General features: G+C 66.8%; 109 protein-coding genes and 1 other RNA gene (2 of these 110 running past the window's edge). 42 read left to right on the top strand and 68 right to left on the bottom strand.

Features of this window, described 5'->3' with window-relative positions; translation table 11 throughout:
* On the top strand, positions 1-181 hold the final stretch of the coding sequence (locus WC597_RS09620) for a DUF4209 domain-containing protein (RefSeq protein WP_372693118.1). It extends 1,679 nt beyond the left edge of the window; the window shows 181 of its 1,860 coding nt (coding positions 1,680-1,860); its start codon lies off the left edge, out of view; its stop codon occupies positions 179-181.
* Positions 182-220: 39 nt separating this feature from the next.
* Here the strand turns inward: WC597_RS09620 and WC597_RS09625 are convergent, their stop codons facing one another.
* Genes WC597_RS09625 through WC597_RS09635 form a run of 3 tightly spaced genes read right to left on the bottom strand, consistent with a single transcriptional unit; the run spans position 221 to position 2,915 of the window.
* Entirely contained in the window at positions 221-1,039 is an 819-nt protein-coding gene (locus WC597_RS09625; protein ID WP_372693119.1) for a hypothetical protein, read from the bottom strand.
* Between the two features lie 30 nt (positions 1,040-1,069).
* Positions 1,070-2,008 (bottom strand): hypothetical protein, encoded by a 939-nt coding sequence (locus WC597_RS09630; RefSeq protein ID WP_372693120.1) that lies wholly within the window; start codon positions 2,006-2,008, stop codon positions 1,070-1,072.
* The gene (locus WC597_RS09635) at positions 2,001-2,915 is read right to left on the bottom strand and encodes a HEPN domain-containing protein (protein ID WP_372693121.1); all 915 of its coding nucleotides are present in this window, start codon (positions 2,913-2,915) and stop codon (positions 2,001-2,003) included. The genes WC597_RS09630 and WC597_RS09635 overlap by 8 nt, the downstream gene beginning before the upstream one ends.
* Positions 2,916-3,190: 275 nt before the next feature.
* Between WC597_RS09635 and WC597_RS09640 the strand changes: the two genes are divergently transcribed.
* Positions 3,191-7,219: a hypothetical protein gene (locus tag WC597_RS09640; protein WP_372693122.1), complete on the top strand. Its 4,029-nt coding sequence runs from the start codon at positions 3,191-3,193 to the stop codon at positions 7,217-7,219.
* Between the two features lie 16 nt (positions 7,220-7,235).
* Here WC597_RS09640 and WC597_RS09645 read toward each other — a convergent pair whose 3' ends face one another.
* Entirely contained in the window at positions 7,236-7,823 is a 588-nt protein-coding gene (locus WC597_RS09645) for a hypothetical protein (RefSeq protein WP_372693123.1), read from the bottom strand.
* Positions 7,824-7,885: 62 nt separating this feature from the next.
* On the opposite strand from WC597_RS09645, the gene WC597_RS09650 reads away from it, so the two are divergent.
* Positions 7,886-8,674, top strand: a complete 789-nt coding sequence (locus WC597_RS09650; RefSeq protein WP_372693124.1) for a hypothetical protein — start codon at positions 7,886-7,888, stop codon at positions 8,672-8,674.
* Between the two features lie 92 nt (positions 8,675-8,766).
* Here WC597_RS09650 and WC597_RS09655 read toward each other — a convergent pair whose 3' ends face one another.
* Together WC597_RS09655 and WC597_RS09660 are read right to left on the bottom strand one after the other, a co-directional pair.
* Positions 8,767-9,456: a Shedu anti-phage system protein SduA domain-containing protein gene (locus WC597_RS09655; protein WP_372693125.1), complete on the bottom strand. Its 690-nt coding sequence runs from the start codon at positions 9,454-9,456 to the stop codon at positions 8,767-8,769.
* A 41-nt stretch (positions 9,457-9,497) separates the two neighbouring features.
* A complete protein-coding gene (locus tag WC597_RS09660) occupies positions 9,498-10,418 on the bottom strand; it encodes a hypothetical protein (protein WP_372693126.1) in 921 nt (306 codons plus the stop codon).
* A 259-nt stretch (positions 10,419-10,677) separates the two neighbouring features.
* On the opposite strand from WC597_RS09660, the gene WC597_RS09665 reads away from it, so the two are divergent.
* The gene (locus WC597_RS09665) at positions 10,678-11,478 is read left to right on the top strand and encodes a hypothetical protein (protein ID WP_372693127.1); all 801 of its coding nucleotides are present in this window, start codon (positions 10,678-10,680) and stop codon (positions 11,476-11,478) included.
* A gap of 95 nt (positions 11,479-11,573) precedes the next feature.
* Here the strand turns inward: WC597_RS09665 and WC597_RS09670 are convergent, their stop codons facing one another.
* Both WC597_RS09670 and WC597_RS09675 read right to left on the bottom strand, forming a co-directional pair.
* Entirely contained in the window at positions 11,574-13,634 is a 2,061-nt protein-coding gene (locus tag WC597_RS09670; RefSeq protein WP_372693128.1) for a ParB/RepB/Spo0J family partition protein, read from the bottom strand.
* Between the two features lie 207 nt (positions 13,635-13,841).
* The gene (locus WC597_RS09675; RefSeq protein ID WP_372693129.1) at positions 13,842-15,359 is read right to left on the bottom strand and encodes a hypothetical protein; all 1,518 of its coding nucleotides are present in this window, start codon (positions 15,357-15,359) and stop codon (positions 13,842-13,844) included.
* Between WC597_RS09675 and WC597_RS09680 the strand changes: the two genes are divergently transcribed.
* Complete coding sequence (locus tag WC597_RS09680; protein ID WP_372693130.1) at positions 15,317-15,916, top strand: hypothetical protein; 600 nt, start codon at positions 15,317-15,319, stop codon at positions 15,914-15,916. The genes WC597_RS09675 and WC597_RS09680 overlap by 43 nt on opposite strands.
* A 13-nt stretch (positions 15,917-15,929) precedes the next feature.
* Here the strand turns inward: WC597_RS09680 and WC597_RS09685 are convergent, their stop codons facing one another.
* Positions 15,930-16,829, bottom strand: a complete 900-nt coding sequence (locus WC597_RS09685) for an endonuclease/exonuclease/phosphatase family protein (RefSeq protein WP_372693131.1) — start codon at positions 16,827-16,829, stop codon at positions 15,930-15,932.
* Positions 16,830-17,433: 604 nt separating this feature from the next.
* Between WC597_RS09685 and WC597_RS09690 the strand changes: the two genes are divergently transcribed.
* Positions 17,434-17,787, top strand: coding sequence for a helix-turn-helix transcriptional regulator (locus WC597_RS09690; protein WP_372693132.1), 354 nt, complete (start codon positions 17,434-17,436; stop codon positions 17,785-17,787).
* Positions 17,784-19,082 (top strand): type II toxin-antitoxin system HipA family toxin, encoded by a 1,299-nt coding sequence (locus tag WC597_RS09695; protein ID WP_372693133.1) that lies wholly within the window; start codon positions 17,784-17,786, stop codon positions 19,080-19,082. The genes WC597_RS09690 and WC597_RS09695 overlap by 4 nt, the downstream gene beginning before the upstream one ends.
* 405 nt (positions 19,083-19,487) lie before the next feature.
* Here WC597_RS09695 and WC597_RS09700 read toward each other — a convergent pair whose 3' ends face one another.
* The 7 genes from WC597_RS09700 to WC597_RS09730 form a co-directional block, all read right to left on the bottom strand.
* Complete coding sequence (locus tag WC597_RS09700; RefSeq protein WP_372693134.1) at positions 19,488-20,771, bottom strand: tyrosine-type recombinase/integrase; 1,284 nt, start codon at positions 20,769-20,771, stop codon at positions 19,488-19,490.
* 204 nt (positions 20,772-20,975) lie between these two features.
* Positions 20,976-22,412: a M20/M25/M40 family metallo-hydrolase gene (locus WC597_RS09705; protein ID WP_372693135.1), complete on the bottom strand. Its 1,437-nt coding sequence runs from the start codon at positions 22,410-22,412 to the stop codon at positions 20,976-20,978.
* Positions 22,413-22,455: 43 nt separating this feature from the next.
* The gene (locus WC597_RS09710) at positions 22,456-22,695 is read right to left on the bottom strand and encodes a DUF3297 family protein (protein WP_159849851.1); all 240 of its coding nucleotides are present in this window, start codon (positions 22,693-22,695) and stop codon (positions 22,456-22,458) included.
* Positions 22,696-23,009: 314 nt separating this feature from the next.
* Positions 23,010-23,921, bottom strand: a complete 912-nt coding sequence (locus tag WC597_RS09715; RefSeq protein ID WP_372693136.1) for a MotE family protein — start codon at positions 23,919-23,921, stop codon at positions 23,010-23,012.
* Positions 23,922-23,938: 17 nt separating this feature from the next.
* Positions 23,939-24,523: a DUF6468 domain-containing protein gene (locus tag WC597_RS09720; protein ID WP_372693137.1), complete on the bottom strand. Its 585-nt coding sequence runs from the start codon at positions 24,521-24,523 to the stop codon at positions 23,939-23,941.
* Complete coding sequence (gene fliM, locus WC597_RS09725) at positions 24,523-25,566, bottom strand: flagellar motor switch protein FliM (RefSeq protein WP_372693138.1); 1,044 nt, start codon at positions 25,564-25,566, stop codon at positions 24,523-24,525. The genes WC597_RS09720 and fliM overlap by 1 nt, the downstream gene beginning before the upstream one ends.
* A 2-nt stretch (positions 25,567-25,568) precedes the next feature.
* Positions 25,569-26,246, bottom strand: a complete 678-nt coding sequence (locus WC597_RS09730; protein WP_372693139.1) for a flagellar basal body-associated FliL family protein — start codon at positions 26,244-26,246, stop codon at positions 25,569-25,571.
* 180 nt (positions 26,247-26,426) lie between these two features.
* Between WC597_RS09730 and flgF the strand changes: the two genes are divergently transcribed.
* From flgF to WC597_RS09765, 7 genes are all read left to right on the top strand, one after another.
* On the top strand, positions 26,427-27,167 hold the full coding sequence (flgF, locus tag WC597_RS09735; protein ID WP_372693140.1) for a flagellar basal-body rod protein FlgF: 741 nt from the start codon (positions 26,427-26,429) through the stop codon (positions 27,165-27,167).
* A gap of 53 nt (positions 27,168-27,220) precedes the next feature.
* On the top strand, positions 27,221-28,009 hold the full coding sequence (gene flgG / locus WC597_RS09740) for a flagellar basal-body rod protein FlgG (protein ID WP_372693141.1): 789 nt from the start codon (positions 27,221-27,223) through the stop codon (positions 28,007-28,009).
* Positions 28,010-28,012: 3 nt separating this feature from the next.
* Positions 28,013-28,630, top strand: a complete 618-nt coding sequence (locus WC597_RS09745) for a flagella basal body P-ring formation protein FlgA (RefSeq protein WP_372693142.1) — start codon at positions 28,013-28,015, stop codon at positions 28,628-28,630.
* Positions 28,631-28,642: 12 nt separating this feature from the next.
* Positions 28,643-29,365 (top strand): flagellar basal body L-ring protein FlgH, encoded by a 723-nt coding sequence (flgH, locus tag WC597_RS09750; RefSeq protein ID WP_372693143.1) that lies wholly within the window; start codon positions 28,643-28,645, stop codon positions 29,363-29,365.
* A gap of 131 nt (positions 29,366-29,496) precedes the next feature.
* A complete protein-coding gene (locus WC597_RS09755) occupies positions 29,497-29,925 on the top strand; it encodes a hypothetical protein (RefSeq protein ID WP_372693144.1) in 429 nt (142 codons plus the stop codon).
* Positions 29,926-29,932: 7 nt separating this feature from the next.
* Complete coding sequence (locus WC597_RS09760) at positions 29,933-30,436, top strand: hypothetical protein (protein ID WP_372693145.1); 504 nt, start codon at positions 29,933-29,935, stop codon at positions 30,434-30,436.
* Between the two features lie 49 nt (positions 30,437-30,485).
* Positions 30,486-32,273, top strand: coding sequence for a DUF885 family protein (locus WC597_RS09765; RefSeq protein WP_372693146.1), 1,788 nt, complete (start codon positions 30,486-30,488; stop codon positions 32,271-32,273).
* A gap of 161 nt (positions 32,274-32,434) precedes the next feature.
* Here the strand turns inward: WC597_RS09765 and WC597_RS09770 are convergent, their stop codons facing one another.
* The 5 genes from WC597_RS09770 to cysG are packed head-to-tail and all read right to left on the bottom strand — an operon-like array spanning position 32,435 to position 37,856.
* Complete coding sequence (locus tag WC597_RS09770; RefSeq protein WP_372693147.1) at positions 32,435-33,433, bottom strand: cysteine synthase A; 999 nt, start codon at positions 33,431-33,433, stop codon at positions 32,435-32,437.
* 35 nt (positions 33,434-33,468) lie between these two features.
* On the bottom strand, positions 33,469-34,545 hold the full coding sequence (locus tag WC597_RS09775) for a phosphoadenylyl-sulfate reductase (RefSeq protein ID WP_372693148.1): 1,077 nt from the start codon (positions 34,543-34,545) through the stop codon (positions 33,469-33,471).
* On the bottom strand, positions 34,532-36,199 hold the full coding sequence (locus WC597_RS09780) for a nitrite/sulfite reductase (protein WP_372693149.1): 1,668 nt from the start codon (positions 36,197-36,199) through the stop codon (positions 34,532-34,534). The genes WC597_RS09775 and WC597_RS09780 overlap by 14 nt, the downstream gene beginning before the upstream one ends.
* Complete coding sequence (locus WC597_RS09785; RefSeq protein ID WP_372693150.1) at positions 36,199-36,474, bottom strand: DUF2849 domain-containing protein; 276 nt, start codon at positions 36,472-36,474, stop codon at positions 36,199-36,201. The genes WC597_RS09780 and WC597_RS09785 overlap by 1 nt, the downstream gene beginning before the upstream one ends.
* Positions 36,471-37,856 (bottom strand): siroheme synthase CysG, encoded by a 1,386-nt coding sequence (gene cysG / locus WC597_RS09790; protein ID WP_372693151.1) that lies wholly within the window; start codon positions 37,854-37,856, stop codon positions 36,471-36,473. Before cysG ends, WC597_RS09785 begins: the two co-directional genes overlap by 4 nt.
* Before the next feature lie 124 nt (positions 37,857-37,980).
* Here cysG and gcvA point away from each other — a divergent pair, with 124 nt between their 5' ends.
* Together gcvA and WC597_RS09800 are read left to right on the top strand one after the other, a co-directional pair.
* The gene (gcvA, locus tag WC597_RS09795; protein WP_137721116.1) at positions 37,981-38,910 is read left to right on the top strand and encodes a transcriptional regulator GcvA; all 930 of its coding nucleotides are present in this window, start codon (positions 37,981-37,983) and stop codon (positions 38,908-38,910) included.
* 33 nt (positions 38,911-38,943) lie between these two features.
* Positions 38,944-39,675, top strand: a complete 732-nt coding sequence (locus WC597_RS09800; protein WP_372693152.1) for an NYN domain-containing protein — start codon at positions 38,944-38,946, stop codon at positions 39,673-39,675.
* Positions 39,676-39,688: 13 nt separating this feature from the next.
* Here the strand turns inward: WC597_RS09800 and dxs are convergent, their stop codons facing one another.
* From dxs to WC597_RS09825, 5 genes are read right to left on the bottom strand one after another with little or no spacing between them, the layout of a single operon-like run.
* Positions 39,689-41,602 carry a 1-deoxy-D-xylulose-5-phosphate synthase gene (dxs, locus tag WC597_RS09805; protein WP_372693217.1) on the bottom strand — a complete coding sequence of 638 codons (1,914 nt, stop codon included), beginning with the start codon at positions 41,600-41,602 and terminating at the stop codon, positions 39,689-39,691.
* A 57-nt stretch (positions 41,603-41,659) separates the two neighbouring features.
* Positions 41,660-42,535, bottom strand: coding sequence for a polyprenyl synthetase family protein (locus WC597_RS09810; protein WP_372693218.1), 876 nt, complete (start codon positions 42,533-42,535; stop codon positions 41,660-41,662).
* 52 nt (positions 42,536-42,587) lie between these two features.
* Positions 42,588-42,836 carry an exodeoxyribonuclease VII small subunit gene (locus WC597_RS09815; protein ID WP_372693153.1) on the bottom strand — a complete coding sequence of 83 codons (249 nt, stop codon included), beginning with the start codon at positions 42,834-42,836 and terminating at the stop codon, positions 42,588-42,590.
* 48 nt (positions 42,837-42,884) lie between these two features.
* On the bottom strand, positions 42,885-43,547 hold the full coding sequence (locus tag WC597_RS09820) for a histidine phosphatase family protein (RefSeq protein ID WP_372693154.1): 663 nt from the start codon (positions 43,545-43,547) through the stop codon (positions 42,885-42,887).
* 41 nt (positions 43,548-43,588) lie between these two features.
* On the bottom strand, positions 43,589-44,509 hold the full coding sequence (locus tag WC597_RS09825; protein ID WP_372693155.1) for a histone deacetylase family protein: 921 nt from the start codon (positions 44,507-44,509) through the stop codon (positions 43,589-43,591).
* 73 nt (positions 44,510-44,582) lie between these two features.
* Between WC597_RS09825 and WC597_RS09830 the strand changes: the two genes are divergently transcribed.
* From WC597_RS09830 to WC597_RS09850, 5 genes are read left to right on the top strand one after another with little or no spacing between them, the layout of a single operon-like run.
* Complete coding sequence (locus WC597_RS09830; RefSeq protein ID WP_372693156.1) at positions 44,583-45,110, top strand: N-acetyltransferase family protein; 528 nt, start codon at positions 44,583-44,585, stop codon at positions 45,108-45,110.
* Between the two features lie 14 nt (positions 45,111-45,124).
* Entirely contained in the window at positions 45,125-45,412 is a 288-nt protein-coding gene (locus tag WC597_RS09835; RefSeq protein WP_372693157.1) for a nucleotidyltransferase family protein, read from the top strand.
* Positions 45,413-45,431: 19 nt separating this feature from the next.
* Entirely contained in the window at positions 45,432-45,734 is a 303-nt protein-coding gene (locus tag WC597_RS09840; RefSeq protein WP_372693158.1) for a DUF86 domain-containing protein, read from the top strand.
* On the top strand, positions 45,734-46,912 hold the full coding sequence (locus WC597_RS09845; protein ID WP_372693159.1) for a VWA domain-containing protein: 1,179 nt from the start codon (positions 45,734-45,736) through the stop codon (positions 46,910-46,912). The genes WC597_RS09840 and WC597_RS09845 overlap by 1 nt, the downstream gene beginning before the upstream one ends.
* A gap of 54 nt (positions 46,913-46,966) precedes the next feature.
* Positions 46,967-47,296, top strand: a complete 330-nt coding sequence (locus tag WC597_RS09850; protein WP_372693160.1) for a hypothetical protein — start codon at positions 46,967-46,969, stop codon at positions 47,294-47,296.
* 235 nt (positions 47,297-47,531) lie between these two features.
* On the opposite strand, the gene WC597_RS09855 is transcribed toward WC597_RS09850, so the two are convergent.
* From WC597_RS09855 to WC597_RS09925, 15 genes are all read right to left on the bottom strand, one after another.
* Positions 47,532-47,711, bottom strand: coding sequence for a CsbD family protein (locus WC597_RS09855; RefSeq protein WP_372693161.1), 180 nt, complete (start codon positions 47,709-47,711; stop codon positions 47,532-47,534).
* Between the two features lie 84 nt (positions 47,712-47,795).
* On the bottom strand, positions 47,796-48,239 hold the full coding sequence (locus WC597_RS09860; RefSeq protein ID WP_372693162.1) for an NUDIX domain-containing protein: 444 nt from the start codon (positions 48,237-48,239) through the stop codon (positions 47,796-47,798).
* Positions 48,240-48,253: 14 nt separating this feature from the next.
* Positions 48,254-49,297 carry a sensor histidine kinase gene (locus tag WC597_RS09865; RefSeq protein WP_372693219.1) on the bottom strand — a complete coding sequence of 348 codons (1,044 nt, stop codon included), beginning with the start codon at positions 49,295-49,297 and terminating at the stop codon, positions 48,254-48,256.
* A complete protein-coding gene (locus WC597_RS09870) occupies positions 49,294-49,716 on the bottom strand; it encodes a response regulator (RefSeq protein ID WP_372693163.1) in 423 nt (140 codons plus the stop codon). The genes WC597_RS09865 and WC597_RS09870 overlap by 4 nt, the downstream gene beginning before the upstream one ends.
* Entirely contained in the window at positions 49,713-51,158 is a 1,446-nt protein-coding gene (locus WC597_RS09875) for a CHASE3 domain-containing protein (RefSeq protein WP_372693164.1), read from the bottom strand. Before WC597_RS09875 ends, WC597_RS09870 begins: the two co-directional genes overlap by 4 nt.
* Positions 51,159-51,312: 154 nt before the next feature.
* Positions 51,313-53,412 carry a flagellar biosynthesis protein FlhA gene (gene flhA, locus WC597_RS09880; RefSeq protein WP_372693220.1) on the bottom strand — a complete coding sequence of 700 codons (2,100 nt, stop codon included), beginning with the start codon at positions 53,410-53,412 and terminating at the stop codon, positions 51,313-51,315.
* Positions 53,413-53,422: 10 nt separating this feature from the next.
* Positions 53,423-54,319: a class A beta-lactamase gene (gene bla, locus WC597_RS09885; protein ID WP_372693165.1), complete on the bottom strand. Its 897-nt coding sequence runs from the start codon at positions 54,317-54,319 to the stop codon at positions 53,423-53,425.
* 2 nt (positions 54,320-54,321) lie between these two features.
* On the bottom strand, positions 54,322-55,734 hold the full coding sequence (locus WC597_RS09890) for a sigma-54 interaction domain-containing protein (RefSeq protein ID WP_372693166.1): 1,413 nt from the start codon (positions 55,732-55,734) through the stop codon (positions 54,322-54,324).
* A 36-nt stretch (positions 55,735-55,770) separates the two neighbouring features.
* The gene (fliN, locus tag WC597_RS09895) at positions 55,771-56,103 is read right to left on the bottom strand and encodes a flagellar motor switch protein FliN (RefSeq protein ID WP_135195017.1); all 333 of its coding nucleotides are present in this window, start codon (positions 56,101-56,103) and stop codon (positions 55,771-55,773) included.
* Positions 56,103-56,765 carry a flagellar assembly protein FlbE gene (locus tag WC597_RS09900; RefSeq protein WP_372693167.1) on the bottom strand — a complete coding sequence of 221 codons (663 nt, stop codon included), beginning with the start codon at positions 56,763-56,765 and terminating at the stop codon, positions 56,103-56,105. Before WC597_RS09900 ends, fliN begins: the two co-directional genes overlap by 1 nt.
* Before the next feature lies 1 nt (position 56,766).
* Entirely contained in the window at positions 56,767-57,801 is a 1,035-nt protein-coding gene (gene fliG, locus WC597_RS09905; protein WP_135195015.1) for a flagellar motor switch protein FliG, read from the bottom strand.
* Positions 57,801-59,438 (bottom strand): flagellar basal-body MS-ring/collar protein FliF, encoded by a 1,638-nt coding sequence (fliF, locus tag WC597_RS09910; protein ID WP_372693168.1) that lies wholly within the window; start codon positions 59,436-59,438, stop codon positions 57,801-57,803. The genes fliG and fliF overlap by 1 nt, the downstream gene beginning before the upstream one ends.
* Positions 59,439-59,526: 88 nt before the next feature.
* Complete coding sequence (locus WC597_RS09915; RefSeq protein ID WP_372693169.1) at positions 59,527-60,549, bottom strand: alpha/beta fold hydrolase; 1,023 nt, start codon at positions 60,547-60,549, stop codon at positions 59,527-59,529.
* A 23-nt stretch (positions 60,550-60,572) separates the two neighbouring features.
* On the bottom strand, positions 60,573-61,199 hold the full coding sequence (locus WC597_RS09920; RefSeq protein WP_372693170.1) for a uracil-DNA glycosylase family protein: 627 nt from the start codon (positions 61,197-61,199) through the stop codon (positions 60,573-60,575).
* On the bottom strand, positions 61,196-61,504 hold the full coding sequence (locus tag WC597_RS09925) for a DUF3253 domain-containing protein (protein WP_372693171.1): 309 nt from the start codon (positions 61,502-61,504) through the stop codon (positions 61,196-61,198). Before WC597_RS09925 ends, WC597_RS09920 begins: the two co-directional genes overlap by 4 nt.
* A gap of 47 nt (positions 61,505-61,551) precedes the next feature.
* Between WC597_RS09925 and WC597_RS09930 the strand changes: the two genes are divergently transcribed.
* Positions 61,552-61,983 (top strand): PaaI family thioesterase, encoded by a 432-nt coding sequence (locus WC597_RS09930; RefSeq protein WP_055754103.1) that lies wholly within the window; start codon positions 61,552-61,554, stop codon positions 61,981-61,983.
* 38 nt (positions 61,984-62,021) lie between these two features.
* Here the strand turns inward: WC597_RS09930 and WC597_RS09935 are convergent, their stop codons facing one another.
* Both WC597_RS09935 and WC597_RS09940 read right to left on the bottom strand, forming a co-directional pair.
* Positions 62,022-63,293 (bottom strand): NupC/NupG family nucleoside CNT transporter, encoded by a 1,272-nt coding sequence (locus tag WC597_RS09935; protein WP_372693172.1) that lies wholly within the window; start codon positions 63,291-63,293, stop codon positions 62,022-62,024.
* Positions 63,294-63,423: 130 nt separating this feature from the next.
* Positions 63,424-64,302, bottom strand: coding sequence for a branched-chain amino acid aminotransferase (locus WC597_RS09940; protein ID WP_372693173.1), 879 nt, complete (start codon positions 64,300-64,302; stop codon positions 63,424-63,426).
* A gap of 88 nt (positions 64,303-64,390) precedes the next feature.
* On the opposite strand from WC597_RS09940, the gene WC597_RS09945 reads away from it, so the two are divergent.
* From WC597_RS09945 to WC597_RS09955, 3 genes are all read left to right on the top strand, one after another.
* The gene (locus tag WC597_RS09945; RefSeq protein WP_372693221.1) at positions 64,391-65,122 is read left to right on the top strand and encodes a response regulator; all 732 of its coding nucleotides are present in this window, start codon (positions 64,391-64,393) and stop codon (positions 65,120-65,122) included.
* Between the two features lie 4 nt (positions 65,123-65,126).
* Positions 65,127-66,494 carry a sensor histidine kinase gene (locus WC597_RS09950; protein WP_372693174.1) on the top strand — a complete coding sequence of 456 codons (1,368 nt, stop codon included), beginning with the start codon at positions 65,127-65,129 and terminating at the stop codon, positions 66,492-66,494.
* 86 nt (positions 66,495-66,580) lie between these two features.
* On the top strand, positions 66,581-67,057 hold the full coding sequence (locus WC597_RS09955) for a hypothetical protein (protein WP_372693175.1): 477 nt from the start codon (positions 66,581-66,583) through the stop codon (positions 67,055-67,057).
* Here WC597_RS09955 and WC597_RS09960 read toward each other — a convergent pair.
* The 3 genes from WC597_RS09960 to WC597_RS09970 all read right to left on the bottom strand — a co-directional run bounded on the left by WC597_RS09960 (position 67,054) and on the right by WC597_RS09970 (position 68,715).
* Positions 67,054-67,848 carry a pyrroline-5-carboxylate reductase family protein gene (locus tag WC597_RS09960; protein ID WP_372693176.1) on the bottom strand — a complete coding sequence of 265 codons (795 nt, stop codon included), beginning with the start codon at positions 67,846-67,848 and terminating at the stop codon, positions 67,054-67,056. The two genes, WC597_RS09955 and WC597_RS09960, sit on opposite strands and share 4 nt — an antisense overlap.
* On the bottom strand, positions 67,848-68,351 hold the full coding sequence (locus WC597_RS09965; RefSeq protein WP_087119719.1) for a YbjN domain-containing protein: 504 nt from the start codon (positions 68,349-68,351) through the stop codon (positions 67,848-67,850). The genes WC597_RS09960 and WC597_RS09965 overlap by 1 nt, the downstream gene beginning before the upstream one ends.
* Before the next feature lie 76 nt (positions 68,352-68,427).
* Positions 68,428-68,715 (bottom strand): accessory factor UbiK family protein, encoded by a 288-nt coding sequence (locus tag WC597_RS09970; protein ID WP_159849762.1) that lies wholly within the window; start codon positions 68,713-68,715, stop codon positions 68,428-68,430.
* A gap of 174 nt (positions 68,716-68,889) precedes the next feature.
* Between WC597_RS09970 and lgt the strand changes: the two genes are divergently transcribed.
* Genes lgt through pgeF form a run of 3 tightly spaced genes read left to right on the top strand, consistent with a single transcriptional unit; the run spans position 68,890 to position 71,625 of the window.
* Positions 68,890-69,759 (top strand): prolipoprotein diacylglyceryl transferase, encoded by an 870-nt coding sequence (gene lgt, locus WC597_RS09975; protein WP_372693177.1) that lies wholly within the window; start codon positions 68,890-68,892, stop codon positions 69,757-69,759.
* Positions 69,756-70,841 carry a class I SAM-dependent methyltransferase gene (locus tag WC597_RS09980; protein WP_372693178.1) on the top strand — a complete coding sequence of 362 codons (1,086 nt, stop codon included), beginning with the start codon at positions 69,756-69,758 and terminating at the stop codon, positions 70,839-70,841. The genes lgt and WC597_RS09980 overlap by 4 nt, the downstream gene beginning before the upstream one ends.
* Before the next feature lie 13 nt (positions 70,842-70,854).
* On the top strand, positions 70,855-71,625 hold the full coding sequence (gene pgeF, locus WC597_RS09985; protein WP_372693179.1) for a peptidoglycan editing factor PgeF: 771 nt from the start codon (positions 70,855-70,857) through the stop codon (positions 71,623-71,625).
* A 183-nt stretch (positions 71,626-71,808) separates the two neighbouring features.
* Here pgeF and lpxC read toward each other — a convergent pair whose 3' ends face one another.
* Complete coding sequence (lpxC, locus tag WC597_RS09990; RefSeq protein WP_372693180.1) at positions 71,809-72,708, bottom strand: UDP-3-O-acyl-N-acetylglucosamine deacetylase; 900 nt, start codon at positions 72,706-72,708, stop codon at positions 71,809-71,811.
* A gap of 186 nt (positions 72,709-72,894) precedes the next feature.
* Positions 72,895-74,487: a cell division protein FtsZ gene (gene ftsZ / locus WC597_RS09995; protein ID WP_372693181.1), complete on the bottom strand. Its 1,593-nt coding sequence runs from the start codon at positions 74,485-74,487 to the stop codon at positions 72,895-72,897.
* A gap of 192 nt (positions 74,488-74,679) precedes the next feature.
* On the opposite strand from ftsZ, the gene WC597_RS10000 reads away from it, so the two are divergent.
* The gene (locus WC597_RS10000) at positions 74,680-76,836 is read left to right on the top strand and encodes an alpha/beta hydrolase family protein (RefSeq protein WP_372693182.1); all 2,157 of its coding nucleotides are present in this window, start codon (positions 74,680-74,682) and stop codon (positions 76,834-76,836) included.
* A gap of 73 nt (positions 76,837-76,909) precedes the next feature.
* On the opposite strand, the gene ftsA is transcribed toward WC597_RS10000, so the two are convergent.
* The 4 genes from ftsA to murB all read right to left on the bottom strand — a co-directional run bounded on the left by ftsA (position 76,910) and on the right by murB (position 81,058).
* The gene (ftsA, locus tag WC597_RS10005) at positions 76,910-78,244 is read right to left on the bottom strand and encodes a cell division protein FtsA (protein ID WP_372693183.1); all 1,335 of its coding nucleotides are present in this window, start codon (positions 78,242-78,244) and stop codon (positions 76,910-76,912) included.
* A gap of 13 nt (positions 78,245-78,257) precedes the next feature.
* Positions 78,258-79,145, bottom strand: coding sequence for a cell division protein FtsQ/DivIB (locus tag WC597_RS10010; protein WP_372693184.1), 888 nt, complete (start codon positions 79,143-79,145; stop codon positions 78,258-78,260).
* Complete coding sequence (locus tag WC597_RS10015; protein WP_372693185.1) at positions 79,133-80,074, bottom strand: D-alanine--D-alanine ligase; 942 nt, start codon at positions 80,072-80,074, stop codon at positions 79,133-79,135. The genes WC597_RS10010 and WC597_RS10015 overlap by 13 nt, the downstream gene beginning before the upstream one ends.
* Before the next feature lie 72 nt (positions 80,075-80,146).
* Positions 80,147-81,058: a UDP-N-acetylmuramate dehydrogenase gene (gene murB, locus WC597_RS10020; RefSeq protein ID WP_372693186.1), complete on the bottom strand. Its 912-nt coding sequence runs from the start codon at positions 81,056-81,058 to the stop codon at positions 80,147-80,149.
* A gap of 92 nt (positions 81,059-81,150) precedes the next feature.
* On the opposite strand from murB, the gene WC597_RS10025 reads away from it, so the two are divergent.
* Positions 81,151-81,828: a hypothetical protein gene (locus WC597_RS10025; protein ID WP_372693187.1), complete on the top strand. Its 678-nt coding sequence runs from the start codon at positions 81,151-81,153 to the stop codon at positions 81,826-81,828.
* An 11-nt stretch (positions 81,829-81,839) separates the two neighbouring features.
* Here WC597_RS10025 and murC read toward each other — a convergent pair whose 3' ends face one another.
* Positions 81,840-83,282 carry a UDP-N-acetylmuramate--L-alanine ligase gene (gene murC / locus WC597_RS10030; RefSeq protein ID WP_372693188.1) on the bottom strand — a complete coding sequence of 481 codons (1,443 nt, stop codon included), beginning with the start codon at positions 83,280-83,282 and terminating at the stop codon, positions 81,840-81,842.
* Positions 83,283-83,464: 182 nt separating this feature from the next.
* Between murC and WC597_RS10035 the strand changes: the two genes are divergently transcribed.
* The 4 genes from WC597_RS10035 to WC597_RS10050 all read left to right on the top strand — a co-directional run bounded on the left by WC597_RS10035 (position 83,465) and on the right by WC597_RS10050 (position 90,372).
* Complete coding sequence (locus tag WC597_RS10035; protein WP_372693189.1) at positions 83,465-85,552, top strand: catalase; 2,088 nt, start codon at positions 83,465-83,467, stop codon at positions 85,550-85,552.
* Between the two features lie 120 nt (positions 85,553-85,672).
* Entirely contained in the window at positions 85,673-86,749 is a 1,077-nt protein-coding gene (locus WC597_RS10040) for a site-specific DNA-methyltransferase (RefSeq protein ID WP_372693190.1), read from the top strand.
* A gap of 210 nt (positions 86,750-86,959) precedes the next feature.
* Positions 86,960-88,075, top strand: a complete 1,116-nt coding sequence (locus WC597_RS10045; protein ID WP_372693191.1) for a glycosyltransferase family 4 protein — start codon at positions 86,960-86,962, stop codon at positions 88,073-88,075.
* Positions 88,076-88,224: 149 nt separating this feature from the next.
* Positions 88,225-90,372, top strand: a complete 2,148-nt coding sequence (locus WC597_RS10050) for a glycogen debranching N-terminal domain-containing protein (protein WP_372693192.1) — start codon at positions 88,225-88,227, stop codon at positions 90,370-90,372.
* A 2-nt stretch (positions 90,373-90,374) separates the two neighbouring features.
* Here the strand turns inward: WC597_RS10050 and mutY are convergent, their stop codons facing one another.
* Positions 90,375-91,427: an A/G-specific adenine glycosylase gene (gene mutY / locus WC597_RS10055; RefSeq protein ID WP_372693193.1), complete on the bottom strand. Its 1,053-nt coding sequence runs from the start codon at positions 91,425-91,427 to the stop codon at positions 90,375-90,377.
* Between the two features lie 20 nt (positions 91,428-91,447).
* On the opposite strand from mutY, the gene WC597_RS10060 reads away from it, so the two are divergent.
* The 5 genes from WC597_RS10060 (at position 91,448) to WC597_RS10080 (ending at position 97,213) form a co-directional block, all read left to right on the top strand.
* Positions 91,448-91,999, top strand: coding sequence for a DUF721 domain-containing protein (locus WC597_RS10060; protein ID WP_372693194.1), 552 nt, complete (start codon positions 91,448-91,450; stop codon positions 91,997-91,999).
* A gap of 96 nt (positions 92,000-92,095) precedes the next feature.
* Positions 92,096-92,740: a DsbA family protein gene (locus WC597_RS10065; RefSeq protein ID WP_372693195.1), complete on the top strand. Its 645-nt coding sequence runs from the start codon at positions 92,096-92,098 to the stop codon at positions 92,738-92,740.
* A gap of 1 nt (position 92,741) precedes the next feature.
* On the top strand, positions 92,742-93,353 hold the full coding sequence (locus WC597_RS10070) for a thioredoxin domain-containing protein (protein ID WP_372693196.1): 612 nt from the start codon (positions 92,742-92,744) through the stop codon (positions 93,351-93,353).
* A gap of 12 nt (positions 93,354-93,365) precedes the next feature.
* Positions 93,366-96,803 carry a chromosome segregation protein SMC gene (smc, locus tag WC597_RS10075; RefSeq protein WP_372693197.1) on the top strand — a complete coding sequence of 1,146 codons (3,438 nt, stop codon included), beginning with the start codon at positions 93,366-93,368 and terminating at the stop codon, positions 96,801-96,803.
* Entirely contained in the window at positions 96,800-97,213 is a 414-nt protein-coding gene (locus tag WC597_RS10080; protein ID WP_372693198.1) for a surface-adhesin E family protein, read from the top strand. Before smc ends, WC597_RS10080 begins: the two co-directional genes overlap by 4 nt.
* A gap of 141 nt (positions 97,214-97,354) precedes the next feature.
* Here the strand turns inward: WC597_RS10080 and WC597_RS10085 are convergent, their stop codons facing one another.
* The 11 genes from WC597_RS10085 to WC597_RS10135 form a co-directional block, all read right to left on the bottom strand.
* Complete coding sequence (locus tag WC597_RS10085; RefSeq protein ID WP_372693199.1) at positions 97,355-98,491, bottom strand: mechanosensitive ion channel family protein; 1,137 nt, start codon at positions 98,489-98,491, stop codon at positions 97,355-97,357.
* Positions 98,492-98,684: 193 nt separating this feature from the next.
* Positions 98,685-99,773 carry an undecaprenyldiphospho-muramoylpentapeptide beta-N-acetylglucosaminyltransferase gene (gene murG, locus WC597_RS10090; RefSeq protein WP_372693200.1) on the bottom strand — a complete coding sequence of 363 codons (1,089 nt, stop codon included), beginning with the start codon at positions 99,771-99,773 and terminating at the stop codon, positions 98,685-98,687.
* Positions 99,774-100,193: 420 nt separating this feature from the next.
* A complete protein-coding gene (locus WC597_RS10095) occupies positions 100,194-101,372 on the bottom strand; it encodes a putative peptidoglycan glycosyltransferase FtsW (RefSeq protein WP_372693201.1) in 1,179 nt (392 codons plus the stop codon).
* Positions 101,369-102,880, bottom strand: coding sequence for a Mur ligase family protein (gene murD, locus WC597_RS10100; RefSeq protein WP_372693202.1), 1,512 nt, complete (start codon positions 102,878-102,880; stop codon positions 101,369-101,371). Before murD ends, WC597_RS10095 begins: the two co-directional genes overlap by 4 nt.
* 4 nt (positions 102,881-102,884) lie before the next feature.
* Positions 102,885-103,994, bottom strand: coding sequence for a phospho-N-acetylmuramoyl-pentapeptide-transferase (mraY, locus tag WC597_RS10105; RefSeq protein ID WP_159849636.1), 1,110 nt, complete (start codon positions 103,992-103,994; stop codon positions 102,885-102,887).
* A 9-nt stretch (positions 103,995-104,003) separates the two neighbouring features.
* A complete protein-coding gene (gene murF, locus WC597_RS10110; RefSeq protein ID WP_372693203.1) occupies positions 104,004-105,443 on the bottom strand; it encodes a UDP-N-acetylmuramoyl-tripeptide--D-alanyl-D-alanine ligase in 1,440 nt (479 codons plus the stop codon).
* Positions 105,436-106,896, bottom strand: coding sequence for a UDP-N-acetylmuramoyl-L-alanyl-D-glutamate--2,6-diaminopimelate ligase (locus WC597_RS10115; protein ID WP_372693204.1), 1,461 nt, complete (start codon positions 106,894-106,896; stop codon positions 105,436-105,438). Before WC597_RS10115 ends, murF begins: the two co-directional genes overlap by 8 nt.
* Positions 106,893-108,665 carry a peptidoglycan D,D-transpeptidase FtsI family protein gene (locus WC597_RS10120; RefSeq protein WP_372693205.1) on the bottom strand — a complete coding sequence of 591 codons (1,773 nt, stop codon included), beginning with the start codon at positions 108,663-108,665 and terminating at the stop codon, positions 106,893-106,895. The genes WC597_RS10115 and WC597_RS10120 overlap by 4 nt, the downstream gene beginning before the upstream one ends.
* On the bottom strand, positions 108,662-109,105 hold the full coding sequence (locus WC597_RS10125) for a cell division protein (protein WP_372693206.1): 444 nt from the start codon (positions 109,103-109,105) through the stop codon (positions 108,662-108,664). The genes WC597_RS10120 and WC597_RS10125 overlap by 4 nt, the downstream gene beginning before the upstream one ends.
* Complete coding sequence (gene rsmH, locus WC597_RS10130; protein ID WP_372693207.1) at positions 109,102-110,079, bottom strand: 16S rRNA (cytosine(1402)-N(4))-methyltransferase RsmH; 978 nt, start codon at positions 110,077-110,079, stop codon at positions 109,102-109,104. Before rsmH ends, WC597_RS10125 begins: the two co-directional genes overlap by 4 nt.
* A complete protein-coding gene (locus WC597_RS10135) occupies positions 110,076-110,324 on the bottom strand; it encodes a division/cell wall cluster transcriptional repressor MraZ (protein WP_372693222.1) in 249 nt (82 codons plus the stop codon). Before WC597_RS10135 ends, rsmH begins: the two co-directional genes overlap by 4 nt.
* Here WC597_RS10135 and WC597_RS10140 point away from each other — a divergent pair.
* The gene (locus tag WC597_RS10140) at positions 110,323-110,391 is read left to right on the top strand and encodes a hypothetical protein (protein ID WP_350224835.1); all 69 of its coding nucleotides are present in this window, start codon (positions 110,323-110,325) and stop codon (positions 110,389-110,391) included. The genes WC597_RS10135 and WC597_RS10140 overlap by 2 nt on opposite strands.
* Before the next feature lie 575 nt (positions 110,392-110,966).
* On the opposite strand, the gene rnpB is transcribed toward WC597_RS10140, so the two are convergent.
* Positions 110,967-111,359, bottom strand: an RNA gene (gene rnpB / locus WC597_RS10145) — RNase P RNA component class A.
* 78 nt (positions 111,360-111,437) lie between these two features.
* Between rnpB and WC597_RS10150 the strand changes: the two genes are divergently transcribed.
* Positions 111,438-111,626 carry a hypothetical protein gene (locus WC597_RS10150; RefSeq protein ID WP_372693208.1) on the top strand — a complete coding sequence of 63 codons (189 nt, stop codon included), beginning with the start codon at positions 111,438-111,440 and terminating at the stop codon, positions 111,624-111,626.
* Complete coding sequence (locus WC597_RS10155) at positions 111,627-111,920, top strand: type II toxin-antitoxin system RelE/ParE family toxin (protein WP_372693209.1); 294 nt, start codon at positions 111,627-111,629, stop codon at positions 111,918-111,920.
* On the opposite strand, the gene WC597_RS10160 is transcribed toward WC597_RS10155, so the two are convergent.
* Both WC597_RS10160 and WC597_RS10165 read right to left on the bottom strand, forming a co-directional pair.
* On the bottom strand, positions 111,917-112,678 hold the full coding sequence (locus WC597_RS10160; RefSeq protein WP_372693210.1) for an N-acetylmuramoyl-L-alanine amidase: 762 nt from the start codon (positions 112,676-112,678) through the stop codon (positions 111,917-111,919). The genes WC597_RS10155 and WC597_RS10160 overlap by 4 nt on opposite strands.
* 13 nt (positions 112,679-112,691) lie before the next feature.
* Positions 112,692-112,788 carry the 3' end of a hypothetical protein gene (locus WC597_RS10165; protein ID WP_159849615.1) on the bottom strand. 227 nt of this gene lie beyond the right edge of the window, so 97 of the gene's 324 nt are visible here — the last part of the coding sequence; its start codon lies off the right edge, out of view; the stop codon is at positions 112,692-112,694.

Consider the following 112,788-nt stretch of genomic DNA (forward strand, 5'->3'; position numbering starts at 1 on the left):
GTTCGTGCATCAGCCGGGCCCCGGGCTCCGCCACCAAGTTGCGCATGGCATGCTGCCGGCTGGAGGCTGCTTTCACTACAACGCCGGCTACGGGTGCTGGCTCCTATACCGCCTGACCTGCCTGCCCCTCGTCAAACATTGGAGGACTTCGGTCGCCCCAACGATAAATGCGGAGCAATAGCTCTGATCCAATGCCGGTTTGGATTCGCACAACGGACTTTCAGGTATCGAATACGGAAAAGTCCTGCCCCTGCAGCAGGACTTCGAGGTCGCCTCCGACAGCCGTTAGAACCTCGCTTAACGTGGGCCAGTCGAGGTAGTCGGCAGGCGGCGCTAAGCTCACCATCGGGGGATAGTCATCCTGCAGATAGCCAACGCCATATCGCTCCATGATATTGCAGAAGTCGGTGATCTCCGTGCCCGATAGGTCGAATGCCTGCGCGACTTCGTTGGCATCGAGCTTCATGCTGGAGCTCCCCCTGCCACGTTGACTGGCGCCGCGCAGGCCGTGGCGAATAACCTTGATCATGAACTCGATGGTCGGCGGTGGAATGTTCGCGATGTTGTCTACGTAGATTCCGATCTGCGCAGTCACCTCGGCCAAATCCCCAGCCATGAAATGATCGGGCAAGACGCTGTCTACGATCCCCATGTTCGATGGTTTCACCGGCGACCGCTGCGCGACCCGATCAAGGATCTTCGGATCGAACAGCAAGCGCATATCGGTAAATCGGGCTTCATGCCGCCGCTTCCAGTCGCGAAGCTGGTCGGCGCTGATGGGCGAAAACTCCTGGTCGATCTCGCCGTGGTGGTTTCGGCACATCAAGACCAGGTTATCGATCGCTCTCAGTGCCTCGTCTGAGACGTCGGGATCGTAGCGCGTCCACCCCTCCTCCGCCGCATGGATGTGGCAGATATTGACAAAGCCCGTGCCGTCTTCGCGATAGAGGATCTGAGAACAGCTCGGGTAGGCGCAGAGGTTGCCGGACATCGCGAACAAGCGACTGAGAACGGAAGTCTTGATCGGTAGACGCGCCATGGGGATGTCTGTCTCGCGCTCGCTACGCCGTTAGAGTCGGCCGACTTCAGGCACCTGAACGAGGTCGGCAGGTCGTCGTGTTTTGTAGAGGCTCTGGAACTCCGTATCGCTCCAGGAACCAGGCCCGTAGTCGTCCTTATCGGCCACCACCATCTCTGGCTCTAGGGTCTGGATCAGATGGTGAGGCCCGACGAAAAAGCAGTTGGGAATAAAGTAGGTTCGGACAAACGGGTCTGTTTCGTACTGTTTCGCGATGAAGCAGGTGCCCTCTGCCTCAGGAATGAACCAGGGTCGCACGGCGAACGTCGAGAACTGCAGATCCAGGATGTCGCGGATCGCGATCACCGCCGCCAGAGCATCCTCCCGAAGCCGGGCGTAGGTCCCAGGATCGAAATGGATCGACCGATTCCTGAGTTTAGCCAGAGCACGGTAGTGTTTGATCGCCTCGGGAAGCAGCAAGCCCCATGCCTCAAGCGCATCAATCGCAACGGTCCAGTTGTCGAAGGATTGTTTGCGGGCAACCTTTCGGTACTCCGGCGTCGCCACGTAGAACTCGCGAAGATCGAGTATCAAATGGTTCAAGACTCGCTCGCCCAGCGCGCAAGCACCGACGAGGGCCGGGTAGTACGACCCGACCACGAACGCGTTCCGGACCTGTCGAAGTAACGCATTATGGTAGGAGATGATCGACATCGACAGCTGCCCGATGGCGATGAAATTCTCCTCCTTGCGTTCGGAAGCGTAACTGCCGAACTCGGCTATCAACCCCGAGCGGATACTTGCCTTGATCGTCTTCCACTGCTCGATGACACGAGGCTCCCAATCAGGGAGGATCTCGATCGCAAGGCTATTGACGCGGACATCGAAGTCGTCCGCCTTGCTCATGTAACGTCGGCGCCCGGCGTCCGGCAGGGCCGCGTCCGCGCTCTGGACGGCCACGCCGCGTTGACCAGGCGTCGGATCACTCACTCTCGCCGCCAGCCTCTTCACGCAGTTGGGCCAGGCGCTCCTGACAGACCGTCACTGTCAGCCCGCGCAGCACCTCAACCCGGTCCGTCAACCAGTCGAGTTCCTCGGCGGTGATCCTGTAGTGGTCGGCGTAGCGCGCCTTAACGTATGCCTCACGCAACAGCTCGAAACAGCGGCGCTCGAACTTGGTCTCTCGCGGCCAAGCTTCGGCCAGACGCATATCGATGGCCTCCGATTTCTTGCGCAGGAAAGCGAGGTTGTGAGCTTTTCCGCTGTACAGCGTCACGACAAGCAGAGTGCAGTGGTACAAGTGCTCGGCGGCTTGGTGCAGCATAAATGCTGCCCAGTTGGGTTCATCTACTTCGGTTGAGTGACGCGCAATACTCTGGGCTCCAGCAGCACTGGTCGTCCACTTCTCGAAGTATTTCTCCGCCTCAACCAGCGCGGCCTTGGCCTTGATGGTCGCCGGCTTGTGCAGCTTCGCGCCGGGCGTGTCGTAGAGGACGATCCCGTCTCGCAGAATGTCGGCAAAGAAGTAGCGCCCTCGATCCAACTGATCGTTCACGTCGTCCAGGGCGTGCACGACGATGCTGACCGGCGTTCGAATTTCTCCCTCACCCGGCATCGTTCGGTTTGTCGCGTCAAACCAGAACTCGCCGTCAGTCAGGTCCTCATGATCGACGATGAACAACAAGTCGAAATCGGAGAAGTACCGGCCGACCGGGTCGTGCACCCAATCGCCTCGAGCATACGATCCGTAAAGAACGACCTTGAGGATCTTGCCGTTCTTCAGCCGCTCCGCACGGCGAGTCGCGATCGCCTCTTCGAACGACGTGCGGATCACATCGACGACGTGACGCAGTTCGGACTGCTTGGGCAGCGGGAGATGATCGAGCGTCTTCTTCACTCGGTGAGTCTCCCCGATGACCCGCCTGCGAGCAAGGCATGATTGTACATTGCGCACATCAAAGCAGCCGCTCGCCAGCGGGCTCTATTTCGCGGCAGAAGCTTCAGCTGCCCGCGCCTCTTCTAAATTCTAAAAGCCGCGCCCGATGTGACGGTCGATGAACTGCGGTCGGGCGAAATCCATCGCCGATCTGTCTCGCTTTATCCAACCATTTGCCTACCCGGGAGAAAAGCCGCACGTGGGGTTGTATTGCCGCATCCACTGGAGCCTTGAGCTTGCCCGCCTCCACCCACCTTCCGCCCGCCAAGCTCGATCGTCGCGTTATCAGGAGCGAAGCCGCCGAATCCTACGGCGGAACGACACGCATCAGTGATCTTGCAGAAACCGCGCGGTGGCTCCTGCTCGGCGAGCCGGGAAGCGGCAAGTCCACCACCTTTGAACAGGCTGCGTTTGCCCACGGGGTCGAGGTGGTGACAGCGCGGAGATTCGTCGCCGGCGCGCGACCGGCCGGGACGGTGGTTTTCATCGACGCCCTGGAAGAATTTCGGATCGGTGAAATCGGTCATGATCGCCTGTCGGACCTCACTGACCAGATCGCCGCTGCCGGATACGTCAACTGGCGTCTGACCTGCCGCTCCGCCTCGCTGTCGAAGGCGGACCTCATCCACATCGAAGATGAGCTTGGAGATTTCGAGGTGTGGAACCTCGGCGCCCTCGACCGGAAAGAGCAGTCGGCGGTGCTCACGAGCTTGGGCGAGGCGGATCCGCAAGGCTTCCTGCGCCGTGTCGATGATCTCGCCGCTGCACCGCTCATGGGTAATCCGGCGACCTTGAAGCTGCTGCACGGCACTCTGAATGACGCCACCACCCGCCTGGAGTCTCGTGGCGCGTTGTTCCGCCAGGCAACCCTCGACATGGCTCATGAGATCAATAGCCGCCGCGCAGCGCGGAAGGACCGATCGACACCTGAAGCGATCATCTCGGCTGCCGAAAAGGCGTCGCTGGTTCTGATGCTGTCCGCGCGCTCGGATCTCTGGATGGGCGCGACCAAACCGCCGCGCGCCGAGCTTGTGACCATGGACGACCTGATCCCGGCCGGCGTTGACACCAAGGCGCTCCACGACGCGGTCGACACGCCGATGTTCCGGGGCGAGGCCGACAGCTACCAGCCGACCCATCGGATGGTGTCGGAGTATCTGGCCGGTCGCGCACTCGCGGCCGCCGTCTCCAGCCGCGACGGTCGGCCGCCTGCGCTCGGCTACGATCGCGCTTTCGCCTTGCTGTGCGGCGACGACGGCAAGCCAACACCGGCGTTGATGGGGACGTTCGCCTGGTTTGTCACGAGCCTCGCCGAAGGCGTCCACGCCGACCGCGCCCTCGCGCTGGTCAAGACGCATCCGGAGGCCATTCTGTTCCAAGGCGACGCTGCGATGCTGCCGACGGAACATCGGCGCGCCCTTCTAGATGCGACCGGGCGGGACGATCCCTGGTTCCTCGGTTCGGCTCGCGGGTCGACGGCCGTCGGCGGACTGGCCGGACCCGACCTCGAAGCGGAGTTCCGCAAAATCCTTCTCGATCCGTCCGAGACCACCCATCGCCGCGGCCTTATCCTCGCAGCCTTGGCCGCTGGCCGTCGCGTTCCCGCGCTGGATGCCGACGTCGTGACCTTCGCGTCCGACCCCGCGGCGCCGGACTGGCTCAGGCGCGAAGCGATTGAAACCATCGAGGCCCGTGCCACGAGGCCTCTGGTCGATCTGCGCGTCATCGTGACTGCGCTCGACAAGGAGACGTCGAAGAGTGCTGTGACGGTGAGGATGGCCGCCTTGGCCGGCCTCGTTGCACACGACGTCACCGCCGCTGAGGTCCGCAAGACCCTCACGGACTACGCCGCCACCGGTGACGGCGTGATGGGCTATGCGTCGAGCTTCGGCGAGGCCCTTGCGGCCTCCCCTGTGTTGGGCCTGTTCGATAGTCCCCTTCCCAGCGAGCGCCGAACGGGCGAGTCGCGGTCATTTGAAGTGAACGGCGTCGTCCGTCGGGTGCTTGCGCAGACCATCCTGGCCACGCCGGGGCTAAGGGCAGGCGACCTGCTACGTTGGCTCGCCAACTGCGGATTCAAACGACTTAGCGATCCCGAGGACGAACTCCGCAAAGCGATCCAGTCCTGGGTCGATCGCTCGCCGTCCCATGCGTCTCGGCTGTTCTGGGCCCTGCACCGGCAATCGCGCATACATCCTTGGGTCGCAATTTACGAGTTCAACCGCCTCACGGGTCGCGCGGTGCCGCCCGAGGTGACAAACGAAGTCCTCAATCGCCTCGACGCTGCCCCAGCCGGAACGGACGCATTCGGACTGGCGCGGACGGCGTTGAACCTCGTCGCACCATTCGAACCGGACGACAGCCGGTACTGGCGGCTGTGGGACCAGCTCGACGGCCGAGCAGACCTTGCCGAGGTGTTCGAGGCGTTGACGCGCGACCCGATCGATCACTGGCAGTCCAAGGATGCCGCCCGAAAACGCAAGCGCGAAGCGAAGATCGCTTCCGATATCAGTCGGGACCGGGCGTGGTTCGACGCCAATCTCGGCAAGGTGCGCGACGGATCGGCGTTCCACGCGCTCAGCGTCGCTGCCACGGTCTACGCTGGCCATAGTCCCGGCTTCACGTCCGGGGCGGGCGAAGCGCGGCTGGTCAACTGGATGGGCACGGATGTTGCCGAAGCTATTATCGAAGGCTGGGCGGCGGTGATGGCGACCTTCCCCATCACCTGGCAGGCGCAGGCCCGGCAGGAGAGCCGGAATCGAAACTTTCGAGCCAACTACATTGCCGCGGCTTTCGCCGATCATCTGATCCGCACCAGTGCCCCGGTCCCCGTCCTGTCTCTAGACGCGGCCTTCGGCATCCTGCGCGGCTACTATGTGCTCGCGGACAATGAACACCGCGACGCGGCGCAGGCCTTGGGGATCGCGGGTGTGCTCGCGGACCCCGACGGTATGCTGACCGTGCTGCAGTATTGGCGGCTCGCGGTCCGGCCGGGCCTGAACGAGCTGCCCCATGCCCGGGAGTTTGAGAAAGCCGGCGATGTCGCGGCGGCCCTGCTCCCGTTCCTCAGAAACCGGCCCAACCTGCCGGCTGACGTTCTGCGTAGCGCGGTGGCTATGGCGGCCCGCGTCCTTCCGGTCGCGACTCTGGCGGCCCTCGTAGAGTCAGCGCTCCGGAAGACCCTGATCGACGAGGCACGATCGATCTGGGCGTTCGCCGCCTTCCTTCTCGATCCGCTCGCCCGCGAGGCCGAGTTCGCCGCTGAGGCGGCCGGCTGGCCGCCCGGCGTCACGCGCCTGCCACATGGCACTCTCATCGGAGACTTCGACAATGTGACAGGCTCATCCACCGCCCGCCGTCGCGTCTTCGTCCAGCATCTCGGGCCGATCCGCGGCCCATCCAGCAACTTCGGCGATCGCGACACCTTCAGCGAGATCGTGGCGGGCGCGATCAAGGGTCTCGGCGAAACCCCGACCTTGGAGGCGACCGATGCGTTGGCCGCCCTCGCCGCGCTGCCCGCGCTTAAAGCGTGGCGCGACACGCTACAGCATTATGCCGTCGCGCAGGGCGTACTGCGACAGCAGGCCGAGTTCCAACCGCCCTCGCCCCGTCGGGTCGCTGAAGCATTGAACGCTGGCCCCCCGGCGACGGCCGCCGACCTCCGTGCCGTGGCGCGTGAATGCCTCGCCGACATCGCGAACGACATCCAGAACGGCGACACCGCTGGGTGGAGGGCTTTCTGGAACTCACCCGGAAACGTCACCGCGCGAACGCCTCGCGAAGAGAATGACTGCCGCGATCTTGTGCTCGACCGGTTGCGCGATCGATTGATCCGGTTCGGCATGCGGGCTCACCACGCCTTTCCGGAAGCGCGGAGACGCAACGACAGGCGCGCCGACATCCTGATGATAGGCGAGGAGGCCGCAAACCTGCCGGTCGAGGCGAAGAGGCATATGCATCCCGCGCTCTGGAAGGCGGCCGGCTCGCAGTTGAAAGATTACGCCCGGTCGCCGGGCAGCGCGGGTCAGGGCGTCTACTTGGTCTTCTGGTTTGGCCCGGGAACACCGCCCACGCCGGCGCCACCAGCCGGCATCGCCAGGATCAGCGACGCCCAAGGCTTGAAGGACGCCCTCACCTCGCATCTGAAGCCAGCTCTGCGCCCTCTGACCGACGTCATCGTCATCGACGTGACCCCACCACCGCCTCGCAAAAGGGCGACCTCCAGCAAGAACTCGGCAAAGAGCGGCCCGCCGCGTCCATGGTAGCGGCTCGTCTGCGTCGTCAGGAGAAAGCTTTGTATGCGGTGAGATCCCAATCACCGAGATAGTCCGAAAAATAGCCGGCCGTCGGAACCGGAAGGTGGGCGATCACGGCCATCTGGATCAAGCACCGGGCCAGATGAGCGCGCAGTTGTTCGAGCGCATCGAAGTAGGTCTGGCGAACCTCGACAGCCCGATAGAACTCCCCGGTGGACCTGGGAGGCTCATGCTGGCGCGAGAGCTTTTGCTCGAAGGTCAGGAACTGGCGGATCGGCCCGAGCATGAGATCGATGAGACCGGAGAGCACCTGATCCTCACATCCAAGCAACTGCGCCTGGACGTCGCCCAGATATGCCCGGATTTGTTGAAAGGATCCGATCGCCTCGTCGATGCAGTTGTCGCAGCATTCGTGCGAGTTCAGCACGCGGCGGTCGCTCAGACGGCGGAGGATCTCCGACGCCAGCCTACGGTCGCCCTCCCCCGGGCTGGTGAGCACTGTGATGAAGGGTAGTGATACCTCAACGGCGTCTTTGCGCGCCGGGGGTGTCCTCGCCAGCTTCTCCACCGCAATAGAGATGTCGAACTGGAATGGAATGGCGCCAGATCTCATGACGGCAGGCTAGGATACCGTTCGGTTTATGTACAACCCGTCTTGGGCGGAAACAGGCTCGAATGAACAAGTCGCGATCCATCGAAATTCTTAAGCGCCAACACGAGATCTCGGCGACGGTGACCTCGCTTTCGACGAGCGACCCCGGTTTCAAAAAGTGGCAGCGAGATACGGAGGTCGCGGTCGAACGGATATTCGGACGGGACAGCCGCCATCTCGCTGAGTTCAAAGACATCCGATACTCGCCGGGCGTCTTCATCACCGGGATGTCGAACGACTCCTACGGGCGCGCCCTTGCGAACGGCGTGAAGAGCGCTGGCGCGATGCTCGACTCGATGATTGACGAGATTAGCGAGTACGGCCTTGCCGACGATGCCCCCGAAGACAGCCCGGACGTTCTGAATCTCCTCGAAAAAATTTGCCTGAAATTCCACGCAGCCGCGCGGCAGCTTCAGCATCGTCACGCCGATCGGCCCACCATCTCCATCGACGACGAGTACGATGTCCAAGATCTGCTGCATGCGATCCTGAGACTTCATTTCGAGGACGTCCGCCCCGAGGAATGGACGGGCAGCTATGCAGGCCGTGCCTCAAGGGTCGACTTCCTGCTCAAGGCCGAGCGGGTTGTCGTGGAGGTCAAAAAGACCCGGCCATCGATGAAATCAGGCGATCTGGGCGAGCAGCTGATCATAGATCGCGCCCGCTACCAGACTCATCCCGATTGCGACACCCTAGTGTGTTTCGTCTACGATCCCGAAGGCAGGATCGGTAACCCGGCTGGTATCGAGCGAGACCTCGAAGGCGTGCAGGCCGGGCTGAGAACACGGGTCATCATCGCACCACGCAGTTGATCTTCGGTTCGCCCCGATCCTAATACTCGCGAGCCAAGGGCCGACGTTGAGCTTCGCCGCAGGATGACGCATGCCCTGGCAAGCCGGAACTGTCAGAACGGCTCGAGGTTGAAAGGCCGCGAGTTGGGGGTGAAGCCGACGTCCACCCGTGCATTGACTACGATGCGACGGTAACTCGCCACATCGATGTTGGATGAAGTCCGAACGAAATTGGAGCGAACCGTGCGCTGGGCTTCGCTTTCGGTCCGGGAGTCGCCGATCAGGATCAGAGCGCCGGCGGGCTGAGTGATCCGTGGGATGCGTGCGTGGCTCCTGATGGCGTCGATGTACTCCCGGAAGTGGGAGAGGTAGCCAGCCGCTTGGCTGACCGCCTTGTGGCCGGAGGGGCTCATGGCGCCACCCTGAGCGTCCGCGAACTGGGTATCGAACCGCTTGAGCTCGACGATCCACCAGTGGTCCCCCAGCGACGACCGCGTTACGGCGAGGAAGTCGGGTATGAGACCGGGCTCGCCCGTGGCGGCTTTCGGCCGGATCATCTGCTTGGGATAGACCCAGGTGCCGTGATGGCCGGATTCTCGAATGGCGTACTGCACGAGGTAGGGATTCTCGGTCAGGCAGATCTGGATCGCCTCTTCCGATCCGGCGTGGAGGGCGTCCTCGAAACGATCCACCACCTTGGCCGTCAGGTCCGGTCGCATGCCAAAGGACGATCCCGGGAACTCGCGCTCCGCCTCGGCGCGGCGCTCCATCCAATAGGCTTCGTCCATGTGGGTCAGCTTCATGCCGACAGGTCTAACGCAACCATCCGGCGAAAGGGAATGACTCAGTCGGCGCGGTCGCGGCGACGACGATGTTTGGACGCCGGTTTCGCCCTTTCGTTGGCCCTCGCCGCCGCTTTCACGGCAGCCTTCGCAAGCTTTGTATCGATCTTGAAGATCGGCAGACCGGCTATAACGTCGCACATGGCGGCGTTCTCGGCCCTGTAGAGATGGTCTGCTGGGATCGCCCTGATCTCCTCGATCGCGTCCTTGTAACGCCGCCGCAGCCAGAGAAATTTTTCCTGCACACCGGGATCGTCATGGCGGAGGCCGTCGCGGATCAGCGAACTGAGACAACCCAGGTAGTCGCCGTACAGTTCGTTTGTACCGCCGGTAATCGCGACGACCGACCGCCAAGACACGTAGTCGAAGAAGTACCGCCCGTCGGCGTCTCTGGTCATGAAGTCGGAAACGTAGCCGGCTTCGTCCTCGGGGGAATGCTCTGAACGACGCGCGGCGCTCGCGACGTCGAGCACCTTGTGATCGATGAGCACCCGAGGATGTTTCGCAACTTTCGACTCCAGCCGATAAGCTTCGTTCATCGCAGGGCCGACAACGTGGCGTTTGGAATGGTAGAGCTTGCCGGCCGTCACACCGCCGCGCACCAGGAAACCACGCTCAGCCAGATCGACAACGCCAAAAGCGATTTCGTTCAGGAGCAGGAACACAGCTGACGGCTCCGACACCTTGTACGAGACGACGATGCTGTCCGAGAACTGGGTGACCTTCTGGCTTTTCAGAATGGACTTGTGGGAGGCGCCGATCTCTCCGACGACGTCCATGGCAGCGACCAGCCGGGCCAGATGGGCCGGCTCTCGCGCCGAGCGCTCGACGTGCTCCTTGAACCCGAGGAAGTCGAGAAACAGGACCAGCCGCCTCTGATAGCGGGGCTTCTTCTTTTTGGGTTTCGCGTCGTCACCAGTCATTGGACGAACATAGTTGCGCGTCAGCGTTTCGCCATCGCCTGACGCCTATGTCGTGGCGGTCTCCGAGACTGGCGTCCCGCCGCTGGCCATCCCAATCCTTGCGCTTTGTGCGACTCGCGGCATTCTGTGCGTTGGGTTAGGCGCCTGTGACCTGTCGCCGGGTCAAACGTCTCGTTGCTTGCTTCCCCATCCTCGGCCCCACGTTTCCTCGTGTGCCGCAGTGTAATCGGCGACCTGCGCACGCATTGAGGCAAACGCCATGGTCGAACTCGACATCATCCTGACCCCGCTCACCCTGGACCGCATGAAGTCCGGGCTCCGCTTGATCGCTCAGACGATCAAGTCCTCTCACCGCGCCGACGCGCTTGCGCGCGGACTTGGCTTTCAGTCCAACGCCGAGTTGCGAGCTCGCCTCGGCGACGACGGCGTCTGCCGACTCGATCCCTCGGCCTTCAACCTCTATCTGGCGGCCCGTGGCTTCGAGGCACCCGCATCGTTTCTGTTCCGCGCCGCCGCACACGCCATCACCCTCACGGCTGTGGACGGCGATGACCGCCTCCATATGTGGGGTTGGGGTTTCGGTCGGGCGGAACGAAGGGGCGACGGTCGATGGGAAACCCCTCGCGAACAGTACGACCGGGTGCAGAGATATCGGGATGAATTGAAGGACATTGCGGTCGCCGACCAGGTCCTCCGAGCGCTCGCCATGCTCGCCAGCGTGCCCGCCACCAAGACCGTCCGTCCTGACACCGACAGCTATCGCCTGAAGCACATCGCGGAGAATTTCGCCTGCGCCTATCCCGATGGAGAGACGCTCGGTCCCGACTACGTGGCAAATGGCCCCTTGATCATTGCGGCGATCCACCTGGGCTTCCGGTACAAGACAGCCCGCGACAGTGAAGGAAACGAGTGGCCGAACGTCACCTTCAACATGTCGCAGTCGCACCTGCTGGAACTCGATATCGCCTGTCGTCCCAATGGCGCCCGGGCGCAGGACCGCCGCCGCAAACAGCAGGCTCGGCAATACGGCTCATTGTGGCCGCAGATCAGAGCCGCCTGAGCACACTGATCGCTGCGACCGGTTCCTTGGTCGGCCAGACAAAAAAGCCGCGCGCCCCCAAAGGGCGCGCGGCGAGTTTTCGGACTTGCCGTCGCCTATTCGGCGGCGAACCGATAGGCGTCGTCGTCAGGCTGCGGCAGTCCGGTCACCTCCCCTTCCGGCTCCGGGGCGTCCGGATCGACCGCCGGGTCGGTGCGCAAGACGGACGGAAGCCAGCCCTTGCCCTCTACCAGCCGCTCGGCGGCCTCGGCCATGTCGCCCTTCTTGAACCCGGCGATCCGCCCGGCCTCCTCGGGCGTCGTCGCCTCGGTCACGGCTTCCAGCACCCGCGCCTTGGACACTCGCGAGAAATACGATGACGCCGTGGCAGACCACGTCCCGGTCATATCCAGACCGGTGACGGTCGCCAGCACCTCGGCATGGGCCAAGGCGTCCGGCTTGCGGTCATGCGGATCGCGCACGGCGTAGAGCCCGACCCCCGCGCAGCAGGCCATCAGGTCCAGAAGCTCCGACGGCGGCAGGGCCATCAGGACACCCCAGCAGTCGCGGGCCTCTTCCGGGAGACGCGCGCCCCACGCCTCCAGCCGGTCAGCCACGCGCCGCCCGGCAGGGCTGTCGCTGACCCCCGGCGCCAGCCGCTCCAGACCCGTCACAGTCATCCGCAGTTGCAGGGGCGTCCACGTCCCCCAAGTCGGATAGAAGACCTGCAGGGCCAGCGCGTGGACGACCACCGTCAGGGCGACGTTTTCGTCAGCCTGAACCGCGTCGCGCAGCCCCATGGTGCGGTGAGCGGTGAGGTCAATCATCAGCCGCTCCGACAGGGGCGCCAGCCCTTCGTCGGCCTCGACTTCCGGCGCGGGCGGCGCCTCCCCTTCCCGCTCGTCACCTTCGGACCAACCCTCCGGCGCTTCGGGATCGGGACGCTGATCCTCCAAGGCATCCTCGGCCCGCACCAGACCTCGCTCGAAACGGGCCAGCCCATCATGACCCAACAGGACCATGACCCCGGCCCGCGCCTTGACCCCGGTCGTGTAGTCGAAGTCCGGGCCGAAGACCTGGAGGGCCTTGTCAATTTCCTCCAGCCGGGCGTCCACGGTATCCGGGAGCACCTCCTGCCCATCCGATCCCGAGACGAGCGCGTCATACTCCTCGGACAGGACCGCGATCTGCGCCGCGTCGGCCTCGGAGCGGACGACCTCGACCGGATAGACCCGGCCCAGGGCGCTCACCTCGGCATAGTCGGACACGGCCTCGGCCCATTTCCAGCCCTCGCGCTGGCGCGCCTCCTCGGCCAGACCGGCCAGCCTGTCGCTGACCATCCGGTCCAGCAGGGCCGGGTCTTCCAGCCAGCCGCCGCCGTCCTCGGTGAACAGGTCGCGCAGCACCGTCCCGCCCTCGGCCTCATAGGCCACGACGCCGACGAAGATCGCGCGACGATCATCGGTCCGCACCTTGGCCTCGGTCATGGCGCGACGGATGGCGTGGACGGGGCGGTAGTCGCCCATCTGTTCGAACACCTGCCGCTGCCGGTCCTGATCGGCGCTGACGCAGAAGGCCATCAGCTGATCGAGCGCCATCGCTCCGTCCCGGTAAGCCGCCATCAATTCCGGCGCCGCCGCGCCCAGCCGCAGCCGCTGACGGACCACGGTCGCCGTCACTCCGAACCGGGCGCCGATTTCCTCGGGACCGTAGCCCTTTTCGTCGGCCAGCCGCTTGAAGGCCTCGAACTGGTCGGCGGGGTGCATGGCCTCGCGGGTGGTGTTTTCATCGAGGCTGATCTCGTGGGCGTCGTTCTCGGTATCGACGATCACCTTGACCGGATGGGTCCGCTTGATCTGCTTGCGCTTGGCCAGCAGCCGCAGCCCCTGACGCCGCCCCTCCCCGATGGTCACGAGGAAGTTTCCCGTCGCCGCGCCGTCCTCGCCGCGCTCGATCTCGACCACGGGCGGCTGCAACACCCCCTTGACCTTGATGGAGGCGGCAAAGGCCTCGATGGTGGCCGCGTTGTGCGGCGTCTTCCGGGCGTTCTTCGGGGACGCCTTCAACCGGTTCAGCGGAACCACGATCTCCGCGCCGTGAACCGGCTCCTGATCCGCTCCGGGCGCGGCGGCGTCAGCCGCCGCAGGGATACGGGCTTGGGTGGATTGAGCAGTCATGTCTGCCTCCTTTGGGCAAGGGTTGCAGGCACGCGGAAGGCGCGCCTGAAACCCTGCCCGTCGGCGAGACCGGGGTAGCAAGGGCCAGGGCGGATCGGCCGGAGGGGGATCGCCCGGCCTGCACAAGCCTCTCACCGATCGCGGACATCGCAGACGTCGCCGGCGCGGAAGGCCGGGGAGACCGGCCGATCCGGCGGCGAAGCCGCTTTACCCTGACCCGCGCGAGGGCGGAGCCCTTAGGCTCCTTTGCAACGCAGCGCCGTTGCCGGAGAGGATGTCTTCGAGCCGGATGGGAGGGTTGGCGGCGTCGGTGATCCAGGTCTCCGACCACAGGATCCCGGTCGCATAGTGCGAGCTGCAAATCCTCTCGCCGCCGACATCGAACCAGTGGGTCGCCTCCGGCAGCAACGCATGCGGTACGGGATGGTGAGCGAACGGATTATGGAAAACCTCCATCTCCGCCGACCAGGGCTCGTAGCCCTGAGGCCATAGGGCGCGATAGGCTGCGCTGGCGACGTCCAGGCAGAAGTCGTTCCCCTGAAGCGCGCCCTCGGTGCGGTTGAAGAATTTGCCGATCCGCGTGTACCGCATCCCCTTTGGGTCGGCGCCGGCCGACACCATCACGCGGCTGAGTTTCGACATCGCGCAGGCGTTGGAGAAGATGACGGCCGAAAGCTCCGCGTGGTCGGCGTTTGCAAAGAGACCCGCAGGGAATCGGGAAGGACCCCGGAGATGGGTCGCATGCGTCGCGCGCGCGACGGAGCGTCCATTCTCGATGACGACCTCAGCGCCTTCGCCGTAAAGATAGCCCGCGAGGCCCTCCCGGCTCCAACGCATCGAGCCGGCCGCGTGGAAGTCCGAGACAGCGAGCATGAAGGGCTTGCCCCGGACATGCGGCAGCTGGTCATAACGCCGCTGGAGCTTGTTCCCGATGGTTTTGGCGAAGCGTAGCGCCGCCGGGCCGAAGAACAGGGCGTCCCGGTCGGCTGGCGGCGCGACCCTGGGCGCGTTGAGGTGGTCGAAACGCTTTTCAGGGTTGGCGGTCACGGCCTCGACCCAAGCCTCGCCGCCGTGGCGATTGCGAATGTGAAAGTCCGGAGACTCGAACGGCTGGGTGACATGCAGACCCTGCTCTCGAAACGCCGCCAGCAATTGGGCTTCCCACATGCGGGTATGGAAATTTCCGGTCTGGCAATCTCCGGCCCAGTTCCGGTCCGGATTGGGGAGAGCGAGGTAGAGCTGGTTCAGTATCCACGCTGCCAGATGATGCGACGGCGTGCGCAGGGAGGCGAAGATTGGACTGGGGGTACGGCCCTGAAGGTCGTGAAGGCCTGCCCGTGGGGCGGTGTTGGGCGGCAGCGGTTCGGCCGGCGCGCCGATGCGCAGCAGGACTCCAAGGCGCTCCTGCGCATGCTTGAGCGATCGAAATCCGAGCTCGCGCGCCGTCTCGGTCCAGACGTCATCGACGCGACGCCGCATGGCGATGACGCCGAGTTCGCCGGTCTCGGCATGCCGCGTCACGATCCCGCAGGTGGCTCCCTCAGGATCGCCCCAAGCGCCGACGGGCACCCGGTCGCCGAAACCGTGCCCGGCCGGCAGGGCAAGGGCGATGATGCGGAGCATGTTCTCCGGAATAAGATCCATTTCCGCATTATGACGCGAAGGTTCGACAGGAGGGCAGGATGAACTTCGAAGCGCTTCTCGGCAAACCATTCCGTTGGCCACAGGCCGGTGATCGACTGTTCACGGTCTCACCAGACTGGGACGGCAACGCCACGCTCGTGAAGCCGCCTCACAGCCGGATGGTTCTGATGATGACCGGCTACAAGCGGGCGGCGGAGCTGATGGTAGCGCACGCCACTGACGACCGCTGCGATCGGGACACGCTCGTGTTTCCGATCCTGTTCAACTACCGCCAGTTCATCGAGCTGTCGCTGAAGTACCTGATCGCGACCTATGGCCCCTCGGTCGAGGTCGAGGCGATCTGGAAATCTCACGACCTCTCTGTTCTCTGGACGCGGTTCAGGACGGTCGTCGAGGGCTTCGGCGTCGCCGACCCCGACGGCGCCGACGAGGCGGTCGGCCGCATCGTCGCGGAGTTCGCGGTCGTAGATCCCGGCTCGTTCTCTCACCGCTATCCGGTCGATACCAAGGGCCGCCCGATCGCGCTCGCCCTGGACCATGTTGACCTTGTCGCCCTGGCCGATGTCATGAACGCCGTAGATGGCTATTTCACGGGCTGCGATGGCTACCTGGATGCGCTTGAAAGCGCGGCTCCCTGATTGCTGCGGGACCTCAGCCGGTGATGCGAACCGAGATCGGGCAGTGGTCCGAAGGATGCTCAGTCTCTGCGATCCCGCCATAGCGATACTCTTCGAATGACTCCGGCTCGACGCGTGCGGTCGCGATCGATCCGGTCGCGATGAAGTCGATGTATTCACGATAGCGGGCCTTGCAGCCCGCTGGCCTGTCGCGGGAGGCCAGCGTAAGCGTCGATGCGGCCGGTTCGCCGTCGTTCAGACCGGCCAGGAAGGCGTCATTCCGACTCGCGAGACGGCGATTCCAGTCTCCAAGCACGACGAAGGCCTCCCCTTTCGCAGCCCGCGCTTCTGTCCATCCTTCCAGCACCGGGAGCTGGTCGAACAGGACAGGGCAGTCAAGATCTGTCGGTTCGCGGCCAGAGTTGCAGCCAGATTTGAGATGCACCGCCAGCAGCCGCACCGGCCGACCGCGAGACACGGTCACATCCACGCCCCAGCGCAGGTCCGGACTTCCGAGCGCCAGCGCGTTGAGGTCGGGGTGGCGTGTCCATGGCACGCCCTTGCGGATCGCGAAGCCGACGGCCTGGTTCTGGATGAACAGGCCCGGCTGACCCCGGCATTCGCTGCCGCGCGTGCTGGGCGGGCGGCCGGACATGACCAGGTCGTAGATCGCCGGGTCGAACACCCTTTCCGCAGCGGCCTTGTTCTGAACCTCCTGGAAGGCGATCACATCGGCGTCCAGTGCGCGGACATGATCGCGCAATCGGGCATAGTCCGCCTCGGTACGGGGGCTGCAGCCCTCGCCGTCACGCTCGGCGAGGTGCTCGATATTCCAGCTCGCGACCTTGAGGCTCCCGCTATCGCGGTTCGGCGTCATGCCGATGCATCCGGACAGGACGATAGCCGAGAGTGAAAGCGCGATGAGGGGTTTCATGTTCGGTCCTCGCCGGGAATGGTGCGGCCCGGCCGACGGCGGGTCGGCGCGGACCGCGGCCGGGCGCGAAGTCGGTCGCGGTCCGACGGTCTCGCCTATCGTATCAAACCGATTCCCGCGATGCGTCATTCAGGGCCGCCCCGTCGATTGCGTCGTAGCCACGACCCTGTAGGCTGGCCGCGACGGGTTCCGGAACGATAGGGGCCGACCGAGAGCCGGGGGACGCTTGGCGTCGGCGGCGGCTGGTCCTGAAACCCCGGGCTTCCTCGCAGAAGTTCCAGGCCCGTCCCCCATTCGACTGCCCGTCAACTCAAGGGCGCGTTCACTGGCAGGCCTCAGCCTCTGAGCCCAGCACGGAGAGGGCTCATGAAAAGAGCCATCCTGCTGCGCCACTCGGGTCTGGGTTTCATGGGAGTGCCGGTGGCGCGGATCTATTGAACGCTTTCACGTCCCTTAAGTCGCCAGACTTGACGACTTAAGGGCTTCAACAGCCACAAGTCGCCATCTATGACGAGTTAGAAGGAAAGGACTTCCTTGTTGTAAGTCGCCATTGTTGACGAATTAACCGCTTAAAGGGTATATAAGTCGCCGAAAGTGGCGAATTATGAAGATTACCAATCTTAGCACGGATCACGCGGTTCTGACCGAGGTCGGTCGCAGGATGGCGGACTACCGCCTGCAACGCCACATGACCCAATCGCAGTTCGCTGAGGCCGCAGGGGTGTCGAAGCGCACGGTAGAGCGCCTTGAGGCCGGAGACTCTGTCCAACTGATCAATCTGGTTCGCGCGCTTCGGGTGCTGGAGAAGCTGGACGGTCTCGACCGGTTCCTTCCGGATGCGCCGGCCAATCCGATCGACCTGCTGGAACGGCAAGGCAAGGTTCGCCAACGGGCCCGGCCCGACGCGCGCGCGGACGACGACGTGACCCAGCCCTGGCGCTGGGGTGACGAGGCATGACTGTCGCCGCCGTCAATCTGTGGGGCCGCCGGATCGGGGCCGTCTCGCTGGCCGAGGGCGCCGACGTCGCGACCTTCGCCTATGAACCTGCCTTCCTGCGGTCGCAGATAGAGGTGGCGCCGCTGTTCATGCCGCTGAGCGACCGAATCTACAGCTTCTCCGGCCTGAACCCCGAGAGCTTCTACGGCCTGCCTGGCATGCTCGCAGATGCCCTGCCCGACCGCTACGGCCACACGCTGATCAACGCCTGGCTGGCGACGCAGGGGCGAACCCCGGACAGCGCCGACGCCGTTGAACGGCTCTGCTACATGGCCTCTCGCGGCATGGGCGCCCTGGAGTTCACGCCCGCCGCCGGCCCACGCACGCGCAAGTCCGAGCGCGTTCACATCGAGACCCTCGTCGAACTGGCCTCGGAAGTGCTGACCAACCGCAACACCCTGCAGGTCTCGTTCGGAGACCCGGACAAGGCCGACGCGCTGCGGGAAATTCTTCAGGTGGGTGCCTCGGCCGGGGGCGCCCGCGCCAAGGCGATCATCGCCTGGAATCCAGAGGCCAACGAGGTCCGGTCCGGTCAGGTCGATGCCGGCGACGGCTTCAGCTACTGGCTGCTCAAGTTCGACGGCGTCAGCGACAACCGCGACCGCGGCCTGGCCGATCCGCAGGGGTTCGGCGCCGTGGAGTTCGCCTATTCAGAAATGGCCAAGGCGGCCGGCATCACCATGACCGACTGCAGGCTACTGCCGGAGGGCGGCCGAAGGCACTTCATGACCCGCCGCTTCGACCGCACGGAGACCGGCGGCAAGCTGCACATGCAGTCATTGGCCGCCCTCGCCCACTACGACTACTGCAGCCCGGACAGCTACACCTATGAGCAGGCCTTTCAGGTCATGCGGCAGCTGAACCTGCCGATGGACCAGATGGAGGAGCTGTTCCGACGCATGACGTTCAACGTCGTCGCCCGAAATCAGGACGACCACGTCAAGAACATCGCCTTCCTGATGGACCGCAATGGCGTCTGGTCCCTGTCCCCCGCCTACGACGTGACCTGGGCCATGGACCTGACGAACCAGTGGCTGCGGCAGCACCAGATGTCGGTGAACGGCCGGCGCAAGGACATCTCACGGGCGGATCTCGAAGCCTGCGCGGCCACCGCCTCGATCAACGCCACCCGCGCGCGCGCCATCATCGACGAGGTCGTCGCGACGGTCGCCGACTGGCCCCGGTTCGCCGAGGCCGCCGAGGTCGATGACTTCATGCGGAAGTCGATCGACCCCAGCCTCAAGGCGGATTTCTAGCGACAGGCGACGGGCACCGCTGGCCCATTTCAGGAGCAGCCTTCATCGGATTAGGTTTGGTGCGGGCGGCCGGGGTCGAACCGGCATGGGCAAAGCCCGACGGATTTTCATACCACTTCGACTTTCGTCGCCGCGCCGAAGCGCGTTCGTGGTCTGGACTATCCCTTCGTCGTAGCCCGAAGGCCTTAGACGCCGCCCGTCTAGTCTCTACACCTTCCCGTCGGGAGACGGGCTTGGCTCGGGATCGCCATTTGACAGGGTTCCCCGACTTTGAGCGGTTCTACGTCCGGGATTTCCCCCGGCGCACTCAATCCTCAGCTTAAGTCCGTTGCGTCTACCAGTTTCGCCACGCCCGCGGGCCGAACCGCTCTATAGCCGCGTTCGATCGCTATCGCCAAGGCGAGTTCAGTCGACGTCCGTCGCCAGAGCCTTCGCCACCCGCCGTTTGGCGGGCTTTGGCTTGCGGACATTGATGGCCGATGCGTCGAGTACGTTCTTGATGTGGGAGGCGTAATATTTCTCGATCATCTCCACGCTGGTGCGGCAGTTCTTGGCCACCTGGTAGATGTCGGCGCCCTCCATCAGTCTCATCGAGATGTAAGTATGACGCAGGCTATAGGCCGTCCTTGGCTTGCCATCCCGATCCTTCTTGAGACCTAGTTCGTCCAGGATCGCGTTGAGAAGCTCGCGTTGCACCAGCCCGAAGACGAGATCGGTGGGCTGACCATTCTTGCGTTTCAGCACCCGCTCAAAGGGGCGTACGGCTCCCGGCATGCTCTTGCAGTAGCCGACGCCGCGCTTCCCACGCACCTCGATCTCGAGGATCCGTTCGCTGGTCGCCTCATCCGTGACGATCGAGACATCTCTGAACTCGAGGCGCTGCGCCTCGTCGGGACGCAGCCCGGTGTTGACCATGAACAGTACGAAGTCGTGGAACTGCTCGCACTCTTCGCGCCAGCGCTCCTTCTTCGGGTTCTTCGCGCGTTCCCGGGTCGCTTCGTAAAGCCGCTTGTATTCTTCGGGTGAGAACCAGGCCCTGTGGCTCACCTTGCCGGAAGCTCGATAGGGGTTGCTCATATCCGGAAGCGCCGAAATCCATCCTTTCCGATTGGCGGTCTTCAGAATCTGCCGCAGGCAAACCATCTCGTTGTGGAGGGTCTGGCGACTCGGCCGTTTCCAGACCCTGGCCTTGCCGATCCGCTCCTGACCATCCGAGACAAAGCGCACCCGCTGCGGTTCGTCGGGAGGCGTGACGCGGTGCAGCCGGTAGTCCTGGATCCGACCGGCGGAGACTTCGGAAATCGGTAGATCGCCAAAGAACGGATTCAGATAAAGCCGGATCACCCGCCCCTTGCCGGCGACGTAGTGGGTGTTCCGCTCACCAAGCGTCATCGCCTCGAACTCCTTTTCGAAGACGGCCGCGGCCTCACGGAAGGTCTTTTCGCCCGGCCGTTTCGGCGCGGCTCGTGCGGGAATGACGACAGACGCCTCCGGAGCCGCCGGCAGCTTCCCGGACTTCCGAAGACGATCCTCGGCGACCCGGTCGAGGTACCACTCGCGCGCAAACTCGCGCGCGAAAGCGATGTTCGTTTCCTTCGTCGATTGACGGTAGTTGCGACCGCTCAGGTAGGTCGCGCACTGCCAGTAAGCGCTGTTTTCGCGACGATAGACATGGAGCTTACCGTCCATGAGGGAGTGAGACTCCGGCACATGACCTCCTTGCCGCACGCGGCAAATGTGTAAGGCATGTGTAAGTGTCTATCCCTTGTAACCGCTTGATTTAGATACGTAAATCTACGGTAGTGGGTTTTAAGTCTGCTGCGTCTACCAGTTTCGCCACGCCCGCGGCCGGACCGGCTGTATAGCCAGCCTGTCCGTCGGGGCCAAGCGGGCTTAGCGAGCGGCGGGGGTCGCCGGCTTCATCGCCCTGAAATCCACGTCGGAATCGGCGATCAGCCACAGCAGGCCGGCCCAGGCGGCGACGTTCTGGTTCAGTTGCGCCGGGTCGATCTTGTCCAGGGTGTCGTTGGCGGTGTGGTGCAGGTCGAAATAGCGCGTGCCGTCCTGGGCCAGGCCGAAGAAGGGCACGCCCAGCGGTCCCATCGGGCCGACATCGACGCCGCCTTCTGTCTCGCCCCGGTCCGAGGCCAGGACGCCGATCGGATAGAGGACGCGGGTCGCGGCCTTCTGGAAGTCCGAGCCCTGGGCGCCGGCGGGCAGACGCAGGGCATAGACGCGGTCGGCGCCGAAATCGCTCTCGCCGGCGATGATGTGCTTGTCCAGCGCCGCGCCCTGGCCGCGCGCATAGACGCCGCCGCCGTTGCCCGTCTGGGGCGTCGGCTGGGAGACCTCCTCCGAACCGTAGAAGATCACGCGCAGGGTGCGGGCCGGGCGGCGGCCGCTGTCGGCGATGGCCTTTGCCGCCGCAACGGTGATGGCGCCCCCCGCCCCGTCGTCGATGGCGCCGGTGCCCAGGTCCCAGCTGTCCATATGCGAGCCCAGGACGATGATCTCGTCCGGCCGCGTGGCGCCGGGCAGGTCGCCCATCACGTTCTGGCTGGTGGTCCTGTAGGTGCGGGCGGTCGAGGTCAGGCGCACCCGCACCGGCTGACCCAAGGCGACCAGGCGGCTGACCTGATCGGCGTCGGGCGCGGCCAGGGCGAAGGCGGGGATGGTCGGTTTGCCGTCCACATAGCGGGTCGTGCCCGTGTGGGGCATCCGGTCCTCGTCAGAACCGACCGAACGCATGACGAAGGCCGATGCGCCCTTGGCCGCCGCCACGCCGGGGCCGGCGCCGCGCACGCGGGTCTGGGGCCCATAGCCGGAGCCGTCCTGCATCGGATGCATCTGGCCCAGATCGACATAGACGATCTTGCCGCGCACGACGGCGTCAGGCGCGGCTTGCAGGTCTTCGAAGGTGGAAAACCGCACGATCTCGGCCTCGACGCCGTTGCGAGGCGTGGCCGGCGAATGGCCCAGCGCTGCGGCGACCAGGGCCTGGGCGTTGTCGCCGACGATGGCGGCCGAGCTTTCGCCCCGCTCCCATCCGACCAGCGGAAACTCTTCGATTCGGACGTTCTGGAAGCCGTTGGCGCGCAGATAGTCGGCGGCCCAGGCGGCGGCCTGCTGTTCCGCGCGCGAACCGGCCGGGCGCGCGCCGAACCGCGTCGTCAGCTGGGTGACATAGTCCATGGCGATGTTGGAGCGCATCGCGGCGTCGCGCACGACGATGGCCTGTTGCACCGTCGCCGCATCCTGGGCGTTGGCCACAGGCGCGAAAGCGACGAGGCCCAGGGCGACGGCGCTGGCGGTCAGCAGGCGGATGGACATGGGCAGGCTCCGAGCTCTGAGAAGAGCCGGAACCTAGGTAGGTTCAGTCGTTCTGGAAATAGGGTTCGACGGTGCCCTGCAGTTTGACGGTCAGGGCCTTGCCCTTGCGATCGACGCGGTTGCCAAGGGCCAGACGCACCCAGCCCTCTGAGACGCAGTATTCCTCGACATTGGTCTTTTCCTCGCCCTTGAAGCGGATGCCGACGCCGCGTTGCAGCATCTCGGCGTCGTGATGGGGGCTGGAGGGATCGACCGAGAGGCGATCGGGAGGCGTGTCGGACATGGTCTTCGAGCGAGCTCAGATTTTCGGCAAGGCGCGGTGATAGACGCGCGCGCGCCTGATGCCAATCCGAAACCGGGCGGCGGCGTGCTTATGGCAGCAGATGATAGTGCTGGGCCACGGCGGCGATCATCGCGGTTCCCGCCGTCGGAACGGCCAGGATGATGGCGCGGCGCAGGCGATGCGCGACGTAAAGCAGTTCTCCAACCATGGCGTCATCCTCGATGTGGTCGCTCTCTGACGGAGCGTTCGAAGATCATTGGTCAAAGTGTTTTCACTGTCGAGACGAAACATCCGTTCAGGGATCACACTTAACGTTACTGCACAGTTTGGCGCGGCTGGGCGTTGGCGGCGGCCGAGGGCTGATAGGCCTGAGGACCGGCGGGCGGCGTGGCGGCGGGTGTCGCCGGACGGCGTGCAGGCGTCGCAGCCGGGCGACGGGCGGGTGTGGAAGCAGGACGAGAGGCGGCCGGGCGGGGCGTCGGACGGACCGCAGGCGGCGTGGCGGTCGCGGCGGCCGGCTGAGCAACCGGTGTCGGCGCAGGCGTCGCGACGGCGGGCGTCGCAGCGGGCGGAGGCGTGGCTTCGGCGGCAGCGGCGCGGGCGGCCATCTGCTGGGCCTGGAAGCGGGCGGCCAGCTTCTCGGTCAGTTCCTTGGCCTGGGGCGCCGTCATCTGGGCCATGATGGCGGCCAGCGTGCGCGGACGCATGGCGGCGGCGACCGGCAGGCGCACGCGGTCCTCCAGCGTCGCCATGACGGGGGCGGCCTCCTTGGGCCGCATGGCGGAATAGACCTGGACCAGGCGGTCGATCTCGGCCTTCTCACGCTCGTCCACCTGGCCGAGCATTTGCTTCATCTCGGTCTTCAGGGCGGCCAGGGCCTGGATCTTGGCCTCCAGTTTCTGTTCGGCGGCGACCATCAACGGCAGGGTGGTGGCGAAGTCCTGATCGCGAGCGTCCAGCGCCGCGCGGCGCTGCGACAGCGACTGGATGATCTTCAGTTCGGCGGGCGAAATGCCCGCCTGCTGGGCCAGTTGCTCGGGCGACAGGGCGGAGCAGGTGCCCGGCAACGCAGGCTTGATCGGCGCGCCGGCTGCAGCCGGCGCCGCCTCCTCGGCCCAGGCCTTGGCGCCGTCGAACAGGCCGGGCGCCACGCCGATGGCGCGCACGGCGACCACCCCGCCGATGGCGATGGCGATCAGGGGCAGAAGGCGGGGTAGACGGGCCATGAAATGGGGTTCCGAACTCAGGCGGCGAACAGGTCGTCGTCGAGATTACGACGCGCGGCGTTGAGGCTTTGTTTGGCGGAATGGTTAGCGGAGCGTCCGGCCGTCAGGGCCTGGACGATGGCGGCGACATTGTCGCGCCCGGCCGGGGCGGCGCTCGCGGCGGCGCGACGGCTGGTCGAGGGGCTGGCCAGACCCTGGATACGCTCGGCCAGAGCCGCCATGCGCTCGGCGCGTTCCTCGTCTTCGGTCGCGGTCACGGCAGGGGCGGCGACGGCGGCGGGCGTGCGGCGCACCGGCTCGTCCTCGACGACGCGAACGTGCGCGACGGCAGGGGCGCGGGCGATCAGGGTTTCGAGCTGGGCCTTCACCTCGCGCGCCTTGATGATGCGGTCGTGCAGAAGGTCTGTCTCCTGGCCCGAGGCGCGCAGGGTCGCCAGCGCGTTCTCGGCCCGACCGGCGGCATTGTTCAGCTCGCTCACTGCCTGGGCGAAGGCCAGTTGTCCGGCGCGCAGGGCGGCCAGCTTGCGTTCCAGCTTGATGCCGTAGCCGACCGCCGCGACCAGCAGCAGCATCAGCACCGCATCCATGATCATTCCGGCCATCAGACATTCACTCCCAGGCGGGCGGCGGCTTCGGGATTGACCGGCCCTTCGACGCGTATGGCGATGTGCTGACCCTTGCGACCCATGCGGCCGGTGGTCAGGGGGATGGAGCCGGCGCGGATCGAGACCTCGGAATCCGGCGTCGCGTTCAGCATCAGGGTATCGCCGACCTTGAGGTTCAACACGGTCGAGAGCGGCATCTGCTGCTCGTCCAGCACGGCGCGGACCTCGGTCTCGGTGGTCCAGATCTCGGTGGCCAAGTGGCCTTCCCAGATGTTGTCGCGGCCGAACTTCTCGCCCATGAACTGCTGCAGCAGCATCTTGCGGATCGGCTCCAGCGTCGCATAGGGCAGCAGCAGTTCGATCCGGCCGCCGCGATCCTCCATGTCGATGCGCAGCTTGATCAGGATGGCGGCGTTGGCCGGGCGCGCGATGGCGGCGAAGCGCGGATTGGTCTCCAGCCGATCCAGGTTGAAGTGGACAGGCGTCAGGGGCTCGAACGCCTGGCGGGCGTCGTTCAGCACCACCTCGACCATCCGCTGCACCAGCACGCGTTCGATAGTGGTGTAGGGTCGGCCTTCGATGCGCAGCGCCGCCGTGCCGCGACGGCCGCCCAGCAGCACGTCAACGATCGAATAGATCAGGTTGGAATCGACCGTCAGCAGGCCGTAGTTGTCCAGCTCTTCGGCCCGGAACACGGCCAGGATGGCCGGCAGCGGGATCGAGTTCAGATAGTCGCCGAACCTGATCGACGAGATGTTGTCCAGGCTGACTTCGACGTTGTCGGAGGTGAAGTTGCGAAGGCTGGTCGTCATCAACCGCACCAGGCGGTCGAACACGATCTCCAGCATCGGCAGCCGCTCATACGACACCAGAGCGGAGTTGATGATCGCCCGGATGCCCGAGCGTTCGGAGCCGTCGTCGTCGCCCAGGTCGAAGCCCAGCAGGCTGTCGATCTCGTCCTGGTTCAGGACGCGTTCGGACAGGGCGTCGCCGGGATCGCCGAGACCACCGAACGGGTCGAGCTGGGCTGCGTCGGTCATGCCTATTGCACCAGCATTTCTTCGATCAGCACGGCGTCGATCTTGCCCGGCGCAGCGATCAGATTGACGCGGCGCAGGATCTCGGCCCGCAGCTGATAGGTGCCGGCTGAACCGCTCAGGTCCTCGGGGCGCAGCTCGCGCACGAAGCCGGTGAACATGTCCTGCAGGCGCGGCATTTCTTCCTGCAGATGCGTCGCCACCTCGGCGTCGTGCATCTCCAGCGTCAGCTTCAGCTTCAGGAAGGTCGGGCGACCGTCGGGCGACTGAATGTTCATGACCATGTCCGGCAGGGTGTAGAAGGTGACGCCGTCAGGCCCCGGCGCGATGACGCCCAGCGACGGGTCCGCCTCGCCGCCCTCGGCGCCGCCGCCTTGACCGCCGGCTTCCTTCTTTTCTTCCTTGCCGCCCTCAGCCTTCTTGTCCGACTTCTCTTCGCCGTGACCCGCTTCGGCCTCGGCGCCGTGCGCCTCTGCGGGCTTGGGCTTCAGCATGAAGAAGGCGGCGGCCCCGCCACCGCCCAGCACAAGAAGCGCGACAGGCGCGATGATGAACAGCAGCGGCAGCTTCTTTTTCTTGGGTGCGGCGGCGTCGTCGCCTTCGACGGCGGCCTCGCCCTCCTTCATGGCAGGCAGATTGGCGTCCGCGGCGGGATCACCCTTCTTCTTGCCAAACTTGAACATGCGCGCGCCCCGGAGACTCTCTCATGACGAGGATCGTCGGGTTTGGTTAACGCGACGTTTACAATGGGCAGGATTTGCCGGGTCATCTGGGTGCCGATGGCGCTCAAACCCGCATTCCGCCTGGATTAGCCCTGTTGGCACGGCCGTTGCGAGGGGATGAGGCGAAGGAGCACGCCTCTCGTGGAAAACGCCGCCTATATTGGACTGTCACGCCAGATGACGCTGCGCCGCGAACTGGACATCGTGGCCAACAACGTCGCCAACGCCACCACGACCGGCTTCAAGGTCGAGCAGTTGATGTTGGGAACCGAGATCGGCCAGCGCGCCCGCAACGACTCCATCCGCCCCTCGGCCAGTTTCGTGCTGGACAACGGCGTGGGACGCGATTTCGGCCAGGGGTCGATGCAGCAGACCGGCCGCGCCCTGGACTTCGCCATCGCCGGCGAAGGCGCCTTCTTCAGTGTGCGCGACGGCGCGAACGGCGAGGCCTATACTCGCGACGGCGCCTTCACGATGGACCCGGAAGGGCGTTTGACCACCAAACAGGGCCAGGCCGTCCTTGGCGGCGGGGCCGATATCGTCCTGAATCCCAATCTGGGCGCTCCAAGCGTGGGCGAAGACGGCACCATCACCCAACGGGGCCAGGTCACCGGTCGCCTGTCGGTCGTGCGCTTCGAGGCGCTGGGCGTGCTCGAAAAAGGCGGCGACAGCCTGTATCGCAACAACTCCAACACCCGCCCGATCGAGGCGGCGGACGCCCGGGTCCATCAGGGCTCGCTGGAATCGTCCAACGTCAACTCGTTGACGGAAATCACCAATCTCGTCGAGATCAGCCGCGCCTATGAGAGCATTTCGCGCATGATCGAAAACATCAATGACCTTAGCCGTCGCGCCGTCGAGCGTCTTGGCAAGGCCGCTTAAGGGAGCCCCTCAAGTCGCGAGACGCCGAGCGTCGAGCGATAGGGAGAAAAACAATGCGCGCACTTCGCACCGCCGCCTCGGGCATGGCCGCCCAGCAGCTGAACGTGGAGGTCATCTCCAACAACATCGCCAACATGAACACGGTGGGCTTCAAGAAGCAGCGCGCCGAGTTCCAGGACCTGCTCTACCAGAACGTCGAGCGAATGGGGGCCCAGTCCTCGGCCGCCGGCACCGTGGTTCCGACCGGCATCCAGATCGGCGCGGGCGTCAAGGCCGGCGCGGTCTACCGCGTCACCGAACAGGGCACGCCCCAGGCGACCGGCAACCCCTACGACATGGCCATCGACGGCAAGGGCTATTTCCAGATCACGCTGCCCTCGGGCGAACGGGGCTACACCCGCGCCGGCAACCTGCAGGTCAGCCCGCAAGGCCAGATCGTCACCGACGACGGCTATCTGCTGGAACCGGCGATCACCATCCCGCAGGACACCACCAAACTGTCGATCTCCAAGACCGGCCTGGTGCAGGTGACGCAGGATGGGCAGACGGCGCCGACCACGGTGGGCCAGATCGAACTGGCCAACTTCTTCAACGAAGCCGGCCTGGAAGCCATCGGCGACAACCTGCTGCTGGAAACCGCCGCCTCGGGCCCCGCCATCGTCGGCACGCCCGGCGACATCGGCTTCGGCCAAGTTCTGCAAGCCTATACGGAGTCTTCGAACGTGGACGCCGTGTCGGAAATCAGCGCCCTGATCGTGGCCCAACGCGCCTATGAGATGAACTCCAAGGTCATCAGCACCGCCGACCAGATGCTGTCGGTCGCCTCGCAAGTGAAAAGCTGAACCATGACCCTGATCCGCTCTCTCCTGATCGCCGCCGCCGTCAGCGCCGTCTCTGGCGCGGCCTTCGCCGGTCCCGTCGTTCTGCGCGCCAATCCCGTCGATGACGACGGCCGGGTCACCCTGGGCGATCTGTTCGAAGGCGCAGGCGCAGCCGCCAATGTCGCCGTCGCCGAGCGTGTCGGCCCCTCGGTCGTGCTGGAAGCCGGCCAGCTTCAGGCCCTGGCCCGCCAGGCCGGCCTCGACTGGAGCAATCCCAACGGCCTGCGCCGTGTCGCCGTGCGTCGCGCCGCCGGCACGGTTCAGACGGCGTCAGACGCAGCGTTCCAGCCTTTGGCGCAATCCGCCGTCCAGCCCGTCGAACGCGCCGCCTATCGCCCCGGCGCCGCATCGCAGGTCATCGCCCGCAACGACATGGTGCGCGTCACCTATCAGGTCGGCGGCGTGAACCTGGCCGTCATGGGCAAGGCCATGCGCAGCGCCGGTCTGGGCGAACCCGTCGCCATCATGAACACAACCTCCAACCGCATCATCGACGCGGTCGCCTCCGGTCCCGGCCAGGCCATCGCCGGCCCCGCCGGCGACGCCGCCCGCGCCAATCCCCAACAGTTCGCCGCCCGCTAGGGAATCCAAGTCATGCGTAAAGCCATCCTGATCCTCGCCGTCCTGGCCCCGCTGGCCGCCTGCTCGACCGTCGCCGAGACGGTGCGTGGTCCCGAACTGGCGCCGATCGGCTATCCTGCCGCCCTGATCCCGGCGCAGCAGGCCTATCTGCCGCCGCGCGAGACCGCTCCCGCCAGCGCCAACAGCCTGTGGCGCACGGGCGCCCGCACCTTTTTTGGCGACCAGCGCGCGCGCCACATCGGCGACATCCTGACGGTCAAGATCGACATCGACGACCGCGCCCAGACCCAGAACTCGACCCAGCGGTCGCGCTCCAACACTATCACCAGCGGCGTCTCCAACCTGTTCGGCCTGGAAAGCAGCCTGGGTCGCGCCTTCCCCGGCGGTTTCGATCCTTCCGCCATGGTCGGCATGGAGGGCGACCTGAAATCGGCGGGCTCCGGCACGGTCAACCGCGCCGAAAAAGTGTCGCTGACAATCGCTGCGGTCGTCACGGACGTCCTGGCCAACGGCAATCTGGTGATCCAGGGCCGGCAGGAAGTGCGCACCAACCGCGAGGTCCGCGAACTGACCGTCGCCGGCATCGTGCGGCCCGAGGACATTTCGTCCGCCAACGCCATCAACCACACCCAGATCGCCGAGGCCCGCATCTCCTACGGCGGTCGCGGCGACGTCAGCCGCGTCCAGGCCCCGCCTGTGGCTCAGGCTCTAGCCGAGCGGTTCAGCCCGTTCTGATCCGACATATGAACTGTTGACGGATAACCGCGTTCAGCCCTTATGCGGTGGTCTGGTCTATTGCGGTTACGGCCGGGCCTGACGACATTGGGGGCGACGCGACGATGCGCGTTGTCGGCGGGGGCTGACACATGATGCTTATTCTTTCGGCCGCGATGGCGGTCGCCATCCAGGCTGCAGCGACGGCCGGCTGGACCTGGAGCCTTTATGAGGGCGACGGCCCCTTGGTGCTGGCAAACGAAATTCCCGACACCGCTGAGCTGCGCGCCACCCTGCAATGCCAGCCGGGCTCCGGCGCCGTGTCGGTGGCGGTCTATGGCGAGGACGCGACGGCCGGTTTCGCCCGGATCACCGCCGGCGGCGTGACCGCCACCAGCGAGGCCCGCATCGGGCGCGGCGGCAAGCTGGAGACCGCGATCCCGGTTGATCACCCCGCTTTTTCGGCCTTCGTCGCGGACGGCCGTATGACGATCACGGTCGGAGACAGCGCCGATACGATCACCGTCGAACGTCCGCACCTGGCCAAGCTTCGTCGCTTCGCCGACCGCTGCGCCGGATAGGAAGCCCATGCGTCTGTCTCGCCTGATCCTGCCCCTGATCGCCGTGTCCGCCCTGGCGGCCTGCGCCACCAACGCGCCCGCCCCGGTCGCAAATCTGGAGGAGGCGGGCCCTGCCCCCGCCCCCATGCCCGGCTACGACTGGTTCCTGAACCGCGACGGGCAAGAGGCGACCCTGGCCTACGGCGTCGCCAACAGCGACGAGGTCAAACTGCACCTGCTCTGCCAGGCCGGCTCCGGCGCGCTGGAGCTGACGGCGGCCAGCGAAAAGCCCGGCCGCGAAATCCATCTCGAATCGGGCGGCGACACCGAACGCTATCGCGCCTCGTCCGAACCGGCGGGCGTGCACGACGGCGAACTGCTGACCGCCCGAGCCATGACCAAGGATCCGGTCTTCCAGCGCTTCCGCCGCCTGGGCTGGATCGCCTCCTGGTCGGACGAGGAACGCCATATCTACGCCGCCCATCCGGGCGCCAAGGCGGGAATCGAGCAGTTCTTCACCGTCTGCGGTTGACGCATCGGTCACGCTCGGCTTGCGTGCGCCCCCTAACAGGAGGGGCGTTATGAAGTTTTCCCATTTGGCCATCGCGGCCTTGCTCGCGAGCGCATCGCCGCTGGTCGTCGTGGCGCAGACCCCGCCCGCCGAGGTCGCAGCGACACCGGCCGACACCGCGCTGAACGCCGTCATCGCCGACTATGAGACCTATCTGAAGTCGGTCGATCCCTTCTCGGCCAGCGGCGAGGGTGATGTGGAGGCGATGGGTCGTGTGCCCGACCTGTCGCGCGAATTCGAACTGGCCCAGCGCGCGCCGATCGAAGACTTCGTGCGGCGGCTGAACGCCATCGACCCGGCAAGTCTTTCCCACGCAGGCGGCATCAACCACGCCTTCCTGCTCTACACCCTGAACCGCAGCCTAGAAGGGCTGGATTACGACACCAGCCGCCTGGCCTTCGACGCCGAGGGCGGCCCTGGAACCTGGGCGCTGTATGTCGGCGGTAGCACCCGCCTGAACTCAGTGGCGGAGGCCGAGGCCTATATCAAACGCATCCGGGGCTTCGGAACCATCTACGCCCAGACGACGGCCAACGCCCGGCGCGGCCTGGACACCGGCCTGATCCAGGCGCGGTCCGTGACAGAGAGCGCCCTGACGCTGGCGCGCAACGATGTGGCGATCAAGCCGGACGCCGAGCCGCTGCTGAAACCCCTGACAACCCTGCCCTCGACCGTGTCTCCGGCCGAGAAGGATCGTCTGACCGCAGCGGCGACGGCGACGGTTTCGGAAGTGATCATTCCTGCACGCCAGGCTTGGCTGGCCTTCCTGGAAACCGACTATCTGCCCAAGGCGCCGGCCGAGCCAGGCATCGGCAATCGGCCCGGCGGCAAGGAACTTTACGCCTATCTGGTGCGCGGCCACACGACCACCGACCTGACGCCGGACCAGATCCACCAGATCGGGCTGGACGAGGTCGCCCGCATTCGCGCCCGGATGGATGTGGAGATGAAGGCGTCCGGCTGGACAGGCGACTTCGCCGGCTTCCTGAACTTCCTGCGCACCGATCCGCAGTTCTATGCGACCAGCCGCGAGGCCTTGCTGCAACAGGCGTCGGAAATGGCCAAGCGCGCCGACGGCGGTCTGCCGCCCCTGTTCGCCACCCTGCCCCGCCTGACCTATGACGTGCAGCCCGTGCCGCCACAGATCGAGGAAAACTACACCACCGGCCGCTACAACGGCGGCTCGATGCAGAACGGCGTCGCCGCCCACTACATCGTCAACACGTCCAAGCTGGATCAGCGCCCGCTGTATGAGCTGCCGGCCCTGACCCTGCACGAGGCCGTGCCCGGCCACCACCTCCAGATCGCCCTGCAGCAAGAGGCGCCTGGCCAACCCTATTTCCGGCGTCAGGCCAATGTCAGCGCCTATACCGAGGGCTGGGGGCTTTACGCCGAGTATCTGGGCGAGGAGATGGGCTTCTACCGCACGCCCTATGAGCGGTTCGGTCGCCTGTCCTACGAGATGTGGCGCGCCTGCCGCCTGGTCGCCGACACCGGCCTGCACTGGATGGGCTGGACCGAGGAACAGGCCCGCGCCTGTTTCCGCGACAACTCGGCGCTTGCGCCCCACAACATCGAGACCGAGCTTCAGCGCTATATCGGTTGGCCGGGCCAGGCCACGGCCTACAAGATCGGCGAGATCCGCTTGCGCGAAATTCGGGCGCGGGCCGAGCGGGAACTGGGGCCAAAGTTCAACGTGCGGACCTTCCACGACGCCCTGCTGGTCGAAGGCCCGCTGCCGCTGGCGCTGCTGGACCAGCGGATGGATGCCTGGATCGCGGAGCAGAAGGCGAAGTAACCAAACCTGTCTCCTCCCCGCTTTGCGGGGAGGTGGCGCGGCGCTTCTTCAGCGCCGTGACGGAGGGGTTCTGCACCGCATCGCAAATGCCTGTGGGACTTCAAGCGCCCCTCCACCGCTTCGCGGTCCCCCTCCCCACAAGTGGGGAGGAGACGATGTGCTTATGCCCACTCCGGGACCGGCAAACCCTTCGACCGCAGGAATTCCGGGTTGAACAGTTTGGACGCGTAGCGCGACCCAGGATCGCACAGGCAGGTCACGATGGTCTTGCCCGGCCCGATCTCCTTGGCCAACCGCAAGGCCCCCGCGACATTGACCCCGGCCGAGCCGCCCAGCGACAGGCCCTCGTGTTTCACCAGATCGAACAGGATCGGCAGGAACTCCGCGTCCTCGATCCGATAGGTATGATCGGGTCGGAAACCCTCAAGGTTGCCGGTGATCCGCGCCACGCCGATGCCCTCGGTGATGGACGAGCCTTCGCCCTTCATCTCGCCCTTGTTGAACCAGTTGAACATGGCCGCTCCGGCCGGGTCGGCCAGAGCGATAGTCACGTCCGGGTTCTTCTCGCGCAGATAGGCAGCCACGCCTGAAATCGTGCCGCCCGAACCGACGGCCGAGACGAAGGCGTCCACCTTACCCTGCGTTTGCGCCCAGATCTCGGGGCCGGTGGTGTTGTAGTGGGCGTCGCGGTTCGCGGTGTTGTCGAACTGGTTCGCCCAGATGGCGCCCGCCTCTTCGCTGTCGTTCAGCTCGGCCGCCAACCGCCCGGAATAGTGGACGAAATGGTTGGGGCTGGAGAAGGGGGCGGCGTCCACCTCGACCAGGCGCGCGCCCAGCGAACGGATGGCCGACTTCTTCTCTTCAGACTGTGTGCGGGGAATGACGATCACCACTGGGTGACCCAGCGCCGCACCGACCAGGGCCAGACCGATGCCGGTGTTGCCGGCCGTGCCCTCGACGATGGTCCCGCCCGGCTTCAGCGCGCCGGATGCCCGTGCGCCCTGAATGATCGACAGGGCCGCGCGGTCCTTGATCGAGCCGCCGGGGTTCATGAACTCCGCCTTGCCCAGGATTTCGCAGCCCGTCGCTTCGGACAGGCGGTTCAGGCGCACCAGCGGCGTATTGCCGATCAGGTCGATGACGGACGATGTGACGGACACGTTTCAGCTTTCAGGCGAGGTCGAACGACAGGAGATCAGGCCGCGACCTGACGCCTGCCTAGGTGGATGCCGCACTCGACCTTGTCCATCCCCGACCAGCGCCCGGCGCGCGTATCTTCCCCATCCTGAACCGCACGGGTGCACGGCCAGCAGCCGATGGAGCGATAGCCCTGCTCGACCAGCGGGTGACGCGGCAGATCGTTATCGTCCAGCCAGGCCTCGACGTCGTCGCCGTCCCAGTCGGCCAGCGGATTGATCCGCAGCACCCCGTCCAGCACCTCGAACGGCTTCAGCTTGGCCCGCGTCGCGGCCTGATAGCGTTTACGCCCGGTGATCAGGGCGTTGAACCCCGCCGTCGCCCGCGCCAGGGGCCGCACCTTGCGCAAGTCGCAGCAGGCGTCGGCGTTCGTCTTCCAAAGGTCGTCGCGGGCATCCAGCGTCGCCTTCTCGCCCGCCTCCGGCGTGACCAGCCGCACGTCGGTCAGGCCCAGGGCCTTGGTCAGCTGGGTGCGATAGGACAGGGTCTGGAGGAAATGCTGGCCGGTCTCCAGAAAGACCACCGGCACGGTCTTGTCCTCGCTGGCGATGATGTCCAGCAAGGCGGCGGACTCGGCCCCGAAGGACGAGATGGCGCCGACCCGCAGACCCAGCGCCGGGTCCAGCGCCGCCTTCACGATTTCGGACGCGTCCTTGCCCGCTGTCTCGCGGTTCAGCCGATCGGCCAGCGCGTCCAGATCGCGGTCGTTGGACGCCGCGCGCCGCCGCTGCCAAATGGTCGGCGCGGGATCGACGGCGGGCTGATAGGCGCCGCTGAACGCCTGGCCCATCCGGTCCCAGGCCGAGGCGTCTGCGCCCGGCGCCAGTTCCACCGCATCGAAGCCCGAACGCCGCAGGTGCCGCACCTGATCCGGCAGCAGCTTGCCCGCCGCGATCAGACGTCCGGCATAGCCCCGCTCGCGCAGCACGGCCGCCAGCGAAAAGCCGCGCCCGTCGCGGAAGGCCTCGAACTCCAGCACCAAGGTGTCTTCATTGGCGGCGGCCGCCTCGACCTCCTCCAGCGGCGTGGTGACCGACAGGCGCAGCCCGTTCTGAATGCCTTCAAGCCGTTGCATCGAGCGTCTCGTAAATGGCGTCGCGGAAGGGGTCGGGGCCGACGCGGCGCACCGTGTCGATGAACCGCTCGCCGTCGGCGCGGATTTGCAGATAACGGTCCAGGGTCCGCTGGATCGCCGGCGCGACCTCGTCGGCCGGCAGGCTCTTGCCCACGATGTCGCCCAGGGCGGCCTGTTCGTCGGGCGAGCCGCCGACGGTGATCTGGTAATATTCCTCGCCCTTGCGATCGACGCCCAGCACGCCGATGTGGCCGACGTGGTGATGACCGCAGGCGTTGATGCAGCCGCTCATATTGATGCGGACTGGCCCCAGCCGTTCCTGATAGTCCATGTCCGCCAGCCGCTTGGACAGGGCCTGGGCCACCGGGATCGACCGGGCGTTGGCCAGGCTGCAATAATCCAGTCCCGGACAGGCGATGACGTCGGTCGCCAGGTCGGCGTTGGCTGTCGCCAGGCCCACGTCGTGCAGCGCCCGCCACAGCGCCGGCACCTCGTCCAGCTTCACATGCGGCAAGACCAGGTTCTGCTCATAGGCGGCGCGCAGTTCATCGAACGAATAGCGCTCGGCCAGGTCCGCCACCGCGTCCATCTGATCCGCCGTGATGTCGCCCGGCACGCCGCCGACCGGCTTCAGCGACACCACCACCGAGGCGTAGCCCGCTTGGCGGTGACGGCGAACGTTGTTGCGGGCGAAACGGGCGAAGTCGGGATCGGCCAGCAAGGCGCGGTCGAACGGGCCGCTGGTCTTGGGCAGGGTCTCGAAGGCGGGCGGCGCGAAATAGGCCTGGATGCGCGCGGCCTCATCCTCGGGGATGCGTAGATCCTCGTGGCGCAGGGTGGCGTAGTGTTTGTCCACCTCCTCGCGGAAGGCCTCCAGCCCGACCGAGGCGACCAGAATCTTGATCCGCGCCTTGTGGATGTTGTCGCGCCGCCCCAGCAGGTTCCAGGCCCGCAAAATAGCGGTCAGATAGGCCAGAAGGTCCGCCGCGGGAACGGCCGACGCGATCTCCTGGGCGATGTGCGGCAGACGCCCCTGCCCGCCGCCGACGAAGACGCGGAACGCGGTTCCGCCGTCCTCGCCCTTGACGATCTGCAGGCCCACGTCGTGGGTGCGGATCGCCGCCCGGTCCTTCTCGGCGCCAATCACCGCGATCTTGAACTTGCGCGGCAGAAAGGAGAACTCGGGGTGGATGGTGGACCACTGGCGGATGATCTCGCACCAGGGGCGCGGATCCTCGATCTCGTCGTCGGCGGCGCCGGCGAAGACGTCGGTGGTGGTGTTGCGGATGCAGTTGCCGCTTGTCTGGATGGCGTGCATCTCGACCTGGGCCAGATCGCGCAACATGGCCGGCAGGTCGGTCAGGGCCGGCCAGTTGTACTGGATGTTCGTCCGCGTGGTGAAATGGCCGTAGCCCTTGTCATAGGTGCGGGCGATATGGCCCAGCCGGCGCATCTGGCGGCTGTTGAACGTCCCATACGGAATGGCGACCCGCAGCATATAGGCGTGCAGTTGAAGATAGACGCCGTTCATCAGCCGCAGCGGCTTGAACTCATCCTCGGTCAGGGCGCCGGATGCGCGGCGCGCGACCTGATCGGAAAACTCCTCGACCCGTTCACGCACCAGCGCATGGTCGAACTCGTCATAGCGATACATCAGCCAACGCCTCCCGCGACGCTGTGGCCCACCGTCGGCCCGGCCGAACGGATATGCTCCTTCAGCCGATCACGGCCCGACGGCGTATGGCCCTCCACCTCGACGGCGTATGGATTGACGAAGACATCGGGTCGTCCGACGACCTCGGCCAGCACGATCTCGGCCGTGGCCTCGTCCAGCACCGAGGCCTGGTCGATGCGCTCGACCGGCTGGTTGTCGACGCCTGCATAGATGACGCGGCCGTCCGACAGGCGGTTTGCGGTGACGATCTTCACGCCGCGAACTCCGCCCGAACATCCAGCTGCGCCGCCGAGAAGGCCGCCGTCTCGCCGACGAACAGCAACGCCGGCCCCGTCAGATTGGCGCCGCGCACCAGGGCGCCCAGCCCATCCAGACGGCCGGTCAGAACCCGCTCGTCCGGTCGGCTGCCGTTCTCGACGATGGCGACGGGGGTCGAGCCCAGTCGCCCGGCGGCGATCAGCTTTTCCGCCGTCTCCTCGGCCCGGTCCGATCCCATGTAGATGGCCAGGGTGTGGTTCGGCCCGGCCAACCGCGTCCAGTCGGCGTCGCCCCCCCCCGGCTTGGCCTGGGCCGTCACGAAGGTCACCGCCTGGGCGTGGTCGCGGTGGGTCAGGGGGATGCCCGCCGAGGCCGCGCAAGCCAGGGCCGCCGTCACGCCCGGCACCACGAAGACCGCCACTCCCGCCGCCCGCATGGCGTCCAGCTCCTCCCCGCCGCGACCGAACACGAAGGGATCGCCGCCCTTCAGCCGCACGACCCGGTGGCCGGCGCGCGCCTCCTCGATCATCAGGGCCTCGATCTGGTCCTGCGGCACCGAATGTTCGCCGCGCGCCTTGCCGACATACAGCCGCTTGGCGTCACGGCGCGCCCGTTCCAGCACCGCCTCGGGCACCAGACGGTCGTGGATGATGACGTCGGCGTCCTGCAGCACACGCAACGCCTTCAGCGTCAGCAGTTCCGGATCGCCCGGCCCGGCCCCGACGATATGGACCACGCCCTGTTCCGGCGCAGCCGAGTTCAGCAGGCGCAGCATCTCGCGTCGCGCCTCGGCCGTCCGACCTTCCGCCGCCAACGTCGCGGCCGGACCGCGGAAGGCCTTTTCCCAAAACCGGCGGCGCGCCATGAAGTCCGGCACACTGGCCTTTACCGTGTCGCGCAGTTCGCGCGCCAGCCGCGCCACATTGGCAAGCCCGGCGGGCAGCACGCCCTCGATCGCCGTGCGGATGTCGCGCGCCAGGATGGGGGCCGATCCGCCGGTGGCCACGCCGATCACCACCTCGTCCCGGTCGATCAGAGCCGGCGTCTGGAAGTCGCTCAGATGGGGCTTGTCGACCACATTGACCTGGGCCCCCGCCGCCCGCGCCAAGGCGCCCAGCCGCGTCAGTTCGTCCGCATCGTCCAGCGCCATGAAGACCAGCCGCGCGCCCGCCAGGTCGCCAGCCTCTGGCGTGCGCAAGACCGGCTCCGGCGCGCTCAGCGGGATTTCCATCCTGGGCGGCGCGCCGTCGGGCGCAAACCACACCACCTCGGCCGGCGTGTTGAGGAACAGTCGCAGCTTCGCCAGAGCGGGCTCACCGCCGCCGATGATCACGATCTTTGCGGCCTCCAGCGGAATGGAGGCGAGGAATACACGCATCGTCTTGCTTTCAGGGCCGTCGGGAGAGGAAAAATGGACGACGGCAGGGCACGAACCTTCGTCTTCCCCGTCCAGAGCCGCAAACCAGATTGCCTTTGTCTCGCTGATAGGATTTCTATCCGCGATGGTCCGATCCCTGCTCCCGCTCAACGCCCTTCGCGCCTTCGAGGCTGCTGCGCGGCATCTGAACTTCTCGCGCGCCGCCGACGAACTGTCGGTGACGCCGGGCGCGGTCAGTCAGCAGATCCGTCTGCTGGAGGACATCGTCGGCGGGCCCTTGTTCGTGCGCGAGGCGCGGGGCCTGCAACTGACCGACCTGGGCCGTTCGTCCGTCCCGCTGCTGCGCGAAGGGTTCGAACGGCTGATGGACGCTTCGGCCCTGCTGCGCGAACCGCCACGCAGGAAACAGGTATCGATCAGCGTCGCCCCCGGTTTCGCCTCCAAATGGTTGATGCCGCGCATGGACGACTTCCACACCGCCCATCCCGAGATCGAGCTGTGGATCTCGGCAGATATGGAGCCGGCGGACCTGAGCGAGGGCAAGGTCGATCTGGCGGTGCGCTATGGCCCCGGCGACTATCCCGGACTGACGGTGGATCGGCTGATGACCGAGACCGTCCTGCCGGTCTGCGCCCCGTCGCTGATGGACGGCGACAAGCCGATCCGCAAACCCGCCGACCTGATCGGACACACTCTGCTGCATGACATGTCCAACGACGGCGATCCCAGCCGTCCTGACTGGGCCATGTGGCTGAAGGCGCGCGGCATTCGCCACCCCGACCCGCGTCGCGGTTCGCGCTTCAACCAGTCGGGCCTGTTGATCGAGGCCGCCATATCGGGACGCGGCGTGGCCTTGGCCAAACGCACCCTGGCCCAGGCGGACCTGGCGTCGGGGCGGCTGGTGGCGCCCTTCCCCGATGGATCGGAAGCGGTCGGGTTCGCCTATTACGTCGTCCAGCCCCGCGACCGCCCGCCGTCGCCCAGCGCGACCGCCTTCGTCGGCTGGCTGAAGAAACAGGCCGTGGATCACGACAATACAATGGGTCAGCTGTAGGCTCAGGGCTCATATTGAAAAGGACATCCGCCAATGGCTGACGAAAAGGCCCCTCGCCTCGCGGTCCTGATCGATGCGGAGAACGCCTCCGCCCGGATTGCAGAGGCGCTGTTCAGCGAGATCGCCACCCTGGGCGAGGCCTCAGCGCGGCGCATCTATGGCGACTTCGCCAGCCCGCAGATCGCAGGCTGGACGCGGGTCCTGGCCCGTTTCGCCATCCAGCCCCAGCAGAATTTCGCCAACACCAAGGGCAAGAACTCGGGCGACATCGCCCTGGTCATCGACGCGATGGACCTGCTGCATTCGGGGCGGTTCGACGGCTTCTGTCTGGTGTCGTCCGACGCCGATTTCACCCGACTGGCGGCCCGCATCCGTGAGGAGGGCGTCGACGTCTATGGGTTTGGCGAGCAGAAGACGCCCGAAAGCTTCCGCCAGGCCTGCACCCGCTTCATCTATACCGAGAACCTGATCGCGCCGGTTCCGGTCGACGCCGGCGCCAAGTCGCCAGTGGTCGAGGCGCCCGCAGCCAAGCGCAAGCCGTCCGAGGCGGCGCGACTGATCGCCGCCATCATCGCCGACATGGACGAGGACGGCGACGGCTGGGTGGCGGTGGGCGGCATCGGCAACCGGCTGCGCAACGCCCATCCCGACTTCGACCAGCGCACCTATGGCTACGCCAAACTGTCGGACCTGATCCGCGCGACTGGCCGGTTCGAGGTGGAGACCGGCGAACGCGGCGCGATGCGGATTCGCGACCGCGCCTAAATCAGGCCCAACGTTAGGCTCTGGCGGCCTGACTGGCGGACACGCCCAGGGCCTGAAGCGCGGCGGCGGCGATATGTTCGGCGTTCAGGCCGGCCTGGGCGTACATGGTGGCCGGTGCGTCCTGATCCTGGAAGATGTCGGGCAGGTTCAGGGTGCGGATCTTCAATCCGCCATCCAGCGCGCCCTTCTCGGCCAGCAGTTGCAGCACGAAGGCGCCGAAGCCGCCCATCGCGCCTTCCTCGACCGTGATCAGGGCCTCGTGCTCGCGCGCCAGGCGCAGGATCAGGTCGGCGTCCAGCGGTTTGGCGAAACGGGCGTCCGCCACCGTCGCCGACACGCCCTTGGCCGCCAGCATGTCCGCCGCCTTCAGCGATTCCTGCAGACGGGTGCCCAGGCTGAGGATGGCGACCGAGGTTCCCTCGCGCACGATCCGGCCCTTGCCGATCTCCAGCGGGGCGGCAAGTTCGGGGATCTCAACGCCCACGCCGTCACCGCGCGGATAGCGGAAGGCGCTGGGCCGGTCGTCGATGGCCAGCGAGGTCGAGATCATCGCCGCCAGTTCGGCCTCGTCGGCCGCAGCCATCAGCACCATACCGGGCAGCGCGCCCATGAAGCCGATGTCGAACGACCCGGCATGGGTCGCCCCGTCCGATCCGACCAGACCTGCGCGGTCCATGGCGAACCGCACCGGCAGCGACTGGATCGCCACATCGTGCACCACCTGGTCGTAGCCACGCTGCAGGAAGGTGGAATAGATGGCGCAGACCGGCTTCATCCCGTCCGCCGCCAGCCCGGCCGCGAAGGTCACCGCATGCTGTTCAGCGATGCCGACGTCGTAGGTCCGCTCGGGAAAGGCCTGACCGAACAGGTCCAGACCGGTGCCCGACGGCATAGCCGCCGTGATCGCCACGATCGACGGATCGACCTTCGCGTGTTTGATCAGCTCGGTCCCGAACACCTTGGTGTAGCTGGGCGTGTTGGAGATGGCCTTGGCCTGTTTGCCCGACACCACGTCGAACTTGACCACGGCGTGCAGCTTGTCGGCGCTGGACTCGGCGGGAGCGTAGCCCTTGCCCTTTTGCGTCACGACGTGAACCAGCACGGGCCGGTCCTCGATGGCCGCCGCCTTCTTCAGGATCGGCACCAGATTGTCCATGTCGTGACCGTCGATGGGGCCGACGTAATAGAATCCCAGCTCCTCGAAGAAGGTGCCGCCGGTGACCATGCCGCGCGCATATTCCTCGGCCTTCTTCGCCGCCTTGCGGAACGGGCGCGGCAGGTGCTGGGCGACGGATTTCCCCAGTCGGCGCACGTTCTGATACGCCCCGCCCGACACCAGGCCGGCCAGATAGGCGCTCATCCCGCCCACCGGGGGCGCGATGGACATGTCGTTGTCGTTCAGGATGACCATCAGCTGGCCGCTGGTCGCCTCAGCCGCGTTGTTCATCGCCTCATAGGCCATGCCTGCGGACATGGAGCCGTCACCGATCACCGCCACGACGCGGTTCTTCTCGCCCTTCTGATCGCGCGCGGCGGCGAAGCCCAAGGCGGCGCTGATCGAGGTCGAGGCGTGGGCGGCGCCGAAGGGGTCGTATTCGCTCTCGCTGCGCTTGGTGAAGCCCGACAGGCCGCCGCCCTGGCGCAGGGTGCGGATGCGGTCGCGCCGCCCGGTCAGGATCTTGTGCGGATAGCACTGGTGCCCGACGTCCCAGATCAGGATGTCCTTGGGCGTCTCGAATACATGGTGCAGCGCCGTGGTCAGCTCGACCACGCCCAGACCTGCCCCCAGATGGCCGCCGGTGACGGACACGGCGTCGATCGTCTCGGCCCGCACCTCCTGCGCCAGCTGTTTCAGCTGGGCGATATCGAAGGACCGGGTGTCAGCCGGGAATTTGACGGTGTCGAGAAGCGGGGTGTCGGGCATCAGCCGAAAAACCTTGGAAAGTCTGATTGATCAACCCGCAGGTCACATCAATGTTTCGTATCAGGACCGGCGCTTTAGCACAAAGTCCACGCTGGCCCTGAGGATTTCGGCCTCGTCGCCGAACGGCTCCAAATGCGACCGGGCCTGATTGGCGAGATGCGCGACCCTGTGTCGCGCCGCTTCCAGACCCAGCAGGGTGACGAAATTGGTCTTGCCCAGCGCCGCATCCTTGCCGCCCGCCGCCTTGCCCATCTCCTCGGCCGAACCTTCGGCGTCCAGCAGGTCGTCGACGATCTGATAGGCCAGACCGACATCGTGGGCGAAGCTGATCAGGGCGTGCTGTTGCGACATGGAGGCGTCGGCGATGATCAGCGGGATTTCGAAGGCATAGGCGAACAGGGCGCCGGTCTTCAGCCGCTGCATCCGCGCCACTCCGCCCAGGTCGTCGCGCACGCCCAGCAGATCGATCATCTGACCACCCGCCATGCCCCGCGCCCCGGACGCCAGCGACAGCCGCGCCGCCAGTTCGCAGCGGATGGCCGCGTCCTCGTGCGTGTCTTCGTGCAGGATGATGTCGAAGGCGGCGGTCTGAAGCGCATCGCCGGCCAGCACCGCCGTCGCCTCGTCATAGGCGCGGTGGACGGTGGGACGGCCGCGGCGCATGTCGTCATCGTCCATGCACGGCAGGTCGTCGTGAACCAGGCTGTAGGCGTGGACGCATTCCAGGGCGCAGGCGGCCCGCAGCACCGACCGTTCGTCGATGTCGAACAGGCGCGCAGCCTCCAGCGCAAAGAACGGCCGCAACCGTTTGCCGGGGCCGAGCGCCGCATAACGCATCGCCTCGGTCAGCCGCGATTCCGGGCCTTCGGCGCGTGGCAACAGTTCATCCAGAGCGACCGTGACCAGATCGGCGACCTCGGCCACACGATCGATCACCGCCTGCTCGGGCGAGTTTGCAGCGATGACACGGTTCAAGACGACCAACCGATCATTCGAACGACGCCGCCTCTACACCCTTCGCCTGGCCGTCGGGGCCGACCACGATCTTCTCGACACGCAGCTGGGCCGCCTTCAACCGCGCTTCGCAATGCGCCTTCAGCTTGGCGCCCTCTTCGTACAGGGCGATGGATTCTTCCAGCGGCGCCTGGCCGGACTCCAGGCGGGACACGATGGTCTCCAGACGCTGCAGGGCGTCTTCGAAGCTGAGATCGGCGGGGATGGCGGCAGTATCGGTCATGACGCGGACCCTAATCGGGCGCAACCGCCGCATCAACGCCTCAAGCGGCTATCGTTTCTCGTAGCGCCGTTGAGACCAGTATTTGAAGCCCTGGTTGTGGACCAGTTTCCAGCCATCGGCCTTCAGCGCGCGGCCGACCATATGGTTGAAATAGCCGTGGGCGAAGACCAGCACGTCCTGGCCGCTCTCGGCCCGCGCGATCAGCTTGTGCGCCGCCTGATCGGCGCGTGCCTCGGCCTGGGCGCGGGTTTCCTGGCCGTCGTGGTGGTCGAAGGCGTGCCACCAGAAGCGCGACACCACGCCCCACCATTTGGGCGACAGCTTGATCCATTCCGGAATCGGCGGCGGCGGCAGGGGCGCCTCGATGAACATCACGTCGGCCATCACCTCGCGCCCGGCGGCGACGGCGGCGGCGGTTTCTTGGGCGCGCTGACGGGTCGAGGCATAGATGGCCCCGGCGCCTTGCGCAGCGGCGACCAGTTCCGGCGGGGGCGTCTGGCCGGCCAGCAGGCCGCCGATCTCGTATTTCGCCCACCACTCGCCGTACTGGCGCGCCGTGATCAGGCATTTGCGCGACAAGGCCGGCTCGCCGTGACGCGTCAGGATGATGGCGCCGGGACGCAGGGCGACGAGCGCGCCCACGCATGGCGCGGCATCGGGCGGGGACACGGACGGTTCGGTCGAATCGAGGGACAGGGCGGGGGCTGACATGACAAACGGACGGGCCTTTGGTTTCAAGGCGTTAGGCGTCCTCAGTCCTCCCCGAGCGCGGCGACGTGGGCGACCGCAGAGCGGCCTAGTCCTTCAAGGTCGTAACCGCCCTCAAGCGCCGACACAACCTTGCCCGAACACGTCCGGCGCGCGACCTCCAGAATCGCACGCGTCGCCCAAGCGAAATCCTCGGCTTCCAGCGACTGATGCGCCAGCGGATCGCGCCTGTGGGCGTCGAAACCGGCCGAGATCAGGATCAGGTCCGGCCGGAACGATTCCAGCGCCGGCATCAGTCCGCCGGCGAAGGTCGCACGCCATTTTTCACGCGCCGCATGGGGCGCCACCGGGGCGTTGACGATATTGCCGACGCCGGTTTCGGACGCCGCGCCCGTGCCGGGATAGAGCGGCATCTGGTGGATGGAGGCCATGAAAAGGCTGTCGTCGTCTTCGAATGCGGCCTGGGTGCCGTTGCCATGGTGAACGTCGAAATCCACTACCGCCACCCGCGCCATCCCTTCGGACTGAGCCACGCGCGCCGCGACGGCGACGGAGGAGAACAGGCAGAACCCCATGGCCCGATCCGGCTCGGCATGGTGGCCCGGCGGGCGCACGGCGGCGAAGGCGCGGTTCATCTCGCCCCTCGCGATGGCCCTCACCGCATCGATCGCCGCCCCCGCCGCCAGTCGCGCCGCCATGACGCTGCCGGGCGACAGGACGGTGTCGGCGTCCAGCTGATTCATGCCTTGGGTGGGGGACGCCTTCAGCAGGCGGGCGACATAGGCGGCCGGATGCACCCGCTCCAGATCCACGAGCTCGGCCTGGGACGCCGCCCGCCGATCATGGGCCAGACCGGCGTCGTCCAGCGCGTCCAGCACCGCCTTCAGCCGCTCGGGACTTTCGGGATGGCCCGCGCCCGGCGTGTGGGACAGCATGGACGGATGGGTGAAGATCGGCACGGACATCGGAACGACGATACGCCTGCCGTTCGCCCTTGTCGCCGGTGACGCGCGCGACGCCACCCTGTAGAGCCGAACCATGACCGAGATCGTGATCCGCCCTGCCTGCCCCGAAGACGCCGCCGCCCTGGGCGCCCTGGGTCGCCAGACCTTCATCGACACCTTCGTGGAGGGGTTCGGCATCCCCTATCCCGAGGCCGATCTGAAGGCCTTCCTAGGCGCTAGTTTCGACGTGGAACCGACGCTGAAGAAGCTGGCCGAGCCGGGCGCCGCCTGGTGGGTGGCGGAGCGGGACGGAGAACTGCTGGCCTTCGCCAACGCCGGCCCTAACGGCCTGCCTCACCCCGACGCAAGGCCGTCGCACATGGAGTTGCGCCGGCTTTATGTGTCGAAGACTGCCCAAGGCCTCGGCTTGGGTACAAAGCTTTTGACCCTGTCGCTGGACTGGATGCAGGCGAACACCGAGGGCCCGCTGTGGATCGGCGTCTGGAGCGGCAACGACAAGGCCCAGCGCCTCTACGCCGCCTACGGCTTCGAGAAGGCGGGTGAATACGACTACCCCGTCGGCGCCTGGCGCGACCGAGAGTTCATCTTGCGGCGCGGATAGACTATGTTGCCCGCATGACCCGCGCCGAACTGCTGGAAAAACTGCGCGACCTCAAGCCCTGGCTCGAAGAGCAGGGCATCGTCAACGTACGCCTGTTCGGCAGCTACGCCCGCGATGAGGCCCGACCGGACAGCGATGTCGACCTGCTGGTGGACTTGTCGCAACCGTTGGGTCTGCGGTTCTATAGTCTAGCCGAGGAATTGACGGACAAGGTCGGCAAGGAGGTTGACCTGCTTACGTCGAAGGGCCTCCGCAATCCCTACGTCCGCGCGTCCGCATTGAGGGATTGTGTTGAGGTCTGACCGCGCAGATCGCGGCCTTTTGGCGGATATTCGCGAATCGACCGATTTGATTGCGCGCTACATCGACGGACTTTCATCCGACGCGTTCGAAGCCGATTCTCTGCGACGGGATGCGACGGCCTTTAGACTTTTGATCATTGGAGAAGCCGCAGGAAAGTTGTCACCCGCAGTGACTGAAAAGCTTCCTGACATCGACTGGCGCGGCATGTTGGGGCTTCGCCACCGATTGGCGCACGATTACGGATCAACCGACTTCAGCGTCATCTGGGCCATCGCCAGCATCGAAGTTCCCCGTTTGGCGCAAGCGCTCGAAAACCTCTGATGCTCCTCCCCTTCTTCACCGCCCTGCGCGACGCCAAGGTTCCGGTGTCGATGAAGGAATGGCTCCATCTGATGGAGGCGATGGATCGCGATCTGGCGGGGCGCGAGATCGAGACCTTTTATCACCTGTCGCGCGCGGTTCTGGTCAAGGACGAGAAACACTATGACCGGTTCGACCAGGTGTTCGGGACCGTGTTCAAGGGGGTGGAATCGGTCGGGGCGGGCGAGGACCTGACGACCGATATTCCCGAGGACTGGCTGCGGCTGTTGAACGAGAAATATCTGACCGACGAGGAGAAGGCCCAGATCGAGGCGCTCGGCGGGTTCGACAAGCTGATGGAGACGCTGAAGCAGCGACTGGAGGAGCAGCACGAACGGCATTCCGGCGGGTCGAAATGGATCGGCACGGGCGGGACCAGCCCGTTCGGCCACGGCGGCTATAATCCCGAGGGCGTGCGCATTGGCGGGCCGGGAAAACACGGCCGGGCGGTCAAGGTGTGGGAGAAGCGCGAGTTCAGAAACCTGGACGACACGGTCGAACTGGGCACGCGCAACATCAAGGTCGCCCTGCGCCGGCTGCGCCGTTTCGCCCGCGAGGGCGCGGCGGAAGAGCTGGACATCGACGGCACCATCGACGGCACCGCGCGCCAGGGCTGGCTGGACATCCGGATGCGGCCCGAGCGGCGCAACACGATCAAGGTTCTGCTGTTCCTCGACATCGGCGGCTCTATGGACGGTCATATCAAGCTGGTGGAGGAGCTGTTCTCGGCGGCCAGGACCGAGTTCAAGAACCTGGAGTTCTTCTACTTCCACAACTGCCTTTACGAAGGCGTCTGGAAGGACAATCGCCGCCGCCACACCGAGCGGATCCCGACCTGGGACCTGCTGCACAAATATCCGGGCGACTGGCGGGCCATCTTCGTCGGGGACGCGACCATGTCGCCCTATGAAATCACCATGCCGGGCGGTTCGGTGGAGCACTGGAACGAGGAGGCCGGCGCCGTCTGGATGAAGCGGGCGCGTCAGCAGTGGGAGAAGTCGATCTGGCTGAACCCGGTGCAGGAACGCTACTGGAGCTACACCGCGTCGGTCGGCCTGCTGCGCGAGGTGATGGAAGAACGGATGTTCCCCCTGACACTGGAAGGTCTCGACAAGGCGATGCGCGCCCTGACAAGGTAGGTTCGCGTCTTGGGCGAGTTCCCGCCCGGCGAACTACATCGAGGGGCCTTGTCCATGATCGCCGCCGCCTTCGCCCTGCTTCTGTTTCAGCAACCCGCACCGACCGTGGTGTGTGAGACGGCCGCGCCAGAGCCGGTGGTCGAGACGCCGGCGACGCCGGCGCAACATTCCGTGCCGGCGTGGGGCTTGGCCGATCCTTTCGGTTTCGAGCGCGCGCGGTGCAGTCCGCTGGTGCGCGGCGCCAAGTTGATGGAGACCTGCCAGACCGAAGTGCGTGAACAACTGGCCCTGGCCATGGGACCTGACCTGCCCGAGGCCCTGCGTCCCAGCGGCATGGCGGGCGACTGTCAGATGATCCAGGCCAACGCCGGCGGCTCGGCCTAAGCCGTTCAGTGCGGGCCGCAATCGCGCGCGTCCAGCGCGCCGTCGGCCTTGCGAGAAATGGACTGCCGCCCCCGTCCGGTCGAAGGCGGATTCAGTTCGGAATGCCGCCCCGTTGACACGACGGACAGCAAGGGCCTGTCGATCAAGCTCTGGGGCGACAAGGACTGATCAAAACGCAGAAACGCCGTCCGCTTTCGCGAACGGCGTTTCATATCTTCACGCAATTCGTTGGGGCTTAGGCCTTGTCGCGGAGGCTGTCCTTGACGCCGCCGACCGTGTTCTGGACCTTGCCCTCGACCTGATCGGCCTTGCCTTCGGCCTGCAGCTTGGTGTCGCCGGTCACCTTGCCGGCGGCTTCCTTGATCTTGCCGCCGATGTTCTTGGCGGCGCCTTCGATACGGTCGTGATCAGCCATCTAAAGTCTCCGTTTTCAATAGCCGCGACATGGCGTTGCGGGTTGAAAAGGAAACGGCATAGCCGCACCCTCGTTCCGTAAGGCTCAGCTTGCCCGACGCAGCCAGACGGCGACCGCCCAGGCGTGAGAATCGTGTCTCAGCCGGGACAGGGCGAAGGTCGGATCCAGCCACACCAGGGTGTGATCATCCTCGCATTTCGCATCCGGGTTTTCGGCGGTGACGGTCGCGGTCCAGAAGCCGCCGACATTGTTCACCGGCTCCGAGGTCGAGCGCACGAAATACTGGCTGGCCTCGGCGATGCGGTTCAGTGGCGCGATGGTTAGGCCCGTCTCTTCCACAAACTCGCGTTTCAGGGCCTGAACCTCGGTCTCCTCGACATCGACCCCGCCGCCGGGCAGGTCGAAATAGGGACCGGCCTCGCGCTCCACCCGGACACAGGCGATCAGCCCGTCGCGTTCGACGATGCCGAACGCCGTGGCGCGGTGACGATAATCGGAAGCGGGTTTGCGAACGCCGAACTGCAACATGACGGATACCGACCCTAAAGGTCGAACGACAGCCGGGCGCGCACGCCCTTGTGTGCGCCGTCGAACTCGACGACCGAGCGCAGGCCCGAGGCCATGGCCGAGATGATCTTGCCGCCCAGACCCGTGCCCTTGGGCGTGCCGTCGCCCATGCCGGGGCCGTCGTCCTCGACCATCAGGGCGACCTTGTTGTCACCCTCGCGGCGCAGATGGATGCGGATTTCGCCGCCCTGCCCCGGCGAGTAGGCGTATTTGACGGCGTTGGTGACCAGTTCGGTGACGATGACGCCGATGGACACCGCCTGATCGGTCGTGACCGACAGAGGCTCGGCATCCAGCGTCAACTTGGGCGATCCTTCGCCCGGCCCGATGGACTTGGACAGTTCGTCCATCAGCCCCACCAGATATTCGTCCATCGCCACGCTGCTCATGTCGCCGGACGTGTAGAGGCGACGGTGAACATGGGCGACGGCCTCGATGCGGGCCTGCGACTCCCGCAAGGCGTCCTTGGCGCCCTGATCGGTGACGTGGCGCATCTGCAGCGACATGAAACTGGACACCAGCTGCAGCGAGTTGCCGACGCGGTGATTCACCTCGCGCAGCATGGCCTCGGCTCGGTCGCGGGCCAGGCGGATTTCTTCCTGGGCCAGGTCGTTCTCGCGCTGGAGCCGGCGACGCAGCAGGGCGTCTTCCAGCGCCGAGCGCAGCAGGGAGGTGAAGTCCTCGGACACGTCCTTGATGACATAGTCGGCGGCGCCCGCGCGCAGGGCCGCAACCGCGATCCGTCCGTCCTGCGCGCCGGTCACATAGACGACGGGCGGCGGCGCATTCAGCGCCATGATGTCGGGCAGGACGTCCAGGCCGTCGCGCGTCGGCATGTAGTGGTCCAGGGCGCAGACATCGTATTCGTGTTGCTGCAACAGCGCCAGCCCCGCGTCCCCGTCGGGGGCGCAGGTGACGGCATAGCCGTGACGCCCCAACTCCTTCTCGACCAGCCGGGACAGGCCCCGGTCATCGTCGATATAGAGCAGGCGGATAGGCTGCGGCGTCTCGATCGTCAGATCTCCGGCGCCTGGATGACCGACAGGAACAGGCCGAGCTGGCGGATGGCGCCGGCGAAGGATTCATAATCCACCGGCTTGGTGATATAGACGTTGCAGCCCAGGTCGTAGCAGCGCTGGATCTCGACCTTATCGTCCGTGGTCGTCAAGACCACGACGGGCGCGCGCTTCAGGCGATCGTTGCCCTTCACCTTCTCCAGAATGTCAGTTCCCGACATATCGGGCAGGTTGAGGTCGAGCAGGATCAGCAGCGGGCCGTTGTTCAGGATTTCGTCGCTGAACAGATAGTCCAGCGCCGCACCGCCCTCATCGAAATGCTTGATTTCGTTGTTGATGTTGGCCCGGCGGATGTTCTTTTCGATCAGCTTGGCGTGGCCGTGGTCGTCTTCGACCATGATGATTTTGACGGGTTGCGTCACAGCGCGCCTCCGGGTTCAGCTACGATCAGTCGTTTGGGGAATTTCAGCAGGAAAGTCGAGCCTTTGCCCAGCTCGGACTCCACGTCGATGGTGCCGCCGATCCGTCGCACGCTGTTGCGCACGAAGGCCAGCCCCAGCCCCTCGCCCGAACGGTCCTGTTTGCCGGACCGGCGGAACAGTTCGAAGATCCGTTCGTGGTCGCGTGGTGCGATGCCCCGTCCGTTGTCGGCGACCCGATAGACGACCCAGCCGCCCGGCACGTCCTCGCCCGACACCACGATCTCTCCGGGCCGGCTGGCGTCCAGATATTTGACGGCGTTATCGATCAGATTGCCGACGATCTGTTCCATCGAAATGCGGTCGCTTTCGATTTCCGGCAGAGGTTGCACCTCGATTCGCGCGCCCGAGGCCTCTGTCTGGTGGTGGACGCTGTCGGCGATGTTCTGGGCCATGGCCGTCATGTCCAGCGTCTCGGGCGCCAGGTTGCGGCGACCCTCGCGCGACAGCTTCAGTATGGCGTTGATCAGCCGGTCCATCTTCTCGGTCGAGGCACGGATGAAGCCGATGGCCTCTGGCATGTCTTCACGGACGGCCATGATCACGTCGGCATCGACGGCGCGCGTCTTCTCGGCGTCGGCGATAGCCTTGTCGACGACCCTGCCCGCCTGCTCCAGCTCGGAGGTATAGCCCATGACGTTGACCAAGGGCGCGCGCAGGTCGTGGCTGACGATGTATGCGAAGCGCTGGATTTCCTCGTTGGCGCGCATCAGGTCGCCGGTGCGTTCGCGAACCTTGTCTTCCAGACCGGCGTTGGCCGCATCCAGCGTGGCGCGGGCGGCCTGAAGTTCAGACACGTACCGCCGCACCATCCAGGCCGACAGCAACGCCAGGACGATCACCAGCAGGCCGGCGATGGCGTTCATCGTCACCGTCAGGACCCCGAAACGGTCGGACGCCTTCCTGCGTTCGGCGATGCGGGCGGATTTGAGGGCGTCGAAGGCGTCCACGGCGGCCCGCAACTCGTCCATATAGCGCTTGCCTTCGCCCGAGCGGACGGCCTGGATCGACTGACCGATCCGCCCCTGCTGGGCCAAGGTCACGGTCCGTTCCATCTCGGCCCACTTCAAATCCGCCAGGCGATGGATGCGATCGACCGGGGCCTTCAGCGTCGGATCCTGCGCCGCGCCTTCGTCGAGGAAGGCGACGGCCGGCTTCATCTCCTCCTGCGCCTGGCGATAGGGTTGAAGGAAATCGCTGCGGCCGGTCAGCAGAAAGCCCCGCTGCGCCGTCTCGGCGTTCAGCATGGAAATCAGGGTGGTGCGCGACGCCCGCCGCATCAGCTGGGCATGTTCTATGGTGCGGTTCACCGACGCTGTGCGCTGGATCATCACGAAAGTCGTCGCATTGACGACGATCAGCAGGCCGAAAACGAGGATCAGCATGGCCGACATCGACCGCGCGAGCGACGACGTGCGGGTGAAGTCGCGCAATCGCGACCATTGGGACCGAGGACTTGGGATCATGACGGTGGAGCTTTAGCGGCGTGGTGCGCCGCGTCAAACGTCAAACTGATTCCGCCGCGTTTACAGGCCGTTGTCAGACCTGGCCCAGTGTACGCAACCGCGCCTTGGGGTGGATCTCGTTCTGGCTCATCACCACGGTCTGGCCCCGGAAACGCTCGATGATCGACCGGACATAGGGCCGGGTCATCGGTCCGGTAAGCAGCACCGGATTCTCGCCCGTCATGGCGATCCGCTCGAAGGTGTCGCGCACGGCGCGGATGAAGTCCTGAAGCCGCGACGGCGCCATGGCCAACTGCTTGTCCTCGCCCTGTCCGATCAGGCTTTCGGCGAAGGCGGTCTCCCATTCCGGCGACAGAGTGACGATGGGCAGGGCGCCCTCGCCGTCCTTGTTCTGCCAGCACAGCTGGCGGCCCAGGCGTGCGCGGACATGTTCGACCAGGGTGGTGACGCTGGAGCTGTGCGGCGCCGCCTCGGCCAGCCCTTCAAGGATCGCCGGCAGATCGCGGATCGACACCTTCTCGCGCAGCAGCGATTGCAGCACCCGTTGCAGGGTGGTGACCGTGACCACGCTGGGGACCAGTTCCTCGACCAGCTTCTTCTCTTCGGCGCCCAGCTCCTTCAGCAGTTTCTGCACCTCGGCATAGGACAGCAGGTCCGCCATATTGTCCTTCAGGATCTCGGTCAGGTGGGTAGTCAGCACCGTGGACGGATCGACCAGGGTGTAGCCCCGGAACGTCGCCTCCTCGCGCATCCCCTCTTCGATCCAGGTCGCGGGCAGACCGAAAGCCGGCTCGCGCATGTGCTCGCCCGGCAGTTCGACCTGACGCCCCGACGGGTCCATCGCCATCAGGTGCCCCAGCCGCACCTCGCCCGCGCCGCTCTCCATCTCCTTGATGCGGATGGCGTAGCCCTGGGTCGGCAAGCGCATGTTGTCGAGGATGCGCACCTGGGGAATGACGAAGCCGTATTCTTGGGCCAGCGAACGGCGCAGAGCGCGGATCTGATCGGTCAGGCGGCGGCCTTCCAGATCGTTGATCAGGCTGAGAAGCGAATAGCCCAGTTCGATCTTGACCTCGTCGATGGTCAGGATGTTGGAGATCGGCTCTTCGACATCCTCCTTGGGCTTGGCGGCGGCGGCGGTCGCGGCGATCTCGGCCTCGGTCGGTTGCGGCCTCAGCCGGTTGCGTCCCAGCTTCCAGGCCATGAAGCCCGAACCGATAGCAAGGGCTGCGAAAGGCAGCAGAGGCATGCCGGGGATCAGACCGATCAGGCCGGCCGCGCCCGACACGACGCCCAGCGAGACCGGGTTGGTGGCCAACTGCGTGACCATGGCCTTGTCCGCCGTGCCCTCGACGCCGGCCTTGGACACCAGGAAGCCGGCGGCGATGGAGATGATGATGGCCGGAACCTGCGTGACCAGGCCGTCGCCGATGGTCAGCTGGACATAGGTGTTGGCGGCCTCCATCGCCGGCATGCCGTGCTGCAGCGTACCGATCAGAATGCCGCCGATGGCGTTGATGAAGGTGATGATCAGGCCGGCGACGGCGTCGCCGCGCACGAACTTGGACGCACCGTCCATGGCGCCGAAGAAGGTCGATTCCTGCTCCAGCTCCTTGCGACGCAGCTTGGCCTGCTCCTCGGTGATCAGGCCGCTGGACAGATCGGCGTCGATGGCCATCTGCTTGCCCGGCATGGAGTCCAGGGTGAAGCGGGCGGACACTTCGGCGATCCGGGTCGACCCCTTGGTGATGACGACGAAGTTCACCACCAGGATGATGGCGAAGATGATCACCCCGATGATGAAGTTGCCGCCCATCATCAGCTGACCGAAGGCGTTGATGACCTGCCCTGCCGCGTCGTGGCCTTCCTGGCCGTGCGTCAGGATCAAACGCGTCGAGGCCAGGTTCAGACCCAGGCGGAACAGCGTCGAGACCAGTAGCACGGTCGGGAAGATGGCGAAGTCCAGCGGCCGCTTCATCATCACGGCGGTCATCAGGATCAGCACGGACGAGACCAGCGAGATCGCCAGCAGCAGGTCCAGAAGCATCTTCGGGACCGGCAGGATCAGCAGCATGATCACGCCGATCACGCCGACGGCCATCAGCACTTCGCCGCGGTTGACCCAACCCAGGACGTCGCGCCCGGTGGGGCGCGCCATGCCGTCCTTCATCATGGTAGGCGTGTCAGTCACGGCCCAGCGCCTTCAGGGCGCGGCGCGTCGCCTCGGCGATCACGGCGTCGCGTTGATCGTCCGTCGCCTCGGGCGCGCCGGTAAAATAGGCGGCCAGCAGGACCGGCGAACCCGACAGCGGCGTCAGCATGCCGATGTCGTTGGTCGCGCCGTTGGATCCGGTCCCGGTCTTGTGCGCCACGGTCCAGCCCTGGGGCGCGCCCGCCTTGATGCGGTTCGCGCCGGTCGGCGAGGACGTCATCCAGCCGGTGATCAGTTGATCATGCTCAGGCGTAAGCCGATCGCTGAACGCCAGCTCGCGGATGTTGGCGATGGTCTGGTCCGGCAGGCAGGTGTCGCGCGGATCGTTGGGCAGGGCGGTGTTCAGGTCCGGCTCCAGGCGCGAGATGACGGTGGTGGTGTCGCCGAACGTCGGCCACCATGAACGCCATACGGCGATTCCACCCATTTCACGGATCAGGATATTGGCCGCCGGATTGTCGCTGACCTCGACCGCCGCCTGCATCAGTTCGCGGATCGTCAGGGTACGGCCGATGGCTTTTTCTGTCACCGGCGCGTGGGGGATCATGTCCGCCCGCGTGATCGCGACGGCGCGCTCCAGCCGCTCTTCCTCGCGCTGCACCCGCTCCAGCGTGGCGACGGCGAGGAAGGCCTTGAAGGTCGAGCAGAAGGCGAACCGTTCCTGTCCACGCCAGGACACCCGGCGCTGGCTGCCGACATCCAGGGCCGCCACGCCCAGCCGTCCGCCGTGGCGCTTTTCCAGGTCGTTCAGCAGGAAAGGTTGCGGGGTCTCTTCCGCCTTGGGTTCGTCGCGTCGCGGATAGCAGCCGACAAGCGCCAGCGCGCCCGCCCCGCCGATCAGCGTCCTGCGATCAAACCCGGTCGTCATCCTCAGGCCGCGTAGCCCGAGGCCGACACGCCGCTCATGGGCGCCGGGATGGCCGTGCCCTCATCGGAATATTCGTTCAGCTTGTTGCGCAGGGTGCGGATCGAGATGCCCAGGATGTTGGCCGCATGGGTGCGATTGCCCAGGCAGTGGGTCAGGGTGTCCAGGATCAGCGTCTTCTCCATCGCCGCGACCGTCTGGCCCACGAAGCTGCGGGTCACGGCGTCGGCGGCCTGGGCTGCGCGGGCGGCGATGCCCCCCTGTCCGCCATCATAGGCATGGCCGGTCATCGCACCCGCGCCTTGCCCCGACAGCGGCTGACCGTCCGGCAGGCGGATGGCGTCCACGTCGATCTCGGGACCGACCGCCAGCAACACCGCGCGGTGCATGGCGTTCTCAAGCTCGCGAACGTTGCCGGGCCAGCGGTGGGCGGCGATGGCCTGGCGCGCCTGGGCCGAGATCGGGCGAACCGGCACGCCGTTGGCGGCGGCGTATTTCTTGATGAAGTGATCGGCCAGAACGACGATGTCGCCCGGACGCTCGCGCAAAGACGGCAGACGCAGGTTCACGACGTTCAGGCGATACAGCAGGTCTTCACGGAACACGCCCTCCGCCACAGCCTTGGCGAGATCGCGGTTCGAGGTGGCGATGATGCGGATGTTGACCGAGACCGGCTTGGAGCCGCCCACGCGGTCGATGACCCGTTCCTGGATGGCGCGCAGCAGCTTGGCCTGAAGCCGGGCGTCCATCTCAGAGATTTCGTCCAACAACAGCGTACCGCCGTCGGCCTCCTCGAACTTGCCGATACGACGCGCGACGGCGCCGGTGAAGGCGCCCTTCTCGTGGCCGAACAGTTCGGATTCCAGCAGATTGTCGGGAATGGCGGCGCAGTTGACGCTGATGAAGGGGCGTTCGGCGCGGCGCGAATGCTCGTGCAGATAACGGGCCATCACCTCCTTGCCGACGCCGCTTTCGCCGGTGATCAGGATCGAGGCTTCCGAGCGCGCGACCTGGTCGGCCAGTTGCAGCACCGCCTTCATCGACGGGTCGGCCGAGATCATCGGCTTTTCGTCGTCGGCGACGGCCGACAGGACGGCGGCGATCAGTTCGGCATCGGGCGGAAGCGGGATGAACTCCTTGGCGCCGGCCTTGATCGCCGCGGCGGCCTCACGCGCATCGGCGTCGATGCCGAAGGCCACGACCGGGATGGTGATCCGCTCGGCCTCGTTGGCGGCGATCAGGGCGGCGATGTCCAGCTGGTAGTCGACCATCAGCAGGTCCGCGCCCTGTCCCCGGCGCAGTTGTTCGGTCGCCTGGTCGGCGCGCTCGACGTGGGTGACCTTGGCGCCGTGCGCCATGGCCATCTTCACCGCCGAAGCGAGCTGTCCGCTCAGTCTGCCTACCACCAGAAGACGCATCGTTCTTCTCCCTTAATCTCTAAAATCGGTCGCCGATCAGGCGCCCGAATCCTCGGTCTTGATGATTTCCGTCATGGTCACGCCCAGCCGGTCGTCGACGACGACGACCTCGCCACGCGCGATCAGGCGGTTGTTGACGAAGATGTCGATCGCCTCGCCGACCTTGCGGTCCAGCTCCAGCACCGACCCCTTGTTCAGCTTCAGCAGTTGGGCCACCGACATGTGCGACTTGCCCAGAACGGCCGAGATATTGACCGGCACGTCGAAGACGGTGGCCAGGTCGGCGGCGGTCTTGTCGCCGTGATCGTCGATCGGCGGCGGGCCGGAAAGGCTGGAGAATTCCTCCAGCGCCAGGTCGTCGGATGCCATCAGAACATGCTCCTGTCGACGGGAAGGGATTCGGCGTGTCCGGCCTCGGCCGCCAGGGCGGCCGTCAGCGCCTCGGCGACACGGTCGGCGGACCCTTTGGGATCATGGTCGGCGCGACCGTCGGCCCATTCCAGCTGGAAGGCCGTCTGCGCCATGCCCGGTTCGTCGCGGAAGGCGACCACGCCGGTGAAGCCGCTGTCGGCGCAGGCCTGCTGGATCAGGGCGCGCGCCTCATCGTCCAGGCCCGATGTCCTCACCACCAGGCGCGGCGAGGCGTCGATCTCCTGCGCCAGCATCTCCAGCGCGGCCTTCAGCGGCGCCTGCGGAAAACGCTCCAGCGCGGCCCCGCCGATGGCGCGGGCGGCCGCCAGGGCCAGGTCGGCGGACTGCTCGCGATGCGCCTGGGCCACGGCCTTCAGCGTCGGCATGGCCGACGCCACCGACTGGGCGATGTTGCTCAAGGCCATGGCGCGTATGTTCTCGATCTCGGCCAGCGCCTGCTGGCGCGCTTCCAGCCGGCCTTGCGCCACCAGGGCCTCGACCTCGGCCGGCAGATAAGAGCGCTTGGCGGGCGTCCAGGCGCCGGGGCGCACCACCGTGCCGTCCGCGTCGAACTCGGTGTCGAAGGCGAAGAGGTGACGGATTTCGGGAGACTGGGTCATGTCAGTAGATCAGCTCGTCGTCGGAGCCCTGGCCGGCCAGCATGATGTCGCCCTTGGCGGCCAGGTCCTTGGCGACCTGAACCATGGCCATCTGCGCCGCATCGACGTCCTTCAGACGCACAGGGCCCATCGATTCCATGTCTTCGCGCATGATCTTGGAGGCGCGTTCGGACATGTTGGAGAAGAACATCTCGCGCAGCCCCTCCGAGGCGCCCTTCAGCGCCAGGCCCAGCGAATCCTTGTCCACGCCGCGCAGCAGGGTCTGGACGCCGCCGGGGTCCAGCTTGGACAGATCCTCGAACACGAACATCAGGGCGCGGATGCGCTCGGCCGACTCGCGATTGCGCTCTTCCAGGGCGCCGATGAAACGGGCCTCGGTCTGACGGTCGAAGCTGTTGAAGATGTCGGCCATCATCTCGTGGCTGTCGCGCTTGGACGTCCGCGCCAGGTTCGACATGAATTCGGTGCGCAGCGTCGCCTCGATCTTGTCCAGGATCTCGCGCTGCACCGGTTCCATGCGCAGCATCCGCTGCACACATTCCAGGGCGAAGTCCTCGGGCAGGCTGGTCAGGACGCGGGCGGCATGATCCGAGCGCACCTTGGACAGGATGACGGCGACCGTCTGGGGGTATTCGTTCTTCAGATAGTTGGCGAGGACGGCCTCGTTCACATTGCCCAGCTTGTCCCACATGGTGCGACCGGCCGGACCCCGGATCTCCTCCATCAGGCCGTCGACGCGATCCTTGGGCAGGAAGGCGGCCAGCAGCTTCTGGGTCTGTTCGTAGCTGCCCATGACCGAGCCCGAGCCTGACAGACCCGAGACGAACTCGATCATCAGGGCCTCGACGGCCTCGGCGCTGACATTGCCCAGCGTCGCCATGGCCTGCGAGATCTCCTTGACCTCGTCGTCGTCCAGACGCTCCCACAGGGCGGTATGTTCTTCGCCCAGCGCCAGCAGGATGACGGCGGCCTTCTCCGGCCCCGTCAGCTTGTTGGGGTCGTCGATCGCAGCCTTCTTGTTGACCAGCTTCGCCATCAGCCTTCGGCCACCCAGGTGCGCAGGATGCCCGCGGCGTCATCGGGATGGGCCTGAACGAAGTCGGCAACCTTCTTGACCGAGGACGCCTTCACCTGACCCTCGATGCGGGCGATGTCGATCTTCTGGTCCATCTCGGTGGGTGCAGGCAGTTGAACCAGTTGCGGCTGTCCGTCCGCGCCGATCACCGTCGTCGCCACCGTCGTCACAGGCATGCCGTTGGCGCCGATGACGGCCGGCAGGTTCGCCCCGCCCGAGGCCGTCTTCAGCAGCGGACGCAGCACGAAGAAGATCAGCAGCAGGGCGACGACCGTCAGTATGCCCAGCTCGACGAAGCGCATGATGTCGTTCTTGGAGAAGTCCAGCAGCGACGACTTGCCTTCCAGGCCGCCGGCGATACCGGTGTCGTGGTTGAAGCGGACGTTGATGACCTCGATCTTGTCGCCGCGCGTCTCGTCGATGCCTGCGGCGGCGGCGACCAGCGACTTGATCTGGGCGATCTCCTCGGCGGTGCGCGGCGCATAGGTCGGCTCGCCCTTGCCGTCGGCGGCGGGTGTCCACTTGCCGTCCACGGCGACGGCGACGGCCAACTTCTTGACCTCGCCCGGCTCCTTGGTCGTGGTCGTGGTGGTCTTGGAGATTTCGTAGTTGGTGGTCTCGGCGTTCTCGGTGTTGGTCGAGCCGGCCGGGGTCGCGCCGGGCGCCGCGCCGCCGGGAATGTTGTTCGTGGCGGTGACGCCGCCGTCGGGCTGAGCGGTATTGTCAGCGGACTGCGAGCCGTTGGTGGTGGTCGAGCGGACGACCTGGCCATCGGGATCGAACTTCTCTTCCTGGGTGGTGGCGCGGCTCTGATCGATGTCGGCCGTCACTTGCACCCGCGCGGAACCGATGCCGACGACGCCTTCGACGATGTCCTTGATGCGCGCCTGAAGCTGGCTTTCGGTATTGCCCTTGGCCTCGGCGGCGGAGGCAGACGAGAATGTGCCGTCGTCGCTGCCGGCGGCCAGGGTGCGGTTGTTCTGATCGGCGACGGTGACGCGGTCCGGCTTCAGGTTCGGCACCGACGAGGCCACCAGGTTGCGGATCGCCCGCACCTGATCGGCGCTCAGGTCGCGGCCGCCCAGCCCCACCAGAACGGCGGCGGTGGGATCGCCGGCGGCGGAGGTGAACATCTCGCGGCGCGGCATGGTGATGTGGACGCGAGCGGCGGTGATGCCGCGCATCGACATGATGGTGCGCGACAGTTCGCCCTGCAGCGCGCGCTGCTCGTTCAACTGCTGCTGGAACTCGGTCTGGCCCAGGACCGACTGATTGTCGAACAACTCGTAGCCGACCGACCCCGAGGTCACGAGACCCTTCTCGGCCACCAGCATCCGCGCCGTGCCCACGTCGTCGCGGTTGACCATGACGGTCGAGCCGTCGCCCTTGGAGGTATATTTGATGCCGGCCTGATCCAGGGCGGTGGTGATCTCGCTGGCTTCGCGCAGATCCAGATTGGAATAGAGCAGCGCGTCGGGCGCCTGGCCCATGCGCAGCATGACGGCGACCAGCACGGCGGCCACGCCTGCGGCGACGCCGAGGACAGCGGCCAGACGGCCGATCCCGAACTTCTGCAACGCCGCTGTGAAGCCGCCCACGCGTCCCCGCCCCATACACGCGGGAGACCCAAACGCCCCGCTAGGCAGAAAATGCCGCCTTGATGGTAAACGTCGCGTTAAGAGACGTTTATGGACGCGCCGAAGATCGGGTTTCCAACTGCGGCAGCACCGCCGGCGCGCCCGACGGCAGGGCTGCCTTGGGGTCCTTCAGCCACGAGACCACGTCGCGATAGACGATCTCGGCGTCCAGATCGCGGTTCAACAGATGCCAGCCGTTCGGATACCAGGCCGTGCGCAACGTGCCGCCTTCAGCCTCGGCCCGTCGCAAGGCCAACCGCATAGGCCCTCTCTTCACCACCTCGTCGTGTGCGCCGTACATCAGGATGGCGTCGCCCCGGATGCGGCCCAGGCTGCGCGACGAGGTCTCCATCAGATCGACCAGCCCATAGACGGTGTCGAACCGGGTCGCGAGAATGCTCATCGGGTCGCGCCCGTTGCGGATCAGCTCCAGCGTATTGGACGAGGCGTGAATATCGCGCGTGATGAACTCGGGCGGCTCCAGCGCCACGTCGCCCAGCGCCCGCGCCGCGATGTTCAGCGCCGTGCTGTTCAGCGGCCCTTGCGTGGACCAGCCCCAGACGCCGGGCGCCAGCAGCACCACCCGATCCGCATCCGGCGGATTGTCGGAACCAAACGCCGCCGCCGTCACCGACCCGCCCATGCTCTCGCCCACCACCGCGATGACGGCGTTTGGATAACGAGCCCGCGCCATGGCGGTGATCTCGCGCAGGTCGTCGGTCATCCGCTGCTGTCCGGCCCACTCTCCCCGTCCCGGCGAGGCGCCAAAACCGCGCTGATCATAAGACCAGGTCTCGATCCCCTGTTCGGCCCACCACGGCCCCGCCAGACGGAAGCTGGCGTCGTGGTCGTTCATGCCGTGCAGCGCCACGATCACCGCCCACGGGGCCTCATCCTTCGGTCCCCAGTGCAGATAGGGCAGTTGCGCGCCGTCCGACATGACCAGAGCGCGATCCTCGACATGCGCGCCGACGAACCCGACGGGCGGCGTCAACGGCGGCTGAACATAGGGCGTAGCGCAGGCCGACAGGGCGAGCGCAGCCGCAAGCGGGATCAGTCTGGATAAGTTCACGACCATTCGCCCTTCCTACGACCTCACGACAGAACTGGATCGCGGCGTTCGCGAGACTCAGCGGATTTCAGAATGACTTGAACCCGTTCCCGCAGATAAGGCACCACCTCCGCCTCGAACCACGGGTTCTTTCTCAGCCAGGCCGTGTTGCGCCAGGAGGGGTGCGGCAGCACCAGCAGGTCAGGCGCATAGTCGCGCCACGCGCGCACCGTCTCGGTCATGTTCCGCTTGGCGCGATCCCCCAGCGCCCAGGCCTGGGCATAGCCGCCGACCAGCAGGATCAGCTCCATCTGCGGCAGGGCCTCCAGAAGCTGCGGACGCCACAGGTCCGCACACCGTGTCGGCGGCGGATAATCTCCGCCCTTGGGCGCCGTCCCCGGATAGCAGAAGGCCTGGGCGGCCACGCCGATGCGGTGATCGGCATAGAAGGTCTCGTAGTCCACGCCCATCCAGTCGCGCAGCCGATCGCCCGATGGATCGGTGAACGGCAGGCCGCTTTCGTGCACCCGCCGCCCCGGCGCCTGGCCGCAGATCAGCAGCCGCGTCTCGGGAAACACCCGCACCACCGGACGCGGCGTATGCGGCAGCACGCCCGCGCAGGCGCGGCAGGCGCGGATGTCGCTCAGTACCTCGTCGAGATCAGTCGTCATTCATCCAGATCGGGGCCCTCGACGAGCGGCGGACGACGGCTCAGAGCCTGGGCCGTCTCTTCCTCGGTGGCCTGACGCAGGCGCGTCACGCCGCGGACGTGGTCCGGGTCGACTGGCTTGCCCTTCTTGGTGATGGTCAACTTGCCCTGGCGCATCAGGCTCAGGGCGATGGCGCGGACCTTGGGCAGCATGCGCTGCCACTGCTCCGGCTGTAGCTCTTTGGCCACTTCCGCCGGCTCAATGCTCTTGCCGGGCTCCAGCGCGGCGATTTTGTTCAGGATTGCGGTTTCGATCGGATCGCTCATTGCGCCTATATGCTGCAACGCACGCCCATAAGTAAGGCCAAGTCTGCATGCCCAAGAAAATCACCATCACCGAGGGCGAGTTCGCCGGCTGGCAGACCTATGATCTGCACGACACCTTCGACACCGTCGTGGGCCCGTTCTACGGCAAACCCGATCCCGACGGTCACATGCGCTGCGCCTTCCGCGCCGAGCAAAAGCACATGAACGCCGGCGGCCGGATGCACGGCGGCTGCCTGATGACCTTCGCCGACATCGCCATGTTCCAGATCGCCTATCAGGAGATGGAGGGCGCCTCGGGCGTCACGGTCCAGCTAGATTCGACCTTCATCGACGGCGGCTATGTCGGCGAACTGATCGAGGCCACCGGCCAGGTCACCAAGGCAGGCAAGAGCCTGATCTTCGTGCGCGGCCAGATCAACACCGGCGATCGCCTGCTGATGACCTTCTCCGGCGTGATCCGCAAGTTCACGCCGCGGTAAGCCATTGCGGTCAAAGGATTAAGACCAGCCGTGTTCGATCAGCCGAACACGGCCGCCGGCATGACCCCGACGATGGCCGCGCTCATGGCCGTGGCCATGAAGCCGGCGAACAGCGCTTTCCAGATCAGGCCCAGCACTTCTTCGCGACGCTCGGGCATCAGCACCGACAGGCCGGTCACGGTGATGCCGACAGAACCGATGTTGGCGAAGCCGCACAGGGCATAGGTCATCAGCATCCGCGTGCGCTCGCTCATGGCGTCGGCCGGGATCTTGCCCAGATCGATGAAGGCCACGAACTCGGTCAGGGCCAGTTTGACGCCCAGCAGCCAGCCGGCCTGCCCCGCCTCGCGCGCATCGACGCCGATCAGCCAGGCCAGCGGCGTCAGCAGGACGCCCAGGATACGCTCGACCGTCAGCGGTTCGCCGAAGACGATGAAGCCGCCCAGCATGACATTGACCAGCGCCACCAAGGCCACGAAGACGATCAGCACCGCCGAGATGTTCAGCACGACCATCAGGCCGTCCGACGTGCCCTTCGAGATGGCGTCGATGGCGCTGTCGTATTTCAGCGCCGAGTCGTAGCTGATCGCCTGGGCGGCTTCCTTGTTGGGTTCCGGCACCATGATCCGCGCCAGCAGCACGCCGGCCGGGGCCGAGACGATGGAGGCGACCAGCACGTGACCGGCGGCGTTGGGCAGGGTCTGCGACAGGATGCTGGCGTAGGCGACCATGGTCGAACCGGCGACCGTGGCCAGACCCACGGTCATCATCAGGAAAATTTCAGACCGGCTCAGCTTGTCCAGATAGGCCTTGATGACGATCGGGCTTTCGATGGTGCCCAAAAAGATGTTGGCCGCGACCGCCAGGGCCGAGGCGCCGCCCAGGCCCATGGTGCGCTGGAACAGCAGGCCAAAGCCACGGATCAGCCACTTCAGTATCTTCCAGTGCCACAGCAAGGCCGATAGGGCCGAGATCACCATGATCAGCGGCAGGACGTTAAAGGCGAAGGTGAACAGGGCGCCTTCGTTCTGGACCGCATAGGGCTGGTCGCCGCCACCCAGATAGCCGAACACGAACCGCGTCCCCTGGGCCGTCGCCACCGCCAGGCCGTCGATGGCCCCCGTCACCGCCGTCAGGACGGCGCGTGATCCCGGAATGGCGAACAGGGCCAGGACCAGCCCGGCCTGAACCAGTATCGCGCCGATCGCCAGCTTCCACGGGAACACGCGACGGTTCTCGGAGAACGCCCAGCAGATGGCGACGATGACGACCAGGCCGAACAGGCTCTGGAGGTTCAGCAGACTGAACATGAAAGACGATCCCCGTATCCGGCGCGCCCGCCGGTCTTCATTCGCTTCAAGGACAAAGTGACGCGGCTGGCAAGCGAAACGAAAAAGGGCGGCCCCTCGGGACCGCCCTCATCACGCCGTCGCGACCGGATCAGAGTTGGCCGCGCACCAGCTTGCCGTAGTGGTCCATCAAGTCCAGCGACAAGGCGCCGGGGGTGAAACGGTATTCGCCGACCTCAGCGACCGGGGTCACTTCGACGGCCGTGCCAGTCAGGAAGCATTCGGAGAAGTCCGACAGTTCTTCCGGCTTGATGTCGCGCACCACGACCTCGATGCCCCTTTCGCGGGCAATCTCGATCACCGTCTGGCGCGTGATGCCGTCAAGGATGTGCTCGACCTTGGGTGTGTGGATGACGCCGTCCTTGATGAAGAAGACGTTGGCGCCGGTCGCCTCGGCGACATAGCCGCGCCAGTCCAGCATCAGGGCGTCGGCGAAACCGTTACGCTCGGCCGTGTTCTTGGACATGGTGCAGATCATGTACAGACCCGCCGCCTTGGCCGTCGTCGGGGCCGTCGCCGGATCGGGGCGACGCCACTTGGACCATTCCAGACGTAGGCCGCGCGCCTTGACCTCGGGGTCGAAATAGCTGGGCCAGTCCCACACGGCGATGGCCAGGTGGACCTTGTTGTTTAGGGCCGAAACGCTGGTCTGTTCCGGGCCGAGGTAGGCGACGGGACGCACGTAGCAGTCCGTCAGGCCGTTCTTGGCGCAGGTTTCCTTACACAAGGCGTCGATTTCAGCGACGCTGTAGGGTATCTCGAAGTCGAGCAGGTTGGCGGACCGCTTCAGGCGCTCCGAATGTTGCGTCAGCTTGAAGATTTCGCCGGCGTACATACGCTCACCCTCGAAGACCGACGAGCCATAGTGCAGGGCATGGGTCAGAACGTGCGTTTTCGCTTCCCTCCAGGGGACGAAATCGCCATTCACCCAGATCCAGCCGTCACGATCGTCGAAAGGAACGAAGGCCATTGAAATACGTCTCCCGCGAAATTGACGGTGTTAGAGCCTCACGAATCGCTCAGGTCAACGCCCGCAGCGGGGGAAACGTCGCATGAGCATGACGGAATCGCGCTCGCACGGCCGTTCTGGCCCCATCGCCGGCCCCGGCGTGGGCCGTCACCTGCTGATCGTCGACGACGATGACCGCATCCGCGAGCTGTTGAAGGAGTTTCTGGCGCGCGAAGGCTACCGGGTCACCGGCGCCGCCCATGCGGCCGCCGCCAAGCGGATGATGGAGCTGATCGAGTTCGACCTGGTCGTGCTGGACGTCATGATGCCGGGCGAAAGCGGGCTGGACCTGACCAGCTGGGTTCGCGGCAAGGCCGAGCTGTCCAAGACGCCGGTGCTGTTGCTGACGGCGCGCGGCGATCCCGAAGACCGGATCGAGGGCCTGTCGCGCGGCGCCGACGACTATATGTCCAAGCCGTTCGAACCGCGCGAGCTGGTGCTGCGCATCGACGCCATCCTGCGCCGCACCGGCGGCAAGCCGATCGGTCCCAAGGAGATCAAGCTGGGAACCGCCGTCTTCGACATGGAACGGCTGGAGCTGAGCCGCGACGGCGCGCCCCAGCGCCTGACCGAGGCCGAGGCGCAACTGCTCAAGACCCTGGCGCTGCACGCCCATGCTCCGGTCGAGCGGATGAGCCTGTCGCCCGACACCGCCGACATCACCGGCCGCGCCGTGGACGTTCAGGTCACGCGCCTGCGCCGCAAGCTGGAGGTCGACCCCAAGAACCCGCGCTATCTCCAGACGGTGCGCGGCGTCGGCTATATGCTGGCGCCCGACTGATCCGATGCGGCTGCTGCCCGCCTATCTGTGGCCGCGGTTCCTGAAGCGGCGCCTGCCGACCTCGCTGTGGGGTCGATCGCTGCTGATCATCGTCCTGCCGGTGCTGGTCATGCAGATGGCGGTGACCTGGGTCTTCTTCGACGCCCACTGGCAGACCGTCACCGCCCGCCTGTCCGAAGGACTGGCCGGGGATGTCGCCTGGGCCGTCGAAAGCTATGAGGACGACCCCAGCCCGGCGAACCTGGACAAGCTGGCCAACCGCGCGGAGCGGTCGATGTCACTGTCCATCGTGCTTCAGGAAGGCCGCACCCTGCCGACGGAGGAGCGGCGCGGGGCCATCGGCGTGGTGGATCGGGTGCTGGACCGCGCCCTGGACGCCCGTCTGGACCACCCCTACTGGTTCGACACCACCCGCTACCCCGCCTATGTCGACATTCAGGTGCAGGAGCCGCAGGGCGTGCTGCGGATCATCGCCCCGCGCGAGCGCGCCGTGGCGACCCAGGCCCACATCTTCGTCCTGTGGCTGGCGGTGGCGACCGTCCTGCTGATGGGCGTCGCTATCCTGTTCATTCGCAACCAGGTCCGCGCCATCGAGCGGCTGGCCGATGCGGCCGAGGCCTTCGGGCGCGGCGAGACCGTGCCCCGGTTCAAGCCGCATGGCGCGCGCGAGGTCCGGGCCGCCGCCGTCGCCTTCATGGCCATGCGCGACCGTATCCAGCGCCACATCGACCAGCGCACCGCCCTGCTCGCCTCGGTCAGCCACGACCTTCGCACGCCCCTGACCCGCCTTCGTCTCGAACTGGCCCTGGCCCCGCCGTTCAAGCGCCAGGCCGCCATGCGCGGCGACCTGGACGAGATGGAGCATATGATCGACGAATACCTCGACTTCGCGCGCGGCGAGGCGGGCGAACCGCCGAAACCGGTCTCGATCTCCGACCTGCTCAAGACGGCCGGCGAGGACGCCCGGCGTGTCGGCGCCGAGGTCGAGGTTTCGGTCCCCGAGGGCATGACGGCTTCGGTTCGCCCGCTCGCCTTCAAGCGCGCCCTGGTGAACCTGGCCGGCAACGCCGCCTCGCACGGCGAGCATGTGCGCCTGTCGGGCCGCGCCCTGGCGTCCGGCGGACTGGAGATCATCGTCGAGGACGACGGGCCGGGCATCCCCGAAGCCATGTACGACGAGGCCTTCCGTCCCTTCTCCCGTCTGGACGAATCCCGCAATCAGAATCGCAAGGGCGTGGGCCTGGGCCTGGCCATCGCTCGCGACGTGGCGCGCGGTCACGGCGGCGACGTCACCCTGGACCGCAGCGACCTGGGCGGGCTGAAGGCCACGATCCGCGTGCCGGGAACCGTCACGGTCACCGAGACCGCCTGAGGCATTTCAGCTTTCGTCGGTCAGGGTCTGGCGAAACGTCGCCGCAAGGGTCATCTTGGTTCCGACAGGGCTTGGAGATGAATTCGATGCGTAGACTTGCCTTCTTTGCACCCCTGGCCGCGACCCTCGCAGCCGCCGCCATGGCCCAGGCGCAAGCCCCAACCGTGAACGTCACGGTCGGCCCGGAACTTCAGCGTCAGGTCGAGAAGCTTGGCGACCGCGAGGTCAACGAACAGATCGCCGGCCTTCAGGCCGAGGTCGGCAAGGCGCTGGAGCAACGCTACCCCGGCGCAACGGCCAATCTGATCCTGGTCGATCTGAAGCCGAACCGTCCGACCTGGGAACAGGTGCGCCAGACGCCGGGCCTCGATCCGATCAACAGCATTTCGATCGGCGGCGCCGCCATCAAGGGCGAGATCGTCACGGCGGACGGCCAGACCCGGCCGGTGAACTATTCCTACTTCTCGCCCAACCTCGCCGATGTCTGGGGCTACGGCGTCTGGCGCGACGCAGACCGCGCCTTCGAGCGCTTCGGCAATCAGATCGAGCGCGGGCGCTTCTAACCCATTTCGCGGTTGCGTCTGACCGCCGCCGCAACCGTCTCGTCCAGCATCTCCGTCAGGCGGCCGTCCTTCGCCATGGCGTCAAGCCCGGCGCGGGTCGAGCCGCCGGGCGAGGCGATCCGGCCGATCAGGGCCTCCAGCCCATCGTCGCCCATCGAATCCGCTGCGGACCTGAGGGTTGCGCGCGCCAGCACGTCCGCCGTCGCTGCATCCAGACCCGCCGCCTGCCCGGCCCGCGCCAGGGCCTCGGTGAAGGCGTAGAAATAGGCCGCGCCCGATCCGGCCACCGCCGTCGCCGCATCCATCAGGGCTTCGTCGGCCAGAACCACGGTTTCGGCCATCGGCTCGAACAGCGCCCGCCCGATGTCCCCGGCTCGCGCATCCGCCGACCAGACCGAGGCCACGCCGCGTCCGCGCGACACGCCGGTCGTCGGCATCACCCGCACGATGGGCCAGCCGCCGATCCCCTCGGCCAGCGTCGGCGCGGTCACGCCCGCCATCACCGACAGGATCACAGCCCGGTCATTCAGGAACGGCGCCAGCGGAGCTGTCACCTCGCGCCACAGGGCCGGCTTGACCGCCAGCACGATGACGGCGGCCTCGGTCAGCGCCTCCAGCGGCGGATTGATCCGCGCGCCCTGCGCCCGCGCCGCCTCGGCGGCCGGCTTCTCCGACGGGCTGAGAACGATCAGGTCGGATGCTGCAACCGCTCCAGTCAGCAGCCAGCCTTCCAGAATGGCGGAGCCCAGCCGGCCGCAGCCGACCAGAACGACAGGACCCGTAACAGCCATCAGGCGGTGCCGACGGTCTCGAACAGGCAGGCGTCGATGGCCTCCTGCGGTTTCTTGTTCCCGCGCACCATGAAGTCGAAGGCGGGATAATAGCGATCCGAGGCCTCGATGGCGGCGTCGATCATGGACGCCGCCTGGGCCAGGGTCGGGCGCTCGCCCATCGGCAGGGCCAGCGAGTGGCGGAAGACGATCTCGCCGTCCTCCGCCCAGACCTCGAAATGGCCCATCCAGGTGCGCTGGTTGATCAGGCCGACCAGTTCATAGGCGGCGGTCTTGCGGCTCTTGGCCACCTTCAGGTCCAGGGCGCAGCACAGCTGAAGGCAATCACCCTCGGGCCGCCAGGCGAACCACAGCTCATAATCCTTCCAGTCGCCGGCCAGAGCAAAGGCCAGGTCGCCGTCGTCGGTGCGGTCGAACGGAAGATTCTCGGCCGTAAGAACATGCTCGACGACCTCAAGCGGGTCGAAGGGCACGTCCATCTCCTCTGGCCGGGCGATATCCATCAATTGTCTCGATTCGAGCTGCATCCGCGAGAATCGCGGGTGTTAACAGAACGGTAAGCCTGTTCGCAGATTCGGCTCAACCGGCTGCGTCCCCGGGTTGAGTTCCATCTGTGGACGTTCCCTTCGCGGGCTTTGCGGCCGGCTTTTTTGCTGCCTTCAGCTCTGCGATCTCGGCCCGCAGGGCGGCGATCTCGTCCTTCAGCACATCGAACTCGTCTCGGCGGACCAGATCCATCTCGGCGGCGATCCGGTCCGCCTGCCCGCGCCAGGCGGTCTTGGCCTCTTCGCCGGCGGCCTGGGCCAGGCCCATTGCGCCGGTCGTCAGCTTGGCGAACTCGTCCAGGATGGGATTGCGGGTCTGCATGGCGGCTCCGACCTCAACGTCGTTAACGAAGGTTCACCGACTATGGTGAACGAAACCTTTCTTTCTGCTGCTTCGCGGACTCCATCAAGGCGTTGTTATTCGTCTTCACAGGCGACGGACGCAGCGACGCTTGCTAAACCGCTTTTCAGAGACTGCCCTTCACAGGAACGCCCCTTGCCCTTTCCCGAATTCGATCCGGTTCTGATCCACCTCGGACCGCTTCCGATCCGCTGGTACGCCCTGGCCTATGTCGCCGGCATCGTTCTGGGCTGGTGGTACGCCGCGCGCCTGGCCAAGACCCAGCGACTGTGGGCGCCGGGCAAGCCGCCGGTCACCACGACGCAGCTGGACGACCTGGTGCTGTGGATCGTGCTGGGCATCATCCTGGGCGGCCGGCTCGGCTACGCCCTCTTCTACAAGCCAGCCATGTACGGCCAGTTGTTCACCGGCCAGACGCTGGGCGAACGGTTCGAACTGTTCCAGCTCTGGACCGGCGGCATGAGCTTCCACGGCGGCTTCCTGGGCGTGGTCGTGGCCATCGTCCTCTATGCCCGCTCACAGAAGATCGACATGCTGCGCCTCGGCGACCTCGTCGCGCCCGTGGTGCCCATCGGCCTGATGTTCGGCCGCCTGGCCAACTTCATCAACGGTGAGCTGTGGGGCCGCGAGACGACCGTTCCTTGGGCCGTGCGCTTCTGCAACGCCCGCATCGAACAGATGTACGGCTTCTGCCCCGCCGGCGACGCACCCCGCCACCCCAGCCAGCTCTATGAGGCCGGACTGGAGGGCATCGTCCTGTTCTCCATCCTGTCCATCGCGATCTGGAAGTTCGATCTGCTCAAGAAGCCCGGCTACATCACCGGCCTGTTCCTGGTCGGCTACGGCGTCTGCCGCGCCGCGCTGGAAAATGTGCGCGAGCCGGACTTCGGCATGCCCGACTTCCCGTTCGGCCTGACCATGGGCATGATGCTGTCGATCCCGATGATCCTGGTCGGCGCCTGGCTGATCTGGCGCGCCTGGAAGCGGCCGCCCGTCGCAGCATGAGCGAGGCCGAAACCCTCAAGGCCCGTCTGGCGCGAGAGATCGCCCTGACGGGTCCGATGACGGTCGCCGACTACGTCACCCGATGCCTGCACGATCCCAGGGGCGGCTACTATGCCTCACGCCCTGATCTGGGCGCACGCGGCGACTTCATCACCGCCCCCCTGGTCAGCCAGATGTTCGGTGAACTGATCGGCCTGTGGGCGGTCGAGACCTGGAACCGGCTGGGCGCCCCCGAACGCTTTCGCCTGGTCGAGGTCGGCCCCGGCGACGGAACCCTGATGAGCGACGCCCTGCGCGCGGCCCGCCTGGTTCCCGGTTTCTTGGAAGCCTGCGACCTGATCCTGATCGAACCCAGCGCCCCCTTGCGCGAGCTTCAGGCCAAGGCCCTGGCCGGCGCCGACCTGTCGCCGCGTTGGGTGCGGGATCTGACGCGGATCGAGACCGACGCCCCCGTCATCCTGATCGCCAATGAGTTGCTGGACTGCATGCCCGCGCGCCAGTTCGTTCGCACCGACGGCGGCTGGGCTGAGCGGCGCATCGGCGTCACCGACGAGGGCGACCTGATCTTCGGCCTGACCGCCATCTCCGGCGGCTTCCACAAGCCGGACTTCAATATCGCGCCGGGCGGCATCCTGGAAATCTCGGAGCAGCAGGCCCTCTTCGGCCGCGACCTGGGCCTGTTGATGAAGGCCGCTTCGGGCGCCGCCCTGCTGATCGACTACGGCCGCGCCCGGCCCGAGGCCGGCGACACGCTTCAGGCCCTGCGTCGACACCAGAAGGTCGATCCCCTCTCGACGCCGGGCGAGGCCGACCTGACGCAATGGGCCGACTTCCCCCTGGTCATGGAGGCTGCGGTCCGCACCGGCGCCGATGTCACCGGCTGCCTGCCGCAGGGCGAGTTCCTGCGCCTGCTGGGCATCCAGGCCCGCGCCGAAGCCCTGACGACCAGCCGTCCCGCAGCCGCTGCGGTCATCGCCCGCCAGCTCGACCGCTTGACCGGCGACGATCAGATGGGACGCCTGTTCAACGCCGCCGCGATCTTTGCGCCCCGATCCCTGGTCGTGCCCGGCTGGGACGCCTGATATAGGTGGGGGCATGAGCGATCTGGCCCCCATCACCCATCCGCTTCTGACCGCCGCGGGCATCGCCCACGGCTTCTTCACCCGCGCGGGTGGGGTCTCGACCGGCATCTACGAAGGCCTGAACGCCGGCGTCGGCTCAAAGGACGATCCCGCCGCCGTCGCCGAGAACCGCCGCCGCGTCGCCGCCCATTTCGGCGCCGACGCCGATCATCTGAACGGCTGCTACCAGATCCATTCCGCCGTCGCCCGCGTGGCGGAAGGCTCCTGGCATGGCGACAGACCCGAAGGCGACGCCGTCGTCTCGGCCGAGCCCGGCCTGTTGTGTTCCGTCCTGACCGCCGACTGCGCGCCGGTGCTGCTGGCGGATCCCGAGACCCGCATCGTCGCCGCTGTCCATGCCGGCTGGAAGGGCGCCCTGGGCGGCGTGATCCATTCCGCCGTCGCCGCCATGCAGGCCCTGGGCGCCGATCCCCGCCGCACCCTGGCCGTCGTCGGCCCGTGCATCGCCCCCGCCAGCTACGAGGTCGGCGTCGATTTCGAGGACCGCTTCACCCACCACGACCCCGGCGCCGACCGCTTCTTCCACCCCGGCGAGACCGACGACAAACGCCAGTTCGACCTGCCCGGCTTCGTCCTGTGGCGGCTCCAGCAAGCCGGCCTCGGCCAGGCCGTCTGGACCGGCCACGACACCTGCGCGGATGCGGAACGGTTCTTCTCCAACCGCCGGGCGTTCCAGCACGGCGAACCGGATTTCGGACGGTTGATCAGCGTGATCGGGGCTTAGCGCATAAAGCCTCTCCCTCCCCGTTCCGGGGAGGGTCGTCGCGCAGCGACGGGGTGGGGGCGACCCGATAGGGCGCACTTGCCTGATGTAAGAAGAGGTCTGTGGGGCGTCACTTGGCCCTCCCCACCCGGTCTCGCCTGTGGCTCGACCACCCTCCCCGTTCCGGGGAGGGAAAACGCGCGCTCAGCCCACCCGCGCCAGCTCCGGCACGCGCGTCACTTCGCGCCACGCATGTGGCGCAGCCAGCAGCGCCCGCACCAGACGGTTGTTCAGCGCGTGGCCCGCCTTGTAGCCCTCGTAGCGGCCCAGCAGGGGCGCGCCCAGGACATACAGGTCGCCGATGGCGTCCAGCGCCTTGTGACGCACGAACTCGCGTTCCATGCGCAAGCCGCCGGGGTTCAGGATCTCGTCGCCGTCGATGACCACGGCGTTCTCCAGCGAGCCGCCGCGCGCCAGACCCGCCTGACGCAGGGCCTCGACCTCATGGGCGAAGCCGAAGGTGCGAGCGGCCATGATGTCCTTGCGGAACGTCGGCTCGTCCACGACGAAGTCGATGATCTGGTTGCCGATCACGGCTGACGGGAAGTCGATCTCGAACCGCATCTCGTAACGGTCGCACGGCAGCAGGGCCGCGTGCTTGTCGCCCTCGGTGACGTGGACCGTCTCAAGGATCTCGATATAGCGCTGCGGCGTCGGCTGCGGACGGAAACCCGCCCGGTCCAGCAGTTGCACGAACTCCAGCGCCGACCCATCCAGGATCGGCAGCTCCGGTCCGTCCACCTCGATCACGGCGTTCGACACGCCCAGCGCGGCGAAGGCGGCCATCAGATGCTCGATGGTCGACAGGCGAACGCCCGCGCCGTTCTCGATCATGGTGTTCAGGCGGGCGTCCACGACGGCCTCGCCCGACACCGGAATGCGGTTGTCGCGGTCGGTGATGTCGGTGCGCACGAAGACAATGCCCGTGCCCGACGGCGCAGGCCGAACCGCCAGCCGCACGCGGCGGCCGGTATGCACCCCGACGCCGGCGATGATGGCCGGGGCGACGATGGTGTGTTCGTGATGGTCGTTTCTGACCGACAAACTCAAACTCGCTCTTGGTTCTGCGCGCCGCACCCTGTGCGGATTACGCCCTAGGTTTCATGTAGCGGGCATGCCGCAACTGCGAAATCAAAGTCCGGTTTCGGATTGTTTCGGTCTGGGACATATCCTGAAACGAAGAACGCCCCGGAGCCGGGCTCCGGGGCGTTCCATCGTCACTTGGGTTGTCTAGTTGGCCAGACGGCGGAGAAAGGATGGGATTTCCAGGTCGTCATCGGCCTGTCCCGCCTCCGGTTCCGATTGCTGCGCCGGTTGGACCGACCCACGCGCTTGATGCGTGGACTGGGGTGCATAGGAGGCCTCGTGTTGAGGCTGGGTGCGCTTGCCGCGACCGAACAGGCTCCAGCCGCTGCGACGGTGATCGCGGTCATCATAACCGTCGTCGGCCTGGGGCTGCGCGACAGGCGCGGCGCGTTCACGTTCGGCGTACAGGTCGCCCTGCGGCGCAACGCGAGGGGCCGGGGCGCGGGTCTCATATTCCTCGACCCACGGATCGACGATGGGGTCCAGCGGGCGCGGCTGCTGTTCGGCGACGCGGATCACCGGCTCGGGGCGCGGTTCCGGCTCGCGAGCGGCTGGGGCCTGAAAGGTCGGCACGACCGGCGCCGCCTCGATGCGGGGCTCGGGCGCACGCGGAGCTTCCGCACGGACCGGCTCGCGATAGGTATCCCGGGTCGGCTCCGGCGAACGCGACTGCTGCGTGCCGTACAGGCCGCCGGCCGAACGGCGGGCGTCATGACCGGCCAAAGGCGCGCTGGCGGCCGGTGGGGCGATGGGTTCGATACGCTTGATCTCGCCCTCGTCCATGCCGGTGGCGACGACGGAGACGCGGATCTTGCCATCCAGGGCCGGATCGAAGGCCGCGCCGAAGATGATGTTGGCGTCGCCGTCCACTTCCGCGCTGATGGCGTTGGCGGCCTCGTCGACTTCCAGCAGGGTCATGTCCAGACCGCCGGTGATGTTCACCAGCACAGCCTTGGCGCCCTTCAGCGAGGTCTCGTCCAGCAGCGGGTTGGCGATGGCGTTCTGGGCGGCCAGCAACGCGCGGTCGTCGCCCGAGGCCTCGCCCGTACCCATCATCGCCTTGCCCATCTCGGACATGACGGCGCGCACGTCGGCGAAGTCCAGGTTGATCAGGCCGGGCAGGATCATCAGGTCGGTGATCGAACGCACGCCCGAGTGCAGCACCTGGTCCGCCATGCCGAAGGCGTCGGCGAAGGTGGTGCGTTCGTTGGCGACGCGGAACAGGTTCTGGTTCGGAATGACGATCAGGGTGTCGACGTAGCGCTGCAGCTCGGCGACGCCCGCGTCGGCCAGGCGCATGCGGTGACGGCCTTCGAAGGTGAAGGGCTTGGTCACGACGCCGACGGTCAGGATGCCGCGATCACGCGCGCACTTGGCGATGACGGGCGCCGCACCGGTGCCGGTGCCGCCGCCCATGCCGCAGGTGATGAAAACCATATGCGCACCTTCCAGGTGCTGATGGATCTCGTCGGCGGATTCCTCGGCGGCGTTCATGCCGACTTCGGGATGGGCGCCCGCGCCCAGGCCCTGGGTGATGGTCTCGCCCAGTTGAATGCGGCGATCTGTCTTGGCGAAGCTGAGGTGCTGCGCGTCGGTGTTGGCCACGACGAACTCGACCCCTTCGAGGCCGGCGTCGATCATATTGTTCACGGCGTTGCCGCCGGCGCCGCCGACGCCGAACACGACGATGCGGGGCTTCAGTTCAGTGTGTTGCGGCTTGACCAATGAGAGCGACATTTCTTTTTCCGACCTGCTGACCCGCCCCTTCAAACCAACCGACCGCCCCGCCGAATCGCTTTGGTTATGAGCGCGTTAAGGATTGCGCCCATGAAGGTTAAGAGAAGGTTACGGCGATAATGTGAGTCGGCCCGAAGTGAAGCCCCTATATGGAAGCTGTGCAGCAGATTGCCGGAGAAACCCGCCGGCTTCATGACCCTGAAGGATTGGACGAGCCGAAATACTGGCGCTTGCCGATCATCGCTCGTTTTGGTTCATTGCGGCAAGATTTGGTCGGCGCACCATGCGATCGACAGTGGGGAAGCGTTCACAATGAAAATCAAGACAGTCGGGCTCTGTGCGGCGGCCCTGTTAATTTCGACGGCGAGCGGCGCCTACGCCCAAACGGCGGCGCCGGTTTCTGCGGCCCAGGTCGCAGCGCCGACCGTGCAGCAGTTTGCAGCCTTCCCTCTGATGTCGAGCTTCACGGTCTCGCCTGACGGAAAACACATCGCAGCGGTTCAGGCGCGCGGCGAAGACAGGGTCATCCTGGTCTGGGACGCGGAAAATCTGGCCCGCAATCCGACCGTGATCGGATCTTCTCAGATGAAGATCCAGGGCGTGAATTTCGTGAAGAACGACGTATTGGGCGTGTCGCTGTGGCAGCCCTATGATGCGGCCGGTGGATCGGTGAAGACGTTCCTCGGCAAGTTCATGCTCACCGACCTTCAGGGGCAAAACTGGCGCGATCCGATCAATTCCTTCCGTCCGCGTTCCGATGACGAAGCGGAATTCCTGAAAACTCAAAGTCCTTCAGTCCTCGACCCGCTGCCGAACGATCCGGACAACATTCTGATCGAAATCAACGGCGACGTCTTGAAGCTGAATGTGCGTAGCAACCGCTCGGAGCGCATCCAGCGCTCCAGCGAGCGCGTAATCGGGTACGACACCGATTTGAATGGCGACCTGCGCGTGCGGAACATAGCCGACCGCGACGCGGAAGGCCTCTATATCGCAACCCAATTTCGCAATGCCAGCGGGTCCTGGGACGAGCACTTCCGCAGCCATGTAAAGAATCGGGAAGTCTTCTCGGTCGCCGGCTTCAGCACCGACCCGAACATCGCCTACGTAATTTCGAACCGTGGTCGCGACAAGGCAGCGGTGTTCGAATACAATATTGCGGCTCGCCAGCTTGGAGAAGCCGTCTTCGAACACCCCCTGTTTGAAGCGACCGGCATGAGCATCAATCGCATCAAGGGCCCGGATTTTGGCGAAGTCCGGTCATTCACCTACAATGGTCCGCGCGAAACCGAATTCCCGATCGCTGAAGGGTACGAAAGCCTGGTCGCCGGGCTCGAACAGGCGCTGCACGTCGAACGCCACCCGCTCCGCGTAACCGACACTGCGACGGGAACGGCGCGCACCATAGCCTATGCGACAGATCGCTACATGAACGTCACGGCCGCTTCTCAGGATTGGAGCACGGTCGTCGTCTGGGCTGGAGCGTCTAACGACCCGGGCGCGTATTCGATCTTCCGCAATGGTCAGTTGACCCCGTTGGGCCAGCCCTTCCCGCAGATCAACCCAGCGACCATCGGCAAGACGGAACTGGTCTATTACAAGGCGCGTGACGGCCTCGACATCCCGGCCTTCCTGAGCAAGCCGCCGGCGGAAACCTTCGGCGCAGGCCCCTACCCGACCGTGATCATGCCTCACGGCGGCCCTTGGGCCCGTGACGAGATGACCTGGGATTACTCGTCGTGGCGCGCCATGCTGACCTCGCGCGGCTATGCGGTGCTTCAACCGCAGTATCGCGGCTCGGACGGTTGGGGCAAACGCCTCTGGATCGCTGGCGACAACGAGTGGGGCCAGAAGATGCAGGACGACAAGGACGACGGCGTCAAATGGCTGATCGACCAGGGCGTCGCGCAGCAAGGGCGTGTCGCCATGTTCGGCTTCTCCTACGGCGGTTACGCCGCCATGGTCGCCGGCATCCGGCCCGAGGGCCTCTACAAGTGCGCCATCGCGGGAGCCGGCGTGTCGGATATGACCAAGATCCGATCCAGCATGTTCCAGAACCCCTATACGCGTGAAGCGCAGCGCGACACGGTCAATGGCCTAAACCCCATCACCCGCGCCAACCAGATCCAGATCCCGATGATGGTCTTCACCGGCGAACGCGACCGCACCGTGACCCAGGACCATTCGGACCTGTTCGTGGCTCGCGCACGCAGCAGCGGCCAGGATGTCCAGTATCATCTGATCAAGGACTACGCCCACGGCCCGGCCTGGACCCGTGCCATCATGGCGGAGCAACTCGGATATATCGACGACTATCTTCGCACCGGCTGTGGCGGTTCGGGTCTCTGAAGTCTGGGTTGACCTGACACAAAGCAAAAGGCCCGCCGGACGGCGGGCCTTTTTTCTTGGTTCAGATATAACGCTAGAGGTTGTCGCGCAGCCAACCCGCGACTCGTCCGACCACGTTGCCGCGGTGGATACGCGGCGCATCCGCAGCCGTGATCTGGCGCGCCATAAGCTTGCGGGCCGACACGGCCTCGCGCGGGCCGTAGGCGGCGCGGAGCAGGACGCCGGCGGTGGCGCAGAAGGCGGGGCCGGAGGCGGCGTCGGCCAAATGTGGCGCCCGTTGGGGTTTTCCGAGGCGGACGGGACGGTCGAAGACGCGCACCGCCAGTTCGCGCACGCCGTTCAGCTGGCTGGCGCCCCCGGTCAGGACCAGGCCGGCGCCGGGTTCGAGGCCGACGCCGGCGTTCTTCAGCCGGTCGCGCAGTAGTTCGAGGGTTTCCTCGACACGCGGGGCGATGACGGTCTTCAGCATGGCGCGCGGGACGATGACCGGGCCGGCGGAGGCGTCCTCGCCGCGCGGCGGGGCTTCCAGCATTTCGCGGTCTTCGTTGGCGCTGGCCATGGCCGAGCCGTGCAGTGTCTTCAGCCGTTCGGCGCCGGCCTTAGACGTAGACAGACCGCGCGCGATGTCGGAGGTGACGTGGTCGCCGCCGACGTTCAGGCTTTCGATATGCAGCAGGGACCGCCCGCCCCATACGGCGGCGCTGGTCGAGCCGCCGCCCATGTCGATGCAGACGGCGCCCAGGTCCATCTCGTCCTCTTCCAGCGCGGCCAACGACGACACGACGGGCGCGGCGGCCACGCCCTGCAAGTCCAGGTGCGCCAGCTCCAGGCAGTGGCTCAGGGTCGTGAAGACGTTCTCGGCCATGGAGACGACCAGCAGGTCCAGCCCCAGCGACCCGCCCCGCATAGCGCGCGGATCGTGAACGCCGCGCGCACCGTCCACTGACCAGGCGATGGGCAGGACATGGATCGGGCGTCTGTTGGGCAGGCGGATCTGGGCCAGGGCCATGCCGATGGCGCGCGCCAGATCGGCGTCCCCGACCGGATTGGCGCCCAGCGACACCCGCGCCTGAACCCGGTGGCTGGCCATCTGACCGATGGCGGTCGTGACGACGACACCGGAGACCGGGCTCTGGGCCGCGCGCTCGGCGCGTTCGACGGCGTGGCCGATGGCCTGAGCGGCCTCGTCCATATTGATGATGGCCCCGCCCTTCACGCCCTTGGACTGGACGTGGCTGGCGCCGGCGACGCGGATGGTGCGGTCGGCGTGACGCACGCCGTCGGGCTTCATGATGAAGCACGAGACCTTGGACTGGCCGATGTCCAGCGCGGCGATCACGGGCGCGCGACCGGCGCGAGGGTCCATGCCCCGACCCTGATCGTTCGCCGCTCCGCGTTGCTTGGTCATGATCTTGGCGTTCCTAGGCGTCGCCGGTGGGTCGCACGGCGACCTCGTCCGGGGTTCTGAGATCGACACGGGCGAAGCCCAGGTCGAGCAGGCGTTCGCGCTGGTCCAGCGCATCGAGGCGGATCAGAGCCGCCTCCTGTTCAGTGGCGGGCAGCTGGATCAGGCTGCCGTCCTTGAGGCGCAGGTCCCAGCGGCGCTCGTCCACGCGCACCAGAGCGTCCACCATCCCCATCAGACGCGGACGCTGGGCCAGCAGCGGCAGGATCTCGCCGGCCGCGACATCGGCGCCCTTACCGACGACCAACGGCAGGGTCGGATAGCGGCGTGCGTCGGCGCCGGCGATCACTTCGCCGCGCGCGTCGATGACCTTGATCTGACCGGCCTCCTGCCAGACGGCGAGGCGGTCGTGTTCCTTGACCTCGACGATCAGGGTGTCGGGGAGCAAGCGCACCACACGCGCCTCCTTGACCCAGCCCACGCCCTGAACCCGGTCGCGGATGGCGTTCAGATCCAGGCTGGTGATCGGCTGGCCGGAATACAGACCCAAGGCCTGCTGGATCGCCGGCTCGGCCTCGGACGAGGCGCCGGTGATATGCACCCGCTTCAGCGTCAGCCCCATGCCGGCCGTCAGATTGTCCATCCCGTGCGAGACAGACGCGCCGATCCGTTCGGCGCGCGCCCCCGTGGCCAGAACCCCGACCAGCAGCAGCGCGCCGGCGCCCAGGGCGATCACGGCGGTGCGGGGTGAAATATCGACACGGCCGATGGCGGCCATCTTGCCGGGAATGGCGGACGCGTTCTTGGCCCCGCCACGCGACCGACCTCCGCCCTTGGGAGCCGCGCCGCGTTGGGGAGCCTGATTAGAACTCTGTCGCCGACCGCCGCGAACTACCGCGGGCATGAGGCGTCCTCCACCATCCACCGAACCAGATCGTCATAGCTCATCCCGGTGTAGGCCGCCTGCTCGGGCGCGAGCGAAGTCGGGGTCATGCCGGGCTGAGTATTGACCTCCAACAGGACCAGATCGTCCTTAACATCATCATAACGGAAGTCGGATCGCGACACGCCGCGGCACCCCATGGCGACGTGCGCGGCCTCGGCCTGACGCATCGCGGCCTCGAATACGGCGGGCGGCAAGACGGCGGGCAGGACGTGGACCGACCCGCCCGGCGCGTATTTGGCTTCATAGTCGTAGAAGCCCTTGGTCGGGGTGATGTCGGTGACGGTCAGGGCGCGCGGGCCGGCCGGTTCGCCCAGCACGGTGACGCACAGTTCCTTGCCGGCGATATAGGGTTCGACCACCACCTGTTCGCCATAGGCCCAGCCCGGCTCGCCCAACTCGGCGACCGGACGGTTGGCGCCCTCGCGCACCAGGAAGACGCCCACGGAAGACCCCTCTGCGTTCGGCTTGACCACATAGGGCGGGTCGATGACGTGACGGCTGGCGACCTCGTGGCGATCATACAGACCGCCGCCCGGAACCTTGATACCGGCCGCCCGCAAGACGGCCTTCGACTTGTCCTTGTCCATCGCCAGGGCCGAGGCCAGCACGCCGGAATGCGTATAGGGAATCCGCAGTGTCTCCAGCACGCCCTGTACGCAGCCGTCCTCGCCCCAGGCGCCGTGCAGGCAGTTCAGCACCACATCGGGTCGGATCAGGCCGGACAGCACATTGGCCAGGTCGCGCCCGGCGTCCACACGACTGACGCGCACGCCCTGCCGCTCCAGCGCCTGCGCGCACTGCTCGCCCGAGGAGAGGGAAACCTCCCGCTCGGCGGAAAGGCCGCCCATCAGGACGGCGACATGAAGGTCTTTGAAAGCGCGGGCCATGACGTCTCCGATTGCGGCCTACATGTTTAACAAGCCATCAACCTTCTCGCCCCCGCGATTGAAATTTTGTGGTTAGGTCGCCCGGCCGATCCGCTTGATCTCCCACTCCAGCTGAACGCCGGTCTTGGCCAGAACATCGGCGCGCACCGCCTCGCCCAGACCTTCGATGTCGGCGGCGGTGGCCTCGCCGGGGTTGATCATGAAGTTGGAGTGCAGGTCGCTGAACATGGCCCCGCCGCCCGTTTCAGCGTGCAGCTTGCCGCGCCAGCCGGCCTCGTCCACCAGCTTCCAAGACGAATGACCGGGGGGGTTCTTGAAGGTCGAGCCGCCGGTCTTCTCCCGGATCGGCTGGGTGGTCTCGCGGCGGCTGGTGATGTCGTTGATCCGGGCGGCGACGGCCTCGGGCGCGTCGGGCGTGCCGCGATACGTCGCCTCGATCCAGATGATGTCAGCCGGCGCTTGGCTATGGCGATAGGTGTAACCGAAATCCGCCAGGGCGTAATCGACCCGCTCGCCCTTGCGGTTCAGCCCCCAGGCCGAGACCAGCACGTCCTTGGTCTCCGAGCCATAACAGCCGGCGTTCATGGTCAAGGCGCCGCCGATGGTGCCCGGAATGCCGGCATAGAATTCCAGCCCGGCGAGGCCCGCCTTGGCCGACGCCTTGGCGACCATGGAATCCAGCGCGCCCGCGCCGGCCGTGATCGTATCGCCGTCCGTCGTGATCTGCGCCCACGGCCGCCCGGCCAGGCGGATCACCACCCCCTCGACCCCGCCGTCGCGCACAATGACGTTCGAGCCGACGCCCAGCACGGTCACGGGGACAGTCGGGTCAAACGCCTTCAGGAAATCCGCCAGATCGTCGGCGTCCGCCGGGATGAACAGGGCGTCGGCCGCGCCGCCCACCCGGAACCAGGTGTAGGGGCCGAGGGGTTCGTCGCGCAGCAGCTTGCCGCGCACGGCAGGAAGATCGTCACTCAGGGTCATGCGATGTCCGATAAAGGCGCCGGCGCCGAAGTCAAAGCATAGACAAACAAGTCCGCTGGCCTGCCCCATCCTGCATCGCCTAGGGTCGCATCATGAAACCCGTTCAATTGGTCAAGATTCTCGCCGTCTCGATGGTTCTGACGGCGGTCATGCTGATGGGCTGGATCGCGCTCGTCTACGCCGTAAACACCTATACTGCGATCGCCATCACCGCCGAAGAAGTCTTGAACCTGATTCTGGTCGGGTTCGTCGCCGTAATCGGCCTACCCATCCTACACGCCGCGACCTATCGATGGTTCTGGCACATCCGACGCAAGCAGGCGGCTGGCGAATTCCTGTTCGGCGAGGAGATGCCAGGCTTTGGTTCAGAGCCCACCCAGCCACCTCCACGGATCAAGTGGAGGGCGCGCCAGATCGCCGTCTACGCTCTCTTGTATCTGGTCGGAATGAGCTCGCTGATCGCCGCCTACGCCCCCTTGGGCCATCAGGAAGTACTGACGTCATTCCTTTGGCGATTCAGCGCAGGTCGGGCCTCTTTTTCCAGCCTGGTTCAACTGGTCATCGTCTTCTTGCCGATGGCGCTCTGTTTTGCCTGCCTCGTCCCATTGTTCGAAGCGGACCGGAAACGGCTTGCCGCCGGGGGCCTGAGTGAACAGGAGGTGCTCGGCATACGCGGGCGACAGGAGTGGCTGTCCTCCTTCGCCACCGCCTTTGTGATGGCTGGCTTTCTGGCCTTCATCGCGGGCAACATGATCCTCGCCCATCTCTGAGGCGCGGACAGTCAGCCGTTCAACGCCTCCAACTGCCCCGGCAGGGCATAGGCCCATGACGTGATGTCGCCGGCGCCCAGCAGCACGACCAGATCGCCCGCCTTGGCTTCGCCGGCGATCACGCCAGGCAGGGCCTCGACGCCGTCCAAGGCCTGGACCGAGCGGTGGCCGAAGCGACGAACGCCCTCGACCAGGGCATGCTTGTCCACGCCCTCCAACGGCGTCTCGCCCGCCGCATAGACGTCGGCCACGACCACCGCGTCGGCGTCCGAGAAACAGGTCGAGAACTCTTCCATCAGGTCGCGCAGGCGGGTGTAACGGTGCGGCTGGACCACCGCGATGACGCGGCCGTCGCCCTCGGCGTTCTGCACCACCTGGCGCGCGGCCTTCAGGACGGCGGCGATCTCGACAGGGTGGTGGCCGTAATCGTCCACGATCCGCACGCCCCCGACCACGCCCGTGGTGGTGAAGCGGCGCTTGACCCCGCCGAAGCCGGCCAGGCCGGTCCTGATCGCCTCGTCGGCCACGTTCAGCTCGCGCGCCACGGCGATGGCGGCCAGGGCGTTGGCGACGTTATGGCCCCCGGCCATCGGCAGATACAGGCCGTCGATCCGCGTTTCGTCGGCGTCCGCGCCCGCCCCGTGGAACACCACGTCGAACCGGCATCCGTCCGGCCCCATGTCGATGTTCTCGGCCCGCACCATCGCCTGCGGATTGACGCCATAGGTCACCAGCCGCCGGTTATCGATGGCCGCCACCAGCCGCTGCACCTCGGGGTGGTCCAGGCAGACGGCGGCGAAGCCGTAGAAGGGAATGTTCTCGACGAAATCCACGAACGCCTTCCGAACCCCGTCGAAGTCGCCGTAGTGGTCCAGATGCTCGGGATCGATGTTGGTCACGATGGCCACCGTCGATTTCAGGCGCAGGAAGCTGCCGTCGCTCTCGTCCGCCTCGACGACGATCCAGTCGCCGTCGCCGACCTTGGCGTTGGTGCCATAGGCGTTGATGATGCCGCCGTTGACCACCGTCGGGTCCAGCCCGGCCGCGTCCAGCAGGGCCGCGACCATCGAGGTCGTCGTCGTCTTGCCATGCGTGCCGCCGACCGCGATGGAAAATTGCAACCGCATCAGCTCGGCCAGCATCTCGGCCCGGCGCACCAGGGGGATGCGGCGCTCGCGGGCCGTCTTCATCTCGGGATTCTCGGCCTTGACCGCCGTGGAATAGACCACCGCCGAGACGCCCTCGCCCACATGGGCGGCGTCATGGCCGATGAATATCTTGGCGCCCAGCGTCTGAAGGCGTTCAGTATTGGCGCTGGCCTTGGCGTCCGAACCCTGCACCGAATAGCCGATCTTCAGCATGATCTCGGCGATGCCGCTCATGCCGATGCCGCCGATGCCAACGAAATGGACGGGACCGAGGTCGAACGGGACGGGGCGAAGGCGTGCGATCATCGTCGCGTCATAGACTCCGCCTCGCCGCATGCGAAGGGCGCGCCGCATACGGAGCGAACTTTTCTGAGGGCGATCACCGCGCCGCCTGTGCGCGATGCCGCACAGAACCATCGCATCCCCGCAACGTTGTGATCGTAACGCGCGCCGCACCCCTGTCGACGCCGTCGCCCCAAGGTTTCCAGATGGCCAAGACACCCACCCCCGCCGGTGCGTCCACGCTCGGCAATGCCGGCGAACTGCACCAGACCGCCTCAACGCCCGAAACCCGCACCACAACCAATCACGGCGTGCCGATCAGCGACAATCAAAACTCGCTCAAAGCCGGCCCGCGCGGCTCGACCCTGCTGGAGGACTTCATCCTTCGCGAGAAGATCCAGCATTTCGACCATGAGCGCATCCCCGAGCGCATAGTCCATGCCCGCGGCTCGGCCGCCCACGGCTTCTTCGAACTGACCGACAGTCTGTCGGACTTCACCACCGCCAAGATCCTGACCGAGGTCGGCAAGAAGACCGAGCTCTTCACCCGCTTCTCGACCGTCGCCGGCGGCGCAGGCTCGGTGGATACGCCGCGCGACGTGCGCGGCTTTGCGGTCAAATTCTATACGACCGAGGGCAACTGGGATCTGGTCGGCAACAACATCCCCGTCTTCTTCATCCAGGACGCGATCAAGTTCCCCGACCTGATCCATTCGGTGAAGATGGAGGCGGACAAGGGCTATCCGCAAGCGGCCAGCGCCCACGACACCTTCTGGGACTTCATCGGCCTGATGCCCGAGAGCATGCACATGGTCATGTGGGCCATGTCGGATCGCGGCATCCCGCGCAGCCTGCGCATGATGGAAGGCTTCGGCGTAAACACATTCCGCCTGCTGAACGCCGAGGGCGAGGCGACCCTGGTCAAGTTCCACTGGCGGCCCAAGTTGGGCACGCAGTCAACCTGCTGGGATGAAGCCGTCAAGATCGCCGGCGCCGACCCCGACTACCACCGCCGCGACCTGTATGAAGCCATCGACCAGGGCGACTTCCCCGAATGGGAGTTCGGCGTGCAGATGTTCACCCAGGAACAGGCCGACGCCCTGCCCTTCGACATTCTGGACGCCACCAAGCTTGTGCCGGAAGAGGATTACCCGATCCGCGTGATCGGCCGCATGGTTTTGGACCGCAACCCCGACAACTTCTTCGCCGAAACTGAACAGGTCGCCTTCCTGCCGACCAATATTGTGCCGGGCATCGACTTCTCGGAGGACCCGCTGCTGCAGGGCCGGCTGTTCTCCTATCAGGACACCCAGCTGTCACGCCTGGGCACGGTGAACTTCCACCAGATCCCGATCAACCAGGCCAAGGGCTGCCCCTTCCAGAACTTCCAGCGCGACGGCCACATGCAGATGGCCGTGCCAAAGGGCCGCGCCAACTATGAACCCAACAGCCTGGCGCAGGCGGGCGAGGACGGCGGCCCGCGTGAAGATCCCAAGGGCGGCTTCCGCACTGCGGACGTGCCGGTCGAGGGCGAGAAGGTCCGGCTGCGCGCCGAGACCTTCGCCGACCACTACAGCCAGGCGCGTCTGTTCTTCCGCTCCCAGACCGAGATCGAACAGGCCCATTTGGCCAGCGCTATCGTGTTCGAACTGTCCAAGGTCTCGCTGGCCCACGTCCGCGACCGCGTGCTGGCCAATCTCCAGAACGTGGACGACACCCTGGCTCAGCGGGTCGCCGACGGCCTGAACCTGCCCCTGCCCAAGGCGTCGGAACCGGCCGTCACACCAATCGACCTGGACGCCTCGCCTGCCCTGCGCATCGTCGGCAAATATCCCGACACCCTGAAGGGCCGAAAGGTCGCCATCCTGGTCGCCGACGGCTCGGACGGCGCGGTGATCGACGCCGTTCGTGCGACGGTCGAAGGCGACGGCGGATCGGTCTTCATCGTCGCGCCCAAGATCGGCGGGGCCAAGCTGAAGGGCGGCAAGACCCTGGCCGCCGACGGGCAACTGGCCGGCAGCCCGTCGGTCCTGTTCGACGCGGTCGCCATCGTCCTGTCCGAGGACGGCTGCGCTCAGTTGCTGAAGGAAGGCGCCGCAGTCGATTTCGCCAAGGACGCCTTCGGCCACCTCAAGGCCGTCGGCCACACGCCCGAGGCCCAGCCCCTGCTGGACAAGGCGGGCGTCCAGCCGGACGCCGGCGTTATCGACCTGTCCAAGGACGCCGGGGCCTTCCTCGCCCCCGCCCGCACCCGCCAGTGGGATCGCGAGCCCAAGGTGCGCATGCTGGCCTGATCGCCCCACCTTTCGTCATCCCAGGCCCTGTGCCTGGGATGACGGGACCGGGCGGATTTCAACACTGCCTTAACCGTAAGGATTCACCATAGCGGTCTCATTGTTGCGAGACCGCGTTCCATGTCCGATCTGAAGACCGACGTCATTCACCGTGGCGACTGCATCGAAGTGCTGAAGAGCCTGCCCGACGCCTCGGTGGATATGGTCTTCGCCGACCCCCCCTATAATCTGCAGCTGGGCGGCCACCTGCTGCGTCCCGACAATTCCAAGGTCGACGCCGTCGATGACGACTGGGACAAGTTCGCCAGCTTCGCCGACTACGACGCCTTCACCCGCGCCTGGCTGGCGGAATGCCGCCGCGTGCTGAAGCCGGAGGGTTCAATCTGGGTGATCGGCTCCTATCACAACGTCTTCCGCCTGGGCTCGGCCATCCAGGACCTGGGCTTCTGGGTGCTGAACGACATCATCTGGCGCAAGTCCAACCCGATGCCGAACTTCAAGGGCACCCGGTTCACCAACGCCCACGAGACCCTGATCTGGGCCGCCAAGAGCCGCGATCAGAAGCGCTACACCTTCAACTACGATGCGATGAAGGCCTTCAACGAAGACACCCAGATGCGGTCGGACTGGACCTTCGCCCTGTGCACCGGCGAAGAGCGGATCAAGGACGCCGACGGCAAGAAGGCCCATCCGACGCAAAAGCCCGAGGCCCTGCTGCACCGCGTCCTGCTGTCGGCGACCCGTCCCGGCGACGTGATCCTGGACCCCTTCTTCGGCACCGGCACCACCGGCGCCGCCGCCAAGCGGCTGGGCCGCCATTACATCGGCATCGAGCGTGACGAGACCTATGCCGACGTCGCCGCGACCCGCATCGCCTCGGTCATCCCCGCCAGCGCCGACGATTTGATGGTCACGGGCTCCAAGCGCGCCGAGCCCAAGGTGCCCTTCGGCGCCCTGGTCGAGGCCGGCCTGCTGCATCCCGGCGACCGTCTTTACTGCCCCAAGGGCGAGCGCGAGGCCCGCGTCCGCGCCGATGGCTCGCTGGTGTCCGGCTCGCTCAGCGGCTCGATCCACAAACTGGGCGCCCTGTTTGAAAACGCCCCCGCCTGCAACGGCTGGACCTATTGGCGCTTCAAGACCGACCAGGGCCTGAAATCCATCGACGCCCTGCGCTCCGAGGTTCGCGCCGCGATGTAGGCCGGTGCGACGCCGCGTCGCATCAGCCACATCAATCACTTAGCGGCGCGGACGAATCCGAAACGTACGAATCCGCACACTGACATTGGGTCAGCTTCGCTGTAAGCCACCGAAACCTATGTGAAAATTCGCATCGAACCGTGGAACTTCGCAGTTGCGAGATCATTGTTGTCCACGGCCCCCGCCATTGCGGGGTCGGAGCACAACATCATGAAGATCGCGCAGGTCACCCCGCTTTACGAGGCCGTTCCTCCAAAGCTTTACGGCGGCACTGAACGCGTCGTCGCGCACCTGACCGACGCCTTGGTAGATCTGGGCCATGACGTCACCCTGTTCGCCAGCGCCGACGCCCAGACCAAGGCGCGCCTGGTTCCCGTTCGCGATCAGGCCATCCGCCTTGATCCCGCGTCGCTGAAATCCGACCTCGCCGCACACCTGTCCATGCTGGGCGAGGTGATGGACCGCGCAGACGAGTTCGACGTGATCCACTTCCACACCGACATGATCCATTTCCCGCTGTTCCGGGAACTGGCGGACAAGACGATCACCACCCTGCACGGCCGCCTGGACATGAAGGACCTGCCCGGCGTCTACGCCCGCTGGAGCGAGTTCGGCCTGGTCTCCATCTCCGACGACCAGCGCAAGCCCCTGCATTTCGCCAACTGGAAGGCGACCGTCCATCACGGCATGCCCGGCGAACAGTATCTGTTTTCGCCCAGGTCTGAGGTCTACCTCGCCTTCCTGGGCCGGATCTCGCCCGAGAAACGTCCCGACCGCGCCATCGAGATCGCCACGAAGCTTGGCAAGCGGCTGAAGATCGCCGCCAAGGTGGATGCCGCCGACAAACGCTATTGGGAGGAAATCATCCGCCCCATGGTCGAGGGCAATCCCCTGATCGAGTTCATCGGCGAGATCGGCGACCATCAGAAGTCCGCCTTCCTTGGCGGCGCCGACGCCCTGCTCTTCCCCATCGACTGGCCCGAACCCTTCGGCCTTGTGATGATCGAGGCCATGGCTTGCGGCACGCCCGTCGTCGCATTCCGCTGCGGCTCGACGCCCGAGATCATCGAGGACGGCGCAACCGGCTTCCTGGTCGATACGATGGAACAGGCTATCGCCGCCGCCGGCCGCGCCCACCTGCTGGACCGCGAGGCCGTTCGCGCCCGTTTCGACCTGCGGTTCTCGGCCACCGCCATGGCCCGCCGCTATCTGGACGTCTACGGCGACCTCCTGGCTCGCCGCCCCTTCGCCGAAGCGGCGCTGGACAATGTGGTCACTCCCTTACGCCCCCTTGAGGAAGACCGCAGCTTCGCCGCCATCGCCTAAGCGTCACAGCCGACGATTATCGAAGAAAAACAGGCGGCGGAGGTGAACCCTCCGACGCCTGCTTCATTTCATCACTCAAGCGGCCCCTCAGCGCCGCATTCGGGTGCGACACGTTCGGCCAAGGCCTCAAACGACGGGGAAGAGACCGCATGGACGACGCCTATTCCACCCAACTGACCGCCGGCGAATCGGTAGAGGCCTCCGGCCTTGAGCAGTTGATGGCGCTGAAGGACGGCGACACATTTTTGGTTGCGGACGGCTGGGGCGACATGAAGGGCGGCGCCGACGGCCTGTTTGCCGACGACACCCGCGTCCTGTCGCGCTGGGCCATGACGGTCGGCCTGCTGAAGCCGTCGCGACTGTCGTCGGGCGTCAGTCAGGACAACGTCTTCTTCTCCTGCCACACGACCAACCGCCCGCTGCCCCCGATGGGCGGCCGGTCCGCCCCTGCCGGCGTGCTGCATATCGAGCGGCGTCGCTTCCTGTGGGGCCGACGGATGTTCGAACGGATCCAGATGGTCAACCACGGCGTGGAGGACATCCTCCTGCCGCTGGCCTTCGACTTCGGCGCCGACTTCGCTGACATCTTCCAGGTGCGCGGCACGCCCAGGGCCAAGCGTGGCACGATCCATACCCCGACCACCGACGGCCGCCGCGTCACCTTCCGCTATACCGGCCTGGACGATGTCGACCGCTCCAGCTGCCTGGCCTTCTCCGAGCCGCCCGCCCGCCTGACGCACCAGAGGGCCGAGTTCATGTTCAGCCTGCCGAAGGGCCGAGCCATGGACCTGTTCATCGAATGCGGCGTCGATGCCTGCGAGACGCCGGACGCCGGCCGTTGGCGTCGAAACGCCGTCCAGGCGCGCTTGGCCATGCGCGCCAAACGCCGTCGCGGCGCCTCGGTGCGCGGCCCGCGCAGCCCGCGGTTCAACGACTGGCTGGATCAATCGCGGGCCGACATGGCCCTGTTGACCACCGACCTGCCGACTGGCCCCTACCCCTATGCCGGCACGCCTTGGTTCTCGACCCCGTTCGGGCGTGACGGCATTATCGCCGCCTGGCAGATGCTGTGGCTGGACCCGTCCCTGGCCAAGGGCGTCCTGACCTATCTGGCCTCGCGCCAGGCCACCGAAACCTCGCTGTTCCAGGACAGCCAGCCCGGCAAGATCATGCACGAGACGCGCGGCGGCGAGATGAGCGCCCTGCACGAGGTGCCGTTTGGCCTCTATTACGGCGGGGTCGACACCACCTGCCTGTTCGTGGCCCTGGCCGGCGCCTACGCCAACCGCACCGGCGATCTGGACCTGATCCGCACGCTCTGGCCCAATCTGATCGCCGCCGCCGACTGGATGCGCGACTATGGCGACAGCAACAACGACGGCCTGATCGACTATCAGCGCGGCGCCGACACCGGCCTGTCCAACCAGGGCTGGAAGGACTCCGAAGACTCCATCTTCCACGCCGACGGCCGCTTCCCCAAGGGCCCGATCGCCCTGCTGGAAGTCCAGGGCTACGCCTTCGCCGCCTGGAAGGCGCTGGCCGACCTGGGCGAGCGTCTGCACGACGACCGCACGACCGAATGGCGGATGCGCGCCGAACAGGTCCGCGCCCTGGTCGAGGACAAGTTCTGGATGGAGGACGAAGGCTTCTACGCCGTGGCCCTGGACGGCGACGGCGAGCAGTGCCGCGCCATCGCCTCCAACGCCGGCCATCTGCTGTTCACCGGCCTGCCGTCGCTTGAACGTGCGCGCCGCGTCACCAAACGCCTGCTGTCGGCCGAGTTCCGCACCGGCTGGGGCATCCGCACGCTTGAGCTGGGCCAGGCCCGGTTCAACCCGATGAGCTATCACAACGGCTCGGTCTGGCCCCATGACACCGCCATGGCCGCCGCCGGCATGGCCAACTATGGCGAGCGCGACGCCGTCGCCGCTATCCTGGCCGAAATCTACGCCGCCGCCGCCCACTTCCACCTGCGCCTGCCCGAATTGTTCTGCGGCTTCCCGCGCGAACCGGGCGAGCCGCCCATCGCCTATCCGGTCGCCTGCCTGCCGCAGGCCTGGGCGGCGGGTTCGGTCTTCCTGATGCTGCAGGCCACGCTGGGCCTGTCCATCGACGCCTGGACCGAGACCGTCGATCTGGCCGACCCCGTCCTGCCCGCGGGCCTGGACCGCCTGAGGATCACCGGCCTGGAGGTCGGCGGCTCCGTCGTCGATCTGAACATCCAGCACGCCGGCGGCCGCGCAGTCGTCATCCCCAACCACAAACAAGGCAGGGTCGCGATCCGCACCCTGCGGTAAGCCTATGTGAACAGGTCTGGCGCGCTCGCCCGATCCAGCGCCTTGGCGAACACGGTGGGCAGGGCCGCTCGCGCCGCCTCGACCGGCATCCAGCGCCAGGGGCCATCCTCCGCCTCGCCCCGCGCCGTCATCACCGTGAGGGTCAGGCTGAAGTGGGTGAAGACGTGCTCCACCGCCCCCGCCTCGCGCCAGTCGGCCTTGATCGGCGGCTCCCCCGTCGGCGCGTCCATCGCCCACTCACTGGTCGGCAGGCCCAGCATTCCGCCCAGCAGCCCCTTGTCCGGCCGCGTCTCCACCGCGACCCGCCCCTGATCGTCGACCAACACATAGGCTTTGCCCCGCCGGTGCGGTCGATCCGCCTTCTTGGTCTTGAGCGGAAACCGCGCCGGGTCGCCGCTGACCAGACCCAGGCATTCGCTCGCCACGGGACAAGCCCCGCACGACGGCGACTTGGGCCGGCACACCGTCGCGCCCAGGTCCATCAGCGCCTGCGCCCAGTCGCCCGGCCGCTCGTCTGTGATGAACAGGCCCGCCAAACGCCTCAGCTCGGGTCGGGCGGCCGGGACCGGCGTCTCGACCGCGAACAGTCGCGCCATGACCCGCTCGACATTGCCGTCCACCACATTGGCCGCCCGATCGAAGGCGATGGAGGCCACGGCTGCGGCCGTATAGGCGCCCACCCCCGGCAGGACCAGCAAGCCGGCCTCCGTATTCGGGAAGACCCCGCCATGCTCCCCCGCAACCGCCCGCGCGCAGGCCAGCAGGTTGCGAGCGCGGGCGTAGTAGCCCAGCCCCGCCCAGGCCCCCATCACCTCCGCATCCTCGGCCGCCGCCAGGTCGCAGACCGTGGGCCAGCGCGTGGTGAAGGCGTGGAAATAGGGCGTCGCATGCGGCACCGTCGTCTGCTGCAGCATGACCTCCGACAACCAGACGCGGTAGGGCTCGGTCCGCGCCGCGCCCACGACCGCCCGCCAAGGCAGGCTCCTCGCATGGGCCTCATACCAGGCCAGCAGGTCGGATCGGATCAGGTCTATGTCGGGAGAGACGTCGGGCATCGGTCGGGCTATATAGACCCATGCGCCGCACGCTGCCCACAGATGCCGAGGTCCGCGAGATCCTGTCTCGCCGCCGCACCCGTCCGGTCCCCCGACCGGCGCCGCGCGCGGGCAAGGCCCTGACGCCGCTGATCAAGAAGCTGGACGAGCAGTTCGGACGCGGCGCCGGCGCGCTGGAGCCCCGCTGGCGCGAGATCGTCGGCGACCGTCTGGCCCGCGTCACCCGCCCCCAAAAACTGACCAAGGGCAAGGGCGGCCAGCCCGGCGTGCTGGAGCTGCGCGTCGCCGGCGCCGCCGCCCTGCTGATCCAGCATCAGTCGGAAGACATCCTGGCCCGCGTCAATCTGTTCCTCGGCGCCGGAACGGTCGATCGCCTGCGCATCGCCCAAGGGCCGGTCGCCCCGCTGAAAGAGGCCGCCTCGCGCCCCAAACGCAGCGCCAAGCCGCCGCCCCTGCCCGCCCAGGCCGAGGCCGATCTCGCCGCCTCCATCGCCTCCGCCCCCGACGATCTGCGCGCGGCGCTCGCTCGCCTGGGCCGCGTCGCCCTGTCACGTCCTAAAAGTGAAGATTGACAAAACTTCGCCGCACCTGTTCTCGACAAGTCTGGGGTGTCGTCGTTCCAGGGGAATCGCGCCACCATTCGCCAACGATCCGATCAAGGAAGTCCCATGGCCGACACTGAATCCCGCTTCGTCCGCATGAGCCGTCGTGCGGCCATCACCGGCGCCGCCCTGGCGACCATGGCTCTGGCCGCGTGCGGCGGCGGATCCAAGGGCGCGGCCGAGGGCGACATGGGTCTGGGCGCGCCGGCAGGCGCCAAGGTCACCGTGGTCGAATACGCCTCGGTCACCTGCCCCCACTGCGCGCAGTGGCAGAAGAACACCTGGCCCGCCTTCAAGGCCAAATATGTGGACACCAACAAGGTGCGCTACGTCTTCCGCGAACTGCCGACCCCGCCGGTCGACGCCGCCACCGCAGGCTTCCTGATCGCTCGCTGCGCCGGCCCGGACAAGTATTTCGACGTCGTCCACCAGTTGATGGCCACCCAGCAGGAGATGCTGACCTCGTCGCCGCGCGAGTGGCTGCTGCGCACCGCCCAGGCCGCCGGAATGTCCGAGCAGCAGTTCAACGACTGCGTCACTGACAAGGACGCCGTCGCCGCCATGGAGAAGCGCGTCCAGGCCGCCCGCACCCAGGGCGTGACCGGCACCCCGGCCTTCTACGTCAACGACACCCAGGTCATCTCGCCGGGCGGCGAAGGCGCAAGCCTGACCGACCTGTCCACCGCCATCGACGCAGCCCTGGCCAAGTAAGATGATGCGACGCGCCTTCCTCGTCCTGTCGTTCGCCGCCGCCCTGACCGCAGGTTTGGCCGCACCAGCCTACGCCGCCGATGCGCCCCCGCCCGTCACGGCCCAGGATCACGTCCTGGGCCGCGCGGATGCGCCGGTGACGGTGATCGAATACGCGTCCTTCACCTGCTCGCACTGCGCGGACTTCCACAACACGGCTCTGCCGGCCTTCAAGGCCAAATACATCGATACGGGCAAGGTCCGGCTGGTTCATCGCAACCTGCCGACCCAGCCGGCCAATCTCGCCGCCGCTGCGGCTGCAGTAGCCTTGTGCGCCGCGCCGGAACGCTACTTCGACGTGGCGGCGGTCTTCATGCGAGACCAGGCCAATCTGCGCACCACGGGGCCTCAGCCCTGGTTCGCGGCCGGCATCGCCGCCAGCGGCAAGACGCGCGAGCAGATCGAGACCTGCCTGCAAGGCCCGACCATCCGTGCTGAACTGGACGCCCAGATCACGGGCGCCAATGCGGCCGGCGTCACCGGCACGCCCACCTTCTTCGTCAACGGAACCGCAGTGACCGACCATTCGCTGGACGCCCTGTCGGCCGCCATCGACCCTCTGCTGCGCCGGTAGTCCGCCAGGGCGATGCAGTTCCAGCGCCTCCGGCTCGTCGGCTTCAAGTCGTTCGTCGACCCGGCGGAGGTGCATATCGAATCCGGCCTGACCGGCGTGGTCGGCCCCAACGGCTGCGGCAAGTCCAATGTCCTTGAGGGCCTGCGCTGGGTCATGGGGGCCAACTCGGCCAAGGCCATGCGCGGCCAGGGCATGGACGACGTCATCTTCTCCGGCGCGGCGGGTCGCCCGCCGCGCAGCCATGCCGAAGTCAGCCTGACCATCGACAATGCGCAACGCCGCGCACCCCAGCCCTTTACCGACAGTCCGGTGCTGGAGGTGTCGCGCCGCATCGACCGGGGCCAGGGCTCGACCTATCGCATCAACGGCAAGGAGGTCCGGGCGCGTGACGTGCAACTGCTGTTCGCCGACGCCTCGACCGGCGCCAACTCCCCCGCCTTGGTCCGTCAGGGCCAGATCAGCGAGCTGATCGCCGCCAAACCCCAGAACCGCCGCCGCATCCTGGAAGAGGCGGGCGGGGTCGCCGGTCTGCATACCCGCCGCCACGAAGCCGAGCTGCGACTCAAGGCGGCGGAGACCAATCTGGACAGGCTGGACGACATCGGCCGCGAGCTGGAAACGGCGCTGAACCGGCTGAAGCGTGAGGCGCGCCAGGCCGAGAAATACAAGAAGATCAGCGCCGAGATCCGCGCCCTTCAGGCCGCGCTGCTGTTCGTCCGCTGGAACGACGCCCGGTTGGCCGCCGAGGCCGCCGCCGAGGAGTTGCGCGCCGCCGATCGTGCTGTGGCCGAGACGACGACCGCCGCCGCCGCCGCACAGACCGCTGCGCTGGCCGCCCAAGAGGCGTTGAAGCCGGCGCGCGAGGAGGACGCCGTCGCCTCGGCCCTGCTGCACCGCGCCAGCCTGGAGCGCGACCGGCTCGACATGGCCGAACAGGCCGCCCGCGCCGAGGTGGACCGGCTGAAGGCCGAGAACGCCCGCATCACCGCCGATGTCGAGCGTGAAGGGAACATGGCCGCCGACGCCCAGCGCGAGCTGGACCGGCTCGACCACGAACTGACCAGACTGAAAGCCGAGATCGCCGCCGCCCCCGAACGCGGCCCAGAACTGGACAAGGCGCTGGCCGCCGCCGAGGACGCCCGCAAGGCCGCCGACGGCGAGGTCGAACGCCTGGCCGGGATGCTCGCCGCCGTCGAGGCCCGCGCCAACGCCGAGACGGCGCGCAAGCGTGACGCCGAGACACGGCTGGCGCGCGTCACCGGCCAGCACGACCAGGCCAGGCGCGAACGCGAGGCCCTGGGTCCGCTGGAAACACCCGAGCTGGAGACCGCTCGCCAGGCGCTGGAAACCGCCCAGGCCGAGCTGACCGCCGCCCGCGAGGCCGTCGAGGCGGCCGAGGCGACACGCGGCGACCTGGCCCGCACGGAGCAAGAGGCCCGCACGGCCGCCCGCGCCGCCGAGGACCGGCTCGGACGGTTGCAGACCGAGGCGCGCGGCCTGGCCCAGCTGCTGGTCACCGGCAAGCGCGACCATCCCCCCGCGCTCGACAAGGTGCGCGCCGACAAGGGTTACGAGGCCGCCCTCGCCGCCGCCCTGGGCGACGATCTGGACGCGGCGCTGGACGCTCGCGCCGCCGCCTACTGGGGCGGGGCGGACGCGCCCTCCCCGTCCTGGCCCGCCGGGGTCAAGCCCCTGTCCGACCATGTTCAGGCTCCCGAGCAACTGACCGCGCGCCTCGCCCTGTGCGGTTTCGCGTCCAAGGCCGACGCGGCCCGGCTGGCTCAAGACTTGCCTCCCGGCGCCCGCCTGGTCACGACCGAGGGCGACCTCTATCGCTGGGACGGGTTCGTCAGCCGCGCCGAGGCGCCGCGCCCCGCCGCCGTCCGCCTGGGCCAGCGCACACGCCTGGCCGAGCTGGAGGCCGAGATCGATAAGGGCAGGCCTGCGCTGGATCAGGCGCAGGCGGCCCAGAAGTCCGCCACCGACGCCTTCCGCGCCGCAGAGGAGACGGTGAAGACCGTCCGCCTGGCTCCCTTCGCCGCCGACAAGGCCGTGACCGCCTCCCGCGACCGCGTCGAGACCCTGGCCCGCGACCAGGCCCGCCGCGAAGCCCGCGCCCAGGCCCTGGACGACACTGTGACCCGACTAGCAGCCGAGGTGGCCGAAGCCGAGGCCGCGCTGGACGCCACCCAGACGACGGACGCCCCGTCCGAGACCCTGTCTGGCCTGCGCGACGACCTGACCGCCGCCCGCGCCGCCGCTGATGCGGCTCGCACCGCCGCCCAGACCGCCCGCTCGGACCGCGACGCCGAGGCCCGCGACCGCCAGGGCCGTGAACAGCGGTTGGGCAGCCTGACCCGCGCCCGCTACGGCTGGGTCACGCGGTCCAGGGACAGCGCCGCCCGCGTCGCCGCCCTGACCAAGGATGCGGAAAAGACCGCGGCCCTGCTGAAACAGGCCGAGGTCGCGCCCCAGGGCTTCGCCGAACAACGCGGCAAGCTGCTCGACACCCTGACCGCCGCCGAACAGAGGAAACAGGCCTCGTCCGACGCCATGGCCGAGGCCGAGACCGAGGCGACCGACGCCGACCGCGCCTCACGCACCGCCGAGACCGCCGCCAGCCAGGCCCGCGAGGCCCGCGCCGGCCTGTCCGCCCGCGCCGAGGCCGCCGCCGAGAAGCTGACCGAGGCCGAGACCACCCTGCGCGAGACCGCCCAGATGTCACCCGACGACCTGGGCCGTAAGCTGACCGACGACGCCATCGCCCGCCCGCCCGACGCCGCCGGCGCCGAGAGCCTGCTGTACGGGCTGGAGCGCGAGCGCGAGGCCCTGGGCGCCGTCAACCTGCGCGCCGAGGACGAGGCCCTCGAATACGGCGAGCGGCTGAACAGCATGAAGTCGGAACGGATCGACCTGACCCAGGCGATCGCCAAGCTGCGCGACGGCATCGACGAGCTGAACGCCGAGGGGCGCGAGCGGCTGGTCGCCGCCTTCGACGTCATCAACGCCAACTTCAAGAGCCTGTTCGAGGCCCTGTTCGGCGGCGGCCAGGCCGAGCTGAAACTGGTCGAGAGCGACGATCCGCTGGAGGCTGGGCTTGAGATCTACGCCTGCCCTCCCGGCAAGCGGCTGTCGGTCATGAGCCTGATGAGCGGAGGCGAGCAGGCCCTGACGGCGGCGGCTCTGATCTTCGGCGTCTTCCTGGCCAACCCGGCGCCGGTCTGCGTGCTGGACGAGGTGGACGCCCCGCTGGACGACGCCAACGTGGACCGCTTTTGCCGCATGCTGCACGAGATGCGCAGCCGCACCGACACCCGCTTCATCGTCATCACCCACAACCCCGTGACCATGAGCCGCATGGACCGCCTCTACGGCGTCACCATGCCCGAACGCGGCATGAGCCAGTTGGTCAGCGTGGACCTGCACCAGGCGGAGACCCTGGTCGCATGATCGCCCTGCTCCTGGCCCTGATCGATCCCCAACTGGTCGAGACCGGCGTCGGCCGGTTCGCCATCTACGCCGACGTCGCCTCGATCGAACGCGAGGGAGACGTGACGCGGATGCGGGAGCTGCAGGTGACCGAGGCCGGGTTCAAGGTCGGAGAGGTGACCTATGTCGGGGGTTGGTCGCGGTGGGCCTTCGACTGCCGGGCGATGACGGCTGATCGGTTGGACTTCGCCTCCTTGAGGGCGGACGGAACCGAAGGCCCGGCGACGGCCGATCCGGCCCCGGGATACGCCGCCGCGCCCGGCGGGGATGCGGCGGAGCTGCTGGCCATCGCCTGCGCGGCCGAGCGGCCCGCCGAGACCTTGTCGCTGGACGAAGCGATCAGGCGAGGACAGGCGGCTCTGGCGGATTAGCGACAACAGCTCTCCCTCCCCGCTCCGGGGAGGGTCGTCGCGCAGCGACGGGGTGGGGGCGGCCCGGCAGGGACGCAACTGCCTGATGCGAGACAGGTCAGTGGGACGTCGCCCTGCCCTCCCCACCCGGCTTCGCTCCGCTCAGCCACCCTCCCCGGCACGGGGAGGGAGAGATGCAGACCTATCTTCCCCTTGCGGCCATTCGATGCGGTCGCGTGGCAGGGCCTCGCGGCAGTCGTCGCGCATGAAGGCCATCAGCTTCTCGCGGATCTCGCAGCGCAGGTCGAAGGCGATGCCGGCCGAGCGGGCGCTGGCCAGGCAGCGGACCTGAAGCACGCGTTCGGTGATGTCGGTCACCTGCATCACCTGGACGTCGCCGTCCCAGTGTTTGGACGCCTTGACGATGGCTTCGTAAGCGGTGCGCAGCCGATCGATCGGGGCTTCGTAATCGACGTAGAAGAAGGCCACGCCGATCAGGCGGGCGTTCTCGCGCGTCCAGTTCTGGAACGGCGTGGTGATGAAATAGGACAGGGGCAGCACCATCCGGCGCCAGTCCCACAGCTTGACCACCACATAGGTGGCCGTGATCTCCTCGACATTGCCCCACTCGTTCTCGACGATGACGGCGTCGTCGAGGCGGATCGGCTGGGTCAGGGCGATCTGGATGCCGGCGACCATGTTCGTCAGGATCGGCTGAAGCGCGAGGCCCGCGATGATGCCGACGACCCCGGCCGAGGCCAGCAGGCTGACGCCCCACTGACGGAAGCCGGCGATGGTCATCAGGGCCAGCCCCACGGTGACGATGAACAACACGACCTTCGCGACCCTTTGCAGGATGCGGGTCTGGGTCAGGTGTTTCCTGGCCAGCAGATTGTCCTCGACGGCGATATTGTAGCGCTTGAGGTGCATCACCGACCACATGTCGAGCATGCCCGAGGCCAGCCAGCCCAGAGTCAGGACGAACAGGAACTGAAGGATGTTGCGGATGTCCTGAGACGGTCCGGGGTCCATCGGCGACACGGTCACGCCGATGCCGATGCCGATGATGATGATCAGGACACGCAGCTTGATCCGGGCGCGCTCGACCACGCCGCGCCAGAAGACGTCCTTGTTCCTGACCACCCGACGCAGGATGGCGAAGGCGATCTTGTGCGTCAGCCAGCCCCCGCCGACGAAGACCAGCAGAACCAGCACAACGACCGCCCATTCGGGCAGCCAGTCGAAGCGGTGCCACAGGGCGCGGATCTGGCGGGTGACGGCGATGATTTCGGGAGGCATGGGCTTCCTAACGCATCAGGGCCGAGAGGGTTGAGGTCTCCTCCCTATCGCGAAGCGATGGGGAGGTGGCGCGGCGCGTCTTCGCGCCGCGACGGAGGGGTTCTTTGCCGCATCACTGGCGCCGGTGGGACTTCAAGAGCCCCTCCACCGCTTCGCGGTCCCCCTCCCCACGATGTGGGGAGGAGACGAGGAGTCACCGCCCCGCCGTCGCCTCGACCAGATCGGCGAGGCGTTGTGCGGCGTCGGGGATGGCGACGCTGCGGGCGGCGGCGGACATGGCGGACAGTCGGGCGGGATCGGACAGGACGGCGGTCAGGGTCGAGGCCAGGCGATCGACGGTCAGGTCGTCTTCCAGAATGACCTCGGCCGCGCCGGCGTCGGTCAGGGTCTTGGCGTTCAGGCGCTGGTGGTCGTCGGTGGCGATCTTCAGCGGGATCAGGACGGACGGCAGGGCCGCGACCGCCAGTTCGGCGCAGGTGGAGGCGCCGGAGCGACCGACGACCAGATGGGCGCTGGACAGGCGTTCGGCCATGTCGCGGAAGAAGGGGGCGACCTCGGCCTCGATCCCGGCCTCCAGATAGATCTGGCGTGCGGCCTCCAGCGTCTCGGGGCGGGACTGCTGCTGCACCTTCAGGCGGCGACGCAGGGGTTCCGGCAATGCGGCGAGGGCGCGGGGCGTGGTCTCGGACAGGATGCGTGCGCCCTGACTGCCGCCCGTCACCAGCACATGGATCGGGCCGTCGTCGGCGGGGGCGACATAGGGGCGGTCGAACAGGGCGCGGATTTCGGCGCGCACCGGCGAGCCGACGACATGGGATCGGCCCTGGACCTTGGCCGGGGCCCGTTCCAGCGTCGGGAAGGACGAGGCGACCTGGCCGACATAGGGGGCCAGAATGCGGTTGGTGCGGCCCAGGACCGCGTTCTGCTCATGGATCACGGTCGGGCGCTGGGACGTGACGGCCGCGACCAGGGCCGGGGCGGACGGGTAGCCGCCGAAGCCCACGACCACGTCGGCGCCCAGCCGGTCGAAGGCCGTGCGCGCCTGGACCACGCCCTTGAAAATAGCGACGCCCGCCTTGATCAGGCCCAGCGGACCCGAGCCGGTGGCGGCGTCCAGCGCCAGCCTTTCCTCGGCAGGGAAGGCGTGGGCGTATTGCTCGCCGCGATGATCGGTCGCCAGCACCACGCGCCAGCCGCGCGCCGCCATCTCGCGCGCCAGGGCCTCGGCCGGGAACATATGGCCGCCGGTGCCGCCGGCGGCGACGACGCAGAGCTTGGTCATGGGGCGGGCTCCGAAAAAAGAGGGTCTGAATAGTGCAATTCGTCTGAAACTCAGACGGCGAGGGCGCGAAAAACACCGTCTGAATAGTGCACTTCGTCTGAAATCCGTGGCGGACGGGTGGGGTCGAGGATGCGTCGGCGACAGGATCGCACGGTTTTGGGGTGTGGGCAGGAGAAAGCGGCTGGTCGGTGTTAAGCAGTTGGGATCGTTCGGGTGTTTGTTTGAGAGAACGTTAGATGCCCCCTTCTTTCGTCATCCTCCGGCAAGCCGCGTTTTCGCGGCGCAGACCGGGGGAGCCAGCGGCGCCGAAGGCGATGCGTCCGCCTCACGATGCTGAGGAATTCACTCCGCGACAGGTTCGCGCTCTCGCGCGCCGCTGGCTCCCCCGGTCGCTTCGCGCCGGAGGATGACGAAAGGAAGTTAGAGCAACCGCCGCCGTCTGCCCGGCAGGCTGGCGCCGGGTTCGTAGGCGCCGGGGCGGCGCCGCGTCAGGGCCAGGGCGAAGCCCATGGTCAGGCCCATGGCCAGCATGGACGAGCCGCCGTAGCTGATGAAGGGCAGCGTCATGCCCTTGGTCGGGATCAGGTTCAGGTTCACCGCCACATTGATGCAGGCCTGCAAGCCGATCAGCATGAACAGGCCCGCCGCCGCCGTCTGTTCGAACGAGTCGGTCAGCTTCATCGCCCGGCGCATGCCCCGGATGACGATGAAGGCGTAGAGGCCGATCATGATCAGGCTGAGGATCAGGCCGAACTCCTCGGCGCCGACGGAATAGATGAAGTCAGTGTGCAGGTCGGGCACCCGGCGTTTCATCACGCCCTCGCCGATGCCGCGCCCCAGAAGGCCGCCGGCGCGGATGGCCTCGGACGCGCTGTCGATCTGGTGGGTGTCGGTGGTCTCGGGCGAGAAGAAGCGGCTCAGGCGGTCGCGCATGTGGCCGAAGACGAAATACAGCGACACCAGTCCCGCCATGCCCGCGCTGGCCAGCACCGCCATCCACTTGAACGGCACCCCCGCCATGAAGAAGACGGCCATGAAGGTGGTGGTGATCAGCAGGGTCTGGCCGATGTCGGGCTGGATCAGCAGCAGAGAGACCGTCAGGGCGTAGAAGCCGAAGGCGATGGTGACGCCGGGCACCCCCTGCCCCTTCTGCGCCTCGGCGAACATCCAGGCGGCGAAGACGATCAGGCCGGGCTTGGCGAACTCGGACGGTTGCAGGCTGAACGGGCCGAAGTTCACCCAGCGGGCGGCCCCCTTCACCGTGTCGCCGATGAACGGCAGGGCCATCATCACCAGGATGGCGCCGAACAGGGCCAGGACCGCGATGCGGCGCACCCCGCGCGGCGACAGCAGCGAACTGGTCAGCATCAGGCTGAGGCCCAGGCCCGAGAAGACCATCATCCGCCAGGAATAGTGGAAGGGATCGGTGATCGATTCATCGGCTAAAATGGCGGCCGGGCTGGAGGCGAAGCTGAGCGCCACTCCCAGGCCCATCAGCGCCAGGGCCGCGCCCAGCAGGCCGCGATCCACGGTCCAGAACCACTGGGCGACGTGGCTCTGGTCGTTGCGCGAGAAGGCGGGGGTGTAGGGGGCGCTCATGACGCGGTTTCCGGGACGGCCCCGAGGGCCAGGACGGCGGCGCGGAAGGCTTCGCCCCGCGCCTCGAAGTCGGGATACTGGTCGAAACTGGCGCAGGCGGGGGACAGGAGGACGATCTGGTCGCCGCCTGCGGATGCGGCGTCGGCAGATGCGGCGGCCACGGCGGCGTCCAGGGTTTCTGCGATGACGTGGGGGGTGTCAGCCAGGGTGGCGGCGAAGGCCTCGGCCGCCTCTCCGATCAGATAGGCCTTGGTCACGCGGGGGAAGAGGTCGGCCAAGTCGTCGATGCCGCCGGCCTTTGGCACGCCGCCGGCGATCCAGAAGACGCGGGGGTAAGACGACAGGGCCTGACGCGCGGCGTCGGCGTTGGTGGCCTTGGAATCGTTGATGAAGCGGACCGGGCCAAGGCGGCCGACGGCCTCCATGCGGTGGGCCAGGCCGGGGAAGGACAGCAGACCGGCGACGGCGGCGTCGTGGGAGACGCCCAAGGCGCGGGCGGTCGCATAGGCGAAGGCGGCGTTCTGGGCGTTGTGACGGCCGGGGAGCGAGCGGGCGGCGGTGAGGTCGACGATGCGTTCGCCGTTCTTCAGAACCGCGCCGGGCTGCGCGACATAGCCTTCTCCCCTTGGGGGAGAAGGTGAGCCCGAAGGGCTCGGATGAGGGGGTGGTTCCGTCGCACTGCTGGCGAGAGCGGTCTCGGGTCCGGCAGCCCCCTCATCCGTCTCGCTGCGCGAGCCACCTTCTCCCCCGAGGGGAGAAGGGAGCGTGGAGATCGTTATGACGCTCTGGGACAGTTGGGATGCGATTCCCTGCCCCCAGCTTTCATCCACGCCGACCAAAGCCACCGCGCCCGGTTCCTGGGCCGCGAAGATCCGCGCCTTGGCCGCGACATAGGCTTCCATGCCGCCGTGGCGGTCCAGGTGGTCGGGCGAGATGTTGGTCAGGATGGCGACATCGGGGGCGAAGGTCGTGGTCAGGTCCAGCTGGTAGCTGGAGACCTCGATCACATAGACGGCGTCGGGCGTCGGGGCCGGCAGGGCCAGGACGCCGATGCCGATGTTGCCGCCGACATGGACCGTCAGCCCCGCCGACTTCAGCACCCAGCCGATCAGGGCGGTGGTGGTGGACTTGCCGTTGGTGCCGGTGATGGCGACGACGCGGGGGCGCTGGTCCTTTGGCAGGGCGGCGATGGCGCGGGCGAACAGTTCGACGTCGCCGATGACGGGGGCGCCGGCCTCGCGCGCCTTGTCGACGCTCCAATGCGGTTTTGGATGGGTCAGGGGCGCCCCGGGCGACAGGACCAGGGCGGCGAAGCCCGACCAGTCGGCCGTGGTCAGGTCTTCGACCGTGAAGCCTTCGGCTTCGGCCTGCATCCGGCCCGAGACGCCGTCGTCCCACAGTATGGGGATGGCCCCGCCGGCCTGGAGCGCGCGCGCGGCCGTGATCCCCGACCGTCCCAGGCCGAAGACCGCGACCCGCCTGCCCTCATACCCAGGAACGGGGATCATCGGATCAGCGCAGCTTCAGCGTGGAGAGGCCCAAGAGTGCCAGGGCGCCGGCGATGATCCAGAAGCGGATGACGACGGTGGATTCCGGCCAGCCCATCTTTTCGAAATGGTGGTGGACCGGCGCCATCAGGAAGATGCGTTTCTTGGTCAGCTTGTAATAGCCGACCTGGATCATGACCGAGGCGGCCTCGGCGACGAACAGGCCGCCGACGATGCCCAGCACCAGCTCGTGCTTGGTGGTGACGGCGATGGCGCCCAGGGCGCCGCCCAGGGCCAGCGAGCCGGTGTCGCCCATGAATATCTTGGCCGGAGGGGCGTTGTACCAGAGGAAGCCCGCGCCGCCGCCGATCATGGCCGCGCAGAAGATGGCCAGTTCGCCGGCGCCGGGCACGTGGTGGACCTGAAGATACTGGGCGAAGACGAAGTTGCCGGCGAGGTAGGAGATCACCCCGAACGCGCCCGCCGCCATCATCACCGGCACGGTCGCCAGGCCGTCCAGACCGTCGGTCAGGTTCACCGCATTGGAGAAGCCGACGATGGTGAAGGCCGCGAACGCCACATAGAACCAGCCGATGTTCAGCAACACGGCCTTGAAGAACGGAAACGCGATCGAGGTCTCAAGCCCCGGCGAGGTGGGCGACACGGTCATCCACAGCACGGTCAGGACGCCGGCGACGACGGCGACGACCGTCTGGGCCAAGAGCTTCTGTTTCGAGGTCAGGCCGGCCGAGGTCTGTTTGGTCACCTTGGCGTAGTCGTCGATGAAGCCCAGCACGCCGAAGGCCGCCGTCACGAAGCTGACGATCCAGATATAGGGATTGGTCAGGTCGCCCCACAGGAAGACCGCCACGCCGATGCCGGCCAGGATCATCAGCCCGCCCATGGTGGGGGTGCCGACCTTGGACAGGTGCGAAACGGGGCCGTCGTCGCGGATCGGCTGCCCCCGGCCCTGTTTGGTGCGGATCCAGTTGATGAAGCGGCTGCCCATGGCGACGGCGACGATCATGGCCGTGGCCATGGCCAGGGCGACGCGCACGGTCTGGTACTGGACCAGGTTCAGCAGCGGATACTGGTGCGCCACGTCGGCGTAATAGAGATACAGAAGATAGAACATGTTTTTTCCCTACCGCAACGCGCGCGGCGCGTCGCTGCTTGAGGGGACGCCTTCGGCGCTGTTGAGGTTCGCCAGCGCCTTGGCCACCAGCGAGGCCTTGGACCCGTTCGAGCCCTTGACCATGACGACGTCGCCGGGCGCGACCAGCAGGTGAGCCTCGGTCGCCAGTTCCGCCGCCGTCGCGCGCCAGACGCCGCGTCGCGAGGCCGGAAGGGCGTCATAGAGCCAGCGCATCTCGGGACCGGCGGCGTGGACCAGGTCCAGCCCGGCGGCGTCGATGGGGCCGGCGAGGCCCTCGTGCAGGTCGCGGCTCTGGTCGCCCAGTTCCAGCATGTCGGTCAGAACGACGATGCGGCGGCCCGATGTGGCGCGCGCGCCCAGGGTCTTGAACCCGGCGGCCATGGACAGCGGATTGGCGTTATAGCTTTCGTCGATCAGGGTGAAGGCGCCTTCGGGCGTCGTGACCGTGCTGGTTTGGCCGCGACCGGCCAACGGCTGGAAGCCGGCGAGGGCCTCAAGCCCCGTGTCCAGCGTCACGTCCAGCGCGTCGAGCATCAGCAGGACGCACAGGCTGTTCAGGCCCCAGTGGGCGCCGGACTGGGCCAGGCGATAGTCGATGCGGCGACCGAACAGTTCGGCCGCCACCGAGGCGCCCTCGGCGTCCGCGTGGAAGTCCAGCAGGCGGGCGTCATGACCGGCGTCCGAGCCGAAGGTCAGCAAGCGCGCCCCGACGGCCTGGGCCGCGTCACGCAGCACGTCGGAGAAGGCCGCGTCGCCGTTCGCCACGGCCGCGCCGCCGGGAACCAGGCCCTGGAAGATAGTCGCTTTTTCGCGCGCGACGCCGGCCTCGCCGTCGGCGAAGGCCTCGATATGGACCGGGCCGACCGTGGTGACGCAAGCGGCGTGGGGGGCGACGAAGCGCGACAGGGGCGCGATCTCGCCTGGCGCATTCATGCCGATCTCGAACACGGCGCGCCGGGTCTCGACCGGCATCCGGGCCAGGGTCAGGGGCACGCCGATGTGGTTGTTGTAGCTCTTGATCGATCCGTGCGCGGGACCAGCCAGATCGAGGCCGGCCTTGATGGCTTGCGTGACGCTGGTCTTGCCGACGCTGCCGGTGACCGCGCCGCGCTTCACATGGGGCGCGCGCTCGCGGGAGGCGACGCCGAGGGCTTCCAGACCGTGCAGCGTATCGGAGACGACGACATGGGGGCCGCCCTCGACCGGGTGTTCGACCAGAGCGGTCGCGGCGCCGGCGGCAAAGGCGTCGCCTGTGAACTCATGTCCGTCGCGTGCGCCCTTCAGCGCCAGGAACAGGTCGCCGGGGACGATCTCGCGGCTGTTGTAGGTCACGCCCGTGATCGGGCGGTCGTCGCCATGCAGCACGCCGCCCGTGGCGGCGGCGACTTCGGCGGCCGTCCAGAGCGGGCGGGCGGATGTATCAGGCATTCAACGACAGGGCCTCGGACGCGACGGTGGCGTCGTCGAAGGGGTGGGTCACGCCCGCGACGATCTGCCCCTGTTCATGCCCTTTTCCGGCGATGACCACCACATCCCCGTCACGCATCATTTCCACGGCGGCCTCGATGGCCGCGCGTCGGTCGCCGATTTCGAGGCCGTCGGGGCAACCGGCACGGACCTGGGCGCGGATGGCGGCGGGGTCTTCCGAACGCGGATTGTCATCGGTGACGATGGCGACGTCGGCCAGACGTCCGGCGATGGACCCCATCAGGGGTCGCTTGCCGCGATCCCGGTCGCCGCCGGCGCCGAAGACCACGATCAGACGGCCGGTCGCGTGGGGACGCAGCGCGTTCAGCACCGTCTCAAGCCCGTCAGGGGTGTGGGCGTAATCGACATAGACCTCGCCGCGCCCTGTCTCGGCCCCGCCGATGCGTTGCAGGCGGCCTTGGGCGCCCGTCAGGCCTTCCAGGGCGGCGATCACGGCGTCGGCGGGATCGCCGGCCGCGATGCACAGACCCGCCGCCACCAGGGCGTTCGAGGCCTGGAAGGCGCCGGCGAGCGGCAGCAGGATCTCATGCACCTGGCCGCGCACGTCCAGGGTCAGGCGCTGGCCCTCCGGCGTGGCGCGGCGGCCGATCAGGGCCAGGTCGCGCCCGCGCTCGCCCACCCCCATCACGCCCAGGCCCGCCATGATCGAGGCCGAGGCGAAGGCCGAATAGGCGTCGGAATCTGCGTTCAACACGGCGGTGCGGCCGCGCGGCAGCAGGGTCTCGAAAAGGCGCATCTTGGCGGCGCGATAGTCCTCCATCGTGCCGTGATAATCGAGGTGGTCCTGGGTCAGGTTGGTGAAGGCGGCGGCCTTCAGCGCCACCCCGTCCAGACGGCGCTGGTCGATGCCGTGAGACGAGGCCTCCAGCGCGACATGGGTCACGTCCTTGGCGGCCAGCTCGGCCATCAAGCGGGCGGCCTCGGCGGCGTCGGGGCTGGTCAGGCCGGGGCCGGTCAGGGCGTAGGTCTTGTCGCCCTTCTGGCCGATGACGCCCAGGGTGCCCATGCTGGCGGACTTGTGGCCGACGCCGGCCCAGATCTGGCGGCAGAAGGTGGCGACCGAAGTCTTGCCGTTGGTGCCGGTGACGGCGACGCAGGTCTTGGGCTGAACGCCGTAGAAGCCGCGCGCGGCGATGGCGTAGGCCCGGCGTACGTCCCCCGAGGTGACCAGGACCGGCGCGGCGCCGTCCGGCGTATCGGTCGGGGCCAGGACCGCAGCGGCTCCTTGCGCCAAGGCCTGCGGGATGAAGGCGCGGCCGTCGGCGGCCGTGCCCGGCAGGGCGACGAACAGGGCGCCGGGGGCGACCTTGCGGCTGTCGGCGGTCACGCCGGTGATGATGGGATCGCTGGACACGTCGCGGCGCAACAGGTCGGACAGGTGAAGGGCGCTCACAGGCCGTCCCCCGCCACGTCTTGGTATTCCGGCACTTTTTCGCCCAGGGCCGTGCGCCAGCGATCCTCGCGGCGTTCGACGCCCAGGAAGCCGGCGATGCGGTCGGCGATGTTCTTCACGGCCGGCGCGGCGACATAGGCGCCGGTCTTGGGATAGGTCCCCGGCTCGTCCATGACGATCAGGATGGCGTAGCGTTTGCCGTTCAGCGGGCCGTCGACCGGGAAGACCGCCGCGAACGAACCGAGCGCGTGGCTGGGATCGTAGCGACCGTTGACCAGCTTATTGGCCGAGCCGGTCTTGCCCCCGACCCGCAGACCCGGCGCATCGGCGAACCCGCCCGAACCCTTGACGACGTTGCGACGCAGCAGGTCCAGAATGGTGCGCGAGGTCTCTTCGGTGACGACCTGCTGGGGCTGGGCGCCGCGCGCGCCGCCCTTGCGCAGGCTCAGCGGGATCATCCGCCCGCCGTTGGTCAGGGCGCCCATGGCCTGAACCATCTGGGCCGGGGTGATCATGATGCCGTAGCCGAACGACAGGGAGGCCAGGGTCGAGTTGTCCCAACGACGCGGCACGACCGGCTTGGCCGATTCCTTCAGCTCGATGGTCGAGGCGTCCAGCAGGCCCAGGCGGCGGAAATAATCCCGCATCGTGTCCGGCCCCATCTGCACCGCCAGTTGCGAGGTGCCGATGTTGGACGAGTGCAGATAGACTTCTTCCAGGGTCATCACGCGGTTCTGGGCGTGGAAGTCCTTGATCTTGCGGTCGCCGATCTGGAAGGCCTGGGAGGCGTCGAACAGGGTGTTCATGTCGGCCCGGCCGGTGTCGAGACCGGCGGCGACGGTGAAGGTCTTGAACACCGAACCCATCTCGTAGTGACCCGAGACGGCGCGGTTCAGCGTCGCGCCATCCGGTGCGGCGTTGCGATTGGACGAGTTGAAGGTCGGCCAGCTGGCCATGCCCAGAACCTCGCCGGTCTGGACATCGGTGACGATGCCCACGGCGCCCTTGGCCTGGGCCTTGATGGCGGCGGCGGCCAGTTCGTTTTCCAGCACGCCCTGAACGCGCAGGTCGATGGACAGGGGGAAGCTTTCGCCCCGCTGGCCCGCCGCGCGGATTTCGTCGTTGAAGGCCAGCTCGGCGCCGGACACGCCCCGCCCGCCCGTGTCGGCGTCGCCGATCAGGTGAACCGCCGAGGTTCCCAGCGGATAGGCGCGACGGTCTTCGGGTTCGAACGTGACGCCGCCCAGGGCCAGGTCATGGACGGCGGCCTTTTCCTGGGGCGTCAGGCCGGTCAGGGCGATCAGGCGGCGTTCGCCGCCCAGCACGCGCTTCAGCCGCTCGGCGGAGATGCGCGGCAGGGCGCGGCGGATCTGGCGATAGGCCAGGTCGCGATCCCAGATTTCGGCCGGATCGATATAGAGGCCGTAGTGGATGATGTTGGTGGCCAGCAGTTCGCCGTTGCGATCCGTCAGGTCGCCGCGCACCAGGGCGTTCGGATTGATACCCGAGCCGCGCCCGTTCGCCTCTGCAATCAGGGCCTTGTACGAGGCGCCGATGGCCAGGGCGCCGAAGACGCAGGAGAAGACGATCAGGATCAGGAAGATGCGGACGCGCGTATCCTCTTCCGGCCGGGCATCGGCGCGGGCGCGTTCGAACCCGTGCTCCAGACGCCAGACGGTTTCCGAAAGCCAGCGCCAGAAGGGCGACAGCCGGCCCTGAAGATCGACGCCGGGCGCGGGGCGGTGATAGCGGTGGTCCTGAACGCTCATCGCACCGTCTCCGGCGCGGGGGCGGCGTCGTCTGCGACGGCGGGGGCCGCAGCGGGGGCGACGGCGGGATGAGCCGGTGCGGTCGGGACCGGCATGGGTTTCAGCTCGGTCAGCTGGGCTTCCTTGGCCTGACGATGCACGTCCACCGGAGCCATGCCGATCTGGCGCGACAGGCTTTCCAGCCGGGCGGGTTGTTCCAGGCGGGCGACCTCGGCGCGCAGCAGGCGGACGCGCTGGCCGTTCTCGCGGATATCCTGTTCCAGCTGGGCGATGCGGCTGCTCTCGCGCGCCGCCGCGGCCTTGGCCGCATAGACGGACACGATCATGATCGCGACCAGGGCCACGCCGATGATCTCGATCCAGCGCACGCCGCGCACCTTCCAGTCGAACAGACGCTGAAGGGCGGTGCGGGAATAGGTGAAGAAGGGCGCCGTGGTCATGCGGCCACTCCCCCACCGATCTTGCCCCAGGCCGGGGCGTCGGTGCGGACGGCGGCGCGCAGCTTGGCCGAGCGGGCGCGGGGATTGGTCGAGCGTTCTTCGTCGCCGGCCTCGCGCGCGCCCTTGAACTGAAGCGTGAAGCTGGGCTTGCGCGGATCGACGGCCATGGGGGCGTGACGCGAGCCGGCGGGGCTGTTGCCCGTGCGCTCGGTCATGAAGGCCTTTACGATGCGGTCTTCCAGCGAATGGAAGGTGACGACGGCGAGACGGCCGCCGGGGGCCAGGGTCGCCTCGGCGGCCTCCAGCCCGCGCTCCAGCTCGCCCAGTTCGTCGTTCACCGCGATGCGCAGGGCCTGAAAGACCCGTGTCGCCGGATGGATGGGCGCGCCGCGACGGCCGCCCAGGGCTTTCTCGACCACCTCGGCCAGATCCAGGGTGCGGGTGAACGGCTGTTCGACGCGGCGGCGCAGGATGGCGGTCGCGACGCGGCCCGACTGACGCTCTTCGCCATACAGTTTGAAGATGTGGGCCAGGGGACCGTGGTCCCAGGTGTTGACGACGTCGGCCGCGGTCGCCCCGTCGTCGGACATGCGCATGTCCAGCGGCCCGTCGCGCATGAAGGAGAAGCCGCGCTCGGCCTGGTCCAGTTGCATCGACGAGACGCCGATGTCGAACACGGCGCCGTCCAGCCTGGCCTTGCCGCTGTCGGCGAATGCACTGGTCAGACCCGAGAAGGGCGTGCGGATCAGCTGGAACTGGCCGGGGAAGTCATGGGCGACGGCGTCGGCGTGCGGCTGGACCGTCGGATCGCGATCCAGGCCGATGACCTGGGCACCCGTCTTCAGGATGGCGCGGGTATAGCCGCCGGCGCCGAAGGTGGCGTCGATCACGACATCGCCGGGCGCAGGCGCCAGGGCCTGGATCACCTCGGCCAGCAAGACGGGGGCGTGTGGGGCTTCAGCGTGGGGGGTCACGATCCGCCTCCCGCCAGCTTCATCTGGGCCGCCAGTTTCAGGGCGCCGATCTGGGCCATGCCGGCCTTGGCCAGGGCGCGCTGCTCGGCGCGGCGAGCGGCCCACTTCTCGCGCGACCAGATCTGGAACCGGTCGTTCAGGCCGACGATGACGACGGTGTCCTCCAGGCCCGCTTCAGAGCAAAGCGCTTCGGGCAGTGTGATGCGACCGCCGGAATCATAGGCCAGGCGCACCTGCTCGCCCATCACCTGCCACTCCAGCGCCGAACGCTCTTCGGAGCCGAACGGCAGGGCCTCGATCATCTCGGCATAGACGGCGAACAGGCGGTCGCCGCCCGCTTCCAGGCAGTCCGCTTCGATGGAGGGGAAGATGAAGACGCCGCCGGCTGCGCCGTTTTCGGTCGTGCGAAAATCGTTGGGGATGAGGAGACGGCGCTTGCCGTCCAGCTGCTTCTCGTAGGTCGAGAGAAACACGCCCTGTCCAATCGAGCCTTTCGGCCCGCCCCTAGATGCCCTGACGAACGCCCGCCGCGCCCGTCTCTCAGCCCCAAATCTTGATTGTGGGATAGCATGGGATCAGATGGGCCTCAATGGGATCGAAGCCAAGATTTAACCATGTTTTGACGTGTGACGACTTAAGCACGCTCGAAGCGTCGGAACATACACGGAACAGACGAAGTATTCACAGGCTGTGAAGCGTTCTAACCTTCCTTGACCAGACAATAGGTTAACGACCGCAAACCTGCGGGACCGCTGCCAGAACGCTGAAATGCGGGGATAATCCGAACTCGGACCAAGGCATCGCGCGAGCCACCACCGGATGGGCGGGTGGAAAGCCCTGCTAACGGACCTCAAGTAGGCCAAAGGCCGATAGGCCCAGTAAAAAAGTATGCCAGACGGCCTGTAAGCCGGGTTTTGTTCCGTTCCGAGGCTTAAAGCCTTGGATCGGCGACGATCATTCCTCTGGACCGTCCATTGCTGAACGGTTCTCGCGACCTACCCGGACATCTGAGGCGGTGAGCCCCGCGAGGCGAACCTCGCGCGATGTCCCTATTTGGTCTTGCTCCAGGCGGGGCTTGCCATGCCGTCCCTGTTGCCAGGCACGCGGTGGGCTCTTACCCCACCCTTTCACCCTTACCGGCCTCGCGAGGCCGGAGGTTTGCTTTCTGTGGCGCTATCCCTCGGGTCGCCCCGGGCGGAAGTTATCCGCCGCCTTTTCACCGTGGAGCCCGGACTTTCCTCGACAAGGACGAACCCTGCCGCGACCGCCCAGCCGTCTGGCGCGCGCTAGATGCGCCGCCGCGCCGCCGAGGTCAACCAACGGATGCGGCGGCAGGTGAAATGGCGTATGGTCTGCGCATGGCCGAACCCGCAGCGAACATCGCCAGTCATGAAACACCGGAGCAGCGTGAGCGCCGCCTCGCTCATGAGCGCTGCCTGCTCGCCGAAGCCTATGCAGACATCGCCGCCGGACGCTTTATCGAAGGCGAAGAGGCCGAGAAATGGCTGGAAGCTGAAATCGCCTGGGCTAACGCCGCCTCTCGCTGAATGCGTCGCAACACTCTGATCGTCACCGAGCGGGCGCGTCGTGACCTCGACCAAGCCAAGACCTGGCTGACCCAACCCGGTAGCGGTTTACGTGGCCGATCACGCTACGCGGCTCTACTGGAAGCGATGAATGGTCTGAAGGCGGCGCCCAACCGCTGGCCTTTTGGTGACAATGCAAACGTCCGCGAGCGAGTCTGCGAAAGCTACCGCTTTTTCTATGAATGGAGCGAGGAAGCTCGCATCGTAACGATCTTGAGAATCTACGGCCCCTTCCAGGACCGCGCGGACCTCTAGTTCAGCACGCCCGTTACGCTCTCGGCGCTGGCGAGTTGGAGCAGGCCGACCAGGCGTGCGCGGGTTTCGCCGTCGGCGACGCCGTCGACGCGGCTTGGGCGCCAGTGGCGCTGGAAGGCGCGGACGGCGGTTTCGGTCTCGGCGTCGTAGTCGCCGCCGGGTTTCAGCCCGTAACCCAGACGGTGCAGGCCGGCGCGCAGGACCATGGCGCCGATGCCTTGATCTCCCTTTTGCAACAGGCCGCCCAGGGCCTGGATCCGTTCGGGGGCCGGTTCGAACCACAGGCCATGACCGGCCTCGGCCAGTTGCTTCCAGGGGAAGAGTTCGCCGGGATCGGTCTTGCGATCGGGCGCCAGGTCGGAATGGGCGATGATGCGGTTGTCGGGGATGGTCCAGCGGCTGCGGATGTCGTCGATCAAGGCGATGACCGCCGCGACCTGAGCCTCGGGAAAGGCGCGATAGCCGAACTCATGGCCGGGATTGACGATCTCTATGCCGATGGAGGCGGCGTTGCAGTCGTCTTCGCCTTGCCAGAGGCCGCGACCGGCGTGCCAGGCGCGGCGCTCCTCGGGGACCAGCTGGAAGATGCGGCCGTCTTCCTCGACCAGATAGTGGGCCGAGACCTTGGCGTCGGGGTCGCGCAGGCGAGCCAGCGCGGCCTCGCCCGTCTGCATGCCGGTATAATGCAGCACCAGCATGTCGGGCGGCGCACGGCGCGCGTCGAAGTTGGGCGAAGGCGCGTCGATGTAGGAGGTCATGGGAGGGGCCGGCTCAGCGGCCGTTGCGTTCCCAGCCATAGGCGACCCAGGCGCCGTCCACCTTGTGCGCCTCGATCAGGTCGGGATCGCCGTTGCGGCGGCGCGGCGTC

The organism is Brevundimonas sp., assembly GCF_041648115.1.
Classification (GTDB): domain Bacteria; phylum Pseudomonadota; class Alphaproteobacteria; order Caulobacterales; family Caulobacteraceae; genus Brevundimonas.

What these genes read in the sequence shown, in the direction of transcription:
- WC597_RS09625 (WP_372693119.1), bottom strand. Translation starts at nt 1,039, where the DNA reads ATGGCGCGTCTACCGATCAAGACTTCCGTTCTCAGTCGCTTGTTCGCG.
- WC597_RS09645 (WP_372693123.1), bottom strand. Translation starts at nt 7,823, where the DNA reads ATGAGATCTGGCGCCATTCCATTCCAGTTCGACATCTCTATTGCGGTG.
- WC597_RS09650 (WP_372693124.1), top strand. Translation starts at nt 7,886, where the DNA reads ATGAACAAGTCGCGATCCATCGAAATTCTTAAGCGCCAACACGAGATC.
- WC597_RS09655 (WP_372693125.1), bottom strand. Translation starts at nt 9,456, where the DNA reads ATGAAGCTGACCCACATGGACGAAGCCTATTGGATGGAGCGCCGCGCC.
- WC597_RS09660 (WP_372693126.1), bottom strand. Translation starts at nt 10,418, where the DNA reads ATGACTGGTGACGACGCGAAACCCAAAAAGAAGAAGCCCCGCTATCAG.
- WC597_RS09665 (WP_372693127.1), top strand. Translation starts at nt 10,678, where the DNA reads ATGGTCGAACTCGACATCATCCTGACCCCGCTCACCCTGGACCGCATG.
- WC597_RS09670 (WP_372693128.1), bottom strand. Translation starts at nt 13,634, where the DNA reads ATGACTGCTCAATCCACCCAAGCCCGTATCCCTGCGGCGGCTGACGCC.
- WC597_RS09680 (WP_372693130.1), top strand. Translation starts at nt 15,317, where the DNA reads ATGAACTTCGAAGCGCTTCTCGGCAAACCATTCCGTTGGCCACAGGCC.
- WC597_RS09685 (WP_372693131.1), bottom strand. Translation starts at nt 16,829, where the DNA reads ATGAAACCCCTCATCGCGCTTTCACTCTCGGCTATCGTCCTGTCCGGA.
- WC597_RS09690 (WP_372693132.1), top strand. Translation starts at nt 17,434, where the DNA reads ATGAAGATTACCAATCTTAGCACGGATCACGCGGTTCTGACCGAGGTC.
- WC597_RS09695 (WP_372693133.1), top strand. Translation starts at nt 17,784, where the DNA reads ATGACTGTCGCCGCCGTCAATCTGTGGGGCCGCCGGATCGGGGCCGTC.
- WC597_RS09700 (WP_372693134.1), bottom strand. Translation starts at nt 20,771, where the DNA reads ATGGACGGTAAGCTCCATGTCTATCGTCGCGAAAACAGCGCTTACTGG.
- WC597_RS09705 (WP_372693135.1), bottom strand. Translation starts at nt 22,412, where the DNA reads ATGTCCATCCGCCTGCTGACCGCCAGCGCCGTCGCCCTGGGCCTCGTC.
- WC597_RS09710 (WP_159849851.1), bottom strand. Translation starts at nt 22,695, where the DNA reads ATGTCCGACACGCCTCCCGATCGCCTCTCGGTCGATCCCTCCAGCCCC.
- WC597_RS09715 (WP_372693136.1), bottom strand. Translation starts at nt 23,921, where the DNA reads ATGGCCCGTCTACCCCGCCTTCTGCCCCTGATCGCCATCGCCATCGGC.
- WC597_RS09720 (WP_372693137.1), bottom strand. Translation starts at nt 24,523, where the DNA reads ATGGCCGGAATGATCATGGATGCGGTGCTGATGCTGCTGCTGGTCGCG.
- fliM (WP_372693138.1), bottom strand. Translation starts at nt 25,566, where the DNA reads ATGACCGACGCAGCCCAGCTCGACCCGTTCGGTGGTCTCGGCGATCCC.
- WC597_RS09730 (WP_372693139.1), bottom strand. Translation starts at nt 26,246, where the DNA reads ATGTTCAAGTTTGGCAAGAAGAAGGGTGATCCCGCCGCGGACGCCAAT.
- flgG (WP_372693141.1), top strand. Translation starts at nt 27,221, where the DNA reads ATGCGCGCACTTCGCACCGCCGCCTCGGGCATGGCCGCCCAGCAGCTG.
- WC597_RS09745 (WP_372693142.1), top strand. Translation starts at nt 28,013, where the DNA reads ATGACCCTGATCCGCTCTCTCCTGATCGCCGCCGCCGTCAGCGCCGTC.
- flgH (WP_372693143.1), top strand. Translation starts at nt 28,643, where the DNA reads ATGCGTAAAGCCATCCTGATCCTCGCCGTCCTGGCCCCGCTGGCCGCC.
- WC597_RS09755 (WP_372693144.1), top strand. Translation starts at nt 29,497, where the DNA reads ATGATGCTTATTCTTTCGGCCGCGATGGCGGTCGCCATCCAGGCTGCA.
- WC597_RS09760 (WP_372693145.1), top strand. Translation starts at nt 29,933, where the DNA reads ATGCGTCTGTCTCGCCTGATCCTGCCCCTGATCGCCGTGTCCGCCCTG.
- WC597_RS09765 (WP_372693146.1), top strand. Translation starts at nt 30,486, where the DNA reads ATGAAGTTTTCCCATTTGGCCATCGCGGCCTTGCTCGCGAGCGCATCG.
- WC597_RS09775 (WP_372693148.1), bottom strand. Translation starts at nt 34,545, where the DNA reads ATGCAACGGCTTGAAGGCATTCAGAACGGGCTGCGCCTGTCGGTCACC.
- WC597_RS09780 (WP_372693149.1), bottom strand. Translation starts at nt 36,199, where the DNA reads ATGTATCGCTATGACGAGTTCGACCATGCGCTGGTGCGTGAACGGGTC.
- cysG (WP_372693151.1), bottom strand. Translation starts at nt 37,856, where the DNA reads ATGCGTGTATTCCTCGCCTCCATTCCGCTGGAGGCCGCAAAGATCGTG.
- gcvA (WP_137721116.1), top strand. Translation starts at nt 37,981, where the DNA reads ATGGTCCGATCCCTGCTCCCGCTCAACGCCCTTCGCGCCTTCGAGGCT.
- WC597_RS09800 (WP_372693152.1), top strand. Translation starts at nt 38,944, where the DNA reads ATGGCTGACGAAAAGGCCCCTCGCCTCGCGGTCCTGATCGATGCGGAG.
- WC597_RS09815 (WP_372693153.1), bottom strand. Translation starts at nt 42,836, where the DNA reads ATGACCGATACTGCCGCCATCCCCGCCGATCTCAGCTTCGAAGACGCC.
- WC597_RS09820 (WP_372693154.1), bottom strand. Translation starts at nt 43,547, where the DNA reads ATGTCAGCCCCCGCCCTGTCCCTCGATTCGACCGAACCGTCCGTGTCC.
- WC597_RS09825 (WP_372693155.1), bottom strand. Translation starts at nt 44,509, where the DNA reads ATGTCCGTGCCGATCTTCACCCATCCGTCCATGCTGTCCCACACGCCG.
- WC597_RS09830 (WP_372693156.1), top strand. Translation starts at nt 44,583, where the DNA reads ATGACCGAGATCGTGATCCGCCCTGCCTGCCCCGAAGACGCCGCCGCC.
- WC597_RS09835 (WP_372693157.1), top strand. Translation starts at nt 45,125, where the DNA reads ATGACCCGCGCCGAACTGCTGGAAAAACTGCGCGACCTCAAGCCCTGG.
- WC597_RS09845 (WP_372693159.1), top strand. Translation starts at nt 45,734, where the DNA reads ATGCTCCTCCCCTTCTTCACCGCCCTGCGCGACGCCAAGGTTCCGGTG.
- WC597_RS09850 (WP_372693160.1), top strand. Translation starts at nt 46,967, where the DNA reads ATGATCGCCGCCGCCTTCGCCCTGCTTCTGTTTCAGCAACCCGCACCG.
- WC597_RS09855 (WP_372693161.1), bottom strand. Translation starts at nt 47,711, where the DNA reads ATGGCTGATCACGACCGTATCGAAGGCGCCGCCAAGAACATCGGCGGC.
- WC597_RS09860 (WP_372693162.1), bottom strand. Translation starts at nt 48,239, where the DNA reads ATGTTGCAGTTCGGCGTTCGCAAACCCGCTTCCGATTATCGTCACCGC.
- WC597_RS09875 (WP_372693164.1), bottom strand. Translation starts at nt 51,158, where the DNA reads ATGCTGATCCTCGTTTTCGGCCTGCTGATCGTCGTCAATGCGACGACT.
- flhA (WP_372693220.1), bottom strand. Translation starts at nt 53,412, where the DNA reads ATGATGAAGGACGGCATGGCGCGCCCCACCGGGCGCGACGTCCTGGGT.
- bla (WP_372693165.1), bottom strand. Translation starts at nt 54,319, where the DNA reads ATGACGACCGGGTTTGATCGCAGGACGCTGATCGGCGGGGCGGGCGCG.
- WC597_RS09890 (WP_372693166.1), bottom strand. Translation starts at nt 55,734, where the DNA reads ATGCGTCTTCTGGTGGTAGGCAGACTGAGCGGACAGCTCGCTTCGGCG.
- fliN (WP_135195017.1), bottom strand. Translation starts at nt 56,103, where the DNA reads ATGGCATCCGACGACCTGGCGCTGGAGGAATTCTCCAGCCTTTCCGGC.
- WC597_RS09900 (WP_372693167.1), bottom strand. Translation starts at nt 56,765, where the DNA reads ATGACCCAGTCTCCCGAAATCCGTCACCTCTTCGCCTTCGACACCGAG.
- fliG (WP_135195015.1), bottom strand. Translation starts at nt 57,801, where the DNA reads ATGGCGAAGCTGGTCAACAAGAAGGCTGCGATCGACGACCCCAACAAG.
- WC597_RS09920 (WP_372693170.1), bottom strand. Translation starts at nt 61,199, where the DNA reads ATGACGACTGATCTCGACGAGGTACTGAGCGACATCCGCGCCTGCCGC.
- WC597_RS09925 (WP_372693171.1), bottom strand. Translation starts at nt 61,504, where the DNA reads ATGAGCGATCCGATCGAAACCGCAATCCTGAACAAAATCGCCGCGCTG.
- WC597_RS09930 (WP_055754103.1), top strand. Translation starts at nt 61,552, where the DNA reads ATGCCCAAGAAAATCACCATCACCGAGGGCGAGTTCGCCGGCTGGCAG.
- WC597_RS09935 (WP_372693172.1), bottom strand. Translation starts at nt 63,293, where the DNA reads ATGTTCAGTCTGCTGAACCTCCAGAGCCTGTTCGGCCTGGTCGTCATC.
- WC597_RS09940 (WP_372693173.1), bottom strand. Translation starts at nt 64,302, where the DNA reads ATGGCCTTCGTTCCTTTCGACGATCGTGACGGCTGGATCTGGGTGAAT.
- WC597_RS09945 (WP_372693221.1), top strand. Translation starts at nt 64,391, where the DNA reads ATGACGGAATCGCGCTCGCACGGCCGTTCTGGCCCCATCGCCGGCCCC.
- WC597_RS09950 (WP_372693174.1), top strand. Translation starts at nt 65,127, where the DNA reads ATGCGGCTGCTGCCCGCCTATCTGTGGCCGCGGTTCCTGAAGCGGCGC.
- WC597_RS09955 (WP_372693175.1), top strand. Translation starts at nt 66,581, where the DNA reads ATGCGTAGACTTGCCTTCTTTGCACCCCTGGCCGCGACCCTCGCAGCC.
- WC597_RS09960 (WP_372693176.1), bottom strand. Translation starts at nt 67,848, where the DNA reads ATGGCTGTTACGGGTCCTGTCGTTCTGGTCGGCTGCGGCCGGCTGGGC.
- WC597_RS09965 (WP_087119719.1), bottom strand. Translation starts at nt 68,351, where the DNA reads ATGGATATCGCCCGGCCAGAGGAGATGGACGTGCCCTTCGACCCGCTT.
- WC597_RS09970 (WP_159849762.1), bottom strand. Translation starts at nt 68,715, where the DNA reads ATGCAGACCCGCAATCCCATCCTGGACGAGTTCGCCAAGCTGACGACC.
- WC597_RS09980 (WP_372693178.1), top strand. Translation starts at nt 69,756, where the DNA reads ATGAGCGAGGCCGAAACCCTCAAGGCCCGTCTGGCGCGAGAGATCGCC.
- pgeF (WP_372693179.1), top strand. Translation starts at nt 70,855, where the DNA reads ATGAGCGATCTGGCCCCCATCACCCATCCGCTTCTGACCGCCGCGGGC.
- ftsZ (WP_372693181.1), bottom strand. Translation starts at nt 74,487, where the DNA reads ATGTCGCTCTCATTGGTCAAGCCGCAACACACTGAACTGAAGCCCCGC.
- WC597_RS10000 (WP_372693182.1), top strand. Translation starts at nt 74,680, where the DNA reads ATGACCCTGAAGGATTGGACGAGCCGAAATACTGGCGCTTGCCGATCA.
- ftsA (WP_372693183.1), bottom strand. Translation starts at nt 78,244, where the DNA reads ATGACCAAGCAACGCGGAGCGGCGAACGATCAGGGTCGGGGCATGGAC.
- WC597_RS10010 (WP_372693184.1), bottom strand. Translation starts at nt 79,145, where the DNA reads ATGCCCGCGGTAGTTCGCGGCGGTCGGCGACAGAGTTCTAATCAGGCT.
- WC597_RS10015 (WP_372693185.1), bottom strand. Translation starts at nt 80,074, where the DNA reads ATGGCCCGCGCTTTCAAAGACCTTCATGTCGCCGTCCTGATGGGCGGC.
- murB (WP_372693186.1), bottom strand. Translation starts at nt 81,058, where the DNA reads ATGACCCTGAGTGACGATCTTCCTGCCGTGCGCGGCAAGCTGCTGCGC.
- WC597_RS10025 (WP_372693187.1), top strand. Translation starts at nt 81,151, where the DNA reads ATGAAACCCGTTCAATTGGTCAAGATTCTCGCCGTCTCGATGGTTCTG.
- murC (WP_372693188.1), bottom strand. Translation starts at nt 83,282, where the DNA reads ATGATCGCACGCCTTCGCCCCGTCCCGTTCGACCTCGGTCCCGTCCAT.
- WC597_RS10035 (WP_372693189.1), top strand. Translation starts at nt 83,465, where the DNA reads ATGGCCAAGACACCCACCCCCGCCGGTGCGTCCACGCTCGGCAATGCC.
- WC597_RS10040 (WP_372693190.1), top strand. Translation starts at nt 85,673, where the DNA reads ATGTCCGATCTGAAGACCGACGTCATTCACCGTGGCGACTGCATCGAA.
- WC597_RS10045 (WP_372693191.1), top strand. Translation starts at nt 86,960, where the DNA reads ATGAAGATCGCGCAGGTCACCCCGCTTTACGAGGCCGTTCCTCCAAAG.
- WC597_RS10050 (WP_372693192.1), top strand. Translation starts at nt 88,225, where the DNA reads ATGGACGACGCCTATTCCACCCAACTGACCGCCGGCGAATCGGTAGAG.
- mutY (WP_372693193.1), bottom strand. Translation starts at nt 91,427, where the DNA reads ATGCCCGACGTCTCTCCCGACATAGACCTGATCCGATCCGACCTGCTG.
- WC597_RS10060 (WP_372693194.1), top strand. Translation starts at nt 91,448, where the DNA reads ATGCGCCGCACGCTGCCCACAGATGCCGAGGTCCGCGAGATCCTGTCT.
- WC597_RS10065 (WP_372693195.1), top strand. Translation starts at nt 92,096, where the DNA reads ATGGCCGACACTGAATCCCGCTTCGTCCGCATGAGCCGTCGTGCGGCC.
- WC597_RS10070 (WP_372693196.1), top strand. Translation starts at nt 92,742, where the DNA reads ATGATGCGACGCGCCTTCCTCGTCCTGTCGTTCGCCGCCGCCCTGACC.
- smc (WP_372693197.1), top strand. Translation starts at nt 93,366, where the DNA reads ATGCAGTTCCAGCGCCTCCGGCTCGTCGGCTTCAAGTCGTTCGTCGAC.
- WC597_RS10080 (WP_372693198.1), top strand. Translation starts at nt 96,800, where the DNA reads ATGATCGCCCTGCTCCTGGCCCTGATCGATCCCCAACTGGTCGAGACC.
- WC597_RS10085 (WP_372693199.1), bottom strand. Translation starts at nt 98,491, where the DNA reads ATGCCTCCCGAAATCATCGCCGTCACCCGCCAGATCCGCGCCCTGTGG.
- murG (WP_372693200.1), bottom strand. Translation starts at nt 99,773, where the DNA reads ATGACCAAGCTCTGCGTCGTCGCCGCCGGCGGCACCGGCGGCCATATG.
- WC597_RS10095 (WP_372693201.1), bottom strand. Translation starts at nt 101,372, where the DNA reads ATGAGCGCCCCCTACACCCCCGCCTTCTCGCGCAACGACCAGAGCCAC.
- murD (WP_372693202.1), bottom strand. Translation starts at nt 102,880, where the DNA reads ATGATCCCCGTTCCTGGGTATGAGGGCAGGCGGGTCGCGGTCTTCGGC.
- mraY (WP_159849636.1), bottom strand. Translation starts at nt 103,994, where the DNA reads ATGTTCTATCTTCTGTATCTCTATTACGCCGACGTGGCGCACCAGTAT.
- murF (WP_372693203.1), bottom strand. Translation starts at nt 105,443, where the DNA reads ATGCCTGATACATCCGCCCGCCCGCTCTGGACGGCCGCCGAAGTCGCC.
- WC597_RS10120 (WP_372693205.1), bottom strand. Translation starts at nt 108,665, where the DNA reads ATGAGCGTTCAGGACCACCGCTATCACCGCCCCGCGCCCGGCGTCGAT.
- WC597_RS10125 (WP_372693206.1), bottom strand. Translation starts at nt 109,105, where the DNA reads ATGACCACGGCGCCCTTCTTCACCTATTCCCGCACCGCCCTTCAGCGT.
- WC597_RS10135 (WP_372693222.1), bottom strand. Translation starts at nt 110,324, where the DNA reads ATGGGCGAGCAGGTGCGCCTGGCCTATGATTCCGGCGGTCGCATCACA.
- WC597_RS10150 (WP_372693208.1), top strand. Translation starts at nt 111,438, where the DNA reads ATGGCCGAACCCGCAGCGAACATCGCCAGTCATGAAACACCGGAGCAG.
- WC597_RS10155 (WP_372693209.1), top strand. Translation starts at nt 111,627, where the DNA reads ATGCGTCGCAACACTCTGATCGTCACCGAGCGGGCGCGTCGTGACCTC.
- WC597_RS10160 (WP_372693210.1), bottom strand. Translation starts at nt 112,678, where the DNA reads ATGACCTCCTACATCGACGCGCCTTCGCCCAACTTCGACGCGCGCCGT.